This window comes from Micromonospora hortensis, from assembly GCF_022230935.1.
Classification (GTDB): Bacteria; Actinomycetota; Actinomycetes; order Mycobacteriales; family Micromonosporaceae; genus Micromonospora; species Micromonospora hortensis.
Window position 1 is genome coordinate 1 of record NZ_JAKKFE010000054.1, and the last position, 113680, is coordinate 113680.

Genomic DNA, 113680 nt, shown 5'->3' on the forward strand with positions numbered 1-113680 from the left:
CCCGCCGCCCACGCCGCCGCCAGCCCGTACGAGCGCGGCCCGGCCCCCACAGTGGCCAGCATCGAGGCCAGTCGAGGCGCGTTCGCCATCGCCCAGAGCACCGTCGCCGCCTCCAGCGTCAGCGGATTCCGGGGCGGAACGATCTACTACCCGACCAGCACCGCCGAGGGCACCTTCGGCGCTGTGGCGATCTCACCCGGCTACACCGCCACCCAGTCAAGCGTGGCCTGGCTGGGGCCGCGCCTCGCCTCGCAGGGCTTCGTGGTGATCACGATCGACACGTTGTCCCGTTACGACCAGCCGGCCAGCCGGGGCACGCAACTGCTCGCAGCCCTGGACTACCTCACCAACACCAGCGGCGTGCGTACCCGGATCGACCGCAACCGGCTCGCCGTGATGGGGCACTCGATGGGCGGCGGCGGCAGCCTCTCGGCAGCGAACTCACGACCGCAGCTTCAGGCCGCGATCCCGCTGACCGGCTGGCACACCGTCAAGAACTGGTCCGGCGTACGGGTGCCGACGCTTGTGGTCGGCGCGGAGAACGACTCGGTGGCGCCGGTCTCGTCGCACTCCGAGCCCTTCTACACCAGCCTGCCGTCCACGCTGGACAAGGCGTACCTGGAACTCAACAACGCCAGCCACTCCGCGCCCACCTCGACGAACGTGACGGTCGCCAAGTACAGCATCTCCTGGCTGAAGCGCTTCGTGGACGACGACACCCGCTACGACCAGTTCCTCTGCCCCCCACCCCCCGCCTCGTCGACCATCCAGGAGTACCGAAACACCTGCCCCCACTCCTAACCCCCCTTACCTTGGTTGATCATGAAGTTATTGCCACCCGGCGCGGCGTGTCGGCGCAATAACTTCATGATCACCGGGAGGGGTGGGGGTGTGGGTGTGGGTCACCGGGAGGGGGAGGGGGTGGGGGTGCGGAGGGTGCTGCGTTGGACGGCGCGGCTGATGTCGCTGGGGGAGACTATGCCGGTCAGGTGGCCGTCCTCGGTCACCACCAGGGCTCGGCCGTCGGCGCACTCACTGAGCCGGGGGAGCAGGTCGTTGAGCTGTTCACCGGGCTGGGCCAACACCAGCTCGTCGGCTCGACAGGCCACCTCGGCCAGCGTGGTCGACGCCCGCCGCTCCGGCGGCACGCCCCGCACCCGGTCGACGGTGACCAGGCCGGTCGGCCGGCCGTCCTCGGTCAGCGGCAGCGCCGAATGCCGGTACGCGAACAGGTAGTTGTCGACGAAGTCGGCCACAGTCATCTGCGCCGAGGCGGTCTGCGGCTGTGGGGTCATCACATCGCCCACTCGAATCCCGCGCAGCGCGGTGCCGGTGCGGGCCTGCCGCTCCTCCATGCCGGCCGCTCCGATCAGGAACCAGCCGATCAGCACCAGCCAGAGCCCGCCGAAACCGACACCGGACAGGAACTGCCACAACCCCAGGCCGATCAGCAGCACACCAAGCACCCAGCCGGCCCGGGCGGCGACCACCGACGCGCGGGTCCGGTCACCGGTGGCCTTCCAGACCGCGGCGCGCAGCAACCGGCCACCGTCCAGGGGCGCGGCCGGCAGCACGTTGAAGACGGCCAGCAGCACGTTGATCCCCGCCAGCCAGGCCACCGCCCCGAACAGCAGCCCGCCCTGCCCGGCCAGTGCGAGCAGCGCCGCGATGGCACCGAAGAACGCCCCGATCAGCAGGCTGACCAGCGGGCCGACGCCCGCGATCCGCAGCTCCGCGCCCGGGTCGCGCGGCTCGCCCCGCAACTCGGCGACGCCGCCGAACAGCCACAGCGTGATGCCGTCGACCTCCAGCCCGTTGCGCTTGGCCACCACCGCGTGCGACACCTCGTGGGCGAGCAGGCCGACGAAGAAGACCACCGCCGCGGCCAGCCCTGCGATCAGGTACGCCACCGACGAGCGGTCGGGGTACGAACGGGGGAACTGGTTCGCGGCCAACCCCCACGCGATCAACGCGAAGATGACCAGCACGCTCCAGTTGACGCCGACCGGCACTCCCGCGACCCGGCCAAGCCGGAAACTGGCCCTCATCCCACCGAGATACCCCGCCAGACCGGGGGCATGCCCACCTGACCCAAGCTGGACCCGTGTCGCCGGATGTCCCGGTGAGCGGTATACCTCTGAGTCATAAAAATGCCCCCGAGGTATACCGCCTTCGATCGACCTGGCCACTCGGCCCCGCACCCAGTGCGCCGAGGTGGTCGTGCGGCGGCCGGCTGAGGTGGTGGGTGGCCCCGACCAGGGGCCGGCCGACCTCCGAACCGACCTCCGGTCAGCGGCGGGGGGTTTCGCTGGCGATGGTCATCTCGCGGGGCAGGGCCGCCGCGCGCAGCGCCCAGTCCAGCGCGTAGTCGGCGATCTTCTCCCAGCCGTCCTGGCCGACGGTGAAGTGTGATCGGCCGGCGAACTGCTCGTACGCGGTGAGGGCCCGGGACTTCTGGTAGAGCCCGGCGTTGGCGCGGACCACCGACGCCGGCACCACGTGGTCGACCTCGCCGGCCATCAGCAGCAGCGGCGCCCTGTCGTTGCGACCGACGTCGACCCGGGCCGGCGAGCGCGGGTCGAGGTTGGCGAACGCGCCCTCGAAGAAGACCCGACCGGCGCCGGGGACGGCGTAGCGCCGCCAGGCCCGGTCGGAGTCCTCACGGCTCATCGTGTTGCCGAAGGTGTAGGCGAAGTCGTCAGGGGTGAACGGGACGGCCTTGCCCCGGTTGGCGGGGCTGCGCAGGATCGGAAAGCCCGAGCGGAGCTGACTCAGCGGCACCTTGAGCACGCCCTTCACCGCAGCGGGGTGCACCCCCACCACCGCCGCGCCGAGACCCCGGTCGGCGAGGACCTGGGCGAACAGGCCGCCGAACGAGTGCCCCATGATGATCGGCGGTCGGGGCAGCGCCCGGATGATCCGGTCGTAGTGCGCCACGATCGTCGCCATGCTCTGCTCGGCGATCGGGCCGGGATCGTCGCGCAACTCCTCCACTGACCGGTCCATTCCGGGCCAGGCGGGGGCGATGACGTGCATGCCGCGCTCGGTGTACCGCCGGGCCCACCCCTCCCAGCTACGCGGCGTCATCCAGAGCCCGTGGATCAGCACGACCGTGTCGACCTGACCCTGCGGCGTGGCACCCATCGCGTCCTCCCGGTGTCGCGGCTCGGCCCGGCGGTTACCCGCTGTGCCCGTCCGGAATCCGGCCGCCCTGACAAATGTCACGGTCGGGGCGTGACGACCGCTCCGGGCACCGGGGTACGCCCCACCGGAGCATCAGTGGCATGACCAGTACGCATCCGGCTGTCGAGTTGGACGGCCTCACCAAGAGCTTCGGCGCGGTCACCGCTGTCGACGGGTTGAGCCTACGGGTGCAGCCCGGCGAGGTGGTGGCGTTCCTCGGCCCGAACGGCGCGGGCAAGACCACCACCATCGACATGCTGCTCGGGCTGTCCCGTCCGGACACGGGCACCGTCCGTGTCCTCGGCGGCACCCCTGACGACGCGGTGGCCCGAGGTCGGGTCGCCGCCGTACTCCAGACCGGCGGGCTGCTCAAGGACCTCACAGTGGGCGAGACGGTACGGATGACGGCCCACTTCTACCGGCACACCCGCCCGGCGGCGGAGGTGCTGGAGCGGGCCGGTATCACCGACATCGCCGACCGGGTGGTCGGGCGCTGCTCGGGCGGTCAGCAGCAACGACTGCGCTTCGCGCTGGCCCTGCTGCCCGACCCGGACCTGATGGTGCTCGACGAGCCGACCACCGGCATGGACGTCGAGGGTCGGCGGGACTTCTGGCAGGCCCTGCGCCGTGACGCCCGGCGCGGACGGACCGTCATCTTCGCCACCCACTACCTCGACGAGGCGGACGCGTACGCCGACCGGATCGTGCTGGTCCGGCAGGGGCGCATCGTCGCCGACGGCACCACCGCGGAGATCAAGAACCTGGCCGCCGGCCGTACCGTGCGGGCCACCCTGCCCGGCGCCGACCAGGCCGCGCTCGCCGCCCTGCCCGGCGTGGACGCCGTGGAGGTGCGCGGCGACAGCGTGCTGGTGCGGACCGGCGACTCCGACGCCGTCGCCCGGCACCTGCTGACCCGGACGGCAGCCCGGGATGTCGAGATCACCTCCCGCAACCTCGAGGACGCCTTCCTCGCCCTGACCACAGCGCAGAGCGGAGCCTGAGATGACCACCTCCACCCCCACCCGCGCCGCTGTCACCGAGCCGGACCGTCGGTTGCCCGCGTTGGGCGGGTTCGCTCCCGGCGCCCTGGGCATCGAGCTGCGCCGGGTGCTGCGAAACCGCCGCACCCTCGCCTTCACGCTGATCATGCCGGGCGTCTTCTTCCTCATCTTCGGCCTGCCGCAGGGCGGGCAGTCACTGGACAACGGTCGGCCGGTGACGGCGTACGTGATGATCAGCTTGGCCGTCTACGCGGCGATGGTGGCCACCACCAGCGTCGGTGGCGCGGTGGCCACCGAGCGGGCGTTGGGCTGGAGCCGGCAACTGCGGCTCACCCCGCTGCGCCCGGCGGCGTACGTGGCGACCAAGCTGATCACCGCGATGAGTCTCGGTCTGCTCGCTGTGGTCATCGAGTTCCTGGTGGGCGCCGTGGCCGGCGTCCGCGTCCCGGCGTACGTCTGGTTGCTGTCCGGGCTCGCCGCCTGGGTCGGCTCGCTGGTCTTCGCCGCGTTCGGTCTCTTCATCGGCTACCTGGCGCCGGCCGAGAACGTCATGCAGATCATCGGCCCCGTCCTGGCCGTGCTGGCCATGTTCGGTGGGCTGTTCGTCCCGGTCGAGGTGCTGCCGGACGTGCTCCAGCAGGTCGCGACGTTCACCCCGGTGTACGGCATGGGCGTGTTGGCCCGCGCCCCACTGACCGGCGACGGGGTGAGCATGGCGGCGGTGGCGAACCTCGTCGTCTGGGCGTTGCTCTTCGGCGTCGGCGCGGCCCGGCTGTTCCGCCGGGACACCGCGCGGGTCTGACCGGCAGCGACAGCTAGCGTGAACCCGATGGACCTCTCGACCGGGCAGCCCTGGCCGGTGAGCCGCCACTGGCGGGTCACCGGCTGGCTGCTGGCCGCCGTCTGGCTGTTCTTCCTCAACGTGCCGCTCGCCACCGCGCTGCACCAGCCGGAGCCGTGGCGGCGGGTCCTCGGTGTGGTGGCCCTGGTCGTCTTCGGCATCGGTTACGTGCTGCTGTTCCAGTGGGCCCGCAAGCTGCGCCAGTCAATGCTGCCGATTCCGACGGGCCGGGCGCGGGTCGGGCTGGCGCTGCTGCTCGCGGTGGGCCTGGCCAGCCTTCCGGGCACCGAAGGGGACTGGCTGGCCACCCTGGTCTACGTGGCCGCGGCGGCGGTGTTCCTGCTGCCGCCGTGGGAGGCGCTGGCCGCCGTGGTGCTCTGCGCGGTGACCCCCGTGCTGGCCTCCTGGCTGGTGCCGGGGTGGGAGGCGGAGAACGGCATCGTCTTCGCGGTGCTGCTCGCCTCGTTCGCCATGTTCGGGGTGTCCCGGCTGGCCCAGCGCAACAGCGAACTCCGCGCCGCCCAACAGGAGATCGGTCGGCTCGCGGTCGCCGAGGAGCGGTCCCGCGCCGCCCGCGACCTGCACGACATCCTCGGGCACTCGCTGACAGTGGTGGCGATCAAGGCCGAGTTGGCCGGGCGTCTGATCGAGGTCGACCGGGAGCGGGCCGCCGCCGAGATCGCCGAGGTGGAGGCGCTGGCCCGGGCCGCGCTGGCCGACGTACGACAGACGGTCGGGGCGTACCGCGAGGTCAGTCTCGCCGCGGAGTTGGCCGGCGCACGCTCCGCGCTGGCCGCGGCGGGCATAGCGGCGGACGTGTCGGCCGAGGTGCCGGATCTGCCGGAGGAGTGGGACCGGTTGTTCGGCTGGGCGGTACGGGAAGGGGTGACGAACGTGGTCCGGCACAGCGGGGCGCGGTGCTGCGTGATCAGGGTCCACCCGGATCGGGTCGAGATCAGTGACGACGGCCGTGGCCCGTCCACTCCCGACCCGAGCGGGCACGGGCTGGTGGGCCTGCGGGAGCGGGCGCGGCGGCTGGACGCGGTGGTGACGGTCGGCCGTCGGCCGGCGGGTGACGGCTTTCTGCTGCGGGTGCACGCGCCGGAGGAGGCCCGGTGAGCGGCGGGTCCACGCCGATCCGGCTGTTGCTCGCCGACGACCAGGCGCTGGTCCGGGGCGCGCTGGCCGCCCTGCTCTCGCTGGAGGAGGACCTGACGGTGGTCGCCGAGGTCGGCCGGGGCGACGAGGTGGTGCCCGAGGCTCGACGCAGCGCTCCCGACGTCGCCCTGCTGGACGTGGAGATGCCCGGCCTGGACGGGATCGCCGCCACCGCGGCGTTGCGGGCCGCGCTGCCGACCTGTCGGGTGCTGGTGGTGACCACCTTCGGTCGACCCGGCTACCTGCGCCGGGCGATGGAGGCCGGTGCGAGCGGTTTCGTCGTCAAGGACACCCCGGCCCGGCAGCTCGCCGACGCGGTCCGCCGGGTGCACGCCGGCCTGCGGGTGGTCGACCCGACCTTGGCCGCGGAGACGCTGGCCGCCGGGGTCAGCCCGCTGACCGAGCGGGAGACCGAGGTGCTGCGGACAGCGCGGGGCGGTGGCAGCGCCGCCGACCTGGCCAGGGCGTTGCACCTCTCCGAGGGGACGGTACGCAACCACCTGTCCGCGGCGATCGGTAAGACCGGTGCCCGCAACCGGGCCGACGCGATCCGGGTCGCCGAGCAGAACGGCTGGCTGCTCGGCGAGTGACGCTGCCGGCCGGCGGTCAGGCGGTCGGCGGCGGGGCGGCCAGTTCGTCGACCACGACGACGCTGCTGCCGGGACGGACCTCGGCGAGCAGTTCCCGCTGACCGCTGCGGGTCAGCCGGATACAGCCGTTTGTGGTGTTCTCGCCCAGCTCGCCGTCATGGTGCCAGGTGTGCACCCCGATGTGCGCGCCGCGCAGCCCGGACGGCACCGACTCCGGGTCGTCGGGCACCGAACCGAGGGCGTAGATGTCCACCCCGCCGTAGACCTCCTCCGGCGGTGGGGTGCGGCCCAGGATGAAGGTCCGCCCCAGTGGAGTCTCCTGGCCCGACTGGCCGAGGCTGACCTCCCAGGTGCGTACCGCCTTGCCGGCCCGGTACCAGGTGAGCCGGTGGACCTTGCGTTCCACGACGATCTGGTCGCGCAGCGGCACCGTCTCGAACCCGCCGGGCGGCAGCCAGGCGAGCTGGCGGTTGGCCGAGGGCAGCAGGACGGCCGTCCAGCCGGCGCGCCGCTGGGCGATCGGCATTGTCAGCTCGACACCGCGGATGGTCGGTTCGAGGAAGGCGCGCGGCCGACCGCCGGGCGCGTCGTACGCGGCGATCCGTCTGGTCGGGTGCACGCCGTCGGTCAGCGGTGTGACGTCCATGGTGTCCGGGTCGGCGGGGAACCCTCCGGGCGCGGGGTCGTAGTCGACCACCGGCAGCCCGTCCGGGGCGGGCGCGGCCGGGGGGATCGACTCCTCCGGGCTCTGGTCCACACTGCTCGGAGTCGGGTCGGCTACCACCACGTTGCGGTCGTCCGGGGCCGTCGAGCTGGGGGTGAGGGCCTGGCCGACCAGCAGCGCGGTCACCAGCAGCGCGGGTACGCCGATCGCGGCGGCCACCCAGACGCCGCGACGACGGTACGGAGTCTTTCGGTCAAACGGCACGAAACCACTCTATGGTGGCTGATGCTTCGGGGCCCCCGGTTCGGCGAGACCCGCCGTCCGGAGGCCCCTGTCGAATCAGATTCGCGCGCCGATGTGGATGGCCACTGCGTCGTGCGCCGGCACGTTCGCCGCGAACCAGCCGCTACCGTCCACCGTGATCACCGGTCCGCTACACGTGCCGCCCGCGTAGGTGCCGTGGACGACGTCGCAGTATCGACCGGCGGGCAGCCCCGTGTAGTAGGAGCGGCCGTTCACAGCGGCGTCCTCGTCGTTGACGGTGAGGAAGCCCTTGCCGCTGCGGCTGAACGCGATGTGGTTGTTGCCGTTGTCGTACCAGTTGGCCACGCCGGCGCCCTCGGTGGCGTTGCGGAAGCCGACCATGTTGGCGATCACCGGCCAGCGGTGTTCGCACTCCCAGCCGGAGTAGCAGGTGGTGTTGAGCGTCTTGTTGGCGCCGTCCGACGGTGGGCCGGCGTCCCGGTTGCTGAAGGTGTAGCTGGACATGACGGTCGGGGAGCCGTACGGCCAGGCCAGCATGAAGGCGTTCGCCAGCGCGTAGATGCCCCGGTCGCGGTAGGTCAGCACCCCACCGGAGTCGCGTTGGGTGTCGTGGTTGTCGACGAACACCGAGGCCGGGCCGGTGGGCAGGTGCCCCCAGCCCTCACCGAAGTTGCGCAGGTACGCCAACCGCTCGGAGCGGAACACCCGGGCCAGGTCCTTGCCGTAGCGGAACTCGTGCACGTCACCGTTGCCTGTGTACTCGGTCGGCTGCACCGGCTCGCCGGCGCCGTGGATGACCTCCTGCACGATGTACGCGGAGCGGGACAGCTTGCCCCTGATGGCGGCGATGTCGGCGGCCGGCATGTGCTTGCTGGCGTCCATCCGGAAGCCGTCGACGCCGAGCGAGAGCAGGTCGTTGAGGTACGAGGCGATCTTCGTGCGGACGTAGTCCGATTCGGTCTTCAGGTCCGACAGGTTGACCAGCTCGCAGTTCTGCACCTCGTGCCGGTCGTTGTAGTTGGCGATGTCGTCGCCGCCGTTGCGCCCGCAGTGGTGGAAGTCCTGGGTCTGGTAGATGCCCGGGTAGTCGTAGTGCGAGTAGGACGAGCCGGCCCAGCCGGTGCCGCCGTTGTCCTGACCGGACATGTGGTTGATCACCGCGTCGACGATCACCTTGACCCCGGCCGCGTGGCAGGTGTTCACCATCGACTGGAACTGGGCCCGGGTGCCCTTACGGGACTCGATCCGATAGCTGACCGGCTGGTACGCCAGCCACCACTGGTTGCCCCGCACGTGCTCCTGCGGGGGTGAGACCTGAACGAAGCCGTAGCCCTTGGGGCCGAGGGTGCTCTGGCACTCGCTGGCCACCGAGGGCCAGTTCCACTCGAAGAGCTGGACGATGACCTTCTTGCCGCCGGACGGGGCGGCGACGGCCGGGGGTGCCGTCACTGCGGTGGGAACGAGCAGGCTGGCGATCAGGCCGAGGGCGAGGAGCGCCGAGCCGCGTCGACGTCGGTGCATGGGGACTCCTGACGGGAGCGGGAGCGGGGGTGGTGGTGCGGTGGGGGAGTGCCTGCTTGCCGAAATCTTGCAAGCTTGGCTGAAATTTGCTGAAAGGTTACAAGCGTGTTGCAGCGACTGTCAACGCATGGACGTTCGTCGCTGTCCAGATCGGTGGGTGGGAGCGGGTACAACGCACGGCCGCGCCCCTCGGTTCGATTTCGGCCCAGAAATTTCCGTCGGCGGGTGATCCGCGCGCCCCGCCGGTCCGTACTGGATGGGGGAGCAGGGGTCGGCCGGTGGTACGCCGCCGCGAGACGATCGAGGAGCAGATGGCCCGGGCACAGCAGGACAAGAAGGCGGCGACGGTCCGGACCAGCGCCAGCAGTCGGGGGGTGCGTACCCCGTCGCGGTCGGCGAGCGCACTGCTGATCGCGTCGGTGCTCGCCGCGCTCTGGGCGGCGATCATGCTGACCGGCGTCGGTCAGACGGCGTACGCGTACGGCTTCTTCTTCACCGAGTTCTTCGCCGGGGTGGTCTCCCTGGTGGCGTTGAGCCTCACCGTGATGCTGGGCCTGCTCGCCACCGACCGGCTGGTGCTGCGCATCTCGCACCGGGTGTTGATGCAGTCGGCGCACCGGGCCACCGGGGTGCTGGGCGTGGCCGGGCTCGGCTTCCACGTCCTCACCAAGATCGCCACCGGGCGGGCGGCGGCGACCGACGCGCTGGTGCCGTTCGTCGGCGGCCGGGGGCTCTACGTCGGGCTCGGCACCGTGGCCGCGCTGCTGATGGTCAGCGTGATCTGGACCGGCATCATCAGGGCCCGCTTCGCCGGCGTCGGTCCGAAGTGGCTGTGGCGCACGCTGCACTCCACCGCGTACCTGGCCTGGCCGTTCGCTGTCTTTCACGGCCTCAACGCCGGTCGGGCCGCAGCGCCCTGGGTGTTGTTCAGCTACCTCGGCTGCATCCTGCTGGTGGTGCTGGCCCTGCTGGTCCGGTTCTCGGTCACCATCGGTCGGCGCAGCCGCGAGCAGCACCAGGCAGCGGTCCGCAACGCGGTGATGGCAGGCCGGGCCGAGGAGGCGAAGACCGCCCGATCGCTGCTGGCCGGGTTGGGTCGGCGCAGCAAGGCCGCCGACAAGCGTCCCGCCTGGGCGGAGACCACCACCGCCACCTGGGCCCCGCCGGCCGCGCGACGTGACCCCGAACGGTTCACCGTCCCGGTGGTGCCCGAGCCCGGTTCTCTCGTCGAGCCGACCCGGCCGAGCCGACGTCGGCGGGAGGAGGAGCCGGCGGCCCGCCGCGACACCGAACGGTCCTCGCGCAGCCGGCGGACCGAGGAGACCACCACCAGCCGATCGGCCCGCCGCAGCGTGGAGGACACCGGCACGTTCCGACGCGACGAGGAGGAGTTGGAGCCGGTGAGCCGGCGACGCGCCTCCCGCACCCGGGACGAGGACGTACCGACCGGCCGGCGACGCGCCGACGAGGTCACCTCTGAGCGGTCCCGTCGCCGGTCCCGCGACGAGGACGACGGCAGCCGTTACTCGGCGCCGCCGCAGCCGACCCTCGCCGAGCCCGAGGAGCCGTGGGACAGCCCACGCCGGTGGCAGGCCGACGACCCCATCTCCGCCGGCCCGATCTCCGTGGAGCCGATCTCCGCCGGCCCGGTCTCCAGCAGCCCGATCTCGTCGGCGCCGCGCAGCGGCAGCGGCCGGCACAGCGCCGATGACGACCTGCCCGAGGAGCCGGACTACTGGCGCCCGCCGGCCCGGTACGTGCCGGACGAGGTGGCGCCGCCCGTCGACGACACCCCGACCCTTGTCGACCTGGCGTCCCGCCGTGCTCGACGGGCAGCCGGCGAGGGCAAGTCCAAGCGCCGCAAGGCCAGCGCCGACGCTGTGGACGGGGCGTACTGGGCCGGGCTGCGGGGTGAGGCGAAGTGATGCGCACCGCCGTGCCACCGGTCGCCTGCGTCGGCGAACCGCGGCTCACCGCCGGTTTCGCCGAGTACGGCCGACTCGACCTGCTCGCGCACGAGGAGGTGCACGGACCGATCGGCCCGATGGAGCCGGCGCAGCTGCTCCAACTCGCCGAGGGCATGCAGCTCAAGGGCAAGGGCGGAGCGGGTTTCCCATTCGCCCGCAAACTGCGCGCGGTGCTGGAGTCCTGCGAGCGGCAGGACCTCGCCGCCGTGGTGGTCGTCAACGCCACCGAGGGGGAACCGGCCAGCTGGAAGGACAAGGTGCTGCTGACCCGCGCCCCGCACCTGGTCCTGGACGGGGCGGCGCTGGCCGCGTACGCGCTGGACGCCGACGAGATCGTGATCGGCGTGGCGGACGACGGGGTCGGCCGGGACTCGCTGATGGAAGCGCTCGAAGAGCGCCGGATGCCGGTGCAGACGACGATCGTCACAGTGCCGCACCGGTTCATCTCCGGCGAGGGCGGCGCACTGGTCAACGGGATCAACGGGCTGCCGCACATCCCGCCGGGCACCAAGAAGCGCTCCAGCGACTCCGGGGTCAGCGGCCTGCCCACCCTGCTGTCCAACGCCGAGACGTACGCCCAGCTCGCCATCGGCGCCCGACTGGGCCCGTACGAGTATGCGGCGCTCGGCACCGACGACGAGCCGGGCACCGTGCTGCTCACCGTGACCGGCGCGGCGGGCCGACCGGCGGTGGTGGAGTGCACCGCCGGCATGCCGCTGCGCGACGTCCTCGACCTGTGCGAGGTGCCAGCCACCCAGGGCATCCTGATGGGCGGCTACCACGGCAAGTGGATCACCCCGGAGGCGGCGGAGACGGCCGAGGTCTCCCGCAAGGGCCTGGCCGCTGTCGGCGGCACCCTCGGGGCGGGCATCATCATCCCGCTCGGTGTCGACACCTGCCCGCTCGGTGAGGCCGCCCAGGTGGTGCGCTACCTGGCCGGCGAGTCCGCCGGCCAGTGCGGGCCGTGCAAGATGGGCCTGCCGGACCTGGCCCGCGCCGTGGACCTGGCCGTCGCCGGCAGCCAACCGGCGGACGTGGTGCGCGCCGCCGCCGGCGAGGTGAAGGGCCGGGGCGCGTGCAGCCACCCGGACGGCACCGCCCGCTTCGCGCTCTCCGCGATCGAGGTCTTCGCCGAGGACCTGCGACTGCACAGCACCGGCGACGGCTGTGGCCGACGGGTCAAGGGCGTGATGGGGCTGCCGGGCGCACCCGACGCGAACCCGCAGAAGCTCACACTGGACTGGTCCCGCTGCGACGGGCACGGCCTCTGCGCGCACGTCGTACCGGACTTCATCCGGCTCGACGCGAACGGATATCCCGCCTTCCCGGCCACCCCCGTGCCGACCTGGCTGCGCGAGGGCGCGCTGAAGGCGGTCAAGGTCTGCCCGGAGTTGGCCCTCCGACTCGCCAAGGCCGAATAGCGAAGCCTCAGGCCCAGCAGGGGTCCCTTCCGGACCGGAACGGAGAAGCGGATGCGGATCAGCAGGGCGTGGACAGGGGCCGGGCGGCTTCGCCGTGCCGCCACCGCCGGAGCGCTCGTGGTGGCGCTGTTCGGCGTTGCCGCCTGTACCGGCACTGCGCCGGGTGGGCCCGCCGCCGCCGGATCGGCCCCGGCCTCGACCGGCACCCCGCCCACGCCGGCCGACGCCGCGCCCACCCCGGCCAGCGGATCACCCGCGGCGCAGGTCCCGGACGTGCTGCGCTTCACCGGGACCACCCTCGGTGGTGCCGCGTTCGACGCGGCACGACTCGCCGGCAAACCGGTGGTGCTGTGGTTCTGGGCGCCGTGGTGCGCCACCTGTGCCAGCCAGGCCTGGACCGTGGCCGAGATCGAACCCCGGTACCGGGACACCGTGCCAATCGTCGGCGTCGCCGGGCTGGGCGAGCGGAAGGCCATGAAGGAGTTCGTCACCGAGTTCGACCTCGGCGCGACGCCGCAGATCGAGGACACCACTGGCGCGCTCTGGAAGCGGTTCAAGGTGACCGAGCAGAGCATCTTCGTGATCATCGACCGGAACGGCACTGTCGTCCACCACGGCTTCCTCGACGGTGAGGCGCTCACCGCCAAGGTCGCCGCACTGGCCGGGGCGTGACCGCCACACTGCTGCTCGCGCTGACCGCCGGCATGCTCGGCGCGGTCAACCCGTGCGGCTTCGCGTTGCTGCCCGCGTACCTCTCGCTGTTGGTCGCCGGGTCGGACACCCGCGGCGCGGTCGGCCGCGCGCTCACCGCGGCGGCCGGGCTGACAGTGGGGTACGTGCTGGTGTTCGGCGCGTTCGGCCTGGCGCTCGCGCCGCTGGCCGGCTGGCTGCGGCCCCGGCTGCCGTGGCTGACGGTGGCGCTCGGCGTGCTGCTGCTGGTGGCCGGCTGCTGGTTGCTCGCCGGTCGGCGGCTGCCCGCCCCCGGCTGGTCCGCCCGGGCGCCTCGGCTGACCCGGTCCTGGCCCTCGATGGCGCTGTTCGGCGCGGCGTACGCGCTGGCGTCGCTCGGCTGCGCCATCGCGCCGTTCCTGGCCATCGTGGTGACCAGCCTCCAGGCCGGCTCGACCGCTCAGGGGTTGGCGCTGTTCGGCGCGTACGCCCTCGGGATGGGGCTGGTGGTCGCGGTCGCCGCGCTCGGCGTGGCGCTGCTGCGCGACGGCCTGGTGGCCCGGCTGCGCGTCGCCGGCGCGCTGGTGCCCCGCCTCAGTGGCCTGGTGCTGCTGCTCACCGGCGGATACGTCGCCTGGTACGGCTGGTACGAGCTACGGCTGGCAGCCGGCCGCCGCGACGCCCTCAAAGACCCGGTAATCCAAGCGGCGTCCCACCTACAACAAACCCTGGCCACCACCCTGGACGTCATCGGCCCGGCACTGCTCGGAGCCGCCCTAGCGGCACTCCTCCTCACCGCAGCCCTGGTGAGGCGCCCCCGCGCCAACCCTGTCGATCATGAAGTTATTGCCCTGACACGCCGAGGCGAGGGGCAATAACTTCATGATCAACGCCGGGAACGGGCGGGGTTAGCGGGGGGTTAGGCGGTCGGTGTTTAGGCGATCTTGGAGGACCTTGGGGACCAGGACGCTGCCGTCGGCCTGCTGGTACTGCTCCAGGATGGCCGGGAAAAGCCGGCTGGTGGCCAGCGCCGACCCGTTGAGGGTGTGCACGAAGCGGGTCTGCTTGCCGCCCGGCTCGCGGTAACGGATGGCCGCCCGACGAGCCTGGTAGTCGCCGGCCCAGGAGACCGACGACACCTCCTTGTACTTGCCGGTGCTCGGCATCCACACCTCGATGTCGAGGGTCTTCTTCATCGAGGCGCTGGCGTCACCGGCCGAGAGCAACGTGCGCTGGTAGTGCAGACCCAGCCCTTCGACCAGGCTCTCGGCGTGGGCGAGCATCTCCTCCAGCGCCGCGTCGGCCTGCTCCGGCAGGGTGAACTGGAAGATCTCCACCTTGTTGAACTGGTGCCCCCGCACCGTGCCGCGCTCGTCCGAGTGCGAACCGGCCGACTCCCGCCGGTAGCACGGGGTGTACGCGAACGCCTTCAGCGGCAGCTTCGGGGTCTCCAGGATCTCGTCCTGGTACGCGCCGAGGATCGCCGTCTCCGACGTGGGCAGCAGGAACTGGCCACGCGGGGCGGACGCCGAGTCCAGGTGGTAGACGTCGTCGTAGAACTTGGGGAACTGCCCGGCGGCGAAGCCGGCCGAGTCCAGCAGCAGGTGCGGCGGAAGCAGGAACTCGTAGCCGGCCTTGATGTGCTGGTCGACGAAGTAGTTGAGCAGCGCCCACTCCAGCCGGGCACCGACCCCGGTGTACATCCAGAAACCGGACCCACCGAGCTTGACCCCGCGCTCGTAGTCGACAAGGCCCAACGCGCGGCTCAGCTCCACGTGGTCGCGGACCTTCTCGATCACCGGCGGCTCGCCGAAGGTCTTCACCACCCGGTTGGCTTCCTTGCCGCCGGCCACGACATCGTCGCTGGGCAGGTTGGGCAGCTCACTCATCGCGTCGCGCAGCCGGGCCTGCACCTCGTCCAGCTGGGACTCCAGCTCGGCGAGCTGCTGACGCTCCGCCTCCGGCGCGGCGGCCTGCGGCTCCTCGCCGGCCCGCTTCGCCTGCGCGTACGCCCGGGCCTCGGCCTTGCGGCGCTGCCGCTCGGCGTCGATCTCCGTGATCAGGGCGCGGCGTTCCTGGTCGAGCCGCTGGATCTCGTCCAGGGCACGGGTGACCTCGGCGGGATCCAGACGCTTCGCCAGCGCGGTCGCCACCGCCTCGCGATCCTTCCGGATCAACTCCATGTCGAGCATGCTGCTCCGTACGCCTCCGTCCGGGGTCACAGGTGAACCACCAGATGCTACCGTCGCGGGCTTTTCGTCCCGGGACGGGGAGTGCTGGCCGCCCGCTCAGAGCCGGATCGGCATGAGCACCGAGTAGGTGTCCGCGTCGTCCGGTCGGCGTACGGCCAGCGGGGCGATCGGCCCATCCAGCTCCAGCACCAGTTGCGGCGCGCCGGCCGCGTTCAGCGCGTCCAGCAGGTAACCGCCGTCCACCCCGACCCGCAGCGCGTCAGTGCCCAGGTCGGCGGCGGGAAGCAGCCGCAGCCGGCCCTGGTGGTCGACGCCGAGCACTGTCACCTCCCGGGTCGTGCCGTCGTGGTCGAGGGCGACAGTGGGGGCCGCCGGGTCGGCCAGCTCGGCGCGCAGCGCTGCCACGTCCACCGGGATCCGGCGCGCGCTCGGCCGCTCACCGACGGACTTGCGCAGCAGCCGGTGGTAGTCCGGGAAGTCGTACGGCAGGGCGACGCCGGTCACCGTGCGGTCGGCCACCCGCACCCGCAGGTCCGCGCCCGCCACTGTCAGCCGTACCGGCCAGGTGTCGGCGGTGTCGAGCAGTGGCCGGAGCTGGTCGACGAGGGCCACCGGCACGAACGCCCGCACCGGCGGCCCGTCGACGTCGGCCCCGGCCCGAGCCAGCGCGAGCCGGTACCGATCGGTGGCGACGAGCCGGACGCCGTCGGACTCCACGTCGAACAGCACACCGGCGAGCATCGGCAACTCCGGATCGACACCGACGGCGAAGCGCACCGCGTCGAGCGCGGCGGCCAGGGCGGCGGGGGCGACCAGAAGTGTGGTGGCGGTCGGCGGGGCCGCGTCGACCAGGGCCCGGAGCCGGTCGACCTCGCGGCGGGCGTCGCTGAGCCCGTCGGCCAGCCGGCGCAGGTGCGCGTCGAGCAGGTGGTGCACCCCCGCCGGCTCGGCGCGCACCGCTGCGGCGATCTCCGGCACCGGCATGCCGATCCGACGCAGCCCGGCCACCAGCCGGGCCGGGGCGATCTGCCCCTCGGCGTACCAGCGGTAGCCGGTCACCGGGTCGACCACTGTCGGCTCCAGCACCCCCGCCGAGTCGTAGAAGCGCAGTGCGCTGACGGTCAGGCCGCTGGCCCGGGCCAGCTCGCCGATGCTGTGCAGGTCGCTCACGCTGGGCATCCTGCCCCCTCGACCCGGTTGAGGGTCAAGCCGCGGGCTCCCGCGTCTCCTGCTTGAGCACCCGGAAGGTGAGGCCGGCCCGGACCAGCCGGTCGAGCAGCGCGTCACCCATCGCGGCGACCGGGGTGAGCTGGCCGGCGGTCGGCGGCAGCTCGTCGAGCGCCAGGCACAGCGCCGACTCGGCCAGCATCTTCGCCGTCTCGTCGTAGCCGGGGTCGCCGCCGGCGACCTCGGTGACCACCCGCTGCCCGCCGCCGGTGCCGACGAACCGGACCCGGAACCAGGACGAGGCCCGCTGCTGCGCGGTGGGCCCCTGCCCGGACGCCAGCCGGCCGAGCAGCCAGCGCCGGCTGGGCGGCAGCTTCACCAGCCCGATCAGCGCGCCGAGCCCGGCCGCGCCGGCCAGCACCGTGGGCAGCCGCTTCACCGCGGCGAAGTGCCGGTAGCGGAAGTCCGGGCCGTATTCAGGGCGGGCATTGGCCGAGCGGCGGACCACCTGCGGGTCGATGGTCGGCAGCGGCACGATCCAGATGCCCAGCTCCGCCGAGCGGGCCAGCCGGCCGGGCACCGCCCGGACCCGCCGGTCGGTGGGGCGTGGCTCGACCGCCCGGCGGTCTCGGGCGGCCCGGCTGGCCTGCCCGGTACGGGAGAACGCGGTGAGCGCCGAGTGGTAGGTGCCGGCGGAGAACCGGCCGCCGGCGCGCACGTACCCGTCCACGGTGATCGGGACGTCGGCGGGCAACTGCTTGACGGTGAACCAGACGCCCAGGTCGTGCGGGATGGAGTCGAAGCCGCAGGCGTGCACCAGCCGCGCGCCGGTGCGTGTCGCCTCGGCGTGGTGACGCACGTACATGAGGTCGACGAACTCCGGCTCGCCGGTAATGTCCAGGTAGTCGGTGCCGGACCGGGCGCAGGCCCCGACCAGCGGCTCCCCGTGGTGGATGTACGGGCCGACCGTGCTGGCCACCACCCGGGCGCTCTCCGCCACCGCCCGCAGGGAGTCGGCGTCGGTCACGTCGGCGGTGAGCAGCGGCAGGTCGGCCAGGCTCGGGTCGATAGCGGCCAGCCGATCCCGTACGGCGGCGAGGCGCTGCGGGTTGCGCCCGGCCAACGCCCAGCGCAGCTCGGCCGGCGCGTGCCGAGCCAGGTATTCGGCGGTCAGGCCGCCGGTGAACCCGGTCGCCCCGAACAGCACCACGTCGTACGTTCGCTCGCCAGTCATCCTCAGAGTCTGCCATTCGTGGTCGCCGATCAGCGATCACGAGGAGGCGGTCACGGCGTGAACACGGTGCGTACGCAGCCGTCGGCCCGGTCCCGGAACAGCGCGTACCCCTCGGGGCCCCGCGCCAACGGCAGCCGGTGGGTGGCCAGGTGTTCGGTCCGCAGCTCGTCGCGGGCCATCCGGTCCAGCAGCATCGGCACGTCCCGCAGATCCGGCCGACCGGCGCCGCGCAGCGTGAGTCGCCGCTCGGTCAGCGCACCCAACGGGAACGCGTCGACGAACCCTCCCGCCGTGCCGAGCACCACCACCACGCCGCTCTTGCGACACGCGTGCACGGCCTCCCGCAGCGCGTCCGGTCGGTCGGGGTGCTGCCCCGCGAACCGGTCCGACCTCGACCGGGCCGGCGGCGGGCCGGCCGCCACCACGCACACGTCGGGCCCGCGCCCACCGCTACGGTCGCGCAGCTCCGCCGCGACGTCGGTACGGCGGTAGTCGAGCGGCTCGGCGTCGGAGTGCCGCTCGGCCATCCGCAACCGCTCCTCGTGCCGGTCCACCACCAGCACCCGGGCGGCGCCGCGCAGCACCGCCGCCCGGGCGGTCAACTGACCCACCGCACCGGCGCCCCAGATCGCCACCACGTCGCCGGGGCGTACCGCACCCAACTCGGTGGCCAGCCACCCGGTCGGCGCCACGTCGGCGGCGAACACCGCCCGGTCGTCGTCGACGACGTCCGGCACCCGGAAGGCGCTCACGTCGGCGTACGGCACCCGCACGTACTCGGCGTGGCCGCCCGCGAAACCTCCCGCCGCGCGGGGCCGGCCGAAACAGCCGGCGTCGGAGCGGGCCCAGTCGGGATCGGCGCTGGGAAGGTCGGCCTGGGCGTTGTCGCAGCAGGAGTGCAGGCCCTGGCGGCAGTACCAGCAGCCGCCGCAGGCCACGCTCGCGCCGACGACCACCCGATCGCCGGCGCGGTGTCGGCGGACTCCGGGCCCGACCTCCACCACCTCGCCCAGGAACTCCGCGCCGAGCACGTCGCCGGGTCGCAGCAGCGGGTGCCGGCCGGCCAGCAGCGGCAGGTCACCTCCGCAGGTGGCGCTGCGCCGGACCCGAACGATGACGTCACGCTCGTTGCGCAGCTCCGGGTCGGGGACCTCGCGTACGGCCAGTTCGCCGGCGGCCACCCAACACAGCGCTCTCACCCGTGGACCTCGGGGCGGTCCAGCGCGGACCGGTCCGCGCGGAGCACCTCACCGGCCTCCACCCGTTGCTTGATCTGGCGCAGGGTCCGGCGGACCAGCAGACCCGGGTCGTCGCCGACCAGATGCGCGGCCAGCCCGGCGGGCGGGCTGACGCCGGCCAGCGGCCGGGCGGCCAACTCGGTGCCCCGGTCGCCGGGCGCCGCGCGCACCCGCACCTCGACCGCCCCGTCCAGGCGGCGCAGCGGCTCCGGCCAACGGCCCTCCGGCAGCACCTGCTCCGGCGGCCGGTCGACGGTCACCACCTCCCACCGGGCCGGCGCGGCTGCGTCGCCGTCCGCGCCTTGTCGGGCAACCCGACGGGGTACGCGCAGCAGCCGCGCCGCCCCGGCCAGCACCACGCCGCCGAGGGCTGGTCCCGCCCGCGCCAGCCGTCCCATCGGTACCACCCGTCCTCCCGGTTCACGTCCCCCGATCGTCTGTCGCTCCCGGGTGAAGCGCGCTCGCCCGGAAGGGGTGAACCCGCCCGTGCCGGGTAACCGCTCGCCGACCGGGGGCGGAGCGCGTGGTGGGGGTGGGGCTGGGTGCCGGAACAGGATCACGTACGCGTCGAACCGGCACCTGGGCCACCGCTGTTGGCGTCCCGGCTGACGCCGGCTGTGCCGCCGGAGCCGGTGGTCGCCCGGCCCCGCCTGCTGCGCCGGTTGGACGAGGGCAGCGCGGGACCGGTCACCCTGGTGGCCGCCCCCGCCGGCTGGGGCAAGACCACACTGCTCGCCTCCTGGATGCGGCTGGGCGGCGCGCCACCCGACGTGGAGCCGGGCGCGATACTGCCGGACTCCGGCGACCTGTCGGTCTCCCCGGCCGACGACCCGGTCTCGGCGTGGATGTCGGTGGAGGCCGGCGACGACTCCGACCGGCTCTGGGCGTACCTCGCGGCGGCGCTGCGCTCGGCGATCGGGTCGTCGGAGGGCGGCCCGGTGCCCGACCGGCCGCCGCGCCCCGACCAGCTGGAGGCGCTGGCCGCCACGCTCGCCGCCGCCGACCGGCCGGTCCTGCTGATCCTGGACGACCTGCACCGGGTCGCCGACCCCGCGGCGTTGACCGGCCTGGAGTTCCTGCTGCGGCACGCCGGGCGGCGGCTCCGCCTGGTGATCGGCGCGCGGGCCGGACTGCACCTGCCACTGCACCGACTCCGCCTCGCCGGCGAGCTGACCGAGATCGGCCCGGACGAGCTGGCGTTCACCGACGACGAGGTGGCCGACCTGCTCACCGCCCACGCCGCCGCGCTGCCGGCGACCGCCGTGCACCGGCTGCGGGAGCGCACCGGCGGCTGGCCGGCCGCGCTGCGCATCGCCGCCCTCGCGGTACGCGGTCAGGCCGACCCGGAACGCTGGGTGGGGCAGTTCGGCGGAGACCAACCGGAGATCGCCGGCTACCTGCGGGAGGAGGTGCTGGCGACGCTCGACCCGGCCGAGGAGGATCTGCTGCGCCGGACCGCCGTCGTCGACACCGTCTGTGCCGACCTGGCCGAGGCGCTGACCGGCCGCGCCGACGCCGGGCAGGTGCTGGCCGACCTGGCCGGGACCGGTGGTCTGCTGCACCGGGAGGACACCCGGCCGCCCTGGTACCGGTACGACTCCCTGCTCGCCGACCTGCTCCGCGCCGACCTCGCTCGGTTGCCCACCGAGGAGCTACGTGAGCTGCACGTCCGGGCCGCCGACTGGTACGCGGGTGACGGCCGGCCCGCCGACGCTCTGCGGCACGCCCTGGCCGCCGGCCGCTGGGACCTGGCCGGTGACCTGTTCGTCGCGCACTGGCCGGAGCTGACCCGCTACGACAGGGACCCGGTGCGCGCCCCGGCACCCACGCCGCCGCCAGCGGAGGTGATCCGCGCCGACCCGGAGGTGGCGTTGGCCTGCGCCGCCGAGCGCGCGTACGCCGGTGACCTGCCGGCCGCCACCGGTCACCTGCGGGCCGCCGCCGGGCACGCGGTGGGCCTGCCGGTGCCGCGTCGGGACCGGTTCCTGCGGTTGGTCACCGCGTTGGAGCTGACAGTGGCCCGGCTCGCCGACGACCGCACCGAGGTCCGGGCCGCCGCCGCTCGCCTACTGCGCACCCGCCCGGCGGAAGCCACGCCGACCCGGCTGCCGACCGGGGCGACCGGTTCCGCCCCGACGGCCGGTGGTGGCGGGGCCGCCGACGACCTGGACCTGCGGGCGTTCACGGGCACCGCGCTGGGGCTGGTCGAGTTGGCCGACGGGGCGCTGCCCACCGCCCGGTTCGTCCGGGCCCGGGCGGCCGCTCGGGAAGCCGGCCGGCCGCGTACCGAGCTGGTCGCCGCGAGCCGCGCCGCGCTGCTGCTCGCGGTGCGCGGCGAACTGCGGGCAGCCGAGCAGGCGGCCAGGGACGCGCTCGGCATGCCGCCCTGTCGGGGCTGGTCCTGTCGGCTCGACTGCGGCCACGCGTACCTGGCTCTCGCCGTGGTGGCACTGCTGCGCGACCAGCCCGAGGAGGCTACGGCGAACCTCGCCCTCGCCCTCCCGGCGCTCGACGTGACCGGCGGCTGGGCCGGCGACCCCGAGGTGGACGGCGACTTGCTGTCCGCCGCCTCCGACCAACCGGTGGCGGCGGCGGTGGCCGCGCTGTGCCGGGCCCAGCTACGCCACGACTCCGGTGACCCGGCGACCGGCCAGCGGCTGCTCGTCCGGGCCCGGGAGGCGCTGGCCGACCGGCCGTCCGCCGACGAGCTGGCCGCTCTGCTGCGGGCCGCCGAGGCCGAACTGCGGGCCGCGCGGGGCGACCTGGACTCCGCCCGCGACCTGCTGGCCGACGCCGCCGACGAGGGGGCCGAGCCGGTGCTCGCTGTCACATTGGCGAAGGTGCAGCTGTGGGCCGGCGACGCCGCCACCGCCGAGCGGACCCTGCCGGACTGGCAGACGCCAGATGCCACTGCCTGGCCGCTACCGGTACGCCTGGACGCCGGTCTGCTCGACGCGGTGCTGGCCCAGCGCGCCGGGGACGGTCGTCGGGCGGGTCGGATCCTGGAGCAGACGCTGGACCTGGCCGGCCCGCAGGGCTGCCGTCGGGTCTTCACCCGCGCCGAACCGCAGGTGCGGGACCTGCTGGCAGCGCACCTGGACGCGGGCACCGCGCACTTCACTCTGGTCGGTGACCTGGTGCGGGGCGCGGGACAGGGCGCCGTTGGGCCGGCCACCGGGGCGAGGGGCGCGCTCGACGAGCCGCTCACCGAGCGGGAGCTGACCATCCTGCGCTACCTGCAGAGCATCCTGTCCAACGTGGAGATCGCCGGCGAGTTGTCCCTCTCGGTCAACACGGTGAAGACCCACGTCCGCAACATCTACCGCAAACTCGACGCGACCCGCCGGCGCGAGGCGGTCCGGCGGGCGCGCGAGTTGCGGCTGATCTGAGCGGGTCAGGCGTTGGCGGCGGCGTCCGCGGCCGTCAGCAGGTCGGGCAGGTCGTACCCGCCGTCGTGCCGGATGCCGTTGACGAACAGGGTCGGGGTGCCGTTCACCCCGCTGCGGATGCCGCCGACGAAGTCGCGGCGCACCCGGTCCGCGTGCGCACGGTTCTCCACCTCGGCGTTCAACTCGTCCGGCGGCAATCCGACCTGCTCGACGCCGAGCGAGAGGTGCACCGGGTCGAGCTGGTCCTGATGCTCGTAGAGCCAGTCGTGCATCTCCCAGAACCGGCCGCGAACCCCGGCGGCCTCGGCCGTCTCGGCGGCCCGTTCGGCGTACGGGTGCACGTTGGCGATCGGGAAGTAGCGGTAGACCAGCCGTACGGTGTCGGCCCGCTGCCGCAGCAACTCGTGCAGGTTCGGGTACGCGGCACCGCAGAACTGGCACTGGAAGTCGCCGTACTCGACGATGGTCACCGCCGCGTCGGCCGGCCCCCGGATGTGGTCGTCGGAGGTCACCGGGTCTCGAAGTCGGGCGGTGACCTGCAGTGGCGTGCTCATTCGGCCATCACCTTCCGGTCGGCGGCGAGTTGGTCCAGCGCGTCGAAGATGCCGTCGGCGCCGGGGTTGACGTCGGGCGGCGACAGGTAGCTCCAGGTCACCTTCCCGGTCGGGTGCAGCACCACGAGCGCGCGGGCCGCCTCACCGTTCGGCATGTACGCGCCGTAGCTGCGGGCCACCTCGCCCTTGGGCTCGAAATCGGCCAGCAGGGGGAACTCGATGCCCCGGCTCTCCGCGAACGCCCGGTGTGACCAGATGCCGTCCACCGACACCCCGAGGACCACCGCCTGGTACTGGGCGAAGACGGGTGCCGCCGACTGGTAGAGCGACATCTGGTCACCGCAGACCGGGCTCCAGTCGGCGGGGTAGAAGGCGAGCACGACCGGCCGGCCACGGAACTGCTCGGGCCCCAGCAGAGCCCCGTCCGGGGTGGCCGGCAGGGTGAAACCGGGCGCGGTGCGCCCCGGTTGGATCAGCCCGTTCGGATCACTCATGCCACCAGCCTGCTCCCGGGGTGGGTGAGACGGGCTCACCCACCCCGGGTGGTTCCGCGCGCGTTCAGCGCCCGCTCAGCGCAGCACCGGGGCGACAGCGATGTGGTTCTGCACCTCCCGGATGCCCGGCGCGGACCAGGCCACCTGCTCGACCTCGGCCCGTTCGGGCATCGAATGCACCAACCCGGCGAGTATCGCGGTGTCGCCGTGCACCCGGACGCTGATCCGTTCGGCCTCGGTCGCTCCGGCCCGGGCGAGGGCGTCGACGATCCGGTCGGCCAGGTTGCGGGCGTCCGGCGCGGTGGCCGGTCGGACGGTGATGCCGTTGCTCACCCCGCGTACGCCGGTCAGCCGGGCCACCGCGCGTTCGGCGGCTCGACGTTGGTACTCCCACTCGACGTCGCCGTGCAGCGTCACCCAGCCGGCTGAGACGGTGACCTGGAGCTTCTCGATGGGCACGAACGCGTCCCACTCCAGTCCGTGGCTGGCCGCGGCGGCCAGGTCGCTGTCGGCGCGCTCGGTGCCGTTGGTGAGCTGTACGGCCACGTCGTTGGCGACCGCCCGGACCGAGGCGACCCGGTGGGTGGCCCGTTCGGCGGCCCACTTCTTGGCGTAGCTGTCCACGCGGCCGGTCAGGGTGACGACGCCCTCGGCGACGGTCACGCCGATCTCGTGCGGCTGCACCCGCGGTTCCCAGGTCAGCTCGTCGAGCACGGCGGACTGGATGTCCTGGTCGGTGCGGTTGATCTCCGCGATGGCCATCTGTCCCTCCTCCGCTGTTCCGATGGCGGACCGGGTGCTGGCCGCGGCCGGAGGTCCGCCGTGCTGCGATCCTGCCGCCGCTCCGGGTGAGCCGCCCTCGCCCGGACCGGGTGACGGCGCGGCCCGACCTGGGCGGGACGGGTGGGAACGGCTGACGAACATCGATGATGGGAGCGCTTCCAAAGCGAGCCAATTTCGGTTACGGTAATCGCGTTCCTCGATCGCGGGAGCCGTCGCGTCGGGTGGTGGAGCCAGGGCAGCTCCGCCCGTCCCGTCGTCGTGCTCACCCCGTCGTCGTTGCTCGTCCCCCGGGCCACGGCGTCACCCAGGCGATCGAACCCCGTCCCCCGGGGCTCCATCCCGAGAGGAACCGCAGATGCGGAGAAGTCTCGCCGGCACGATCGTGTCCGTGCTGGCCGCCGCCACAGCCGTCGTGGTGGTCCCGTTCACCGCCGCTGGGTCGGCCCCCACCCCGGCCGCGGCGGAGGCGTACACCTGGCGGAACGTCCCAGTGGGCGGTGGCGGCTTCGTACCCGGCATCGTCTTCAACCCCACCGAGAAGAACCTCATCTACGCGCGCACCGACATCGGCGGGGCGTACCGCTGGGAACAGACCAGCCAGTCCTGGACGCCGCTGCTCGACTGGGTCGGCGCCGACCGGTGGGGCTACAACGGCGTGGTCAGCATCGCCACCGACCCGGTCCAGACCAACCGGGTGTACGCGGCGGTCGGCATGTACACAAACGGCTGGGACCCGAACAACGGCGCGATCCTGCGCTCGACCGACAAGGGCGCCACCTGGCAGGCCACCGAGTTGCCGTTCAAGAACGGCGGCAACATGCCGGGCCGGGGAATGGGGGAGCGGCTCGCCGTCGACCCCAACCGGAACAGCGTCGTGTACTACGGCGCCGAGGGCGGCAACGGGCTCTGGCGCAGCACCGACCACGGCGTGACCTGGGCCCGCGTCGCCGCCTTCCCCAACGTCGGCAACTACCGGGCGGACCCCGGCGACCCGAACGGCTACAACGGGCAGAACCAGGGCCTGACCTGGGTCAGTTTCGACAAGAGCACCGGCACCGCCGGCTCCACCACGCAGACCATCTACGTGGGCGTGGCGGACAAGGAGAACCCGGTCTACCGCAGCACCGACGGCGGCGTCACCTGGGCGCGCATCCCCGGTCAGCCCACCGGCTACCTGGCCCACAAGGGGGTCGTCGACCCGGTCGGCGGTCACCTCTACATCGCCACCAGCGACACCGGCGGCCCGTACGACGGCGGCAAGGGCGACGTCTGGAAGTTCACCCGGTCGACCGGGGCCTGGACGCGGATCAGCCCGGTGCCCTCCACCAGCGCCGACGCCTACTTCGGCTACAGCGGGCTGACCATCGATCGGCTTCGCCCGAACACCCTGCTGGTGGCCACCCAGGTCTCCTGGTGGCCGGACGCCATCTTCTTCCGCAGCACCGACGGCGGGGCGACCTGGACGCGGATCTGGGAGTTCAGCAACTACCCGGAGAGGTCCCGCCGCTACACCATGGACATCAGTTCGGTGCCCTGGTTGACCTTCGGTCTCCACCCGGCACCTCCGGAGGACGCGCCCAAGCTCGGCTGGATGAACGAGTCGGTGGAGATCGACCCGCACGACTCCAACCGCATGATGTACGGCACCGGTGCCACCATCTACGGCACCACCGACCTGACCAAGTGGGACACCGGCGGTCAGTTCACCCTCCGGCCCATGGTCCGAGGGCTGGAGGAGACCGCCGTCCTCGACCTGATCAGCCCGCCGAGCGGCGCACCCCTGATCAGCGCGCTCGGCGACGTCGGCGGTTTCCGGCACACCGACCTGGACGCGATTCCGTCGATGCTGTTCACCCAGCCGGTGTTCACGACCACCACCAGCCTCGACTACGCCGAGAGCAAGCCCGCGGTGCTGGTGCGCGCCGGCAACTTCACCGACGCCGACCGGCCCAACGACAGCCACGTCGCCTTCTCCACCGACGGCGGCGCCACCTGGTTCCAGGGCACCGAACCGTCCGGAGTCAACCTCGGTGGCACGGTGGCCGCAGCGGCCGACGGCAGCCGCTTCGTCTGGGCACCCGGTGACGCGGGCCAACGCGTCGTCCACTCGGTCGGTTTCGGCAACTCCTGGGCAGCGTCGACCGGCATCCCGGCGAACGCCACTATCGAGTCCGACCGGGTCGACCCCACCCGGTTCTACGGCTTCAGCGGCGGGCGTTTCTACCTGAGCACCGACGGCGGGGCCAGCTTCACCCCGACCGCGACGACCGGGCTGCCCACCACCGACGTGCGGTTCAAGGCGCTGCCGGGCCGGGCCGGCGAACTGTGGCTGGCGGGGCCGGGTGGTCTGTGGCGCTCCACCGACGCCGGCGCCAGCTTCACCAGGCTGGACGGCATCAGCGCCTCCGGCAACGTCGGTTTCGGCAAGGCGGCACCCGGGCGGACCAACCCCGCGGTCTTCCTCTACGGCACCGTGAACGGTCAACCGGGCGTGCACCGTTCCGACGACGCCGGCGCGACCTGGGTACGCGTCAACGACGACCGCCACCAGTACGGCAATCCGACCGAGGCGCTGACCGGCGACCCGCGTGTCCACGGTCGGGTCTACCTCGGCACCAACGGTCGCGGCATCCTGGTCGCCGAGCGCAGCGGGGGCGAGCCGCCGACGACATCACCGCCCACCACGCCACCGCCGACCACGCCACCCCCGACCACTCCGCCGCCGTCCGCCGGCTGCGCGGCGACCTACCGGGTGACCGGCTCCTGGTCCGGCGGTTTCCAGGCCGAGTTGGTGGTCCGCAACGTCGGAAGCGCCCCCATCGCCGGCTGGACGCTGGGCTGGACCTTCACCGACGGCCAGCGGATCGACCAGCTCTGGAGCGGCACCCACACCCAGACCGGAGCCGCCGTGTCGGTCCGGGACACGGGCTGGAACGGCGCGCTCGCCGCCGGGGCCAGCACCACCGCCGGCTTCCTCGGCTCGTGGGCCGGTAGCAACACGTCCCCGGCCGTCATCACCTGCACGAGCCGCTGAGCGGGTGATCCGGGTCGGGACCCCGGATCACCACCAAGCACCGGTCCGCCGGGCCGCCTGAGGGGTCCGGCACCCGGCGGACCGGGTCCACCCCCGGCGCCATCGCGGGCCCCGCTCGACCTGAAGTCGATCGGGGCCCGCTGTGGCGCTGACGTTCAGATGGCGGGGGAGTTGGGACGGTCGACGTCGACGAACTCCACGTCGTCGACCGCTTGGTCGTCCCGGCTGCCGGCGGCCCGCGCGGCGGAGCCGACGGCCCAGCCGACCGCCGCGCCGACGAGCGCGGCGCCGATCAGGAGCGTCCAGGGCAGTGCCGGCTGGCGGCCGGCGAGCGCGTCGAAGGCCAACGAGGCGCGGCGTCGCGCCTCGTCGGCGGCGGATCCCACCAGGTCACCCGCCCCGTCGGCGAGATCGCTGCTGTTCTGGCGGGCCGAGCGGGCGGTGTCCCGCACGCTGTCTCCGGCGTAGCTGACGGCTGAGAGCAGGTGCTCCCATGCCTGATCCGCGATCCGCTCCGGCTTGCTGCGACGGTCCAGCAGGTTGGTTCCGAACATCGTGGTTACCTCCTCGGGTGCCGAAGCCGCCGGCCACTTCGGACTTCGGCGTCTTTCCAGCGCGTCACGGTGTCGCCTACCCCGCAGTGCCCCGCGTCGGCCGGACGCAAACCCCGACCTCCGCGGAGCACCCGGTAACTCGGCGCTCCGGAACTCGGCGCGCCGCCGAATCAGCGCACCGCTGACACGGCGACACCTCGGGCGAAGTCGTCGTCATCGTCGTCATCGTCGCCTCCGCCACCGAAACCGCAGGCCAGGACGAGGGCGAGCAGAACACCGACGCCGGCCAGCCCGGCAAGTCGCTTGATCATCGAAGATCCTCTCCGTCGCGGGGTGTCCCGGCCGATGCTAGGGCGCGTGGGCAACCGGGGGCGCGGGTCGCGCCGGTCGGCGGTGGGCGACACGCCGACGGCACACGGGGCAGGCGTACGTCATGGGCCGGTTGTCGGGCGCGCCGGGCCGGGACCGCTACCCTGGTTCGGCGGCGGGCCGGTCACGACCGATCGCCGGTGCTCAGATAACGAAAAGTCTTGAGTAAACAGATACTGAAAAGTGCGGATATGGGTGGCTTTGTGGGCCCGGATCCGCGAATTGCTCATCCCGAGGGGTGGCGACCGAGGCCGTCGGAGGAATACTCTCGGTCGCGGCCCGCGTACTGATGAGGCGCCCGGGGGACGGGCGGGTGGAGGTGCTCGCGTGAGCCTGTCGATCGTGAAGTCGGTTCTGTCCGGTGGTGTCGTGGAGATCGCCCCACGGGGTGAGATCGACGTCGACACAGCGTACGAGGTGCGCGAAGCGATCGCAGAGGTGCTGGCCAAGGGCCGCCCTCTACGTATCGAACTCAACATGAGGTTGGTCACCTTCATCGACTCGGTCGGCATCAGCGCCATGGTCGCCGGCTTCCAGACAGCCGAGGTCAGCGACGTCAAGCTGGTGGTCACCGAGCCGAGCCGGTTCGTGCACCGGCAGCTCTGGGTGACCGGCCTGCTCGGCCTCTTCGGTGCCCCGGAGCCCTACTTCGCTGGCGCTGCCACCCCCGAGGTGCTGCCCGGCGCCTGAGCGCGCCGGGCTGCCCGTCAGGGCTGCTCGTCCAGGCCGGTCAGGTCGACGTCGGTCGCCTCGGTGACCGCTCGGACGGCCGTCACCGACGCGTACCCGGCGGCCAGCAACGCCACGTCCGTGCCCGGCTGTGCGGCCTGCCCCGGCTCCTCCAGCGAGGTACGGACGAACCCGTGGCCGGATTCGGCCACCGTCATCTGCACCTGACCGAAGCTGGCCAGGGTGCCGCGCCGCACCCCGCGCAGTTGCCCGTGCGGCAGGTCCGGGGTGTTCACGTTGAGCACGCTCTCCAGGGGCGCGGAGGTCAAGCGGGGGAGCAGGTCCAGGGCCACCCGCGCGGCGGTGCCCCAGTGCCGCTCGGCGTCGCGTACCCGGGCTGCGGCGTCCACGGCGGCGCCACCGCTCGCGGCCGTCGCCTCACCGGCGGACAGCACGTCCAGGGAGACCGCCATCGCCCGGCAGCCGTTGGTGGCGGCGGTGAACGCGGCACCCACCGTCCCGGAGTGCAGCACCGCCCGGCCGGCGTTGGCGCCCCGGTTGACCCCGGAAAGCACCACCGACGGCGGCGGGCCGAACGCCCCGTGCAAGGCGATCAGCGTGATGAAGCCCGGTGACCCGGCGACCCCGTACGCCGGCACACCCGCCAGGTCCGGCAGCGGATGGTCGTTCACGACGACTCGCCCGTCGCGCTCCATGGCGCTCATCGCGGCGCTGGTGCCGCTCGCCTCCTCCATCGGCGCGGCCACCACGACGTCCAGGCCCCGCTGCCGGGCGGCCCAGGCCAGCGCCTGGATGCCCGGCGCCGCGATCCCATCGTCGTTGGTGATCAACACCCGCAGTGTCATCGCTCGACCACCCGGCCGGCCAGCTCGTCCGGGCTGGTCCGCTCCTGTTGCCGGCTGTCCGCCGGCACCAGCCGGACCCGGTCCACCAGGCCGGTGATCGAGTCCAGCCGTCCGGTGCCCAGGCCATGCCGGGTCACGTTCAGTGCGCCGGCGGCGGCGCCGGTGCGGATGGCGGTCCGAATGTCCCCGCCCCTGGCCACGACGGCCGCCACTCCGGCCGTCATCGAGTCACCCGCGCCGCGCGGGTCGGCGGCCTCCAGCCGGGGCATCTCGACCTGGAACAGCTCCCCCTCGATGAGCGCCAACGCCGGCTGGTCGGCGCGGCTCACCACCACCGTCTCGGCGCCGCCCGCGTGCAGCTCGTACATGGCCCGGGTCAGCTCCTCGGTGTCGTCGCTGCGGGCGCGGCCGTCGCGGATCAACTCCTCGTGACTCACCTTGAGGAAGAACACACCGCTCTCCAGCACCGAAGCGAGGTGATCGCCGGAGAGGTCGACCACCACCCGGCCGCCGTTCGCGCCGAGGTCGGCGGCGAAGCGTCGATACAGGTCGGCCGGTACGAGCCACGGTTCGTTCGGCCCACTGAGGATGCTCACCGAGGCCTGCAGGCCCTCGCCGAGGGCGAGGTTGTACAGCTCGTCGATCTCGTGCCGGCTCAACGGCTGCCCGGGCACGTCGGCGATCTCCTGCCGGGAGCCGTCGCGGCGATCGTGCACGTACCCGCCGCTGCCCGAGTCACGGACCACCACCTTGAGGTCCACGCCCTCACTGACCAGCAGTGGCTCCAGCACCTGGCCGATCTCACCGCCGAGGGCGGCGCAGAGCACCACGTCGACTCCGAGGGAGATCACCATCCGGGCCTGCCAGACGCCCTGCCCGCCAGGGTGCAGGTGCAGCTCGGGGTGGTCGTTGGGCTGGTCCACGGTCACCGTCAGCTGTGGAGTGGGCGCGAAGACCATCACGTGCCCACTCATCGGTCGTCGCCGTTCATGCTGGCCGCCCTCCGGCATCTTCGGGAAGATTTCGCACTAACCGACCTTAATGGCGCAGGTGGTGGCAGGTCGTCGCATCGGCCGGGTCCGGCGCGGCGCCGAGGGCCCGGGGGCGTTGCCAGCCAGACATCGGTACGGGACGATCGAGCGACAAACGACGGCGGGAGACGGTGTGCGCAGCAGCGATACCTTCAGCTACACCGTCCAGGCCCGGTGCTCACCCGCCGAGGCGGCAGCGTTGCTCAGCGACCTGACCCGGCAGGGCGAGCTGCACCCGCTGATCGTCCGGGTCCGCCGGGTGCCGCCCCGGCCTGGCGCCCAGGCCAGCTACACGATCAACGACCGGTTGGCGGCCGGTCCGCTGCGCTTCCGGACCACCTACCACGCGGACGTGCTGATCAGCGAGGCCGACGAGATCGTCATGGTGGCCCGCCAGTGGCCGGCCACCACAGTGCGCAACCACACCCGGCTACGCGCCGAGCCGGACGGCCTGGTCCGCATCGACGTGGAGATCACCCTGACCGCGCCGACGCCGCTGTTCCGCTACGCGTTCCGCCAGGCCCAGGCCGCTCACCTAGCCCTAGCCACCCGGCTGGGCGCGGCCCTCGACCGCACCGGCACCCCGCCAAACCCGACCTGACCCGCGCCGCGTCGCCCCGCCCGCCGCCCCGCCGCGTCGATCTTGCAGTTTCGGTTGTCTATGTCGGCGTAATGCCCCATATGTCGGGACAGTAAGTGCAAGATCGCGGAGCAGGGCAGGTCGCTTGCGCTTGGTGCGACGTGCTCAGCGGGGGTGGCGTCTAGATCGTGGTTGTAGCGCGATCACGGCTCGTGCGGGCGGGTCGGGTGGCGGGACGCCGGCCCCAGGGCTTGTAGGTGGACAGCACCGTCGCGATGATCATCAGGCTGGTCGACACCGCCGGCGCGATGACCAGGTCGGCGCGATCCCGGGCGGGCAGGGCGGCGCCGACCGCTCCGGCGTGGCGCAGGTTCGGGGTGAGCAGGAACAGCACCAGCCCGACCATCACCGTGGTGAGCACGAGCTTGACCAGCACCCAGCGGTGGCGCAGCAGGCCCCACGGGGTGAGCAGCGAGCTGGCGACCCCGATCAGCCAGACCAGGACGCTCAGCGGCGCGAACAGCACAGTGCCGACCAGGGCCGTGACCGGATAGACCACAGCCGGGTCGGCGCCCCGCTGGACGGCGATGCCGAGGGTGAGCAGCACCAGGTCGGCGCCGAGCCAGCCGAGCGAGGTGACGAGATGCAGGGTGAGCAGCGCCTTGCGGGTGGTGGGTCGGATCCGAGGCATACCGCGATGCTTCCCGCCGACCGCTGCCGGGTCGTCCGACGATCGACGACATCACGGGTACGCCCGGCGACGTAGCCCCGCCCCGGACACACGTGATGCCTGTGAGCCACCGAACGACTCACAGGCATCACGACGCGTGGGTCAGTAGACCGACAGGTGTACGTGGTTGGTGTGGTCGGTCGACGGGGTGCCCTGCGCCCCGCTGTACGACTTCCACCCGCTGCTGGGCAGCCAGATCTGCCTGTACCAGATCACGTAGAGCACGGCGAGCCGGTCGGCGTTGCGGATGAAGTACGCCGCCAGGTTGTTGCCGTACGTCTTGTCGCCGCCGGTGGCGTTCCCGCCGAAGCCGCCCTTCTGCGCCGCGAAGTCGCAGGCCCGGCCCTTCGGGTGTTCGCCGGAGCCGCTGGGGCGGTGGCACGAGACGTAGCGGGTGAATCCGGCGGCCTTGGCCTGGTTGAGCGCGTGCAGGGTGCGCGGGGTGATGCAGCCGTTGGCCGGCGTGGGGTCGTTGACGCTGCACGACTCGGAGGGCCAGGAGCCGTCGGAGTTGCGCGGTGCGGCCTTCGCGTTGGCGCTGGAGGTGCCCCGGTTGGAGCCGCCGTCGGCGGTGGTCTGCGGTTTGGGTGTGGTGGCCACTGTCAGGGCCCGTTCGGCCTGCTCCTTGCGCTTGGCCATCACCGCGACCTGCTTGCGTTGTTCGTTGATCTCGCCGTCCAGGGCGACCCGGGTGCGGTTGGCCTTGTCCTTGCTGTCCAGCAGGTCGCGCAGCACCCGGTCCTCGTTGGCCGCCACCGCGTCCAGCGCGGCCGCCCGGTCCATGAAGCCTTCCGGAGTGTTGCTGTTGAGCAGCGCCGACATCGCACCGAGCCGGCCGGTGCGGTACGCCACCTCGGCGATCTCGCCGACCTTGCCGTTGCGCTGGTCGATCTCACCCTCGATGGTCGTCAGCTGGGTGGCGAGTTGCTTCTGCCGTTGCACCGAGGTGTCCAGGGCGCGCTTCGCGTCCAGGTAGCCCTTGCTGGCCGCCTCGAGTTGGGCCCGCAACGCCGGGGTGCCGCCCTCCTCGTCGGAGTCGGGTGCGGCGGCCCGCAGGCCGGTCGGGGGAGCGGCCGAGGCGGTGCCGGCCGGAAGCGCGACGCCGAGGGCGAACATCGCGACGATCAGGGCCGCCAGTCGGGCGGCGGGTGGTCGTGCTGGTGCCACTGCGCATGTCCTTCCGTCAGCCGCCGACCGGGTTAGCTGACGGGTTCGGGACGGAAGATCCCTACCGCTGACGCGGATACACCCCAGGAACATGGTTCCCCGGTTCGCCCAGTTGGGCGATTAGGCGGCGACCGCCACCGGCGCCGGGAGGGCGCCGCCTGGTGGAGGCCGGGACCGAGCCTACCGGTGCGGGTGGGGCCGCTGCAGCCGATGTGACGGACGGTGCGTGCGTCACCACGGAAAATTACGGATCCGTCACCATTCGATGGAGCCACAGGCTCCAGAAGCGGCGCCGGGCTCAATCTGCAACGTCGCGTGCTCGATGCGGAAGTCGTCGTGCAGGGCCGTACGCGCCGCGGTGAGCACCGCGCCGACCTCCGCGCCGGGTGCCATGGTCAGGTGGGCGGAGGCCACCTCCATGCCCGAGGTGAGCGTCCAGACGTGCAGGTCGTGCACCTCGACGACACCGGGAACGGCGGCGAGCCGGTCGTGCACGGCGGTCACCTGGAGGTGCTCCGGGGCGGCCTGCACCAGGATGCGGATGGCGGCGCGGGCCAGCCGCCAGGTGCGCGGCAGGATGAAAACGCCGATGGCGACCGCGACCAGGGGGTCGGCCCACCACCAGTCGGTGACGGTGATGAGCAGCGCCGCGCCGATGACGCCGAGCGAGCCGAGCAGGTCACCGAGCACCTCCAGGTAGGCGCCCTGGAGGTTGATGCTCTCGCGGGCCCCGGCGCGCAGCAGCGCGAAGGCGGCGATGTTCGCGAGTAGGCCGAGCACGGCCACCGCGAGCATCGGGCCGGCGATGACCTGGTGCGGGTCGCCGAAACGGCGGATCGCCTCGATCACCACGTAGATCGCGACGCCGGAGAGTAGGACGGCGTTGGCCAGCGCGGCGAGCACCTCGAGCCGGTAGAGCCCGAAGGTGCGCTGCGGGTCGCCGGTCGCCCGCCGGGTCGCCGTGATGGCGGCGAGCGCCATCCCGATGCCGAGCACGTCGGTGAACATGTGCCCGGCGTCGGAGAGCAGGGCGAGCGAGCCGGTGTGCAGGGCGGCCACCGCCTCGACCACCATCAGGGTGGCGAGCAACCCGAACGCCGCCCAGAGTCGACCTCGGTGCTGGTGTGCGGCATTGGCGACGGACCCATGGTGGTGGTCATGACCTGCGCCCACGAGAACCACCTTCCGCCGCTGGTCGGGACCCGGTCAAATGTATGCTCACATCGCTATGTGTGCAAGTGTACGGGCAGCGCCGTCCGCTGGTGGCGCTCCGCACACGTCAGCCGGTCGGGTCGATGGTGGTGAGACGCTGGGTGGCCCGGGAAAGCGCCACGTACAGGGTGCGCACCCCGGCACCCGGATCTGCCCGGATCTCGCTCGGGGCGACCAGCACCACCCCGTCGTACTCCATGCCCTTGGCCTCCAGGCTGGTCACCACCTGCAACCTCGGCGCGCCGAGCGCGCCCAGCCACCCGGCGACCTCGTCCCGGCGGGGGACCGGCGTGATCACCCCGACCGTGCCCTCCACCTCGGCCAGCAGGCCGGCGGCGGCCTCCACCGTCGCGGTCTCCAACCCCGTCGCGGGCACCACCAGCTCCACCGGCTCGACCCCGGTGGAGCGGACGGCGGTCGGCAGCGGCAGGTCCGGGTAGAGCCGACGGATCTCCGCCGCCGCCACCGCGAAGATCTCCGCCGAGTTGCGGTAGTTGGTGGTGAGCGTGAAGTCGTGTCGCTTGCGCCGGCCCAGCGCCTGGTCGCGGGCCCGGTCCAGCTCCTCCGGATCGCCGGTCCACGCGGTCTGCGCGGGGTCGCCCACCACGGTCCAGGAGGCCAGTCGGCCGCGTCGACCGATCATCCGCCACTGCATCGGCGAGACGTCCTGCGCCTCGTCCACCACCACGTGCGCGTACTCCCGGTAGTCCTCCGGGCGTTCCCGGGCCGCCGCGCGGGCGGCCCGCTGCCGTTCGCCGAGCGTGCTCAGCTCACGGACGCCGCCGGCGAGCTGGAACGGATCGCGTCGCGCGCGGGCCGGCTGCGCGGGCTTACCGAGCAACGCGTCCAACTCGTCAAGCAGCGCCACGTCGGCGATGGTCAGCCCGGCCGAGTCCAGGTTCCGGTACGCGGCGTTGAGCAGCCGGATCTCCGCCGAGGAGAGGATCCCCCCGGCGTACCGGCGCAGCCGGTCCGGCTGCGCCAGCCAGCCGAGCACGTGCCGGGGGTGCAGCCGAGGCCACCACGCCTTGAGGAACTCCCGGAACTCCGACCGTTCGGCGATCTCCGCCTCGAAGGCCGGTTGCTCCGGCAGCCGACCGCTGCTCAGCTCACGGGCCTGCGCCCAGAGCGCGGCGAACACCCCGTCGAAACCGGCCCGGCGCACCTCGTTGCGTCGTGCGCCGCGTTGCAGCGCGCGATCCCGGATTCGGTCCAGCGCGGCCCGGTCCAACCGCAGCAGCGTGCCGCGGTAGAGCAGCCGCAGCTCACCCGGGCCGCCCGGCACCGCGTCGCGGGCCGCCCGCTCCAACACCCGGCGCATCCGCAGCGAGCCCTTCACCGCCGCCACCTCGGGCGGGTCGGGGCGGGTGGCAGTCATCCCCGGGAAGAGGGTGCCCAGCGAGTGCAGGGTCGCGGTGTCCTCACCGAGCGACGGCAGCACGGAACCGATGTACTCGACGAAGACCGACGACGGGCCGACCACCAGGATGCCGCCGCCGGCGTAGCGGCTGCGGTCGGAGTACAGCAGGAACGCGGCCCGGTGCAGGGCGACAGCGGTCTTGCCCGTGCCGGGGCCGCCCGCGACGATCGTCACGCCGGAACCGGGCGAGCGGATCGCCTCGTCCTGCTCCCGCTGGATGGTCGCCACGATGTCGCGCATGCCCCGGCCGGTGGCCTTGGACAGGGTGGCCAGCAACGCGCCGTCACCGACGACAGTCATCCCCTCCGGGGCGGCCGTCGGGTCCAGCAGGTCGTCCTCGATCCGGGTGACCCGCTCGGCGCGGGACTGGATGGTGCGGCGCCGCACCACGTCCAGCGGCTGTGCCGGGGTGGCCTGGTAGAAGGCGGCTGCGGCCGGCGCGCGCCAGTCGACGACGAGCGTGACAGCGTTCTCGTCGCGGATCCCCAGTCGCCCGACGTGCAGCACCTGACGGTCGCGCAGGTCCAGCCGACCGAAGACCAGCCCCTCGTGCTCGGCGTCCAGGGTGTGTCGCCGCTGCGCCGCGTGGAAGACCATCGCGTCGCGCTCGACCAGGGCGCCGTGCGTGCCCACCCGAGCCATCCGGTAGCCGTCACGCTCGGCGCGGACGGCCGACTGCCGCAGTTCGGCCAGTCGGGCGTACACCCGGTCGAGGTGTCGTTGCTCGACGGCGATCTCCTGCTCCAGGCCGGTCTGGTCGGTCAACGCACGCTCCTTCAGAGGTCGCCGGCAGGCGGCGGGAACCGCGCGGGCCAACCGAGAAGAGTACGGCCCTGGGCCCGACCCGCCGCGCCCGAGGTGCGCGAACGTGCTCAGGCACCCGCCTCGGCGGGGGCCGTGCCACGGTGAGTCGGCGGCGGTGCGCCACGGTGAGTCGGCGGCGATTCGGCGAGCACCCGTCGCAGCACGCCGCCGAGCGCGGCGTTGACCTCGTCCGGACGCTCCATCATCAGCATGTGCCCGGCACCCGGGCAGACGGTCAGCTCGGTGGCCGGCAGGGCCGCCGCGATCGACTCGGCGCACGGCGGTGGGGTCAGCCGGTCCCGGTCGCCGACCAGGGCGGCGGCCGGCAGGTGGGCCAACGCGGCGAGGGTGTCCAGTCGGTGCTGGGTGCCGATGGAGGCGCGGAACCCGCCGATCGAGCGCAGCGAGGCCCGAGCCACCGCCGACGTCACCAGGCGGATGTCGGCCGGCTCGCAGCGGTCACCGAAGAGCATCCACCGGATGCTCGGTTGCAGCGCGTTCAGCAGCGCCCGGGGCGCACGCCACGAGCCACACCGGGCCAGCACCCCGGCGCCGGTCGTCTCGGCCAACCGGATCAACCGGGCGATCCGCGGCGAGAGCCCGTAGACGGTGTGCGTGTGGCCCTCGGCGGTGGTCGAGACGAAGACCAGGCCGGCGGTACGGGCGGCGAAGTGCGCGGGGTGGCGGTGCGCGTACTCCATGATCGTCATGCCGCCCATCGAGTGCCCGACCAGCACCACCGGGCCGGTCGGCGCGACCGCGTCGATCACCGCGGCCAGGTCGTCACCCAACTGGGCGACTGTGGCAGTGGGCAGCGCCATGCAACTCGACCGACCGTGCCCCCGTGCGTCGTAGGCGACCACCCGCACCGCATCGCCGAACGGCGGTGCCGTGAGCGCGTCGACCTGCCGGTGCCAGGCACGCCCGTCCAGCGTCCAGCCGTGCAGCAGGATGGCGGTGACCTGGGCGTCCGTCGGACCCGTCGCCTCGACGTTGAGCCGTACGCCGTCCGGCAGACCGACCTCGAACCGCTCCGGCATCGCCACACCTCCCCAGGGCCGCCCAGTACCACCAGCACCTCCGATACCCGGCGGTAACACCGGCTACCCGCCATGACACCACGCCAATCGCGCCGTGCCGAAGATTCCCGACCTCGCCCGTGCCGGACGGCGGCGGGCCAAGCTGGACGGCATGGGGTCGTCGGGAGCGCCCATGGGTGCGACGTCGGGGCAGGGGCGGCAGGCCGGCGGCACACCCCGTGCCGCGCTGGCCGACCTGCTCGCCGGCAATCGGCGGTTCGTCAGCGGCCAGCCGGTGCACGGACACGACGTCACGGCCGCCGCCGCGGCCTCCGGCGACCAGCAGCCGTACGCGGTGGTGCTGGGCTGCATCGACTCCCGGGTGCCGCTGGAGGCGATCTTCGACCAGACCTTCGGGGCGATCTGCGTGATCCGTACCGGGGGGCACGTGCTCGATCGCGCGGTCTGCGGCTCGATCGAGTACGTGGTCGGCCAGCTCGGCGTACCGCTGGTGATGGTCCTCGGCCACGAGCGGTGCGGCGCGGTGCAGGCCACCGTGGAGGCGCTGCGCACCGGGCAGCGTCCCGGCGGGTCGCTGGCGCACCTGGTGGACGAGATCGCCCCGGCGGTCACCGAGGCGGGGCTGGACGATCCGGCGGTGCAGCCGCTGGCGATCCGTCGGCACGTCCGGCGCACGGTGCGCACCCTGCGCGAGGACTACCTACTGGCCGGGCCGGTGGCCGCCGGTCGGGTGGCAGTGGTCGGCGGCCTCTACGACCTGGCCACCGGCGAGGTCGCCCTGCTCGATCCAGGCTGACCTGCCGCCGGACATGCGAAACCGCCCGCCGGGAAGTCCCAGCGGGCGGTTCCGTTGGTGCGGTGGGGGAGGGCTCAGCCCTCGAAGACGCCGGCCGCGACCAGGCGCTTCTCGGTGGCCTCCCAGCCGTCACCCGGGTGGGTGACAGCCAGGTTGTTGATCTCCGCCCGGATCTTGGCGGCGTGGCCGGCGGCGGCCAGAACGCGGATCTCCTCGACGAAGGCGTCGGAGTCCGTGCGCAGGTGCGCGGTCTTGCCGTTGGTCAGGTTCCGCACGTAGGCGTGCTTGCCGCCGTTGAGCGGGATGAGGTACTTGAACTCGCCCAGCACGCTGAGGGCGCCACCCTGGCCAGCCTGGCCGGCCCGGACGGACGCGCGCGCGGTCTTAGAGGTGTTGCTCGCCACGGAGGTACTCCTTGCAAGACGTACGGGAGGACTGGACGTCCGGGGGCTGTGTGCGGGTCGTACGTGACTCGACCCGCGAAGGTGTAACGCGGCATAAGCCGCCGGTGGAACTGTACAGGACCACGACATCATGCTGGTCGTCGCGGTGTCCTGAGAGGCAACGGCGACCACCCGTCCGGCTATTCCACCCGGCGTTTTTTCCGATTCCCTGGCGCACCACGCGTCACAGGAGTCATCATGTGTTGCAGCAGCCACCTGGGTGGACGAGGTCGTAGGGGAAGACGCACCTCGCTCTCCCGGGAGGTCACCGTGCCAACGCGTGGCGTCGTATACGTCCATTCGACCCCGCTCGCCGTGTGCTCACACGTCGAGTGGGCGATCGCGCGCGTCCTAGCCGCGCCGGTCAACCTGCAGTGGACGGCTCAGCCCGTCGACCCCGGCGCACGCCGGGCCGAGTGCGGGTGGACCGGTCGTCCCGGGACGGGCGCCGAGCTGGCTGTTGCCCTCCGGCAGTGGCCCATGATCCGTTTCGAGGTCACCGAGGAGCCGAGTCCCGGTGCCGACGGTGAGCGGTTCATGTACGTGCCAGCCCGTGGCCTGTTCCGGGCAACTGTCGGCGTGGCCGGCGACATCCAGCTCGGCGAGGACCGCCTTCGGGCGCTGATGGCGACCTCCCGGGCCCCTGAGGCGCTGGCGCACGCCCTCGACAAGGCGCTCGGCACCGCGTGGGACGCTGACCTGGAGCCCTACCGGTACGCCGGTGACGGCGCCCCGGTGACCTTGCTCACTCGGGTCGGCTGACCCGGTCGGCGGGCCGCTGGCCGTGGGCCGTCGCACCGGTGACGACCGGTAAGGTCAAGTTGCCCCGATAAGGGAGAAGCTGGTGGGATGGGCGGCGTGTCGAATCGCCCGTGGCGCGCCAGTGTCGCTGTCGCCGCCCTGACCGCCCTGCTCGTCTCCGGCTGCTCGGGTGACCCGGAGCGCCCCACGCCGACGCCCAGCCCGGTCGCCACGTCCGCGGGCCCGAGCGTCCCGGCGGCGCCGCCGGCCAGCGACCCCGCCGGCCGCGCCGCCGCGCTGGTGGCGACGCTGTCCGACGAAGATCTGGTCGGCCAGGTGCTGATGCCGTACGCCTACGGCGACTCGGCGACGAAGGTCTCCGCCGGCTCGGCGGCCGGTAACCAGGCCCTCGCCGGGGTGGACACCCCCGCCGACATGATCGCCAAGTACCGACTGGGTGGTCTGATCCTGGTCGGCTTCAGCGCCGACGACCCGACAAAGGGCAACCAGGAAACCACCAACGTCGACAACCCCAAGCAGGTCCACGAACTCACCACCGGGCTGCGGACCGCTGCCGGTCGGCTCGCCGCCGGTTCGGCGCCGCTGCTCATCGGCACCGACCAGGAGTACGGCGTCGTCACCCGCGTGACCGACGGGGTCACAGTGCTGCCCAGCGCCCTCGCGGCCGGCGCGGCCGGTGACCCGAAGCTCACCGAGGCCGCCTGGCGGGCCGCCGGCGCCGAGTTGGCCGCGATGGGCATCAACATCGACTTCGCCCCGGTGGCCGACGTGCTGGCCACCCGCAGCGCCGTGATCGGCTCCCGGTCGTACGGCGCCGACCCGAAGCAGGCCGCGGCGCAGGTGGGCGGCGCGGTCCGTGGGCTCCAGGCGGTCGGGGTCGCGGCCACCCTGAAGCACTTCCCCGGGCATGGCCACAGCGCCGACGACTCGCACAAGGACCTTCCGGTGCTGACCCAGTCCGCCGCGGCGTTGCGGAGCGGCGCGTGGCCCCCGTTCACCGCCGGGATGGACGCGGGCGCGATGGCAGTGATGTCCGGTCACCTGGACGCGCGCACGATCGACCCGGGGACCCCGGCGACGTTCTCGCACAAGCTGCTCACCGATGTCCTGCGCGGCCAACTCGGCTTCAAGGGCGTGGTGATCACCGACGGGATGAACATGCCGCCCGCGATGCGCTGGGCTCCCGGCGAGGCGGCGGTCCGGGCGCTCAACGCCGGTAACGACCTCATCCTGATGACCCCGAACGTCGGTCAGGCGTACGACGGGCTGCTCGCCGCGCTGCGCGGCGGATCGCTGCCCCGGCCCCGGCTGGTCGAGGCGGTCACCCGGGTGCTGACCATGAAGTTCAAGCTCGCGGAGTTGCCGGCGGCGCAGATGTCCACGCTCAACACCCCGGCGCACCAGGCGGCGGCCGACGCGCTGGCCGCCGCCGCCGTCACGGTGCTGCGCGGCGCCTGCGGCAAGGCGGTACGCGGGCCGGTCACCGTCACCTCGTCCGGCGGTCGGGACGGCACCCGGGCCGCGCTCACCGCCGCGTTGACCGCCGTCGGGGTGCAGGTCAAGCCCAGCGGCGGCACCATCGTGCACCTGGTGGGATACGGCGACGGCGCCAAGGACCTGAGTCCCGACGCGGCGATCACCGTCGCCATGGACACGCCGTACGTGCTGGGCGACGCGAAGTCACCGACGCTGTTGGCCACGTACTCCTCCAGCCGTGCCTCGATGACCGCCCTGGCCGCCGTGCTCGCCGGCAAGGCCCGGCCGGGTGGCCGGTCCCCGGTGGCCGTTCCCGGACTGCCCGCGACGACCTGTGGCACCTGACCGATCGGACGCCGACGGCTCAGCGCCCACCTCACTCGCTCTTCGCGAGCCCTCGCACCGCGAGCCGGTACGCCGGCAGCACGTCCGCCCGCTCGGTGATCAGCCCCTCGCTGACAGTGAAGACCAGCGTCTGCCCCGCCGACTGGACGGCCAGCGCCCAGTTTCGCGACTCCTCCTCGGTCAGCGGACTGGTGGCGAGCCAGGTCGTCTCGGTGGCGTCGAAGCCGCCGGCGCGGAGGTCGCGGAACTGTTGACCGGCGACCGTCTCGCCGGCCCCGGCGGCGAAACTCTGCAGCGCGGCGCGCGGCGTGACGGTCGGCGAGTCCGCCGCCCAGATCCGCAGGAATCCGCCGCCGGCTGAGCGGCCATCCACCTCGCAGCGCACGGTGCTGCCGCCGCGCTTGGTGAGCGCCTCGCCGACCTGTTCGGCCAGCTCACCCTTGGGAGGCTCGATCGCCTTCGCCGCCCACCCGTCGGCCAGCGGAAACGTCACCGGTACCGGGCAGGGGGAACTGGTGCCGCCGGGCGAGGCCGGGGTCGTCTCGTCGTACCAGGGCTCGCCAGTGGCCTGTGGGGCCGGGCCGCCGGCCGCGGGCCCGGCGGGAGCGGCAGCGTCGTCGCCGCAGCCGGCCAGCAGGCCGAGGGTGAGCGCCGTCGACACGGCGACCAGGGTGCGAGTGTCCATCGTGGTGATCCCCGTCAGTCGATCTTCAGTCGGCCCATCTAAGCCGTGCGGTCTCTCGACGTCAATCGGGATCGTGGGCCCGCGCGACGGAAATCCGGTCGCCCCCGCGCCGGTCGGTCTGACAGCCTCAGCCCATGGGAGCGGCAGCAGGATTCCGGCACGAGCAACGGGCGGACGGCACTGTGGTGATCACCCACCACGGCCGGGTCGCTGGCACGCTGCGCGGCGCTCGGGCCGCGGAGTTCCTGGCCGAGGTCGACGACGACCCGCAGTTGGTGATGGCCCGCTGGACCGGCAACTACCGCCACGGCAACGAGCGCACCGCGAAGCAGCACCCCCGCAACCGAGGCTGAACGACGAAAGGGCCCCTCCTCTCGACGAGGAGGGGCCCTTTCGCGGGATCTCAGGGGCGGGCGAAGACCAGCGCCACGTTGTGGCCGCCGAAGCCGAACGCGTTGTTCAACGCGGCCGGGATCTCCATGTGGCGGGCCTTGTGCGCGGCGACATCCAGGGTGAGGCCTGGCTCCGGGTCGTCGAGGTTGATCGTCGGAGGGACGACACTGTCGCGGATCGCCAGGATGGTGGCGATCGACTCCAGCGCACCGGCAGCACCGAGCAGGTGACCGGTCATCGACTTCGTCGCGGACAGCACCGGGTGGTCGCCGAGCGCCTTGTGCAGCCCACCGATCTCCAGCATGTCCCCGACCGGAGTCGAGGTGGCGTGCGCGTTGACGTGCACGATGTCCCGCTTGGCCACGTCCGCGTCGGCGATCGCCTTGGCGATGGCCCGGATGGCGCCCTCGCCCTCGGCGTGCGGCTGCACGATGTCGTACGCGTCGGAGGTGATGCCGGCGCCGGCGAGGCGCGCGTACACCCGGGCGCCCCGGGCCGCTGCGTGCTCGGCCCGCTCCAGCACCACGATGCCGGCGCCCTCGCCGAGGACGAAGCCGTCCCGGCCCCGGTCCCACGGGCGGGAGGCCCGCTCCGGGTCGTCGTTGCGGGTGGACATGGCCCGCATCGAGCTGAAGCCGGCGATCGGCAGGGGGTGGATGACCGCCTCGGTGCCGCCGGCCACCACCACGTCGGCCCGGCCGGAGCGGATGATGTCAAGGCCGAGGGCGATCGCCTCGGCGCCGGTGGCGCAGGCGCTGGCCACCGAGTGCACGCCGGCCTTGGCGCCCAGCTCCAGCCCGACCCAGGCGGCCGGACCGTTCGGCATCAGCATCGGGATGGTGTGCGGGGAGACCCGCCGTGGCCCGGACGCCTCCAGGATGTCGTCCTGGGCGAGCAGGGTGGTGGCACCGCCGATGCCGGAGCCGACGCTGACGGCCAACCGCTCCCCGTCGAGGTCGGAACCGGCGAGGCCGGCGTCCGCCCAGGCCTGCTGCGCCGCGATGATCGCGATCGCCTCGGAACGATCCAGGCGGCGCAGGCGGACCCGGTCCAGCACCTCGGACGGCTCCACGGCCAGTTGGGCGGCGATCCGGACCGGCAGTTGCTCGGCCCACTCCTGGGTGAGGGCACTCACCCCGGAGCGGCCGGCGAGCATGGCGTCCCAGGTCGACGCGACGTCCCCGCCAAGTGGGGTCGTCGCGCCGAGCCCGGTGACGACGACGTCTGGACGACTCATGATCAGGACTGCGCCGCGATGTAGCTGACAGCGTCGCCGACGGTCTTGAGGTTCTGCACCTCGTTGTCCGGGATCTTGACGCCGAACTTCTCCTCGGCCGCGACAACGACCTCAACCATGGAGAGCGAGTCGACGTCGAGGTCGTCGGTGAAGGACTTCCCCTCGGCCACGTCGTCCGGGTTCACCCCGGCAACCTCTTCGAGGATCTCGGCGAGGCCGGTGGTGATCTCGTCACGGGTCATTGCGGTTGGTTCCTTTCATCGGGGTTCTCCGGCGGTCGGCGTCGCCGACCGCCACTCCTGGACGCTTACGCGCCCGAGGGGGTCATCAGGGGCAGCGGACGACCTGACCGGCGTAGGTCAGGCCACCGCCGAAGCCGAACAGCAGCACCGGTGCGCCCGAGGGCACCTCCCGGCGCTCGACCAGCTTGGACAGGGCCAGCGGCACGCTCGCCGCGGAGGTGTTGCCGGACTCGACGATGTCCTTCGCGATGATCGCGTCGGGGATGTTGAGCCGCTTGGCGATGCCGTCGATGATCCTGGCGTTGGCCTGGTGCGGCACGAACGCGGCCAGCTCCGACGGGTCGACCCCGGCCCGCTCGCAGGCCTGCAGCGCGAGCGGCGCGATAGCGGTGGTGGCCCAGCGGAACACCGCCTGCCCCTCCTGCTGGATGTACGGGCGCCAACCCTCGATGCGGACCGCGTCGCTCTTGTCCGGCACCGAACCCCAGACGACTGGGCCGATCCCGGTCGGCTCGTCGTCGGCGGTGGCGGAGACCACGGCGGCACCGGCGCCGTCCGCGAAGATGATGCAGGTGGAACGGTCGGTCCAGTCGGTGAAGTCGGACAGCTTCTCCGCGCCGATGACGATCGCGTTGCGCGACGCCCCGGCCCGGATGGCGTGGTCGACGGTGCCCAGCGCGTACGCGAAGCCCGAGCAGGCGGTGTTGAGGTCGAACGCGCCGGGGGCGGTGATGCCCAGCTTGGCGGCGACCCGGCAGGCCACGTTGGGGCTGCGATCGATGGAGGAGCAGGTGGCGACCACTACCAGGTCGATGTCGGCGGCGGTCAGGCCCGAGTTGGCCAGCGCCTTGCCGGCAGCCGCGGCGGCCATGTCGGCGACCGTCTCAGTGTCGGCGATCCGCCGGCTGACGATGCCGACCCGGTCGCGAATCCACTCGTCGTTGGTGTCGACGAGCTGGGCGATGTCGTCGTTGGTCACCACCCGGGAGGGCTGGTAGTGCCCCATCGAGACGATGCGACTGCCAGTCATGAACGACCTCCGATACGGGCGATCAGGTCCCGTGCGGCCGGCAGGTCGTCCGGGGTGTTGAGGGTGACGATCTCCGGGGCGCCGTCGCCCTTGAGTTCCCGCTTGACCAGGCCGGCGAGGGTGCCGGCCGGGGGCAGCTCGATCACGCCGGTGACCCCGAGGTCGGCCAGCGTACGCATGCACAGGTCCCAGCGCACCGGCGCGGTGACCTGACGAACGAGGCGCTGCACCATGGCCGCGCCGTTGTCGACGGCGGTGCCGTCGAGGTTCGACAGCAGGGTCCGGGCCGGGTCGGCGGGGGTGATCCCGGCGGCCTCCGCGGCGAGCGCGGTCTCGGCCGGAGCCATGTACGGGGTGTGGAACGCGCCGGCCACCTGGAGCCGGATGATCCGGGTCCGTGCGGGCGGCGCGGCGGCGAGCTTGTCGAGCCCGTCCAGGGCGCCCGCGGCGACGATCTGCCCAGCGCCGTTGCGGTTGGCCGGGTAGAGCCCGTTCGCCTCGATCGCGGCGATCACCTCGTCGGGGTCACCACCGAGAACCGCGGCCATTCCGGTCGGCTCCAGCGCGCACGCGGCGGCCATCTCCCGGCCGCGGACGCCGGCCAGGGTGATCGCGGCGTCGGCCGTCAGCACACCGGCCAGGGCAGCGGCACCCAACTCGCCGACGCTGTGGCCGGCGGTGAGCGCGACGCCGTCCAGCGGCAGGTGTTCGGCCGCGAGCAACGCCGCCGCGACCAGCAACGGCTGGGTGCGGGCGGTGTCCTTGATCTCGTCGGCGTCGGCCTTGGTGCCCAGGTGCAGCAGGTCGACCCCGGCCAACGCCGACCAGTCGCGCAGTCGCGCCTCGGTGCCGGTCAGGTCGAGCCAGGGGGTCAGGAAGCCGGGTTTCTGAGAACCCTGGCCGGGACTAAGTACGGCGAGCACGTCTATGACTCTCCCGGATAAAGGCGGGTAACGCGGTGCCGCCTTCGACCAAACCACACTAGGACCTTTGGAGGGTTTCTACAAAGATCGGCGGGGATCATCCTCGGTTTGGGCGGATTTCCGGGTAGCCGGGGTCATTGTCTGAGTCGGGACCGGCGAGGCCAGCGGGGCGACCGGATCCAACCGACCCACGGTCAGCGCCACCTGAAGGGCGAACGCGTCGCGCGGCGACAGTGGCGAGAACCCGGTGACCTCGGCGATCCGGCGCAACCGGTAGCGCACCGTGTTCGGGTGCACGAACAGTGCCCGGGCCGCGCTCTCCAGTGTGCCACCGGCGGCCAGGAAGGCGTCCAGGGTCGCCAGCAGTTCCCCTCCGGCGCGCACCAGCGTCGCGTACACATCGTGACGCAGCCGCCGACGGGCCTCGGCGTCGCCGGCGAGGGCCCGCTCCGGCAGCAGGTCCGCGGCCGGCACCGGCCGGGGCGCGCTCGGCCAGGCCGGTGCGGCCCGAAAGCCGGACAGCGCGGCCCGCGCCGACTCGGTCGCCTCGTCGAGGCTCGGTACGGCCGGACCGACCACCACCGGGCCGTCCCCGAACGCGCTCAGCAGCTTCGCGGTGGCGGTCAGCGGGTCAGGTGCGCCACCCAGCACGATCACCAGCCGGTCGCCGTGGACGCCGCCGATCACCTCCACGCCGATCCGGCGGGCCTGCCGGTAGACCACGTGCAGCACCGCGGAGACCTCGCCGCCGGGCGACCGACCGACAGCCACCGCCACCGGCGGCGCGTCCGCCCAGCCGAGCGCGGCGGCCCGACTGGCCAGGACGTCCGGCGAGTCACCGCGCAACAGCGCGTCGACCAGCAGCGCCTGCAACCGGGCGTCCCAGGCGCCGCGCGACTCGGCGGCCCGCGCGTACACCCGGGCGGCGGAGAACGCGATCTCCCGGGAGAAGCGCAGCACCGCCTCGCGTAGCTGCTGCTCCTCGCCCTCGGCGGCCAGGTGCGACACCTGCTCCTCGACCACGTCGATCGTCACCTTGATCAACGCCACGGTCTGCTGGAGGGTGATCGACCGGGCCAGCGCCTGCGGGGCGGCGGCGAAGACCTCGTCCGAGACCTCCTGGGTGCTGTCCGTCGTGCCGCCGCCCTCGCGCAGCCACTGCACCAGCGACCTCGCGCCCGCCTGGGCCACCAGCATCACCCAGGAACGCTGGTCGGCCGGCAACGCCCGGAACCAGGGCAGCGTCTCGTCCATCCGGGCCACGCTGGAGGTGGCCAACGCCCCCGCCGATCGTTCGATCCGACGCAGCGTGGCCGACAGTTCCCCACCGCCCGGCGTGCTCACCGCCCTAGCCTGACACGTCGTGAGCAGGCCAACCACGCCGGCACCGGTCAGCGGGCCGCCGCAAGGACGGTTCGACCGGCACCCTTGACCGACGCGTTGAGCACCCGATCGGTGCTGTGGAGGAAGCACCACACGCCGAGCGTGCCCGCCTGCCACTCCGGCTCGCCCTCGGGCGCGAGCGCCAACGGCTCGAAACGGCGCCCCAGAGTCCTCTCCGACAGTCCGACATGACTGGCGATGGTCGACAGGCACCCCGCGTCCACGATCTCGTCGGTCACCTTCTCGACGTCCGGCCCGGCCCGCCAGATGCCGACGAACTCGGTGGTGTGCGGTCCGACGCACGAGGCTGGCGGCAGATTGACAAGGCCATCGGAGGTTTCCTCCGGCTCGGTGAAGCAGCGCAGCCGCAGCGGCGAGTCACCGGTCAGGGCGCCGCTCAGGCTGTTCGCCCGGGGATTCGGGAACCACCGGTCCACCGCATGCATCTCCAGCAGGTCGCAGCGGTACCACCGTTCGCCCGCCTCCCAGCGCGCCGTCGACGGGATCAGCACCCGCATCGCCAGCCGTGACTCGCGCCATTCGCCACCCAGGAAGAAGTCGGCCTCGGCGTCGCACGACTCGTACACCCGCCCGCTGCCGTCGGTGCCGGCTGCCGGTGGCGCCGACGCGGCGGCGTCCGCGCCGCCGAACCGGCCGACCAGGAAGGTCTCCGTCTCGTGCTTCGAAGAGCAGGGGATCGGCGTGTACGCCTCAGGGCTGCGCTCGTCGGAGGCGGTGGCGTGACAAACCCCTGCCTCAGGTGCGAAGAGCGGTGCCGACTCGTCGGCGAGGATGACGTCACAACCGCCCGTCCCGACGATCAGCGCCGTCAGGATCGTCGTCCCCCACCACCGTCGCACGGTTTCCCCATTCTGAGCGGCCGGCATCGACGCCGGTGGCGCGCAGCGTACGGCAGCGGGGCGGCACCCTCCTGTCCGGAGTGGACTGAAAGCGGTTCACGGTTGTGGGGGAGCGGGCAGCCCCAGCTCCTGGGCCAGGATCGCAGCCTGCACCCGGCTACGCAGGCTCAGCTTCGCCAGGATCCGGCTCACATGTGTCTTGGTGGTGCTCTCCGCCAGCACCAGCCGATCGGCGATCTGCTGGTTGGACAGGCCCAGGCCGAGGCAGGCCAGCACGTCGCGCTCGCGTGGGGTGAGGGTGTCCAGCGCGGCCCGGGTGGCCGCGGACGCGCCCGGCGTGGTGGCCGCGAAGGCGGTGATCAACCGGCGGGTCACCGCGGGGGCGATGAAGCCGTCGCCACGCGCCACCGTCCGCACCGCCGCCACCAGGCCGTCGGCGTCGGTGTCCTTCAGCAGGAAACCGGCCGCACCGGCACGCAACGCGCCGAAGACGTACTCGTCGAGGTCGAAGGTGGTGAGCACCAGCACGTCGGCGAGCCCGTCGGCGACGATGGCCCGGGTCGCGGAGATCCCGTCCCGGCGGGGCATGCGGACGTCCAGGACCGCCACGTCCGGGCGCGACTCCCGACACAACCGCACCGCCTCGTCGCCGTCGCCTGCCTCGCCGACCACCTCGATGCCCGGCGAGCCACCCAGGATCAGGGCCAGCCCCGCCCGCACCGCTGGCTGGTCGTCCGCGAGCACCACCCGTACCGTCGCCGTGCCCGCGTCGCCTGACGGCCCGGTCACCCGACCTCCCCGGTGGGCAGGGCGGCCCGGACCAGCCAGCGACCATCCTGCGGCCCCGCGGTGATCCGACCGGCCAGCAGCGTGGTCCGCTCCCGCATGCCGATCAGCCCGGCCCCGGCGCCCGGCAGACCGACCCCGTGCCGACGCACCGGGTTCTCCACAGTCAGCACCACCTCCGCCGACCCGTACGCGATCGTCAGGTCGGCCTCACCCGTGCCGTGCTTGAGCGCGTTGGTCAGCGACTCCTGCACGATCCGGTACGCGGCCAGGTCCACCGCCACCGGCAGCGGCCCCGGCGTGCCGTCGGTGCGGACCCGCACCGCCAAGCCGGCGGCCCGGATCCGGTCGACCAGCCCGTCCGCCTCGGCCAGCCGGGCGCTGATCACCTCCGGCACGGTCGGGTCGTCACCCGATGGCGCCGAACCACCGGTGGCGCCCGGCTCGCGCAGCACCTCGATCATCTGACGCATCTCCGCCAGCCCCTGCACGCTGCTCTCCCGGATCACCCGCAACGCCGACTCGACCTGGCCGCGATCCAACCCGGGCACGGACAGCACGGCGGTGGCGTGGATGGCCACCGCGCTGAGGTGGTTCGCGACCACGTCGTGCAGCTCCCGGGCCATCCTGGCCCGTTCGGCGCTGACCGCCTGCCGACGGTCCAACTCGACCAACCGGGCGGTCTGCTCGGCCCGCGCCCGCTCGGCGGCGGCCTGGTCGCGGTACTGCCGCACACTGATGCCGGTCAGGACCGGCAGCACCCCGGCGAGCACCACCAGCACCCCGAGCGCCGCTCCGCGCCACTGGCCGTACCCGAGCACGCCGACGACCACCCCGACCAGGCTCAGCGCCACGGTGATCCGCAGCAACCACCGCCACAGCCGGGGCGGGCCGTACACGCAGGCGTCGTAGAGCACCTGCGTGTAGACCAGGACCGTGCCCAGCGAACTGCCCAGCGCCGTGTCGACCACCAGCGCGCCGGTCCCCACGGCCAGGCTGGCGCGTGGTGCGACCCGCCGTAGGCCGACGGCGACGCAGACCGCCACCAGCGGCGGCAGGAACAGCGCCGACGGCACGTTCCCCGCCGGACGGACCTGCGGTTGCCAACCCAGGGCGTGTAGCACCAGGCCACCGGCCAGTGACGCGCCGGCCAGCACGAGGTCGCGGCCGAGGGTGCCGGAGTCGAGCCACGGTGGCGCACGCATGCCCCGATCCCACCACAGCCGTCGTCCGCCGAACTCCCACCGGGGGAGGACCTCGACCGCACCGCCATGCGCCGAAAGGGGTACGCGGACCCTTACCGACCGCCGGTGGGCCCTCGACCGTGACTCGCCGGGTGAACTGCGCGAAAAGAAGGTGTGAACTGCGTAACCGGCCCCCGCGCTCAGCGGCCTCTTCGAGGACCGACCGGTCCGGACCCCGGGTACGCTGCGCGCGGCCCGTCGGTCCCGGCCAGTACGGTGACAGGGCACCTCGGGGAGAGCACCCGGGGGCGAGGCGAGCGTGAGGAGACCGGGGATGGCGCACGGGGAGGCCGAACACGGCTGCGCCCAGGGCGAGCCCTGCCGGCCGGGGCACCACGACCCGCAGGCGGCTGGCAAGCACCGCCGGCCGGTCGGCGGCGCACCAGCGCACCCGGTCGAGCCACTGCACGGGCGCGTCGATGACGAACCCGTGCTGCCGCGTCAGCGCTCTGCCGAGCCCGCCGGTCTCGCCGAGCCCGACGCGGACGTTCCCGCTGGTTGCCTCAGCGAACTTCCCGGCTGGGCCGGGGCGCACCGGCACGGCGCGGTCCGACCGCGGCCGCGGGCCACCCGCCGGGAGCGCCCACCGCGCCGCTGGTGCTGAGCACCGCCGACGCACCCGCTGATCAGCGAGTGCGTCGGCTCAGCGCGTGCGTCGGCTCAGCGCGTGCGTCGGCTCAGCGCGTGCGTCGGCTCAGCGCGTGCGCCGACGGATCAGCAGGGCGATCCCGGCGAGGCCGACCGTGATGGTCAGCATCACGCCGACGTTGAGCAGCAGCAGGTGTTGCAGGTCGCCGAGCGCCTCGTCGAGGTCCTTCGCCGGGTCGAGCGTGTCCTCCGGGAGAACTCGCTCGCCGCCGCCCGCGCCGCCACTGACCGTGTCGAACTGCCGCTCCAGCGGCACACCGGCGGCGCGCAGGGTCTCGGACATGCTGAGCCGACCCAGGAACCAGCCGGCGCTGGTCTTGCGGCCGTCCGGCTGCTTCGCCGGCCGGAAGACGCGAGGGCCGCCGATCGCCTTGGGATAGAGGTCGTAGGTCTGCTTCGGCGTCTCGCCGGCGAGCACCACGACAGTGTATTTCGGACCGAGGTTGGCTGCCTTCGGACCGGTCGGCATGCCGGTGCGAGCGAGGAAGTTGACCTGGTCGATGACCGCGCCCACGAGGGCGGGCTCCGTGTCCGCGTGCAACCGCAGCGGCGCGGACAGCCCCGTGCCGGTGATGTCCACTCCGGCGGGTGCCGGCTTCGGTGCCGCCGAGGCCGAGCTGGCGGTGCCTAGCGACAGCAGTGCCACCGCCAGCGTGCCCGCCAACACGGCGGCCAACCGCCTCATGTGTCGGACCATCCCGCCTCCTCGCCCCGTTCGATGGATGGCTTCGTCGTGACGTCTGGACCGATCTGCCGGTGCGGCATCGACCGGATGGTCGCGTCCACTCCTACAGACTCCGCAGAACGTCGATGAGTTGCAGCTTTCGGAACAGTAATTGGAACTATCTGCGATCTCTGCTCGACTAATGAGGAGCCGTTTGATCAGCGGGCGGATCGTACCCTTACGGAGGGGTTCATGGGGGGCAGGGTTACACGTACGGTGCGGGTCATGCCAGTGGTGCTCGGCGTGGCGTTCGGTGTGTCGTTTCTGGTGCCGGCGACTCCGGCCGCCGCCCACAACCAGCTGACCGGCAGCAACCCGCGCGACGGCGCCCGCGTGGCGTCGGCGCCCGCCCGGGTCGAGCTGCGGTTCCTCGCCAAGCCGTCACCAACTACGACGAAGATCACAATAACCGGACCGGACAATGTGGTCGCTGGCGGGACTCCCGCCTTCGACGGCAGTCGAGTGCGGGTGCCGTTCAAGCCGGCCGCCGCCGGGCTCTACATCGTCGGCTACCAGCTCGCGTCGTCCGACGGGCACCCGGTGAAGGGCGAGGTGCGGTTCACCCTCACCACCGGTACCGCCGCCGATCCGTCCGCCTCGCCGTCGGCCGCCGCCAGCACCAACCCGGCCGGCTCGCCCTCGGCCGCCGCGTCGGCCGTCGGCGTACCCTCCGCCGGGCCCGCGTCGGCGACCCCCGGCGGTTCGACGGCCTCCACGGTGCCGGCGGCGTCGGAGCGATCCGACTCCGGCGGTCGCTGGTGGATCTGGGCGCTCGGTGGCCTGTTGCTGCTCGCCGCACTCGGGGCCGGTCTCGTGTTCCGCCGCCAGCGACGAGCTCGGTAACCCTCTGATCCTCGCCGCTCCCGGTGGGCAGCGTGCGCATCATCCTTTGCTCTGCACCCGCGGATGCGACGGCGACGGTCGGCGACGGTCGGCGGCGGTCGGCGACGAACGGCGGCGGTCGGCGACGAACGGCGGCGGTCGGCGACGAACGGCGGCGGTCGGCGACCGGTGCAAATTGGGGTGCAGAGCAAAGGCAGGGCGAAGCGGAGCTAGGCCGGCGACGTCTTCTTGACGAGCTGACGAGCTGACGGGCGACAGTCAGACCAGGCGCAGGCGGGCGGCGCGCATCCGGGTCAGGGTGCGCTCGCGACCGAGCACCTCCAGCGACTCGAACAGCGGCAGACCGACGGTGCGGCCGGTGACAGCGACCCGTACCGGTGCCTGCGTCTTGCCGAGCTTGAGGCCCCGCTCGGCGCCGACCGCCTCCAGCGTCGACTTCAACGACTCGGCGTCCCAGGAGTCCAGCGCCTCGAACGCCGCGACGGCGTCGTCCAGCAGCTCGGCGGAACCGTCCTTCATCGTCTTGGTCCAGGCGGCCTCGTCGATCAGCGGCGAGGCCAGGAAGAGGAAGTCGACGTTCGGCACGATCTCGCTGAGAACCGCGATCCGCGTCTGGGCCAGCGGCGCCACGGCGGCGAACGCGTCGGCGTCGAACTCCTCCGGCTGCCAGGGCGGCGGCGCGATGGTCCCGGTGCCGGTCAGCCACGGCTGGCAGGCGTCGACGAACTCGGCCACCGGCAGCGCGCGAATGTACTCGCCGTTGAACGCCCGCAGCTTCTTCTCGTCGAAGAACGCCGAGGAGAGGTTGACCTCGTCCAGCCGGAACTCGTCCTCGATGACCGACCAGGGAACGATCTCCCGGTCGCCGGAGGGGGCCCAGCCGAGCAGCATGAGGTAGTTGCGCATCGCGCCGGCGAGGTAACCCTCGTCGCGGTACGCCTCCAGGGCGACCTTGTCCCGGCGCTTGGAGAGCTTCTGCCGCTTCTCGTTGACCACCACCGGCACGTGCGCCCAGATCGGCGGCTTGACCCCGAGGGCTTCCCAGAGCAACTGCTGCTTGGGGGTGTTGGGCAGGTGCTCCTCGGCCCGGATCACGTGAGTGATGCCCATCGTCATGTCGTCGACGACGTTGGCCAGCAGGAAGACCGGCGAGCCGTCGCCCCGGGCGATGACGAAGTCCTCGATGAGCTTGTTCTCGAAGGTGGGCTCACCACGGATCAGGTCGACCACAACCGTCGCGCCCTCGTCGGGCGTACGGAAGCGCAGGGCGTGCCCGGGGCCGGGGCCGAGGCCACGGTCGCGGTGGTAGCCGTCGTAGCCCTGGTACTGCGAGCCGGTGCGGGCCTGCACGTCCTCGCGGGTGCAGTCGCAGTAGTAGGCGCGGCCCGACTCGTGCAGGCGCGCTGCGGCGGCCCGGTGCTCGCCGGCGTTCGCCGACTGGAAGTACGGGCCCTCGTAGCTGCCCCGGGAGATCCCGATCCAGTCCAGCGCGGAGAGGATGCCCTCGGTCCACTCGGGCTTGTTGCGCGCCGCGTCGGTGTCCTCGATGCGCAGCACGAACACGCCGCCCTGCTGCTTGGCGTAGATCCAGTTCTGCAGCGCCGAGCGGGCGCCGCCGACGTGGAACATACCGGTCGGGGAAGGGGCGAAGCGCACACGTACTGTCACGTCCCCCAGCCTACGGCGGTACGCGACTGCTTTCCGCCACCGCCCCCTTGCTCAGGGGACGGAGCGGATCTTGACGACCAGCGCGCTGCCGAGCAGGGTGACCACTGCGGTGACCGCGTAGAGCGTGGGATAGCCGCCCAGGTACACCACGAGCGGGGCGGAGAGCGCCGGGCCGAGCACCTGGGGCGCCGAGTTGGCGATGTTGATGACCCCCAGGTCCTTGGCCCGGTCGGTGGCCCGGGGCAGCACCTGGGTGATCAACGCGGCGTCCACCGAGAGGTAGACGCCGTAGCCGGCGCCGAGCAGCAGCGCGGCGACGATCGCCATCGGCCAGACCGGCGCGACAGCGAGCAGCAGCGCCGCCACCGCCATGATCAGCCCGGAGACGATCACGTAGATCTTGCGGCGGCCGGAACGGTCGGACATCCGGCCGGCGATCACAGCGGTCAGCATCATGCCGAGCGTGTAGAGCAGGATCAGGATCAGCAGGCCGCCCTCGGGGTCGGGGTGGCGCACCCCGTCGCTGAGGAAGTACAGCAGGTAGAGGGTGCCCAGGGCGTTTCCCAGCTGGACCAGGAACCGGGTGATCCAGGCCCAGGCGAAATCCGGGTGCCGGCGGGGGCTGATCCACATCGAGGCGAGCAGCGCTCGCGTCCGGATCGCCGGGCGATGGGTACGCGGCAGCGGTTCGTCGGGGGTGAACAGCGCGAACGGCAGTGACAGCAGCAGGATGGCCACGGCGATGGCCAGGTAGCCGGCGGCGTTGCCGGTGACCACGGCGGTGACCAGCACCGCGCCGAGCACCAACCCGAGCGCCTGCGGGATGCCCACCCACCCCGAGACGCCACCGCGCTGCCGCACCGGCACCCGGTCCGGGATGGCGGCGGTGAGGCTGGCCAGCATCGCGTTGAAGCAGACCTGCGCGGCGACCCAGCCGAGGGCGACGCCGAGGATGGTCCGTTGCTGGGCCAGCAGCACCAGGGCCGCCGCGCCGAGCACGGCCCCGCCCGCCGTCCAGACGTGCCGACGGCCGAACTCGCGGCCGGCGATCCGCAGGCAGGTCCGGTCGGAGAACGCGCCGGCCAGGGGGTTGGCCAGCACCGCTGCCAGCGCACCGAGGCCGGTGACCACTGCCAGCATGTTCTCCTTGTCGCCGGGCGCGATCTGCTCGATCTGCTGCGGCAGCAGCACCTGGATGGGCGTGAAGAACGCCATCCACACGCCGAGGTTGGCCGCGAAGATCAGACCGATCCAGCCGCGCCGCACCGGCACCGTCGGCTCGGCGAGTGCCGCCGGCAGCGACGCCGGCGTCGGGTCGAGGGTGGTCACCGCGCCGACCCCGGCCGGCTGGCCGCGATCACGTCGCGCAACCAGGTGTACGACGACTTCGGCGTACGGGTCTGGGTGGCGTAGTCGACGTGCACCAGACCGAAGCGCTTGGTGAAGCCCTCGGCCCACTCCCAGTTGTCCAGCAGCGACCAGACGAAGTACCCGCGGACGTCCACCCCGTCGTCGACGGCGGCCCGGACCGCCCGCAGGTGCCCGTCGAGGTAGGCGATCCGCTCCGGGTCGGCCACCTGCCCGTCGGCGTCGGGCGCGTCGTCGTACGCGCAGCCGCTCTCGGTGATCTCGATGGGTGGCAGCGCGTCGCCGTAGGTGTCGCGCAGCCAGCCGAGCAGCTCGCGTAGCCCGTCGGGGGCCACCGGCCAGTCGAAGGCGGTGCGTGGGTAGCCGTCCAGCGGCACGAGGTCGAACGGCAGTGGTGAACCCTCCTCGGCAGCCCGTACCCCGGTGGGGTTGTAGTAGTTGACTCCGAGCACGTCGATCGGCGCGCCGATCGTGTCGAGGTCGCCGGGGTGGATGACGCTCGGGTCGAATCCGGGCAGATCCGGGTAGCCGCGGCCGAGCAGCGGGTCGGTGAAGAGCCGGTTGTGCAGCGCCTCGTACGTCGCCCCGGCGGCCCGGTCGGCGTCGCGGTCACCGAGCACCCGCACCGGCGAGTAGTTGTTGGCGATCGCCACCGGGCTGGCGCTGTGGCTCCGCAGCGCGGCGACCGCGAGCCCGTGCCCGAGCAGTTGGTGGTGGGCGACCGGGAAGGCGTCGAACAGCAGCGCCCGGCCGGGGGCGTGTTCGCCCATGCCGTAGCCGAGGCTCATGTGGATGAACGGCTCGTTGAGGGTGATCCAGAGCCGGACCCGGTCGCCGAGCCGGGCGGCGGTCTTCTCGGCGTACTCGGCGAAGCGGGCGGCGGTGTCGCGGTGCAGCCAGCCGCCGGCGTCTTCGAGGGGTTGCGGCAGGTCCCAGTGGTAGAGGGTGGCCACCGGGTCGACGCCGGCGGCCAACAACTCGTCCACCAGGCGGTCGTAGAAGTCCAGGCCGGCCGGGTTGGCCGGACCGGATCCGGTGGGCTGGACCCGGGGCCAGGCGATGGAGAACCGGTACGCGGAGACGCCCAGGCCGGCCAGCAGCGCGACGTCCTCGGTGTGCCGGTGGTAGTGGTCGCAGGCCACCTCGCCGCTGCTGCCGTCGCTGATCCGCCCGGGGGAGTGCGCGAACGTGTCCCAGATGGACGGACCGCGTCCGTCGGCGGTGGTGGCGCCCTCGATCTGGTGGGCCGATGTGGAGACGCCCCAGCGGAAGCCGGTGGGGAACTGGGGCATCGGTGCTGTCGACATGCGCCCTCCCGGTCAACGTGAAACGTGTTCGGGACTTTAGAGCGCTCTCGATGAATGCGCCATAGGCCGGCCTGACGCATTCCGCAATGGTTGATCGGCGTGTCTTTTTCCGAACCCGTCCAGGTAAGTCCGATTTAGCGCATAGAGTGCCGATATCGTGGGATGTCCTCACCGGAGGAAAGACGGAAATGATCCTCGTGGAACGCAGTGCGCACGTGGCGGCGCCAATTGAAGTGGTCTGGGATGTCGTGCAGCGGGCCGAGCAGTTGCCGGCCTGGCTGGCCGGGGTCCGAGCGGCCGAAGTGCTCTCGGGAGAGGGCTTCGGGCGGCGACAACTCGTCCAGGCAGGGCGTGGCTCGGCGCATGAGGCCGAGGTGATCGCCTACCAGGAGCCGACGCTGATCGGCTGGCGGGAACGGGCCAAGGGTGCTGGATCTCGGGCGGAGGCGCGCACCGAGATCTACGTCCAGCTCACCGGAGACGAGGAGGAGGGCGGGACGATCGTGCGCCTCATCGTGGTCCGCTGGCCGGCCGGCCCGGTCAAGGCGGCCATGCTGCGCCTCGGACTGCGTCGGGTCGGCGCCGACCTGGAGGACTCGCTGGCCCGGCTCACCGACCTGGCCGCCGTCGGCTGACGAGCGCCCATCCTCCCGGCGTCACCCGCGACGGCGGTGGTCCGGATCCCCGCCAGGGCTCCCGGACCACCGCCGCTCCGTACACCGAAAAGGGCCCGGCGCGGATGCGCCGGGCCCTGCTCAGTGGTGCTGGATCAGCTGTCGCCGCCGGTCTCGCCGACCGGTGCGGCGTTGACATCGTCGATCGCGTACTTCTTGGCGGCCTCGGCCGGCACCGTGGTCGCCACCGCGCCGCTGCGGGCGAGCTGCCGCAGCGTGGCCACCACGATCGACTCCGCGTCGACGTGGAAGTGCCGGCGCAGCGCGTGCCGGGTGTCCGACATGCCGAAACCGTCGGTGCCGAGCGACGTGTAGTCGCCGGGTACCCAGCGGGCGATCAGATCCGGTACCGCGCGCATGAAGTCGCTGACCGCGATCTTCGGCCCGTCCGCCTCGGCCAGCTTCTGCTGGATGTACGGAACCTTCGCCTCTGCGCCCGGGTTGAGGAGGTTGTACTCCTCGGTCTCCACCGCGTCGCGGCGCAGCTCGGTCCAGGAGGTCACCGACCAGACGTCGGCGCCCACCCCCCAGTCCTGGGCGAGGAGCTGCTGGGCCTTGAGCGCCCACTGCATCCCGGTGCCCGAGGCGAGCAGGTTGGCCTTCGGACCGTCGACCTGCGGTGCCGGCGAGTAGCGGTAGATGCCCTTGAGCAGGCCCTCCACGTCCACGTCGGCCGGCTCGGCCGGCTGCAGCGTCGGCTCGTTGTAGACCGTCAGGTAGTAGAAGACGTTCTCCTGCGCGTCCCCGTACATCCGGTGCAGACCCTGCTCCAGGATGTGCGCGATCTCGTACGCGAACGCCGGGTCGTACGCCACCACGGCCGGGTTGGTGGCGGCGATCAGCAGCGAGTGCCCGTCCTCGTGCTGAAGGCCCTCACCGTTGAGCGTGGTCCGACCCGCCGTGGCGCCGAGCAGGAAGCCTCGGGCCATCTGGTCGGCCGCTGCCCACAGCCCGTCGGCGGTCCGCTGGAACCCGAACATCGAGTAGAAGATGTACATCGGGATCATCGGCTCGTCGTGCGTGGCGTACGCCGAGCCGGCCGCGGTGAACGAAGCCACCGAACCGGCCTCGTTGATCCCCTCGTGCAGGATCTGCCCGGAGGTCGACTCCTTGTACGACAGGAACAGCTCGCGGTCGACCGAGGTGTAGCGCTGGCCGTGCGGCGAGTAGATCTTCGCGGTCGGGAAGATCGAGTCGAGGCCGAAGGTGCGGGCCTCGTCCGGGATGATCGGCACCCAACGCTTGCCGAACTCCTTGTCCTTCATCACGTCCTTGAGCAGACGGACGAAGGCCTGCGTGGTGGCCACCTTCTGCTTGCCCGAGCCGCGCTTGACGTCGGCGAACCGCTCCGGGCCGGGGATGGCCAGCCGCTTCGTGCTGGTGCGCCGGGACGGCAGGTACCCGCCGAGCTGCTCGCGCCGCTCCTTGAGGTACGCCAGCTCCTCGGACTTCTCGCCCGGGTGGAAGTACGGCGGCAGGTAGGGGTTGTCCTCCAGCGCCGAGTCCGGGATGTCCAGGTAGAGCCGGTCGCGGAAGGTCTTCAGGTCCTCCAGCGTCAGCTTCTTCATCTGGTGGGTCGCGTTGCGGCCCTCGAAGTGCGAACCGAGGGTCCAACCCTTGATCGTCTTCGCCAGGATGACAGTGGGCTGACCGGTGTGCTCGGTGGCCGCCTTGTAGGCCGCGTAGAGCTTGCGGTAGTCGTGCCCACCCCGCTTGAGGTTCCAGATCTCGTCGTCGCTGAGCGGCTCGACCATCTTGCGGGTCCGTGCGTCACGGCCGAAGAAGTGCTCCCGCACGTACGCGCCGGACTCCGCCTTGTAGGTCTGGTAGTCGCCGTCGGTCGTGGTGTTCATCAGGTTGACCAACGCGCCGTCGGTGTCCGCGGCGAGCAGCGGGTCCCACTCACGGCCCCAGACGACCTTGATCACGTTCCAGCCGGCACCCCGGAAGAACGCCTCCAGCTCCTGCATGACCTTGCCGTTGCCCCGGACCGGGCCGTCCAGCCGCTGCAGGTTGCAGTTGATCACGAAGGTGAGGTTGTCCAGTTCCTCGCGGGCGGCGACGCCGATCGCGCCGAGCGTCTCCGGCTCGTCCATCTCGCCGTCGCCGAGGAACGCCCAGACGTGCTGCTGGGAGGTGTCCTTGATGCCGCGGTGCTGCAGGTACCTGTTGAAGCGGGCCTGGTAGATCGCGTTCAGACCGCCGAGGCCCATCGAGACGGTGGGGAACTCCCAGAAGTCCGGCATCAGCCGAGGGTGCGGGTACGAGGGCAGCCCACCACCGGGGTGCGACAGCTCCTGGCGGAACCCGTCGAGCTGGTGCTCGCTGAGCCGCCCCTCCAGGAACGCCCTCGCGTACATGCCGGGGGAGGCGTGGCCCTGGTAGAAGATCTGGTCGCCACCGCCCGGGTGGTTCTTGCCCCGGAAGAAGTGGTTGAAGCCCACCTCGTAGAGCGAGGCCGAGCTGGCGAAGGTGGAGATGTGACCGCCGACGCCGATCTCCGGGCGTTGCGCCCGGTGCACCAGCATGGCGGCGTTCCACCGGACGTACGCCCGGATTCGCCGCTCGACGTGCTCGTCACCCGGGAACCAGGGCTCGCGCTCCGACGGGATGGTGTTGATGTAATCGGTGGTGGTCAGGGGCGGAACCCCGACCTGGCGCTCACGGGCCCGCTCCAGCAGGCGCAGCATGACGTAGCGGGCGCGTTTGGCCCCGCGTTCGTCGATGACACCGTCAAGCGACTCGACCCATTCGCTGGTCTCTTCAGGGTCGATGTCCGGAAGCTGGCTCGGTAGGCCGTCGCTGATCACCGGGCGCTTGCGTTCCGTAGCCACAGGCGTTCCCTCGGTTGTGTGTGGGATAGGTCTCTAGCGCCATCCTGCCCCCTGGTGGCACCCGTCGTCACGTCTAGGTGCCCCCGACGCGATGCTGAACACAGGTACTCGCCGGTAACTTAGCGCGACGACCGTGTGGAACCTGAGCGGTTTGACCGCCGGTCCTACCGTTACCGCCATGAACGGACGCCGTGTCGCGGTCGCCGCGATCATGATCGTTGTCGGGGTGGTCGGCCTGGTCATCGGCGCGGTCGCCCTCGCCTCCGGCAACCTGCCGATGGTCGGACTGGTGGCCCTCGGCGCCCTGGTGGCGGTGCTCGGCGCGGGCCTGCTGCGGGACGCGATCCGCGCTGCCCGCCGGAGCGGCCAGTCCGGACGTCGTCGCCCTCGTTCGGACTCGGACGGCGGCGGGTACGGCTTCTACCCGATGCCCGCCGGGGATGCCGGCAGCGGGCACGTCGGCCGTCAGCGTGACGGTGACCACGACAGCTCCGACGGTACGGAGCCGGCCGGCGGCAGCGGCGACTCCGGGGGAGGCTGGTCCGGATGGGGCTGGTCCGGCGGTGACTCCGGTGGCGGCTGGTCCGGTGGCGGCGACTCGGGTGGCGGTGGCGGCAGTTCCTGACCGCGCACTGCGGCAGAATGCGACGTATGCGCAGCGACGTGATCACCGTCCAGACCGGGTCCCGGCCGACCGTCCGGGACATCACCGCCGAGGCCCAGCAGTTCGTCTCGGGCGAGGGCGACGGCCTGCTGCACGTCTTCGTGCCGCACGCCACCGCCGGCCTGGCGATCATCGAGACCGGGTCGGGGTCCGACGACGACCTGCTCAGCGCCGTGGACGACCTGCTCCCCACCGAGGACCGCTGGCGGCACCGACACGGCTCGCCCGGCCACGGCCGCGACCACGTGCTGCCGGCGTTCATCCCGCCGTACGCCACGCTGCCGGTGCTCGGCGGTCGACTGGCGCTCGGCACCTGGCAGTCGATCTGCCTCGTCGACACCAACGGCGACAACCCGACCCGCCAAGTCCGCTTCTCCTTCCTCCCCGCCTAACCCCGCCCCTCTCCCGGCGATCTTGCACTTACTGTCCCGACACAAGGGACATCCCACTCATCTGGACAACCGAAACTGCAAGATCGGCGCAGCGGGTGCGCGGGGTGGCCCGTCCTGGCCTGATCGGTGAGCTGGCGGTGACGGGCTGTTGCGTACGATGTGGTCGTGACGCGGCAGGTGGGTTCAGCGGTGGGCGGTCCGGTGGATCGGACCGGTCTCGCCGTCGATGTGGTGCGGCGGATGGCGCACGTCACCGCCGCGTTGCGACACCGGCAGGATTCCGCGTTCGCCGATCTGGGGCTCACCCCGGCGGCGGCCCGGGCGCTGCGGGAGTTGGACCCGGACCACCCGCTGCCGGCCCGGGATCTCGCCGGTCAGTTGGGTTGTGACCGGTCGAACGTGACGGTGTTGGTCGACAAGTTGGAGCAGGCCGGGCTGGTCGAGCGCCGCACCGACCCGACGGACCGGCGGCAGAAGACGCTGGTGGTGACCGAGGAGGGTCGCGCCGTGCGAGCCCGGGTGATCGAGGTGATGTCCGACTCCCGACTCCTGTCCGGGCTGAGCGACCAGGAGCTGAGCACCCTTCGTGACCTGGTCTGGAAGGTGTCCGACGGCGGCTGTCCGGAGTCCCTCGGGCCGGAGTGAGCGCACCCCTGCCGGCCGTGTCCCACTGGGCGAGCAGGCCTTCCGTCGGTAATGCTGTCCGACGTGACCACCCCGCAAGATCTCGACGACCGGTTCCGGGAGACGCTGGCGGCGCTGCCTGCCGCCGAGCGGCGGCGTGACCCCGCCGACCCGGTCACCGACGACGCCCCGCTGACCGGCGCGCAGGTGCTCGACCTGTTCGACGCCCAGGTGACCAGCCGGCAGCTCGACCTGGCCGGCCGCTGGTTGCGCAGCTTCGGGGAGGGTTTCTACACTATCGGCTCGGCCGGGCACGAGGGCAACGCCGCTGTCGCTGCCGCGCTGCGTCCCACCGATCCGGCTCTGCTGCACTACCGCTCGGGCGCCTTCTACTGTCTGCGCGCCGCCCAGGTCGCCGCCGACCCGACGCTGGCCACCGACTCCCAGCCGTCCGCCGATCCGACGCGGACCGTCGAGCCCGACCAGGACACCGGCCGGACTCGGACCGCCGATCCCGACCAGGACGCCGGCCGGACTCGGACCGCCGATCCCGACCAGGACGCCGAGCGAGCGCGGACCATTGGCTCCGAGCGGTCCTCCGACAGTGAGTCGACAGACGGCGACGCATCGACCCGCGAACCCGAGCCGACCGCCGATCCGCAGGGGTCCGAATCGGAGTCAGCCGGTACCGAACCGAACGGGGTGGCCAACGGGTTCGCGGCGTACGCCGACGCGGCCCGGGACGTGCTGCGCGGGATGGTCGCGTCCAGCCTCGAACCGATCGCCGGGGGGCGGCACAAGGTGTTCGGCCGGGCCGACCTGGCCATCGTGCCGACCACCTCCACCATCGCCTCGCACCTGCCCCGCGCGGTCGGAATGGGACTGGCAGTGGAGCGGCTGCGCCGGCTGGACAGCGCCGGACGGCGTACCGGGGCCGGGGTGCGGGTCGGCAGCGGCGCGGGGGCCACGCACGCACCCTGGCCACCGGACGCCATAGTGGTCTGCTCCTTCGGCGACGCCTCGGTCAACCACGCCAGCGCCACAGCAGCCTTCAACACCGCCGGGTGGTACGACCACGCGGGTCTGCGGATCCCGGTGCTCTTCGTCTGCGAGGACAACGGGCTGGGCATCAGCGTCCGCTCGCCGGAGGGCTGGGTCGAGGCGACCCTGCGGGCCAAGCCGGGCATCCGCTACTTCAGCGCGGACGGAGCCGACCCGGTGCGGACGTACGAGGTGGCGGCGGAGGCCGCGGCCTGGGTACGCCGCAACCGCCGGCCGGCGGCGCTGCACCTGCGCACCGTACGGCTGATGGGGCACGCCGGGGCGGACGCGGAGTCGGCGTACCGGAGTTCGGCCGAGCTGGCCGAGGACCTGGACCGGGACCCGGTCGCCGCCACCGCGCGGCTGCTTGTCGACGCGGGCGTGGCGACCGGCGAGGAGCTGCTGGCCCGGTACGACGAGACCGGCTGGCAGGTGCGCCGACTGGCCGAGGAGGTGCTGGGCGAGCCGAAGCTGGCCTCCGCTGCCGACGTGGTGTCGGCGCTGGCCCCACGTCGTCCGGTGCGGGTGGCGCGGGCGGTGGCCGACGCCGCGGCGCGGGCCAGCGGGCCGGGCGCGGGCGCCCGGGCGGAGGCGTTCGGCGGCAAGCCGCCGGAGCTGGCCGGGCCGATGACCCTGGCGCAGAGCATCAACGCCGCGCTCGCCGACGGGATGCTCGACCATCCGCAGATGGCGCTCTTCGGTGAGGACGTGGCCGCCAAGGGCGGCGTGTACGGGGTGACGAAGGGGCTGCGCGACCGGTTCGGGGCGGCCCGGGTCTTCGACACCCTGCTGGACGAGACGTCGGTGCTCGGGCTGGGCCTCGGCGCCGGGCTGGCCGGGATGCTGCCGGTGCCGGAGATCCAGTACCTGGCGTACCTGCACAACGCCGAGGACCAGCTGCGCGGTGAGGCGGCCACCATGCGGTTCTTCTCGCAGGGGGCGTTCCGCAACCCGATGGTGGTGCGGGTGGCGGGCCTGGCGTACCAGGAGGGGTTCGGCGGGCACTTCCACAACGACAACTCGGTGGCCGTACTCCGGGATGTGCCCGGTCTGGTGGTCGCGGTGCCGGCGCGGCCGGACGATGCCGCGCCCATGCTGCGGACCTGTCTGGCCAGCGCGGCGGTGGACGGCAGTGTCTGCGTGTTCCTGGAACCGATCGCGCTCTATCACACCCGCGACCTGTACACGGAGGGTGACGGGGAGTGGTTGGCCGGATATCCGGAGCCGGGCGGCTGGGTGGCCGGGCACGTGCCGATCGGGCGGGCCCGGGTCTACCGGGTCGGCTCGGCGGACGACCTCACCATCATCACCTTCGGTAACGGGGTACGGATGTCGCTGCGGGCCGCCGCAGTCCTCGCCGAGGAGGGCGTGGGTACCCGCGTGGTGGATCTGCGGTGGCTGGCTCCGCTGCCGGTGGCCGACATCATCAGGGAGTCCTCGGCGACCGGTCGGGTGCTGGTGGTGGACGAGACGCGCCGCTCCGGCGGGGTCGGCGAGGGCGTGATCGCCGCCCTGGTCGACGCCGGATATGTCGGTGCCGCACGTCGAGTGGCGGGAGTTGACTCGTTTGTACCATTAGGTCCGGCAGCGCGTCACGTACTGGTCTCCGCTGAAGCCATTACCGACGGTGCCCGTACGCTGCTGGCACGGTAAATTCCGTTCCACCCGGTGCGCCACTTGCGCGAAGACCAACAACTGTGTGGACTTTGCCTGACGGCGTCGCACCGACGCCGCGAGCAGGGACGAGATGAGGAGGCACGCGACAGTGAGCGCGACCGCTGGTCAGGCCGCCGACGGGGTACGCAGCCTGGCGGACCGGTTCGGAATCGAACCGGGGATGGTCGTCATGGAGATGGGGTACGACGACGACGTCGACCAGGATCTCCGAGACGCCCTGACCGACCGCTGTGGAGATCTGGTCGACGAGGACACCGACGAGGTGGTCGACGCGGTGCTGGTCTGGTACCGGGACGGCGACGGTGACCTTTTCGAGCTGCTCGTCGATGCCCTCGGCCCGCTGGCCGACAACGGCGTCGTGTGGCTGCTCACCCCGAAGGCGGGGCGTGAGGGGCACGTCGAGCCGAGCGAGGTCGCGGAGTCCGCGCCCACCGCCGGCCTCCAGCAAACCTCGACCGTCAACGCCGGCCGGGACTGGAGCGGCGCCCGTCTGGTGCTGCGTCGAGGGGCCAAGGCCAAGAAGTAGCCAGCGCCGCTCCGCTCGCCCGACGGTCCGCCCACCGCCGGGTAGCAGGCTGACGCCGTCACCCGACTCGACGCGAGGGGAGTTCGCATGCCCATCGAGGTTGGTGCCGAAGCACCCGACTTCGTGCTCAAGGACCAGAACAACCAGGAGGTCCGCCTCTCGGACTTCCGGGGCAGGCGCGCCGTGCTGCTGGTCTTCTACCCGCTCGCCTTCACCGGCACCTGCCAGGGCGAGTTGGGCGAGGTGCGCGACAACCTCGGCGAGTACGTGAACGACGACGTCCAGGTGCTGACCGTCAGCGTCGGCTCGGCCTACAGCCACAAGATCTGGGCCGACCGTGAGGGCTACCAGTTCCCGATGCTCGCCGACTTCTGGCCGCACGGCGCCGTCGCCCAGGCGTACGGGGTCTTCAACGACGTGGCCGGCTTCGCCAACCGGGGCACCTTCGTCATCGACAAGACCGGCGTGGTCCGCTTCGCCGAGATGAACGGCCCGGGCGAGGCCCGCGACCAGCAGGGCTGGCGCAAGGCCATCGCCGAAGCGACAAACTGACCGGGTACGCCGTGCGCCCGGGTCGGTGGCGGGCAGGTAAGCTTGCCAGCCACCGGCCCGCCACGGGCGATCCGGGCGCGTAGCTCAGTGGGAGAGCACTCGCCTTACAAGCGAGGGGTCGCAGGTTCGAAACCTGCCGCGCCCACCCTTCACCACCAGCACCTGACCGGCCGCGCTCAGGCCAGCGCGGCGCGGAGTCGGTCCAACTCGTGTTGTGTGCCGATGGCCGCCCGGTGCTCGGGGTGCTCGACGTAGTGCCGGATCGTCTCCGCGAGGAAGGCCGGATCCACGTGCAGTGGGCCTGTCGGCAGGGGCGACGGCACGGGTGGGCCGCCCGGCGTCGCCGGCTGCCGCTGGAGGGTGATGGTCGCGGCGCCCCGGGGTGGCACGGGTGGACCGCCGGGAAGCAGCCGGTCCCAGCGGAGAAAGGTGCGTCGGGTCACCGACTGCTTGGTGATGCCGTTGCGGTCCAGGGTCAGTCGCGGTCGGTTCAGCAACAACACGGCCGCCGCTCCGGTCAGGACGACGGCCGGGACGGCGATGCTCAGCGCGACGTTGCCTGGTAGGTCGGCGAGCCGCATGCGGTCCTCACCCGGCACCCGTTCGGTCAGCACAGAAACACCGGCCAACCAGCCGAAGAGGATCGCCCGAGGGCTGATCCAGCGCGGACTGGTCGACGCGACGAAGCTTCCGGTTCCGGCCGCCACCGCCCAGGTCGCCGGCCGCTGGCGGAACCCTCTGGTGAGCAGGGCATGGCCGGCCCACGGCACCAGGAAGCAGGCAACCTGAACGACAGTCCACACCAGGAAGGCGACCCCGCTCGGATCGATCCGCCAGTTGACCGGCTTGAACCACAGTTCGACGCAGACCCGCAGAGCGAACGCGGCCACGACGAAGGGCCAGATCGACAGGCGCGCCACGCGAAGGGACATGCCGGCACCGTAGACGGCCCGGGCAACGGGTCGTGGCGGGCACCGGGGTGTCCGGCAGGGCCATGATGGTTGGGTGCAGGACACCGTCGCCGTCGCGCTGATCACCTCACTGTCCACGTTGGCCGCCGCCGCCCTGACCGGGCTGGTCGGCGCGTTGAGCACCCGACGGCAACTGGCCTACCAGCTCAGCGTGGCCCGCCAGGAGAGCGTCGAACGGCGGGCGACGCGCCGCGACGAGCTACGGCGGGACGCGTACGTCGGGTTCCTGAGCGCCTACGACCAGGCGTACCGGCAGTTGGACCGGCGGTGGCTCGAAGCCGGCCGGAGTGAGCCGGTGCCCGGCTACGACGAGGCGTACGCGGCGATGCGCGCCGTGGACGAGGCGTACAACCTGGTGATGCTGGAGGGCCCGGCGGAGGTGGTGTCGGCGGCCCGGTCGGTGTTGACCAGCATCGGCGCGGAGCACGCCGACCAGCGCCGGCTGGGCGAGGAGCCAGGAGGCCCGCCGGTGCCCCTGCGCGAGGGCCATCGGGAACGCTGGCTCGCCGCCATCGAGGCGCGGACGAATCACCGCATCTCGTTCCTCGACGCGGTACGCCCGGCGCTGAACAACGACGCCTGAAAGCGCGCCACCCCTCGCCGACACGTCATGACCCGAGCACCTTCAGTGTTGTTGCTGTCTCAGCAGTCGGCGAGGCCGCAACTTCCCCGAAGTTGCTCGGATCATCGGGTGGGGGAGCAGCCGACGTCGTGGATTTGTTCTTATTGTCGTCCGACGAGCAACAAGGGGAGCGTGGGCGTGGAACTGGCAGGCATCGGCGCGGTGCTGTTCGACATGGATGGGACCCTGGTCGACTCCGACGCCGCCGTCGAGCGGGCCTGGGAGCGGTGGGCTGTCGAGTACGCCGTCGACCCTGCTGCCGCGCTGGCGATCGCGCACGGCAGCCCCGCCTACCGGACCATCCGCCGGCTGCTGCCCGCGCTCGACGACAGCGCGGTCGCAGCGGCTGCGGCGCGGCAGCTCTCGTTGCAGTACGACGACCTGTCCGACGTGGTTGCCACCCCCGGAGCGCACGAACTCCTGGACACCCTGGCCCGGTTGGGGGTGCCCTGGGCGGTGGTGACCAGCGCCGACGCCCGGCTGGCCGAGGTTCGGCTCGGTGCCGCCGACATCGTCGCGCCGGTGCTGGTCACCGTGGAGGACGTGCGTGTGGGCAAGCCGGACCCGGAGGGCTATTTGCGGGCCGCCGCCCTGCTGGACGTACCCGTGGCGCGGTGCCTCGTCGTGGAGGACGCCGAGGTGGGGCTGCGGGCCGGGCGGGCGGCCGGCGCGATGACCGCCGCGCTGAAGGGCCTCGACGGCGATCTGCGCCTTGCTGACCTGGCGCAACTGGCGCGCCACCTGGAGTCGACGCCGACGGCGCCCTGACCTGCCCGTCGGGTCACCGGAGGCGGGTGGCCAGCCAGGGGAGTAGGGCGTCGGCCTGGGCCTGCTGAAACGCGCGGACGGTGGGGATGCCCTGCGGTGGCGGACGACGAACGCTACTGATCCGGTTGGTGGTCTGCTGCGTCACCTACTCACCGTGCACCCCGTCCACGCCGCCGGACAATCCTTTTCCCCGCCGCCGGGTCAGGTGGACGGCGGTCAGCGCGATCAGCAGCAGCGTGACGGCGAAGAGCAGGGCGTTGCGGGCAACAGTGGGATAGCCGAGTCGCGGCACGTCGAGAAACGGGTAGAGATAGCGGTCCTCGGCCGGGCTGAGGGCGCCCCGGACCAGGATGACCGTCAGCCACAGCAGCGGATAGCCGAGCAGGCTGACCGCGTACGCCGGGCGCAGCGCAGCCTGGGGTCCGTGCCTCAGCCAGTGGGCGGCGGCCAGCGGCGGCGCCACGACGTGCAGCAGCAGGTTGCCGGCGTCGGAGATCGTCCCCCGGGCGTCGGCGTTCGCCACCATGGCGTAGCGGCTCCAGGGGTTGGCCAGCACGAGGACGAAGACCAGGGCGGTGCCGACAAGGTAGACGGTGAGCGCCGTGCGCACCCGGTCACCGCCGCCGGTCAGCAGCAGCACCAGGTAGGCCAGGTTGACCTGCACGGTGAAGTAGAAGAGCAGTTCGACGGGCTCGTCACGGGCGGCGACCAGGGCGAGGACCAGCCCGACCGCGATCACCACCGCCGTGCTCACGAGCAGGACCCGGTCGACGCCACGGCCTCGTTCCCCTCTCACGGCGTCGCGCTCGCTGCACTGACCGGCGGCAGCGTCGCGTACAGCTTGACCAGCTCGGCGAGGTAGCGCTCGCCGGACCAGGCCGCCACCGCCGCCCGGCCGTCCCGGATCACCCCTGCGCGCAACTCCCGTTCGGTCAGCAGCCGGCTGAGCAGCGCCCCGAACGCCGCCGGGCTGGGCTCGGCGACCGGTCGGGTGGTGCCGGTGCCGGGCCGTTCGGCGAGCAGAGTGTCCACCATGGCCACCGGCAGTCCGTACGCCTCGGCCTCGGCGAGCACCAGGCCCTGCGTGTCGGTGCTGGAGGTGAACGCGAGCACATCCGCCGCCCGGTAGTGGGCGCCGACCCGGTGGCGTGGCACCGGACGGAGCAGGTGCAGCGCGCCGCTGACGCCGTACCGGCGGGCCATCCGGCGGACCGTGAGCCGGTGCCGCCGGGCCCCGAGCAGCACCAGTTGGGCCGCTGGCAACTCGCGGCGGACCTGGGCGAACGCGGCCAGCAACAACTCCGGGTTCTTCTCCGGTGTGGCCCGTCCCACAGCGAGCAGCACCGGCGCGTCCGCCGGGATGCCGAGCCGGGCCCGCAGCCGCCGCCGATCGTCGGCGTCGGCGTGCGGTGCGGCGGCCGGGGTCGGCAGGACCACGATCGGGGTACGCCCCGCCATCGTCGCCATCATCGCCGCGGTCTTCGCCGACGGAGCGATCAGGACAGTGGTGTGGGCCAGGAGGGTTCGCCCGAGCGCCGCCAGCCGGGCCTGTCGACCCGGTCCGGGGTGGGCGAGCGCCCACAGGTCGAACGCCCGCCAGCGCAGACCCAACCGCAGGCCGGCGTACGCGGCCCCGATCGGGATCTCCGGGTAGTGCGCGGCGTACGCGACGAGGTCGGTGTGCCAGGTCAGTACGGTCGGTACGCCCCGGGTGGCGGCCCAGCGCAGCCCGGCGACGCCGAGCGGGCCGGTGGTGTGCACGTGCACCACGTCGACCGGTGCGCTGGGCGGCCGGGGCAGCGCCAACCGGTACGGCCGGGTCGGCACCGACAGCGAGGGCACCTCACCCGGTCGGCGGCGACACCGGGACAGTGGGCCGGGGCAGTGCAGCACGACCCGGTGCCCGGCGGCGCGCAGCAGCGCCACTGTGGTGCCGACCGAGGTGGCCACCCCCTCCGGGTTGGTGAGGTGGCTGTCGCTGACGTGGGCGATCCGCACGCTGCCATCGTCGCCCGCCCGCGCACCCCCGGCCGTCCCGTCCGTCCCGGGCCGGGAAACAGTTGGCGTGGCCAGACGGGTTCTGCTGCACTACCCGCTCGCGACGATGAACGGGGAGACGCTGTGGAGTTGACGTTGACGCCGATGACGGCACAGGAGTTGGCCCGCCTGCTCGAATCACTGGAGCAGGGGTACGCCGAGGACCTGGTGGCGCATCGGGGGCTGACCCCGGAGGCGGCCCTCGACCGGTCGGTCACCCAGATCCGGGAGTCTCTGCCGGCGGGCGCGGCCACCGAGGGCGCCCTGCTGCGGGTGGGCCGGGTCGGCGACACCGAGGTCGGCTGGATCTGGGTGACACTGCCGACGGCCGCCGCCCCGAACCAGGCCTGGATCCACAACATCGAGGTGCACGAGGAGCACCGGGGACACGGGCACGCGCGGCGGATGATCCAGCTCATCGAGGCGGAACTCGCCCACCTCGGCGTGGCCGAGCTGGGTCTGAACGTCTTCGGCACGAACACCGTGGCGATCGGCCTCTACCGCAGTCTGGGCTTCGAGGTCACCTCGCAGCAGATGGCGAAGCGCCTCACCCCGGCGGGCTGAGCTGCCGGCGGCCCCGGGGACGGGTCCCTTCGGCAGGACTGTTCACCTGCCCAGCGGGAACCCGGCGCGGACCGCACCTGGGGAGGAGCGACGGATGACGCACGGCGCCGGACTGACCATCGGTGTGCTCGGCTCGTACGGTGGGCGAAACCTCGGCGACGAGGCGATCCTCACCGGCCTGCTCACCGATCTGCGTACGCAGGAACCGAACGCCCGGATCATCGTCTTCTCTCGGAATCCGGAGCACACCCGGGCCGCCCATCCGGACGTCGAAGCGGTGCCCTGGGAGGGCGTGAGCCGTACCGACTCGGCCCTGGTCCTGGCCCAGCTCGACCTGCTCATCCTGGGCGGCGGCGGCATCCTGTACGACAGGGAGGCCCGCCGTTACCTGAGGGTGGTCCGGGTGGCCCAGGAACGCGGCCTGCCGCTGATCACGTACGCGGTGGGGGTCGGGCCGCTCAGCGACGGGGTGGACACCGGCATGGTCCGGGAGACGCTCTCCAGCGCGACCCAGGTGACCGTCCGGGACCAGGAGTCCCGGATGGTGCTGGAGGAGGCCGGCCTGCTCAATCCGATCACTGTCACCGCGGATCCGGCGTTCCTTCTGCAACCGGAGGAGTTTCCGGCCCACCTGCTGGCCGAGGAGGGTGTGCCGGTCGGCAAGCGCCTCGTCGGGATCAGCGTGCGGGAGCCGGGCCGGGCCGCCGAACGCCTCGACGTGGACGGCTACCACCGGCTGCTGGCCCAGATCGGTGACTTTCTGGTACACCGGATCGACGCGTACGTGCTGTTCGTGCCGATGGAGCGCGACGACATCCGGCACTCCCACGGGGTGCTGTCGCACATGGTCGCCGCCGAGCGAGGTCGCATCCTGCACGGCACCTACTCTCCGCAGCAGGTGCTGGGGCTGATGCGCCACTTCGACCTGGCCGTCGGCATGCGCCTGCACTTCCTGATCTTCGCGGCGATGGTCGGTACGCCGTTCCTGCCCCTGCCGTACGCCGGCAAGGTCTTCGACCTGGCCCAACGGCTCGGCGTGCCGGCGCTACGCGGCGTGGAGCGGGAGGTCGAGGGCCCGCTGCTGGCCGAGGTCGACCGACTCTGGGACGAGCGGGAGCAACGCGCCGAGGCCACCGCACGACGGGTGGCGGAGGTGTGCGACCAGGCGCGGGGCACCTCGGAGGTCACCCGCGGCGTGTTGGAGAGCCTGCGAAGCCAGGCGCTCACCCGCGTCTGAGCGGGCGGTCACACCGCCGGGCCGGTCCACCGGTAGCACCACTCGCGGGCCTCCTCGCGAGCGGTTTCCAACTCGTAGATCTGCGCGTCGGCCAGCCCACCGGAGCCGAGGTGATGGTGGGTCAGCGGCGGACGGCCGTTGCTGTCCAATTCGACGGTGATGGTCTGCCCGTCCGCCGTGCCGCCGACGAGAAGGATCTGCACGGATGAAGCCATGCGCCCATCCTGCCCGGCCCAGCGCCAGCCCGCAGCGGATAGCGGGGCAGCGGGGCGCCCGGCCCGTGGCTAGGGTCGGCGGATGGAGCAGACGATCGATCCCACGCTCGGTCCGGTGCTCGCCCGCACCGGCGACGAACGCGCCGTCCTGACCTCGTTCCTCGACTTCCACAGGGCCGTTGTGCTGCGCAAACTGCGCGGTCTCTCCGACGCCGACGCCCGACGCCGGCTGGTGCCGTCGGCGACCACGCTCGCCGGGCTGGTCAAGCACCTGACGCTGGTCGAGCGGAACTGGTTCCCGACCCTGTTGGCTCCCGAGCCCGACGACGTCTACCTGACCTCCGAGGAGGACGCGGTCGCCAGCTTCACGCTGGGCGACCAGGACAGCATCGTCATGCTCACCGAGGCGTACGAGCGGGCCTGTGCCCGCTCCCGGGCGGTCGCCGCGAGCATCGACCTCGACCACGTGGTGCCGCACCCGCAGCTCGGTGAGGTGTCGCTGCGCTGGATTCTGGTGCACATGATCGAGGAGACGGCCCGGCACGCGGGCCACGCCGACATCCTGCGCGAGCTGACCGACGGCGAGGCCGGCGCGCTCTGAGCCCCCTGGTCGCCGCACGCCGCCGGTCGTCAACCGGTGGGCAACAGGCCCGGCGGGTACTCCATCCCGTCGTGCGTACAGGCCGCGGCGGCAACCCGCGCCGCGTACCGGGCGGCACGCGTCAGTGGCTCACCGCGTAACCGGGCGGCGATCAGGCCGGCCGCGAAGGCGTCGCCCGCCCCGTTGCTGTCCACCACCGGCTTTTCCGGGGCGGCGGGTGGCACGGGCACCGCGGTGCCGTCACCCGGGTACAGCTCGGCGCCGTCCGCGCCGCGGGTCACCACCACCGTCCGGGGCGCCAGCGTGCCGGCGAGCGACGGGGCCCGGCCGCCCAACCGCACCCCGCTCAGCAGAATGAGGTCGGCGACCTGCGCGAACGGCTGGTGGTAGGTGTTCTCGCCGTCCCAGTCGTGCAGGTCGGTGGAGAGCGCCGCGCCCGCCGGAACGGCAGCCCGCACGGCGGACAGCAACGGCACTGTCCAGTCCATGATCGAGAGGTGGACGTGCCGGGCGTCGCGGACCAGTGCGGCCAACTCGGCGGCGGAGAATGGTGGACCACCCTGCCACGGGCGCGGGTCGTACAGCGACGTGCGCCGCCCGCCGGGATCCACCAGGTTCACCGACCGGCGGGTGCCGCCCCGGTGCTCGGCCAGCCGCGCCGGCACCTCGGCCCGGGTCAACGCCGCCCGGACCAGCTCACCGGCCGGATCGGCACCGAGGGTGTCGACAACCAGTACGCGCAGGCCGAGCGCCCGGGCGGCCAAGGCCACCCCGGCACCGGTGTTGCCGATCCGCAGCTCGATCGGCTCGACGGTGTGGGAATCGGCAGCCGGGAGGGGCAGCGCGGGCACCCGGACCCGTACGTCCACCCCAAGCCCGCCAAGAACCAGCAGATCGATCACGAAGCGACGCTAGCCCGTCACCCCTCCCACCTCCAGCCCTCCGCGATCTTGCGTTTTCTGCGGCGACAAAAGGTGCACAGTTCGCAGAACGACGACACAAACTGCAAGATCGCGCAGGTGGGCCGGTGGGTGCGGACGCCTGGTCGGGCGGGCCGCCTATTCTGGGGGCGGGCGGCGACTAGGGGGAGCAGGTGCTGGTCATCCACGGGCTGTGGTTGCCCGGCGGCAGCTCGACCGGCGGCCTCGCCGTCTGGGCCGAGGACAGCGCCGCACCGATTCCCGCTGCGCGTTCGGGCCGGCCAGCCCGGGAACGCCCGCATCCGTTCGCCGCCGGGCACACCGACCTGGCCGCCGTCCTCGCCGACGCCGCCGAGCCGAGCCGGCCGGACACCGCGCTCATCACCCTGCCCACGCTGGCGGGCGCGCCGACCGACTCACCCGAGCTGATCAGGACCACCGTCGCACCTGCGGCCCGTGGCCGGCTCACGCTGGCCGGGTGGCGGGTGCCCACACTGGTGTACGCCCCGGACGACGCCCTGTCGCTGCTGCGAGCCCTGGACGACATCCCAGCGGTGTCCGGGGCCACAGTGCGGCACCTCGCCGAGCTGGCCGACTTCGCCGCCGACCTGGTGACCCGTGGCCGCGTCCTCCCCGGCGTGCGCACGACGACGGTCGACCAGACGCGCGGCGCTGGCGCGACGGCGGGTGACTGGATGCCCCGCGCTGGCGCGACGGCGGCGTCGGGCGGTGCCGGGCAGGTGCCGGCGCAGGCGGTCTGGCGTCCGCTGCTGACCGGCACCGACGCCGCCTGGGCGCGCTCGCTGGCGCTGGCCCTGCCACCCGCCGCCCGAGCCGCCGTCCTGCCGCAGCCCGCTGCCGCGCTGCCGTCCACCGCCGCCGCGCTGCCGTCCACCGCCGCCGCGCTGCCGTCCTCCGCCGCCGCTGCTCAGGGGTCTACCGGGAGCGCCGTCACCTCCGCTGCGGGGACCGTCGGCTCGGGCGGGCCTGAGCTGACCGCTGCCGCCCTGGTCGCGGATGCGCTGGACGCGTTGACCGACGCCGCCGCGCGGGCCGCGCTGGCGACCACCACGCTGGCCCGGGGGCTGCGCCCGGGTGGTCCGGCGCCGGCCTGGCTGGCCGCCCTCGCCGGCCCGCAGCGGGACTTCACCATCGACCCGGCCGGGCTGTCCACTCTCTCCGCCGAACTGGACGCCTGGCAGCGCGACGCCGCCGGTGGCCCGGTGCGGGCCAGTTTTCGCCTTGTGGAACCGGCCCCCGACGAGGTCACCGAACCGATCCTGGCCACCCGAGCGGTGCCCGCCGACGGTGCGCCGGTGCCGGTGTCCGCCGATGGTGCGTCGGTGCCCGCCGATGGTGCGTCGGTGTCCGCCGACGGTGCGTCGGTGCCCGCCGACGGCGTGCCGGTGCTCGCCGACAGCGCGCCGGTGTCGGTCGGGTCGATCGGTGCCGGGCGCTGGCGGTTGGAGTTCGGGTTGCAGGCCGCGGACGAACCCGGCCTGCACGTCGACGCCGGGGACATCTGGCGAGCGCCGCAGACCCTCGGCGGCCTGGTCGGTCGGACGACCAGCCCGCAGGAGACGCTCCTCGCCGAGCTGGGCCGGGCCAGCCGGCTCTGGCCGGACCTGGACGCCGCGCTGCGCACCGCCGCCCCGGAGGTGATGGAACTCGACGTCGAGGGGGCGCACCGTTTCCTCAGTGCGGGCGCACCGGTGCTGCACGCGGCGGGTTTCGGGGTGCTGCTGCCGTCCTGGTGGCAGCGGCCGTCGGCGCGACTGGGCGCCCGCTTACGAGCGCGCAGCCGCACCGCGCCGGGCACTGTGGGTGGCGCCGATGCCGGTGTCGGCCTGGACGCCCTGGTCGACTACCGCTGGGAGATCGCGCTCGGTGACCACCCGCTCTCCGCCGAGGAGTTGGCGGCGCTGGCCGAGACGAAGACCCCGCTGGTGCGGCTCCGGGGCCGGTGGGTCGAACTGGACCCGGGGCGGCTCGCGGCCGGGCTGCGTCTGCTCCGCTCCGCGGGTGAGCTGACCGTCGCCGACCTGCTCCGACTCGGGCTGGCCGACGGCGAGGCCACCGGCGAGCTGCCGGTGCTGGAGGTGACCGCCGACGGGGCGCTGGGCGACCTGCTCGCCGGCGCGGTCGAGCGGCGGCTCACCCCGCTGGACCCGCCACCGGGCTTTCGGGGGACGCTGCGGCCGTACCAGCAGCGAGGGCTGGCCTGGCTGGCCTTCCTGCGCTCACTCGGTCTGGGTGGTGTGCTCGCCGACGACATGGGGCTGGGCAAGACTGTGCAACTGCTCGCGCTGCTCGCCGGGGACCCACCGGAGGCCGGGCCGACGCTGCTGGTCTGTCCGATGTCGCTGGTCGGCAACTGGCAGCGGGAGGCGGCCCGGTTCACCCCGGAGTTGCGGGTCCACGTACACCATGGCGCCGAGCGGGCGCGGGGGGCGGAGTTCATAGCGGCCGCGCACGGCGCGGACCTGGTCCTCACCACCTACTCGGTGGCTGCCCGCGACGCCGCCGACCTGGCCGGCATCGACTGGCACCGGGTGGTGGTGGACGAGGCGCAGGCGATCAAGAACGCGTCGACCCGGCAGGCCGAGGCGGTTCGCGCGCTGCCCGCCCGGCAGCGGGTGGCGGTGACCGGTACGCCGGTGGAGAACCGCCTCGCCGACCTCTGGTCGATCATGCAGTTCGCCAACCCGGGTCTGCTCGGGCCGGCCGCGACGTTCCGCAAACGGTTCGCCGAGCCGATCGAGCGGCACGGCGACGCCGAGGCCGCCGAGCGGCTCCGCCGGATCACCGGCCCGTTCGTGTTGCGCCGGCTCAAGACCGACTCGTCGATCATCTCCGACCTGCCGGAGAAGCTGGAGATGGAGGTGCTCTGCAACCTCACCGCTGAGCAGGCAGCCCTGTACCAGGTGGTGGTCGACGACATGCTTGCCCGGATCGAGACCAGCGACGGCATCGAACGACGCGGCCTGGTGCTGGCCACAATGACCCGACTCAAGCAGGTGTGCAACCACCCCGCCCAGTTGCTGCGTGACGGCTCACCGCTGGAGGGCCGCTCCGGCAAGCTGGCTCGGCTCACCGAGATCCTGGAGGAGGTGCTGGCGGCGGGGGAGCGGGCACTGCTCTTCACCCAGTACGCCGAGTTCGGTGCGATGTTGCGGGGTCACCTGTCGGCGCGGTTCGGCCGGGAGGTGCTGTTCCTGCACGGTGGCCTCGGCAAGGCCGAGCGGGACGCCCTGGTGCAGCGTTTCCAGTCGGCGGAGGGCCCGCCGCTGTTCGTCCTCTCCCTCAAGGCCGGCGGCACCGGGCTGACCCTGACCGCGGCGAACCACGTGGTGCATGTGGACCGGTGGTGGAACCCGGCGGTCGAGGATCAGGCCACCGACCGGGCGTTCCGGATCGGGCAGCGCCGACGGGTGCAGGTGCGCAAGTTCGTGTGCGCCGGCACTGTCGAGGAGAAGGTGGCCGCGATGATCGCCGACAAGCGGAGCCTCGCCCAACGGGTGGTCGGCACCGGCGAGCAGTGGATCACCGAGTTGTCCACCGGCCAGTTGCGGGACCTGTTCGCCCTGGAAGCCGGCGCGGTGGTCGAGTGACGGATTTCGCCGACTACGGGCGCCCGCGTCGGGTCGACGGGGGCCTGCGGGCACGCAGTGCCCGGGGCGCGATCGGCCGGTCCTGGTGGTCCCGGCGTTTCCTGGAGGTGCTGGAGTCGTTCGCGCTCGGCACCCGGCTGACCCGGGGCCGGTCGTACGCGCGGGCCGGTCAGGTGCTCACGCTCGACATCACACCCGGGCGGGTCAGCGCGGTGGTGCAGGGCTCCCGGCCGCAGCCTTACCAGGTGTCGATCGCGCTGAAGCCGTTCCCGGCGGCGCTCTGGTCCCGAATCGAGGACGAGCTGGCCGGGCAGGCGTTCTTCAGCGCCCGGCTGCTCGCCGGGGACCTCCCCGAGGAGTTGGAGGAGCTGTTCACCGCCGCCGGCGCGCCGCTCTTCCCGGCGGCCGTGGACGAGTTGACCCAGCGCTGCAACTGCCCCGACTTCGCGGTGCCGTGCAAGCACCTCGCGGCGACGTTCTACCTGCTGGCCGAGGCGTTCGACGCGGACCCGTTCGAGCTGCTGCACTGGCGAGGTCGGTCCCGGGCGGAGTTGCTCGACGCGCTCCGCGCCCGGCGGGCCGCGAGCACCGGTGTCACCCCACCGTCCGCACCGGCCGGTTCACCGTCCGGACCGGACGGTGCGGTGTCGACAGTGGACGTCGTCGCCCCGGTCGGTGCCGCTCGGGCGCTCGCCGGGCTGTCGGCGACGCCGCTGGCGGAGGCGGCGGACCGGTTCTGGTCAGCCCCGGTGCCGCTGCCGGATCGTCCGCCCCGACTGGTGACCGGCACCGACCTGCTGCTGCGCCAGCTCGGAGCGCCGGCCCCGGCCATCGGTGGGCCGGGACTGCTCGAACGGTTGCGCCGCGCGTACCGGGCGTTCGGTCCGGCCGACAGGTGAGCTGTCACGTCCACCGGTGGGGCCGTCCCGTTGAGCGGTTGGACAGTCACGTCCAGCGGCGGCGGAACCGCCACATGATCGCGGCGTTGGCCACCAGCACCACCGCGCAGATCGCGCCGGTGAGTCGACCGGCGAACACGGCTATCGCCGGCAGCGACGCCCACAGCACGATGGTCAACAACATCAGGTAGCGGCCCCTGCGGGCTCGGGCCCTGTGGTCCAGCCGGTTGAAGAAGGCCGGGTCACTTTCCCGGAGCTGACGGGTGATCTGGTCGAATCTGCGCTGATCCTCTTTGCTGAGCATGGCGCTGCCTTCCCCTCACGCGTTCAGCGGTTCGGCGGCATACCCGCTGCGGTGGCGGCTCACGCTCACCCGCTGCTGCTACTTTTCCTCCACGCGAGCGCGCTTCATGTCCGGCTTACCTGAACCTTAAGTTTGCCTTTGGTGGTGAACGACGCCGAAACTGTCGCGTACGGCGGCGTGGTCCGATCCGTGCTCGGCTGCCGCGCGTACGCCCTGCTGGGAAGGTCTGCGGGCAGGTCCATCCCATCGCCCACCGCCGAGGTCGCGCTGAGCGCTGTCTTAAGTGCCCCCACGAGTGGGTTCCGGCCACCTTGAAGGGCCCTGGGGCCTTGGTTACCTTGCCGTAGCAACCCCCTCAGGCAACAGTCGCCGCACCTGCCGCACCTGCCCGGTAGCAGCTTCCGGCGCTCATCAGAAATCGGGATTGGTACATGGCCGACCAGAATGTGCCACCACGTCGACCGCGGGACGACCGCGGTTGGGACGGACATCAGCACCCCAGCGCTGACGGCTACGGCGACCCCCACACGCCCGCGCCCTACGGCTACGACTCGCCCCACCCCTACCAGGGCGGCTACGCCGCGCCGGCCGACCCGCGTGAGCAGTACGCCGGGCAGCCCGCGCCCGCCCCGCGCGGTCCGCAGTGGGTCGGCCCGGAGGGCCTCGGCCGTCCGGCCCCGGCACGCCCGGCCGGCACCGGACTGCCCACCCTCGACGATGACAACGAGCCGGGTCGCAAGGTCGGCCGACGGAAGGCGATGGTGGCCCTCGGCGGCACCGCCGCCGTCGTCGCCGGTGGCGCGGCGCTCGCCATGACCCCGCAGATCCGTGGCCTCTTCGGCGACGAGGCGGCGGCGGGCGACGCGACCGGCAGCACGGTGACCGACGGCACCGCGGCGCGGCCCAGCGGCCAGCAGCCCAGCACCGTGCGTACCTACACCGAGCAGAACGAAAGCTACATGGGTTCGCGGGCCGGTGAGGCGCTGAAGAAGAACGCGCCGGCCGGTGGTCGCACCTTCTCCGGCCCGGCAGCGGCCGCGGCGGCGACCAAGGTGACAGTGAAGACCGTGCTGGCCAAGGACCCGATCCTGCACCTGGCCCGGCGCGCCACCTTCGGCGCGACGCCGGCTGTGGTCGCCGACATCAAGCGCGACGGCATGGACGCCTGGATCCGCGCGCAGCTGGACCCGGAGAAGTTGGAGCCGAGCAAGGGTGAGCTGAAGCTCGCCGAGCTGCCGACCCAGAAGCTCTCCGTGCAGCAGTTGCGCGACCAGCGGGACAAGCTCAACGAGCAGGACGCCCACCCGGAGCGGGAGATGGTCGACGCCACCATCGCCCGGCAGATCTGGTCCAAGCGCCAGCTGTTCGAGGTGATGGTCGACTTCTGGAACGACTTCCTGCACGTCGCCGCGGACTTCGACGGCGGCGAGGTGTACCGCAGCTCGTTCGACCAGGACGTCGTGCGCAAGCACGCGCTGGGCAGCTACCCGGAGATGCTGGTCGCCGCGAACAAGCACCCGGCGCTGCTGATCTACCTGAACCAGAAGGACTCCCGCAAGGACGCGATCAACGAGAACCTCGCCCGGGAGAACCTCGAGCTCTACTCGGTCGGCGTCGACGGCGGCTACAAGGAGCCGGACGTCCGGCAGGCCGCCATGTTGCAGACCGGCCGCGGTGTGGACGACAAGGGCAAGTACGTCTTCCGCCCCGAACAGCACTACGTCGGCAAGGTGAAGATCCTGGGCTTCACCCACGCGAACAACTCGGCCGACCCGAAGAAGGCCGAAGCGGCGATCGACGCGTACATCACCTACATCGCGACGCACCCGTCGACAGCGAAGTACGTGGCGCAGAGCCTGGCCACCCGGTTCGTCTCGGACACCCCGCCGAAGTCCCTCGTGGACCGGCTGGCGAAGACGTACACCACGAACAAGGGCATGATCAAGCCGGTCCTGATGACGCTGTTCTGCTCGTCGGAGTTCTGGGCCGGTGTGGGTCAGAAGGTGCGCCGGCCGATGGAGTACCTGGTCGCCACGTACCGCACGCTGGGCGTCTCGCCGGAGGCGTCGCCGAAGCACAACAACGGCGACAGCAAGCGCACCGCGTACGCCCGGGGGCTGCGCCAGATCCACGACAAGATGCGCGAGTTGGGTCAGTCCCCGATGGGTCATCCGACCCCGGACGGCTACCCGGACGTCTACGTCGCGTGGACCTCGGCCGGCACCATGGTCAACGGCTGGAACGAGGCGGGCGAGATCCTCGGCGGCTACCGCACCACCTTCACGTACACGGCGCCGGAGAAGCTGGTCGCCAAGCCACCGGCGACGGCCGGTGCGTACGTGGACGCGCTCTCTTTGCGGCTGGTGGGCCAGAAGTTGAGCACGCGGGAGAAGAACCTCATCCTCGGCGTGGCCGGTGTGGCGGCGACCACCAAGGTCGACGCCACGTTCAACGGGGCCATCACCGCCGTCGCGCGGGCGATCCTCGCTTCCCCCCAGCACCACCTCCGGTGAGGCACCCGATGGAGAAGACTGTGTACAACTCTTTCCCCCTGCACCCCGAATGCCCCGACGTGCGACGGCTGGCCGACAACCCGGCCGAGGCGTTGCTGCGCGCCGAGGCGGACATCGTCGCCGCCGAGAACGCCGCCGAGTTCGACAGGTACCGCACCCTGGAGGACCTGGAGGAGGCCCAGCAGGACGGTCGCGGCGTGACCCGGCGGACCTTCGTCGCCGGTGCCGCCGCCACCGCCACCGCGCTGGCCACCGCCCAGTTCGTCACCACCTCGGCGTCGTTCGCGGCGACCAAGACCGGCACCCTGATCCACGTCTTCCTCTACGGCGGGCTGGACGGCCTGAGCCTGATCGCGCCGGACAACGACGCGGTGCTCAACAAGGCCCGGCCCGACCTGCTGCTCGGCAACGACTCGCTGTCCCTGGGCCGCGGCTTCAAGCTGACCAGCGCGTTCAAGCCGTTGGAGAAGTGGCTCACGGCCGGTCAGTTGGGCTTCATCCCGGCGGTTTCCGACGAGCGGCTGTCCCGCAGCCACTTCCAGGCCGCCGACGCCTGCAACCTGGGCGGGCTGCCCAACGAGACCGGCGGCCGGGGTTGGCTCGACGGTCTGGTCGACAACCTGGGCAAGGGCACCGCGTTCCGCAGCGTCGGCATCGGCAGCACGCTGCCGCGTTCGCTGGTCGGCAACAACGGCGCGCTCTCGCTGAACAACGTCGGCTCCCTGCGGCTCAACGGTGACGAGCGGTTCCGGGCCGCCACCGAGAAGGCCATCAAGGGCCTCTTCACCGGGATCAACCACCCGGTCGAGGAAGCCGTGCAGGAGGGCATGGGAGCGCTGGCCACCGCCCAGAAGCTCGCCGCCAAGCCGTACCAGCCCGCCGAGGGCGTCAAGTACGAGGGCGTCGGCAACGCGTTCCAGCAACTCGCCCAGTTGATCAAGGGCGGCGCCAACGTCCGGGTCGCCACCGTCGGCATGGGCGGCTACGACACCCACGAGAACCAGGGCACCCGCGAGGGTGGCCAACTGCACCGCCGGCTCAACGAGCTGGCCAGCGCGATGGCCGCCTTCTTCACCGACCTCGGCCCGAAGGCCGCCGACGTGACGATCATGGTGTCCAGCGAGTTCGGCCGTCGGGTCGGCTCCAACAACAACGGCACCGACCACGGGCACGGCGGTGTGGTCACCCTGCTGTCGGGCAAGAAGCTGGCCGGTTCGCTGCTGGGCACCTGGAACGGTCTGGACAAGCTGGACTCCGGTGACGTGCCGGAGTACAACAACATGTTCAACGTCTACGGCGCCGTGGCGCAGGGCCGGTTCGGGCTCACCAACGCGGAGGTCGACAAGGTCTTCCCCCGCCAGAAGTACGCCCCGATGAAGCTGTACGCGTGACGCATTCGCACACCCACGCCGCCGGCCGTCGTACCGGGACCTCGTCCCGGCACGGCGGCCGGTCGGCTGCACCCGTACCCCCGCAGATCCCGGACCGGCGCGGACCCGGCGGCCGACGGCTGCTGGGTGTGCTGCTCCTGGTCGGCCTGCTCGCCAGCGTGCTGCCCTGGTGGCTGGGCACCCCGGCCGGATCGCTGCGGACCACCGCGGCAACAGTCACCTCGGCCGGCCGGATCACCGGCCTGGTCGCCGGCTACCTGCTGTTGGTGCAGGTGCTGATGATGAGCCGACTGCCGGTGCTGGAGCGGTGGATCGGCGGCGAGCACATGGCCCGCTGGCACCGGGACATCGGCGCCACCCTGCTGGTCACCGTGCTGGCACACATGTCGCTGATCCTGGTCGGCTACGCCGACCTGCGTAAGCAGTCGATCCTCGCCGAGGTCGGCACGTTGCTCGGCGACTACGAGGACATGGTCTCGGCGTTCGTCGCCACCGGCATCATGATGCTCGTCGGGTTCAGCAGCATCCGGGCGATCCGGCGGGCGTTGCCCTACGAGATGTGGCACCTGCTGCACCTGTCCAGCTACCTGATCCTGCTGCTCGGCTTCGGCCACCAGTTCGCCCACGGCGCGCAGCTCTACCGGCCCGGCCCGGTGCGCACCGGCTGGATCGCGCTCTACGTGCTGGTGGTCGCCGCCCTGCTCTGGGGCCGCGTGATCGCGCCGCTGGCGTTCAACCTGCGCTACAAGCTGCGGGTCGCCGACGTGGTCGCCGAGAGCCCCGACACCATCTCCATCTACCTCACCGGGGAGCGGCTCGGCCGGCTGGCGATGCTCGGCGGCCAACACTTCCGCTGGCGGTTCCTCACCCGGGGCTGCTGGTGGCAGTCGCACCCGTTCTCCGTCTCCGCCGCCGCCAACGGCCGCTGGCTGCGGGTCACCGTGAAGGTGGTCGGCACCCACACCGCCGACCTGCGCGACCTGGAACCGGGCACCCGGGTCTGGGCCGAAGGCCCGTCGGGCACCTTCACCGCCGCGCACCGGCTCGGTGAGCGGGCGCTGCTGATCGCCGGCGGCAGCGGCATCACCCCGATCCGGGCCATGCTGGAAGAGTTGCCGCCGGGCGCGGCGCTGATCTACCGTGCCCGCACACCGGCCGACGTGCTGCTCAGCCGCGAGTTGGACTGGCTGGCCCAGGAACGCCACACCTCCGTCTGGTACGTCATCGGCTCCCGCGACGACCCCGGCCCCCGCCAGTTGATGAGCCCGGACGGGCTGCGGCAACTGGTGCCCGACGTGGCCCGCCGCGACGTCTACCTGTGCGGGCCACCCGGTCTGGTGGAACAGTCGGTGCGGGCGCTGCGGCGGGCCGGCGTGCCCCGACGGCAGATCCACCTGGCCACGTTCGAGCTGTAGGAAGGGCATCCCCATGCGTCGCGCGCTCCTCGCGATCACCGGCCTGGCCGCCAGCACCACCGCGCTCGTGGTGTTCAAGGGCTCGCCAGGCACCAGCCAGGTCGCCCAGAACCTGCCGACAGCGCAGCCGGTCAACCCCTCCGGGGCGGGCACCGACCCCGGTGCCCTCGCGGATGCGCCGGGCACCGACCCGGCCGGCGGCACGCCGACGTCATCGGCAAGCGCCAAGCCGTCGACGTCGCCCAAGCCCGGCAAGACCACCGCGCGCCCGTCGGGCACCAAGACGACGAAGGCCCCCAGCGCTCCGCGGACCACCACCAAGGCACCCCAGTCGACCACCCGGCGGATCGACGGAAACGGCTTCGACGCGGTTGAGGGCAGCCAGAAGTACGGGTACGTGCTGGTGCAGATCGTCGTCTCGGGTAACCGGATCGTCGACGCCGTCGCGCTGTCGCTGCCCAGCGGGGGTGAATCCGACATCCACAGTGGCGACGTTCGTACCGCCTACGACGGCAGCGGCGCCGAGGTGGTGCAGAAGCAGAGCGCCAACCTCAACACCGTCTCCGGTGCCACAGCCACCAGCGACGCCTACAAGAAGTCCCTGCGGTCCGCCATCGAGAAGGCATTCTGACGTGCGGGCCACGCTGACCCGACCCGGGCTGTGCCGGGTCGAACAGATCATGGGTACGACGATCACCCTGGACCTCGCCGACGATCTGCCACCGGCGACAGCGCGCGAGCTGGCGGACGAGGTCTTCGCCTGGATGCACGAGGTGGACACGCGGTTCAGCACCTACAAGCCGGACAGCGAGGTGTGCCGCTTCGACAGGGGTGAGGTGCTGCTCTCCGAGGCGTCAGCGGACCTGCGGTACGTGCTGGAGACCTGCGCCGACCTGTGGGGCGCCACCGACGGGTTCTTCGACGCGTACGCCACCGGTCGGCTCGACCCGTCCGGCTACGTCAAGGGCTGGGCCGCTCAGGTCGCCTCGGACCGCCTCGTCGCGGCCGGGGCCGTCAACCACTGCGTGAACGCCGGCGGCGACGTACGGGTGCGGGGCCTGTCACCGTCCGGGGAGCCGTGGCGTATCGGCATCCGGCACCCGTGGGACGCGATGGCGGCCTGCCTGGTGCTCAGCGGGACCGACCTGGCAGTGGCCACGTCCGGCGTGTACGAGCGGGGCCGGCACGTGCTGGACCCCCGCCGGGGCGCACCGGCCAGTGGGCTGCGCTCGGTGACGGTGGTCGGCACCGACCTCGGGGTGGCCGACGCGTACGCCACCGCCGCCCTCGCCATGGGCACCCCCGGCCTCAACTGGCTGGCCCGCCTGGACGACCACACCCACGCGGCGATAACCGACAACGCCCGCCAATACCACTCCGCCAACCTCCCCCTAACCGACTAGCCCCCGCGCCCCCGCGCGCCCTCCGCTCCCCGCGATCTTGCAGTTTCGGTTGCTGGCTTGTCCCGTTACGTAGAGATTGTCGGGACAGAAAGTGCAAGATCGACGGGAGGTTGGGGTGGGGGTCGCGGCGGCCGACTAGCGGAGGGGGCGGTGGGTGCCGGCTGGGCGGGAGCCGGTGGGGCGTGGGCGGCCGGGGCGGGACCCGGACGGGCGGGTGCCGGCCCAGCGGCGTCCCGGGTGGCTGCGCCGGGGCGGCTCGGTGCCGCCGGGGTGAGGCGCTCTGTCGTTTGTGGACATCGTTCCCCCGTTCGTGGCGCGCGTTCGCACCGTCCCCCTGTCAACGAGGACCGACGCCTCGGCGACGCTGTCGGGCACCGGATCGAATCGTCGACCGGGCCGGCTTCACATGCCTCGTCGGGGCAGCGGCAGGTGACCGGGGAGCAGGTCGGGGGCGAGCGTCACCCCGGCGGCGCGTAGCGCCCCGATCAACGTGTTCTGCACGAGGTACGAATCCGGAAGCTGCCAGCGTGCCTGCTCCGGGGCGACCGCCCAGCGGACAGTGCCCTCCGGTAGCCGGGTGGGCGGCGCGGGGATCCACGAGCCCGGCCCGTGCCGGACCACGTGGAAGCAGTGCTCCAACTCCGGCCGGAGCGGGTCGCCGGGGCGGACCAGGAACATCCACCGCCCGGTGGGCGTGACCAGCACCGGTCCGCGTACGCCGGTGCCGGCCGGGTGGATCTGGACCGCGTCGAGCACGTGTCGGCCGAGGTGGGCGGGCACCTCCAGCACGTCGAAGGCTCGGCCGGTGGGCAGCAGCACCCCGTGTGGTCGGCTCCGCCACCAGGTCGCCACCCGGGCCGGGTCGGCGCTGGCGGCCAGTTCCCAGTTCTCCAGGGCGGGGTGGCAGCCCACTGTGGGACAGCCGGCCCGCCCGCAGACGAAGCGGCTGCGGGCCAGACAGGCACCAGGGGTGACTTCCCAGCCGTGTACCGCGTACCGGATGGCGACCCGGCGCAGCCGGACCCGTTCCAGCGGCGACAGTTCGGCAACGCGCGGTACGACATTCCCCCACATGTGTGCCAACTCCTCTCGTCGGGCCCGGCGTTCGCCAGGTCGCATGTCGAGCACCGTCACTGCCGTAACCCACGATCGTTGAGGTTGACGAACGGCTCGTGCAACTTGCACGAAAAGTACGAGGACCAGCTGTACGGCTGACGTACATCCTGTGCGACCAGCGAAAACCTGAAAATGAACGGCAGTCGCCGCACCCGCGGACATCGCCCCGATTCGATTGATCGTCGGTGGCAGGGGAGGATGGGGAGATGGACGAGCTACCCATAGGACGGCGAGTGGCCTACTGGCGGGGGCGACGCAAGATGTCGCAGCAGGTCTTCGCGGACCGGCTGGGCAAGTCCAAGAGCTGGGTGGACAAGGTCGAACGCGGCGTCCGACGGCTGGACAAGTTCTCCGTCCTCTACGAGATCGCCGACATCCTCCAGATGGACGTGCAGCTGCTGATGGGCAAGGACCCGGAGCGGCGCGCCGACGCCCTCAACTGCATCGACCAGGTCGAGGTGCAGGAGATCCGGGCGGCGCTGGAGCGCTACGACTCGATGAGCGCGTACTTCGACGCGGCGCCGTACCCGCCGCCGATGGACGACATGCGCAAGGCCGTCAACCACGCCTGGCTCACCTACCAGTACGGCCGCTACGGGATGCTCACCCGGGCGCTGCCGAAGCTGCTGCGCGACGCCCAGGCGGCCGACGCCGCCTACGGCGGTGAGCAGGCCGCCGAGGCGGCCCACCTGCTCGGCCAGGTCTACCAGATCGCCTCCTCGGTGCTGCGCAAGCTCGGCGAGTGTGAGCTCGCCTGGTTGGCCGCGGACCGGTCGATGGCGGTGGCCCAGCGGGCCGACGATCCGCTGCTCGCCGGGATCGCCACCACCCGGGTGTGCAACGCCCTGGTCGCGATGGGCCGGGCCCGCCCCGCGCTGGAGCTGAACGTCCAGATCGCCAACCGGTTGGCGCCGGGTGGCAGCAACGAGGTCTCACCGGCCCGCCTGTCCGTCTACGGGATGCTGCTGCTCCAGGGCGCGATGGCCGCGTCGCGCATCGGTGACTCGGCCAGCGTCGACGACCTGATCAACTGCGCGCAGGAGGCCGCGACCCTGCTCGGCGGCGACCACAACCACTACTGGACGTCGTTCGGCCCGACGAACGTCGAGCTGCACCGGGCCGCCGCCGCTGTGGAACTGGGCGACGGGGGGCGGGCCGTGGAGGTGCACCAGCTGCGCATCGCGGAGCCCTCCTTCAACGCGCTGCTGCCCGAGCGTCGCGCCCACCACCTGCTCGACATCGCCCGCGGGTACGCCCAGATAGGTGACGTGGCGAACGCGGGCGAGATGCTGCTGCTCGGTGATCGGCTCGCCCCGTCGGAGATCCGCTGCCGGCCGATCGCGCACGAGGTGATGTCCGACATCCTCCGTCGCACACGTGGTGCGCCGCCTTCTCCGGTAGCGGAGTTGGCTGAGCACATGGGAGTAGGGGTATGAGCGCGGAGCCGGTCTGATGGCCGGTGCAGCGCACAACAACGGGCACCGCGAGGTGCTCTACGTCATCGCCTGCGGTTCGCCGCTGGCCCGGCACGTCGGCCGTCTGGTCGACCTCGCCCAACAGGACGGTTGGGACGTCTGCGTGGTCACCACGCCGGACGGCGCGAAGTTCGTCGACCAGTCGGCCCTGATTCGGCAGACCGGCCACCCGGTGCGGACGCACTACAAGAACCCCGGTGACCCGGACGTGCTGCCACCCGCCGACGCCATGATCGTCTGCCCGGCCACCGTCAACACCGTCAACAAGTGGGCGGCCGGGATCACCGACACGCTGGCGCTCGGGCTGTTGGTCGAGGCGCAGGGCAAGGGCGTCCCCATCGTGGCGGTGCCGTACACCAACGCGGCGATGGCCTGCCACCCGGCGTTTCGTGCCGGGGTGGCCCGGTTGGCCGAGTGGGGTGTCACAGTGTTGTTCGGCGACGATGTGATCGCTCTGCATCCGCCCGGAACGGGGGAACAGCACCTGCACGCCTTCCCCTGGGCGATGCCGCTGGCCGCGTTGCAGACCGTTTCCTGGAGCGCCGCCTAGCGCATCCGGCAGATCTTCCACACGACGCGGCCGGGCCAGGTGTCACCGCCCGGCGGCCCCGACGCCGGTAAGCTGGCCCGCCGTGAGCACAAGCGGATCCGCCCCCACAGTCAGCGACGTGGTGGCCGCGCTGGAACGGCGCTTTCCGCCGGTCTGGGCGGAGGAGTGGGACCGGGTGGGCCTGGTGCTCGGTGAGCCGGCAACCCCGGTCCGCCGGGTGCTCTGCGTGGTCGACGTGGTGCCCGAGACTGTCGACGAAGCCCTCGCCGCCGACGCGGACATGATCGTCGCGCATCACCCGCTGCTGCTGCGCGGGGTGTCGTCGGTCGCCGCGACCACCTTCAAGGGGCGGATCATCCACCGGTTGATCCGGGCCGGGGTGGCGCTCTACGCGGCGCACACCAACGCCGACGTGGCCTCCCCGGGCGTCTCCGACGCCCTCGCCGCCCGCTTCGGGCTCACCGGCCTGCGCCCACTTCAACGACCCGCGCCCGGCTCGCCCGCCCACGGCGACGACAGGGGTTTCGGCCGGATCGGCGAACTGCCCGAGCCGATGACCCTCGCCGAGCTGACCCGGCACGCGGCAGCGGTGCTCCCCGTCACGTCCTGGGGAGTTCGCGCGGCGGGGGATCCCGGGCGTATGGTTCGTACCCTCGCCGTCAGCGGCGGGTCGGGGGACAGCTTCCTCGGCGCCGCGACCGCCGCCGGGGTGGACGCGTTCCTCACCGCCGACCTGCGGCACCACCCGGCCGGCGAGCACCTCGCCGCCGATGGTCCCGCCCTGATCGACGCCGCCCACTGGGCGACCGAACGACCGTGGCTGGACGACCTGGCCGCCTTCCTCCGGGAGGCGCTGGACGTCGAGACGCTGGTGTCCGACCTGGACACCGACCCGTGGACCGTGCACGCCGCCGCACCCGCTGTGGACGACAAGGAGCCCGACCGTGAAGGCTGACCCCAAGGTGCAGCGCCGCCTGCTCGACCTCCAGGCGATCGACACCAACCTCGCCCAGCTCGCCCACCGCAGGCGAACGCTTGCCGAGCGGGCCGAGCTGGAGTCGCTGGCTCGGGAGCTGTCGTCGATGGAGGACGAGCGGGTTCGCGCCCAGGTGGCCGTGGACGACCTGGACCGGGACATCGCCCGGTTGGAGAAGGACGTCGAGCAGGTCCGGGCCCGCAAGGAGAAGGACGAGAACCGGCTTGCCGCCGGCACCGGCCCGGCCCGCGAGCTGGAGGCGCTCCAGCACGAGCTGGTCTCGCTCAAGCGCCGCCAGGGCGACCTGGAGGACGCCGAGCTGGAGCTGATGGAGCAGCGGGAGACCGCGCAGGGCGTCCTGGACGGCGTGGAGCAGCGGCTGGCCGAGACCCGGGACAAGCGGGCCGCTACCGAGCAGCGCCGCGACGAAGCGCTGGCCGAGATCGCCAAGGAGGAGGAGTTCAAGCGGGGCGCCCGTCAGCCGCTCGCCGCCGACCTCCCCAGCGACCTGGTCAACCTGTACGACAAGATCCGCGAGGACACCGGGTTGGGCGCCGCGCTGCTCACCGGGGGCCGCTGCGGCGGGTGCCGCCTGGACCTGTCCGGCGCCGACCTGGCCCGGATCCGCAAGGCCGCCCCCGACGACGTGGTCCGCTGCGAGGACTGCCGACGGATCATGGTCCGCACCAACGAGTCGGGCCTGTAGGTCGTGGCGCCGCGTGTGGTCTCCATGGAGGCCGACGGTGGGTCCCGGGGCAATCCCGGCCCCGCCGGCTACGGCGCTGTGGTCCGCGACCCGGAGACCGGCGAGGTGCTCGCCGAGCGCTCCGAGTCGCTCGGGACCGCCACCAACAACGTCGCCGAGTACCAGGGCCTGATCGCCGGGTTGACCGCCGCCGCCGAGTTGGGCGCCGCCGAGGTGGACGTCCGGATGGACTCCAAGCTGGTGGTCGAGCAGATGTGCGGCCGGTGGCAGATCAAGCACCCCGGCCTGCGACCTCTCGCCGCCCAGGCCGCCGCGCTGGTGGGCCGGTTCGCAGCGGTCCGGTTCAGCTGGATTCCGCGCGAGCAGAACCGGCACGCCGACGCCCTCGCCAACGCCGCCATGGACGCCGCCGCGGGTCGTCCCCCGGCGACCGCGGCCCCCGCCCGTCCCGCGACGACTGGGGCCGCCGGCCAGCCCTCGACCCCGATCATCGGCAGCGACCCGGCGACCGCGCCGGCCTCCTGGGAGCCACGGCCGACCTTCACCGCCACCCGGCTGATCCTGGTCCGGCACGGCGAGACCGCCTACACCGAGCAGCGGCGCTACTCCGGGCGCGGCGACGTGCCGCTCTCCGAGCGTGGCCGGGCCCAGGCCCGCGCCACCGGCACCCGGGTCGCCGGGTTGGCCCCGTCCGTCGCGGCCGTGCTCAGCTCACCGTTGTCCCGGTGTACGGCCACCGCGGCGTCGATCGCCGAGGCGCTCGGCGGGGACGTGCCGGTCCGCACCGAGGACGACCTGATCGAGTGCGACTTCGGCCAGTGGGAGGGGCGCACCTTCGCCGAGGTGCGCCAGCAGTGGCCGGGGGAGATGGACGCCTGGCTCGCGTCACCCCGGATCGCGCCGCCGGACGGGGAGTCGTTCACCCAGGTCGCCGAACGCGCGCACCGGGTCATCTCGGGGCTGCTCACCGCGTACCCCGGTGAGACAGTGGTGGTCGTCTCGCACGTCTCGCCGATCAAGCTGATGCTGCGCGACGCCCTCGCGGCCGGCGACGGTTTCCTGCACCGGCTCTTCCTGGACGCGGCCGGCATCTCGGTGCTCGACATGTGGCCCGACGGCGGCGTGGCAGTGCGCACTGTCAACGACACCGCCCACCTCGCCACCCTCGACTGAGCCGCCACACCCTTCGTTGGTAACGGCCGGTCGGCCGCGCCGTTCGGCGCAGCCGGCCGGCCGTTCGGCGCAGCACCCTCCGAACGGGTCAGGTGACCGCCATCACAGAGTCGTAGCCTCCGGCCGTTACATCGAGAGCCACGACTCCCCGGAGGTGTGTCAGATGGCTGCACCCGAACCGGAGGCGCCGCCCACGGCGCCGACCAGGGCGAAGGACCACAGCCCCTGGAACTGGTTGCTCTTCATCCCCATCGTGGTGCCGCTGATCCCGGCGTTCTTCAATGGCGACTCGCCCCGGGTCTTCGGCTTCCCGCGCTTCTACTGGCTGCAACTGGCCTTCATCCTGCTCGGCGTCGGCACCACCACGTTGGTCTACCAGATGACGAAGAAGCGGGGAGGCCGCTGATGTGGCGCGACCATCTCACCGAGATCATCGTCTTCTCCCTGCTGTTCCTCCTGGTCAGCGTGATGGGCTTCGTGGCCGCCCGCTGGCGGGCGCCGAAGGACATGGCGCACCTGGACGAGTGGGGGCTGGGCGGGCGCAGCTTCGGCGGCTGGATCACCTGGTTCCTGGTCGGCGGTGACCTCTACACCGCGTACACCTTCGTGGCGGTGCCGGCGTTGATGTTCGGTGCCGGCGCGGCCGGGTTCTTCGCCGTGCCGTACACCATCGTCATCTACCCGCTGGTCTTCCTGGTGCTGGTGCGGCTCTGGTCGGTGTCGCACCGGCACGGGTTCGTCACGCCTGCCGACTTCGTCCGCAACCGGTTCGACTCGCCGGTGCTGGCGCTGCTGATCGCCATCACCGGCATCGTCGCCACCATGCCGTACATCGCGTTGCAGCTGATCGGCATCGAGGCGGTGCTCAAGACGATGGGCGTCACCGGCGACAACGCGCTGGCCCGGCACCTGCCGATCATCATCGCGTTCGCCATCCTGGCCGCCTACACGTACCAGTCGGGGCTGCGCGCGCCCGCGTTGATCGCGTTCGTCAAGGACAGCCTGATCTACATCGTGATCCTGGTGGCGGTCATCTACCTGCCGTACAAGCTGGGCGGCTGGGGTGACATCTTCGCCGCCGCGGACGCGAAGTTCGACGCCTCACCCAACCCGAACGACGGCATCCTGCTCAACGGCAACAACCAGCTTCAGTACGTGACACTGGCGCTCGGCTCGGCGTTGGCGCTCTTCCTCTACCCGCACAGCATCACCGGCGTGCTGGCCAGCAGGAACCGCGACGTGATCAAGCGGAACATGTCGGCGCTGCCCGCGTACAGCCTGCTGCTCGGGTTGATCGCGCTGCTCGGCTACATGGCCATCGCGGCCGGCGTGAAGCCGCTGCCCGGCAACTCGGCCGGCTCGGTGGACAACAACACCATCGTCCCGCTGCTGTTCGACCAGCAGTTCCCGGACTGGTTCGCCGGTGTCGCGTACGCGGCGATCGGCATCGGCGCGCTGGTGCCCGCGGCGATCATGTCGATCGCGGCGGCGAACCTGTTCACCCGCAACATCTACAAGGAGTACCTGAAGCGCGACGCCTCCCCGGCCCAGGAGGCGAACGTCTCGAAGATCACCTCCCTGGTGGTGAAGGTCGGCGCGGTGGCCTGCATCGTCTTCCTCGACCCGCAGTTCTCCATCGACCTCCAGCTGATCGGTGGCGTGATCATCCTGCAGACGCTACCGGCGGTGGCGCTGGGCCTCTACACCCGTTGGTTCCACCGCACCGGCCTGATCGTCGGCTGGGTGGCCGGCATGGGGTTGGGCATGTGGATGCTCTACCAGGTGGCCAGCCCGACCCGGAAGCACTTCGGCGGCTCGGCGTTCCCGCTGTCGGAGTTCGGGTTCGACACCACCCGGACGATCTACGTCGGCATCGTGGCGGTGGCGGTCAACCTGGCCGTGGCGGCGCTGGTGACGCTCGCGCTGCGGGCCGCGAAGGTCGAGGAAGGAGTCGACGGCACCGAGCCCGACGACTACTTCGCCGACGAGGGCGACCCACGGGTCACCCCGGGCCCCGACCGCGACGCCGACTCGGCCCGCGAGCCGGTCGCGTGACCTGAGGTACGCCCGGGCGCCGACGTCGGTCGGTGCCCGGGCATACCTGTTCCGCCGTGGCGGCCGTGTGGTGTCTCCGCCGGCAGCCGCTTGCTCAGGTTGCGCGGGATCGGCTGTCGAGCTGATGTCGTAGACGATTCAGGCGCCGCCTGGCCTCGCCGATGGCCGTGGCGGGGCCTGGTGGCCGTGGCGGGGCTTGATGGCCGTGGCGGGGCCCGGTGGCCGTGGCGGGGCCTGGTGGGCTGGCGGCTCCGGCGGCCGGGCGGTTTTGCCGGCTTCGCCGCCAAGATCATGCTCGATCATTGTTGTAGTGGTGTCGGACCGCGCGGGATGCCACTACAACAAGGATCTTGCGCGATCTTGGCGGTGGAGGGGGCTGTCGCGACCTGGTTCGCCGCGCAGCGTGGTGGTGGCCGGCGGATGCGCATTCGGTGACGGGAGCCACGCCACCTGGCGGGGTTAGCGGGGGCGGTTGCGGTTTATCAGGGCCTGGTTGAGGCGGCCCAGTAGGGCGGCCAGGGTGGCGCGGTCCTCGGTGGTCCAGTCGGCCAGCATGTCGCCGTAGAGCCGGGTGCGGGCGGCCTGGACGGCGGCCATCCGTTGCAGACCGGCCGGGGTGGGGGAGATGACGGTGCCGCGGCCGTCGGACGGGTCCGGGGTGCGGGTGATCAGGCCATCGCGCTGAAGCGCTGACACCTGTCGGGTGACTGTCGAGCCGTCCAGGTTGAGTCGGGCGGCGAGCGCGGAGACGTTCTGCGGGCCGGCGTCGGCCAGGTGGCGCAGGATGACGTACGCCGCGCGGTCCAGCACCCGGTGCTCGGCGGTGCCGGTGGCCCGCCGGGTGGCCTCGCCGAAGCGCATCAGCAGGGCCACCTCGGTCTCGATCCGGCCGAGGGTGCTCTCGTCGTGGTCGTCGCTCATAGCTGTATGATACAGAATAAGTACCTGTACGATACAGCTATCTGAGGAGTCGGAGTGGATCGGCGTTCCGAACCGAACCGCAGTGCCATCTACGCCACCACGCTGGTGGCCTTCCTCGCCATCGCCGGCATCGCCGTCGTCGACCCGATCCTGCCCGCCATCGGCGAGGCGATCGGGGTCACCGCCTGGCAGGTCGAGCTGCTGTTCACCGCGTACATCGCGGTCATGGCCCTTGGCATGATCCCGGCGACCCTCGCGAGCGGCCGGCTCGGCTTCAAGCCGGTGCTCATCACCGGCGTCTCAGTGGTCGGCCTGGCCGCGATCCTCGCCTCGTTCAGCGACAACATCGTGCAGCTCTCCGTGCTGCGCGGCGTCTGGGGGCTGGGCAACGCGATGTTCTTCGCCACCGCCATGGTGGTGCTGGTCAACCTGGCCGTCGACCGGGAATGGGTGGTGGGCCTCTTCGAAACCGCCCTCGGCCTCGGCTTCGCCGTCGGACCGCTGATCGGTGGCCTGCTCGGCGAGGTCAGCTGGCGGCTGCCGTTCTTCGTCTGCGGCGTCTTCATGGTCCTCGCCCTCGGCGTGGCCTCCCGCAAACTCCGCGAGCCCACCAACCGCCAAGCCCCGGTACGCGTCCGCCAGATCTTCGCCACCTACCGCCGGCCGGCGTTCATCGCCCTCTGCGTGGTCACCGCCGCGTACAACTTCGTGTTCTTCGTGGTGCTCGGCTACACGCCGCTCTTCCTCGGCCTGGACGTCATCCCGCTGGGGCTCGCTTTCACCGGCTGGGGTCTCGGCCTGGCCGCCGGCATCATGGTGATCGGCCACCGGCTGGCCCACCGCATCGGCGCGGTACAGACCGTCGGCGTGGCCATCGCCGGGCTGCTGGTCTGCATGGTCCTCTTCGCCACCTCCACCAGCACCGCCGAGGCGCTCGTGGTGCTGGTCGTCGCCGGACTCTGCATGGGGCTGGCCAACGCCAACCTCACCGACCTGGCGCTCGGCCTCGGGTCCAACGACCGGCGCGTCGCCACCGGCGCGTTCAACCTGGTCCGCTGGGGCGCCGCAGCGCCGGCCCCGATCATCTCCGGCAAGCTCGCCGAGCAGTCGCTGTCGCTGCCGTTCTGGGTCGGCTTCGGAGTGCTCGCCGTCGGCGTGCTCGTCTACCTGGCCTTCGCCCACCTGATGGCCGCCGACTACGGCGAACGCGTCCTCTGGTCCCGCTGGAACCGCGCCGCCGCCGACACCGAACACGAGCCCGTCGGCGAGACCTACTGAGCGGCGGCAGGTGGGGTCAGTTCAGGGCGCGCCAGAGCAGGTAGAGGCCGATCGTCGTACCGAACACCACGATCACCGTCTTGAGCACCACCGCCGGCAGCCGGCGGACGAGCCGGGCGCCCGCGTACCCCCCAACGAGGGTGGCCGGCGCGACCACCGCGACGGCCGCCCAGTTCAAGGGGCCGAACAGGGCGAACACCACGAGCGTCGTCAACCCCACCACCGCCGAGAGCAGATTCTTGATCGCGCTCACCCGGGCCAGTGTCGCGTCCAGCACCAGGGCCAGCCCGGCCACCAGCATCACCCCGAGCGCCGCGCCGAAGTAACCGCCGTACACCGCACCGAGCGCGACCATCGTCTGCACCGCGACAGTCCGCCGACGCGGCGACAGGTCCCGGGGGTGACCGACCAGGCGGCGCAGCGGGTCCTGGAAGGCCAGGACCGCTGTCGCGCCGAGGACCAGAAAGGGTACGACCAGCTCGAACGCGCGGGCCGGAGTGGCCAGCAGCAGCAACGCCCCGAGGATCGTGCCGACGATGGTGGTGGGCACCAGCGTGGCCAGCGCGCGAGGGCGCGGCAGGTCCTGCCGGCTGCCCGCCACGCTGGCCAGATACCCGGGGAAGACGGCGACGGAGTTGCTGACGTTCGCCGGCACCGGGGGCAACCCGATCGCGATCATCGCCGGGAAGGTGATCAACGAACCGCCACCGGCCACCGCGTTGACAGTGCCAGCGGCGAGACCGGCGGCGAGCAGCAGCGCGGCGTGGGAGAGATCCATGACGACCCGAGGCTAGTACGCCGCCCGTGCGCTCAACCTTTCGGGACGCCGTCGCGTCATTGCGGGTGACGGACGACGAGAGGAATGACACGTGCCTGGTCACGACGGGGGGTCGGCTGGTGGATGACGCGGACTTCCGCGAGTTCGTCGAGCTTCGCTATCCCGACCTGCTGCGCACCGCGTACCTGCTCACCGGCAGCAGGGACGCGGCGCAGGATCTCGTGCACGAGGCGCTGCTGAAGGTGATGCGGCACTGGCGTCGCGTCGACGAGCCGATGGCGTACGTCCGCCGGGCGATGGTCAACGAACGCAACAGCCGGTGGCGGCGGCTCGGACTGCGCGAACTGCTGATCTCGGTCATCCCGGACCGAGCGGCCGCGGATGCCACCGAGGCGGTCGTCGTCCGTGACGAACTGCTCGCCGCACTGGACCGGCTGCCGATCCGGATGCGCACCGTGCTTGTGCTGCGGTACTGGGAGGACCTGTCGGAGGCGACGGTGGCCGAGGCGATGGGCTGTTCGGTGGGGACGGTGAAGAGTCAGTCCGCGCGAGGGCTGGCCCGGCTGCGGAACGTGCTCAGCAGCCCGGGCCACCGCTCCGCAACGGTGTCGAACAAGCTGGTGGGGGAGCGGGCATGAGCGTCGACGAGCTGCGCGTACGGCTGGCGGCGATCGCCGAGACGGTGGTACCCGACGCCGACCCGTACACCCGATTGGTGCGGCAGGCCCGACGGCGCCGGTGGCACCGCGTCGTTGGCCGTGGCGGTGCGGTGGCCGCGCTCCTGGCGACGGCGCTGGTCGGCCCGACGGTGCTCGGCGTCGGCGGGCACTCCGACGGACCTCACGACCCGTCGCTCGTCCTGCACGGCTCCCCGGTCGACTCACCGTGGACCTGGCGACTGATCAACTCACCGACCCGGGGGAGCCTCGCGGACGACCGGGATTTCGCCGCCCAGGTGACCCGCCTCTTCGACCGTGAGCGGGACAGCCTCCATGTCTCTGCGGACCTGCCCGACGTGAAGCTGCTCTACGCGGACGACTCCGCCGGCTACCGGCGGGTGGTGCTCGCCTTCCATTCCGACACCCACGCGGCGCTGGTGACCCGGCAGGCCCCCGTCGGGGCGTCACCGCGCAGTCTGCTGGCCGCCGATGGCGAGGCCAATGACCGCATCAACCCGTTCACCGTGCTCACCGGCAGGTCGGGCCTGCCCGGCGACCAGGAGCAGTGGGTGCTAGGTCTCGGACCGACCGGTTGCGACGTGTCGTACAGCCGCTCCGCGTCGGTCTCCGGGGGCGAGGTGCGCCGAAACTGGGAGCCGTCCTCCGACGGCGACTGGCTGTTGCTCGACCAGCGGTCCACCCGAACCGGTGCGCAGCCCGGCTGGTGGCGGGTCCGATGCGACGGACAGGTACGCGAGCAGCGGCCGATCGCCCCCTTGCTCGCAGCGACCGGCGAGACTCCTGCCGACCCCGACCTGCCGCCGGACGCCCGACCGTCACCGGCCCCGACGATCGCGGATTGGCGGGTGCCCCGGGACGCCGGCCGGGCGTACCGGACGTTGACCCAGATCAGCGATCTCACTGCGCCCCAGCCGGTGATCAGGTGGGCCGGGCGGCTCGACCCCGACGACGAGACCGAATCGGTGCTCGTCGGCCGGCCGGGCGCCGGACCGCTGCTGTTGCAGATCGGAGTGGGCGAAAGACTCTCCCTGCCGCTGACGGCCGTCGACCGGGAGGAGGCCCACGATGACACGGAGACGCCGACGACCGGCGGACAGCAGGCCGAACTGGTCGCCACCGGAATTGCTTCTACCGACGACCTGGCGGCGGTGCGGGTGACCGCCCGCTCCGGGAGCCGCACCGTGCCGACCGACCGCCTGCTGGTCGTGCCGGTGGGAAAGGCCGCCCGGGTCGAGGCGGTCGCGGGCGGCCAGGTGCGTGCGGGCGCCCCGGTACGCGGCGGCGCCGCGCTGCTGACCCTGCCGGTCGGAAGCACCGTCACCCTGCGGGTGCTCGACGGCACCGGTGGCCTGCTCACCTCCACGCAATTAAGCGAACCTGCCGGCGGTGAGCGGATCTTCGGGGAGCTGCTGGTGTCGGACTGGTAACGGGGCACGCCGCAGCCGGGGCGGAAATGGAGGTAGGCCCGGGCTCGTTAGGATGAGAGCGCGACGGACGAGTCGACCGGGCGGCCGCGTCGGCGGGCTTCGGCCCGCCGCCGAGGAACGTCCGGACTCCACAGGGCAGGGTGGTTGTTAACGGCAACCCGGGGCGACCCGCGGGACAGTGCCACAGAAAACAGACCGCCGACCCCAACGGGGACGGTAAGGGTGAAACGGTGGGGTAAGAGCCCACCAGCACCCCGGGTGACCGGGGTGGCTCGGTAAACCCCACCCGGAGCAAGGCCAAGCAAGGGCCGTCACCGCAAGATGACGACCCGGCGCAGACGCTTGAGGGCTGCCCGCCCGATGTCTGCGGGTAGGCCGCTGGAGCCTGCCGGCAACGGCAGGCCGAGATGGATGGCCGCCGCCGGCGCAAACCCCTCGGGGTACGCGCCGCGCACAGAATCCGGCGTACAGGTCGACTCGTCCGTCGCCCACCAGCTCAGAGCCTCGATCAAGGCTCTGAGCTGGTCGTTTATTGGGTGCCGTTGGTTGACCTTGGTCATCGTTGGGTGGCGTTTGACGGCCTGGCCACGGCCTGGGACGGCCTGGAGGCGGCCTGAGTGCTGGCTCAGTCCGGCCTCGCCTCGGATCGCGCGGGCTGTGTCGTCGTGGGGCCTCTCCGGGCCGGCGCTCTGTGGTTCTGGAGTAGGGCCGGCGGCTGTGGGGGAGGGGTTGGGCACGTCCTGGCGGTGGAGCTGGTGCCGCGACCCAGTGATCCGGTGGCAAGCCAGTCCCGGGGTTGGACTGGCGCGGCAGACGGAAGCCCTGACGCACGACCAGGCCGACCCCGTTGGCTTCCGTAGCGGTCTTGGTGGTCCCATTCGTGGATGAGGTGGGATGAGTGCGTGCCGGAGCTGCTGGAGCACCTGGGGGAGATGGGTCTGGTCGGGCTGGTCAAGATTGACGGGGAGCGGGAGCGTAAGCCCTGGACTGTGGTGATCTCAGGTCAGCGGCTCGATGGTGCCGCGATCAGGGTCGACGGCCACAGTCTTGAGTACTGCCTGCGGCATGCGGTCGCCTCGCTTCATGAGCGCTTCCCGGACGAAATCGCGCTGAGCTGAGATCAGACTGTGGGGGCGGTGCCCCGGCGGCTGTCGGTGGCTCACCGCCGGCCGGGCTTGCCGCCCCGCACCGCGCGGAGCGCGGTGCCTTGATCAAGCCGGGCCACATCCGCGAGTGGGATGCCGGGATGGTCGGCAAGCTGGCTCCGGCGACCCGGGCCGTCGTCTTCGCCCACCTGCGGACCATCCTCGGCGCGGCGGTCGACGACGAACGCATCGCGAAGAACCCGTGTTCGGCAAAGTCGGTCAAGCCGCCTCGGCCGGCGCAACGTCGCGTCGTTCCGTGGCGGGCTGACGACGTTTCGGCAATCCGCGGTTGCCTCGCGGAGCGGTACCGCCCGATGGTCGACCTGGGCGCCGGCTGCGGCATGCGGCAAGGGGAAATTTTCGGGTTGGGCATCGACAACGTCGACCTCGACTCGGGCTGGGTGCACATCGTCCGGCAGGTCAAGGTGGTCCGCTCCCGGCTGGTCTTCGGCCTGCCCAAGAACGATCGGGACCGCCGTGTGCCGCTGCCTGACTCGGTGGCTAAGTCGCTCAAGGAGCACGTCGAGAGGTACGACCCGCTATCGATCACCCTGCCGTGGGAAGACCCGTTCAGCGACGAGCGGGTGAGCGTGCCGCTGCTTTTCACCACCACCCGCTGGGGTGCGATCAAGCGGGCCACCTTCGACGACAAGAACTGGCGGCCGGCGGTGAGGGCGGCCGGCATCGTCCCGACCCGGGCGACCGGGATGCACGCGCTGCGCCACTTCTACGCCTCGGTGCTGCTCGACGCGGGGGAGAGCATAAAGGCCCTCGCCTCGTACCTCGGCCACTCCGACCCGGGCTTCACGCTCCGTGTCTACACACACCTGATGCCCGCAAGCGAGGATCGCACCCGGAAGGCGATCGACGAGATGCTCCGTTGATGCGGGAACGTCTCGTTTTCAAGTGTGTTGGCAGGCTGCCTCGTTCGGCCGGCTCTGGCAGGGTGTTGCCATGAGTCTCGCTGACATGAAAGACGCACGTGCTCAGGTGTGGCGGCGCCTTTTGTCGACAAGTACCCCGATTCAGGTGAAATCGATTCGGATTGTTGAATCGGAGATCTTTGAGGAACAGGAGATCTCGTTTGGCACGGCGACATGCATCGTCGGGTCGCATGGCCTTGGAAAAACGCTAATGCTCCGCCTTCTTGAAAGCGTATTTGGATTTAATAGCGATATCCCGCCCTTCGTGGGGGGCCGGAAATATGGCGACCCGGGCATTGATCCCGTAACGGGAGTTATTGAAGTCACGATGTCGGTGGCAGGTGAACTCATAAGCCAAACTGTGGATCTCTCGGCGCACGAAGGTGTTCGCGCTGCTGCTTGGGAGGAGCGGTTGAAAGTAGATTTTTGGCCGGCTTTCAACAGTGTCGCCGAACTGGCTAGCGTCTTCAACTGGTACTTTCAGAACTTCGGGTGGAATGGGACCACGGTCATCCGTGAGCGCCACTATAAAAAGAGTGAGCGAGTGGCGCTGGCCGGTATCTTGGGCAGGAAATACGAGTCTGTTGTCGAGAGTACAATCCTTGTAGACTCGCGGGACGAGAATGACTGGTTTGCTCATCGACCGTATGTGACCACGACCAGTGGCGGACGAAAGGCGGACAGTGGAACTTTCAGCCTAGGTGAATTATGGGTTTATCAGGTCTTTTGGGAGCAGGGTCGGCTCTCACCCGGCTGCCTCTACTTGCTAGATGAGCCAGAGTCGTTCTTGGCTTTACGGGGCCATCGTCCCTTCATTGATGAGGTCGCTCGCCGTGCCCTTGAGCGAAAGATTCAGCTTGTCGTCGCTACGCATTCCCCGCAGGTGCTCTCTCGGTTCCCTGTAGAGAATGTGCGAATGTGTGTCCGCGGTTCTAGTGGAAAAATTCGGTTAGTGCAGCCTGAATCTCTAGAGGAGGTGCGCCGAGTTGTAGGAATAGAGGAGGCCGTCAAGACGCTTGCTCTCGTCGAGGATGCTTTGGCGGGCGCAGTGCTATCTGGCATCTTCGGCTGCCTAAACGTTCCGCTTGCGGGAATTGAGATCGTTGAGGTTGATGGCGAAAGTAATGTGATTGCAGGCGTGCGTATACTTTCGCGTTCGGCGCGAGTTCGAGTCGTTGGAGTGTTGGATGCCGACCAACGTCACCAGTTAAAGGATTCTCCGGGTCTTTTGGTCCTGCCCGGTAAGGCTGATCCAGAGCAAGAGCTTTTCGGTTTCGCTTTGAAAGAGCACGTGGCCGTTGCGGCGGCCTTGGGGCGCAGTTCGGATTCACTGCTCGCTGCTCTTGATGGACATGATTTCCTGCCGCATCAATACTGGCCGCGTTACCTGGCTAGCCGAATCGGCTTAAATGAGCAATTCGTTGTGAATGTTCTTATCCAGCTTTGGCTAGAGGACCCAGGTGTGCGGGCGCAGGCACTTGAACTAGCTGCCGCGCTGACTTAGCGTCTGGCATCCCCGCTGGGAAGTTGCCGAGGCGCGTTGGGCGCTGTCGTGGCTATCCGAACTATGACGGCCTAGCGACGGCCTGACGGCTTGCTTGGTCGATGGCGCTACTGGTCAGGGCGATCTTTTGATCTTAATCCGGCGTACAGGTCGACTCGTCCGTCGCCCACCGGCCTCGATCGGGGCTGCGAGCTTTCCCTGCGGGATCGCCCGGTAGCGGTTGGCCGGGGAGCGGTTCTGATCGGCTGCACCGGCCTCGACGTGGCGATCGGGTCGGCTTCCGATCTCTCATTCCGGGTGGTCACGCACACATCAGTGAGCTTGCGGGGAAGAGAGAGCTTGCTGGACGAGCGCGAGGACGCGCGGAAGAACCCGATCGTTTCCGCCGACCGTCGCAGTGGAGTCTGCACAGTGTGGCGCTCCGTCGATGTCGACCAACTGGACGCCGGACTCTCTTGCGATCACGACGCCCGCAGCCGTGTCCCATGGCTTGTTGTTCAGCATGATGAAAGCATCGATCTTGCCGTGGGAGAGCCATGCCAGGTCGATTGCCGCCGATCCGTGCATGCGTATTCGTTGAACATTCCGCACTAGTTGGTGCGTGATAGCAAGCCGCTGGACATTTTTGGCTACCGCATCAGTTCCTACAGCGTAGTCTCCAATAGCGACGACGGAATCTTGCAAATCTTCTGTCTGACTGCAATGGATGCGCTCTCCGTTAGCGAAAGCACCGCACCCTTCGGCGGCCTGATAACGAGCGCCCAGGAATGGTAGATCAATGATGCCTAGGACTGACTTTTTCTTGTGGATCAGGCCGAGAGAAATAGCGCACAGGGGTGAGCCGTGTACGAAATTGACGGTGCCGTCTACCGGATCCAGTGCCCACATGAGTTCCGTGGAATCACCGCTCAGGCCGTGCTCCTCGCCGAGGAAGCCGATGTCGGGTGCCCTGGCAGCCAGGAGTTCGCGGACCTGTTGTTCGATGGCGTAGTCCACCTCGGACGCCATGTCGCGGTCACCCTTGCTGGTAAGAGTGCCAGGTCGGAGGGTCCGCATGAGGTGATGCGCCAGGTCGACAGCCTCGTTTGCCAGGGGCAGAAGGTGCGCAAAGTTGCTCATATGTCGCGGCTGCGTTCCCACAGCGAGGTGAACATCCCGTCGAACACCGTGTAGAGGCCGGGAGTGATAGCGGTGCGCTCGACGACCATCGTCGGGGAGTCAACTCCGCGTATCTGCGGTAGGTAATGCTGGACAACGCAGAGCCGGTCGTCAATCAGGAGCACGTTGACGCGGATGGTTTCGTCGTACACGCGGATGGCCAAGCGCTCCTGGGCGTCGGCCGGAAGCCGATTGCGGATGCGCCCGGCGAGATTCTGGATGTTGAGTTCGGTGAGCGCGCTGAGGTGACCGTCTGGATAGCCGTCCTCACGCTCCTGCCTCCTAATTGCGTCGCCAGCAGGGTCAAGAAACAGACAGCGGAGGTGGGTGCCGGCGGCCAGGAGTTTGAGGAGTTGGTTGTCGGCATACTGCTGGCAGAGGATGTTGAGCGACAGGCCGGCGGCCCGGATGTCCGTAGCGTCGTCGAAGAGGACGTGTGGTGGCATCTTCGCGGTGAACTCCGACCGGCTCAAGTAGATCGCGGTGACGTCGGAGTACCACCTCCGGGCATCTTCGTCGACCGGCCGGCAGTGGTCGGCCCATCCTGCCTGCGCGGACATTACCCGTGCGTGGTTGCCAGCGTCGCCGCCAGGACGGGGCGTTGCCTGGGATGGTTGTTCACCAAGAAGCAGTGTCATCCGCGCATGACCGGGCATGGCAAGGCCGGTGCAGATGCGGGTTAGTACGTCGATGCTGCTGACCCGACGGGTACCGCTGATGATCTCGCTGACCTGAGCCTGACTGAGGCCCGTGGCAACGCCGAGGTGGGTTTGGCTGGCGCGGGTTGCGCGCTGGACCAAGCGGAAGACGCGTGCAATGTCGCGGGCGGCCAAAGCGTCGATCATGTCGGTGGTGTCCCAGAGTGAAGGAGGCGCGGTGAACGCTGTGGCTGCCCTGACGCTCATTCGTGTGGCTCCTTCCCAATCCTGGGGTGGTGGTCAGCTTATCCGGTGGTCATATAGCCGGAACTGATCGACATCCAACGTGGATGAAAGTTATCTGCTCGGTTACTACTCGCTGTGATGGATTGGCGGTTGCTGCGCCTGACAGGTTCGGGGCATGTCAGAAGAGGAATCAGCTGAGCGGACCATCTGGCGGGGGTCGCGGTGATTGGGACGATGATGGCCGGCGACGTCATCCACCTGACCACCGCGGCGAGCGTGCAGTTTCTGCGCCCGATCTTCGTACGCGTCATCCGCGAGTTGCCCGAGCGGCACACGTACCACGGTTGGGTTTGGATTGAGGGTTACCAGCTGAACGCGGCGGGCGACGCGCTCGCGCACCGCGAGTTGTACGTGCGGCGCGCAGGTGTGCGGATGCAGGCCCTGCCGACCAGACGCCCGCGACGTCCGGTGCGGGTCGGATGATCCCGCACCTGCCGATGCGCCCGGCGTGGCTGTGCCGCAACTGCGCCGCGCCCTGGCCGTGTGGTCCGGCCCAGCTCGCGCTCGTGACCGAGTTCTACGGTCATTCGATCGCGTTGGCGTTCTACCTGGCGGCGTCGATGCAGGAGGCGACCGACGACATGTACGGCCTGGGGCTGCGTCCGGACCTGGCCGCGCTGCACGCCAGGTTCCTCGGCTGGTTGTCGCGGGCCCGTCGGTCCCACGGACGTTGAACCAGAGGACGCCGGCCGGGTGGGTTGTTGCCCCCACCCGGCCGGCGTTCGGAACCCTGGAACGTCAGTGCTTCTTGAACACTGGCATGGTGTCCAGCGTGGTGGTGATGTTCTGCGTGGTGCCGCCCCGGTACGTCTTCCCGGTGAAGATGTCGGTCCAGCTGTTGCCCGGCGGGAACCACACCGACGTGGTGGCGGTGGTGCCGGGCGTCGTCACCGGTGCCACCAGGTAGTCCGGTCCGTAGAGGTACTGGGAACCGGCGGTGGCGTAGGCGGCCTGCTCATTCGGGTACGCCAGGTACATCGAGCGGACGATGGGCGTACCGGTGCGGGTGGCCTCCTTGGCGGCGGCGTAGGTGTACGGCAGCAGCTTCTCCCGCAGGTTCAGGAACTTCTTGGCCGACGCGTTCGCCGCCGGGCCGTACTGCCAGGGCAGCCGGTCGCTGTGGTTGGAGTGCAGCCGGTCGATCGGCTGGAACGTGCCGAACTGCACCCACCGGGCGTAGAGGTCGTCGGGCAGCTTGGTGCTGCCGGGTTCGCTGCCCGGCTCCTGGAGGCCGCCGGTGTGCCCGCCGATGTCGTGGCTGACGGCGGCCAGCCCGGTCGCTGCCGACTCGCCCGGCGTGTAGCCGACCTCCATCTGCAGCGTTGACCAGTCGGAGGTGGTGTCGCCGGTGAAGTGCAGCGTGGTGCGCTTGTCGGCCCACGGTCCGGTCGACACCGGGGTCGGGCTGCTGTAGCCGCCGGCCTGCAACGAGCCGTACGCCCGGGAGAACGCGAAGCCGGTCTTGTCGGCGTACTGCTGGTTGATCCACGCGTCACCGGTCACCCCGGCGAGCGAGGACTTCGTGTTGTCGCAGCACCAGTCCAGCCACCACAGGTCCGGGCCCTTGGTGCCCTTCGGGATCATCCCGTCGTGCAGCTGCATGTACGCAGTGAGCTGGTCCGGGTCGCCGAAGTCGAACGCGTAGCAGTCGGGGCCGCCGTTGCAGCCGACGCGCTGGAGCTTGCCCTTCGCGGTAGCCTGCGCCTGCGCGAACTTCGGGTCCGAGCCGAGGATGCTCGGGTGGATGTTGATGCCGGTGTGCAGGCCCTGCTTCTTGGCCCAGTCGAAGAACGCCTTCGGGTCGGGGATGCGGGTGGGGTCGATGCTCCAGCCGTTCCACTTGTCCGGCGCCTTGACGTCGGTGTCGAGGACGAGCACGTCCAGCGGGACACCCTCGGCCTTGGCCCGGGTCACCAGGTTCTGGAACTCGGCGGCGGTGCGGTCGTAGTACTCGGAGTACCACACGCCGTACGCCCACTTCGGCAGCAGCTTCGTGGGCCCGGTGAGGGTCGACAGGTCCTTTAGGGCGCGGGTGAAGTCCTGCCCGTACGCGAAGACGTAGCCGTCCTGCTCGGCGGCGGGCCGGGGCTTGGTGGTGCTCAGGGCCGAGGCCGAGTCGTCGAGCAGGTACCAGCCGTCCTGGTAGAGCAGGCCCGGAGCGGTGAGGGCGGGACCGGTCACGCCGTCCAGGCCCCGGCGGTAGCCGCCGAGCGGCGCGTGCGGGGCGAGCAGCGGGGAGCCCTTGCTCGTGATGGCGACCGTGTCCACGTTGACGTTGCAGCTGGCGTCAGTGGGGCAGCCCAGCGTCACTGTGTTGGTGCCCTTGTTGAGGTGGACCGGGACGGAGACGGTGTTCCAGTAGTCCCATCCGCTGGTCGGCGGAAGGGTCGCCATGACCGGCGCCGCGGTTCCCGCGGTGACCGACATGGTGCGCGTCTGGCTCGGCTGGGCGCCGGCCTGGCCGTTGGCGTACCGGATCTGCACCTGGTAGTCACCGGCGGCCGGCACATCATTCACTGTGAGCGTGTCGGCGGACGTGGTGCTTTCCAGGCCGGCGAGGAATCCCGTACCGGATGCGCCGTTGTGGTCGTTCGCGGGCCTCGCGCCGCCGGTCAGCGCGCCGGTCTCGGCCTCTCCCAACGTGCCGAACCGCAGGGGCTGCGGCTGGGGCGGGGTCGGCGCCGGGAACGAATCACCCGGGTTCACCACCGCGAGGCTGTCGACGTTCACGTTGCCGGAGTCGTTGGGACCCCGCACAACGCTGATCTCGTGCCGGCCCGCGGTGAGGTCGACCGGCACGGTGGCCAGGCCCCAGGTGTCCCAGTTCGCGGTGGGCGGCAGCGTCAGCGTGTGGCCGGCGTCGCCGTCGACCTGAACAGTCAGGGTGCGGTCCACGTTCTGGCCGTCGCCGCCGGTGCTGTTGGCGTAGCGGACGGCGAGCTGCTTCGTGCCGCCCTCGGGAGCGTCCAGCGCGAACGTGATCGAGTCGCCGGACGAGGCGAAGCCGGCCGCGAAGCCGCGTCCGGTGAATCCCTGGTGGTCGGTGGCCACGCCGGGGCCGTTCAACTGCAGCGATTCGGCCTCGCAGAGCGCGCCGAACGCGCAGGTCGGGGCGGTGTGGCCGGCCCAGGGTTGGCCCTGCACTACCTGCTTGCCGGTCTTGAGCTGCACGGTGAGGTTGTCGGCGGTGAACGCGCCCGAGCCGACCCGGTAACGCATCGTCATCGCGCCGGTGTCGATGGTGAGCCAGCCGTTGTCGACGTGCTTCGTGAAACGCGTGCGGGGGAAATCGTCGCGTCCGATGGCGTTGAACGTGGCGGCGTCGGTGAACCTGCCGTCCTTCTGGTACTCGGTGCGGATCAGGGTCGGGGACAGCACCTCGAAGCGTGCGTCACCCGACCGTACGGCTCCGTCTTGCGCCCGGTGGCGGCTCGCCTGGGCCGGCGCGGACGGAGCGAGCGCCAGCCCCGTGATGAGAATGCCGACGGCGGCGGCTGCTGTCGCGCTGCGGCGGGGTGAGTTCCGATAGAGCAAGATGCGCTCCTCGTCTCAAATGGAGGAAATGAGTCGATGACAACGCTGTCACTCGCTCGAAACGCATGTCAACGGGCCTCCGAGGGTGTCCCTTCTCTCTTTCGTGACAGTCCGTACTCGTCCGACAGGCGTCGCTCCGCACGGTGACGAAGACGGGTCGCAGGGCCGCGGGCTACCGCACGACCACCGGCTCAGACGTACGGGTTCCAGGGCTCGGGCTGTTCGGCGTCCCAGCCCAGCCTGTCGAGTGCACGCAGGACCGCGCCCGCGCGGGGAGTCCAGAAGAGCAGGATCTGGTCGCGTCCCTCGACGTCGAAGGAGACGGCGGTCGCCGGCAGCGGGAACCGTCGGTAGAACGGATGGTGCGCCAGCGCCGCCACGTTGAACTGCTCCAGGGTGTCCGATCCGGAACGCGACGTGAAGGTCAGCCTCCTGTCGTCGGCATGCAGCGTCACTGTCGGCCAGGCCATCCGTCGAACGGCCCTGAGGGGGTTGCCTCGGGTGACGTCGAGGCGGTCAACGTAGGTGAGCCCGCCGCGCGCATCGAAGGTCTCCGAAATCATCGTCGGATGGTACGAGGGGCGTCGCTGACCGTGTTGACACGTACCCGGAAACAAGTTCGGCTGGTTGTCGGATTGGGACCCTCGCTGGTCGTCTGGTTGGTGGAGGCGCATACCCGCCTCGTCCCGTTGACCGCCGTTGGAGGAACGATGAAGTACGTGCTGATGTTCGTCGACACGCCGCAGTTCGCCGCCGACCTGGCCGCCATGGATGAGCCCGAGCGGAACCGGGCCTACGCCCGCGTGCAGCAGTGGTTCGCCGACCACCATGACAAGATCACTCATCATGCCTACCTGATGCCGCCGGACACCGCCACCACTCTGCGGCTGGACCGGGGCGAGCCGCTGGTTTCCGATGGTCCGTTCGTGGAAGGCAAGGAGATCGTCAGCGGCTACGCCGAGATCGAGGTGGCCAACCTTGACGAGGCATTGCGGGTCGCCAAGTCCTGGCCAGCCTGCCCCGTGGTGGAGATTCGCCCCATCGCCGGATGAGCCAACCGACGTACGCTGAGCTGGCCCGCGTGGTCCGCGATCACGCGGGCCAGCTCGCCGCGTCCCTGGTGCATCTGGTCGGTGACTTCAGCGCCGCCGAGGACCTCGTTCAGGACGCCATCGAGGCTGCGCTGACCCACTGGCCGGTCGAAGGGATTCCTGACCGGCCAGCTGCGTGGATGTACACCGTGGCCCGTCGCCGCGGTCTGGATCAGCTCCGCCGCGAGCAGCGCCACCGCCGGAAGATGGCGTTGGTGGCGTGGCCGGTCGAGCCGCCAGCGGACGACCGGCTTCGGCTGATCTTCACCTGCTGCCATCCGGCTCTGCCCCGGGCCGCCCAGGTCGCCCTCACCTTGCGGGTGGTCTGCGGTCTGACCACCGCGCAGATCGCCCGAGCGTTCCTCGTCCCGGAGAGCACCGTCGGGCAGCGCATCACCCGAGCCAAACGGAAAATCAGCGACGCGGCCATCCCGTACCGGATCCCGTCGGCCGACGATCTCGGCTCGCGGCTCACCGAGGTCCTTGCAGTCATCTACCTGCTCTTCAACGAGGGCTACCTGTCCACGGGCGGTGACCAGGCCCAAGCTCGCGACCTGACCGACGACGCCGAGTTCCTCGCCGCTCTGCTGCATCAGCTCATGCCCACCGAACCGGAGGTCGCCGGTTTGCTAGCGCTTATCCGGCTGCACCGAGCCCGAACCAGCGCCCGCTTCGACCGGCACGATGAGATCATCCAGCTCCAGCACCAAGACCGATCTCTCTGGAACCTGCGCGCCATCGCCGCCGCCGGCCGGCTGATCGCCCAAGCAGCTACGCAGAAAAGGCCAGGCCCGTACCAGCTGCAAGCCGCCATCGTCGCCTGCCACGCCGAGGCCACCAGCTGGGAGGAGACCGACTGGACCCAGATCACAGTGCTCTACGACCTGCTGCTGCGCCTGGCACCGTCACCGGTCACCCGGCTCCACCGGGCAATCGCGCTGCGCTACGTCAGCGGAGCATCAGTCGCGCTCGCCGAAGTCGATGCCCTGGCCAGGGAACTGGACGACTACCACCTGTTCCACGCCACCCGAGCCGAGCTGCTCCGCGACCTAGGCGCCACCGCCCGGGCCCGGACGGCCGACGAACGCGCCCTCGCCCTCGCCACCAACCCTGCCGAACGGTCCCTCCTGCGCCACCGCCTCAACTGGGCCTGAACTGGTATGCCGTCGCCCCGTGCCGGTTCACATCGTTTGTCGCGACGCCGGCTTGACCTCGTGCTGGACGATGAGCTGGTGAAGGTACGGCGACCGTACTTCGACCGTCTCGTCCCCCTGGTGTTCGGGATGCTGCTGCTCGCCGGAGCTGTCGGTATCGCGTACGGATTAATGGACATCGCCTGGGTCGGCCTGTTCTTGAGCGCGGCGGCTGTGGCGCTCGGCCTGGCGACAGGTGGCCGGCTGGTGCGCGACGCGGTGGTGCCGTTTCGCGTCGATGTCGACTCGCACGGCTTGTCGGTGCGGATTCCGAAGCTCAACCGCCATCTGCTGTGGGACGAGGTTGCCGCGGTCGTGCTCGCCGACGCGCCCGCGACCGCCGACGCGCCCGCGACCGCCGTCCGACGCATGCTGCGGGGTCCACGTCTGCTCCTGGTGCCTGCGGCCGGGGTGAGCCTGGGCGTCCCGCTGACCGAGAAGAGCCCGGTGGACGGCCAGGCGGCCGTCGAACTGTTCGAGCTCGGTGAGGTGGCCTACAAGGAGGACCAGTTCACGCGGGACCTGGCGCTGCTGGCGGGTGAGCGCTTCCACCCCCTGTTCCGGCCACCGATCCCGCCGACCAGCGGTGTTCCCCTGCGGCACTTTCCGGACCAGACCGACCGTGCCCGGCTCAAGCGGTGGCTGGACCGGCGCAGGGCCCTGCTGTTCGTCGGCTGGTACCTGCTCGTCCTCGTCCCGTTGCTGTCGCTCACCATCGTGGCGACACAGCACAAAGAGCTGCTCGGCGGCATCGTGTTGGTCGTGTCCCTGGTGGTGGTCGGCATCGTCACCACTGTCGTTCGGCACTTCACCGAGAGTTGCCGGGACCTGCTCGACGACGAAGCGAGGATCGACGGCACCGACCTCGTCATCGGTGCTGGTCCGGAGTCGCCCCGGATCAGCCTGGTGTCCGGGATCGTCACGGTGCGGCAACCGGGGCAGCTCAAGGGCTTCGGCGAAGCGTGGGTGCTGGCCCGCTCGGCAGACGAGGAACCTCCCGTTCCCGTGCTGCTCCTCGCTGATCCGCGTACCGGACTGCTTCGCGATCGGGACGACCTGCGTGCCCTGGAGGCGGTCCTGCGTGACTCCGCCGACGAACGGGACCGCGCCGCAGGTCGGCAACTCGACGAACTGGCGTCGCAGGCACCGACATCCGTCGCCTCGCCCGCCAGGCCATCAGCGGGAGCCCAGCCGTCCCGCGTGCACGCGACAGCCCTGTGGCAGGCGTCGAAGGGGGTGGGACGCGCTGTCGTGCTGCTCGGCGTCGTGGTCACAGTGATGATCGCGGGCGGCTGGGTGGTCGAGGAAACGACAGTCGTGGGGCCCGCCCTGATCGTCAGCGCCATCGGCATGTTCGTCGTGTGGATCGTCTACGCGGTGTACCGCGTAGTGGTGCTGCTCAGGGCGCTACTGATGCTTGTCGCGCGCGTGTTCCGCTGAAGCGGGTTTCCCGTCCGCGGCAAGGCTGGCGATCGTGCCGCCACGGCTCGATCAGCAGCGGGGGCGGTCGAGTGGAGCGGCAGCACCCGCGAGCGCCTCGACTGTCGCCGTCGGCGCGACCGACTCCGTCGGCGTCGGTGCGGGCGCGACGGTGGGGCTCGGCGGGGCCGAGGGCGAGTTGCTGGGCGTGGGGGAGGCGCTGGCGAGGGTGGCAGTGCTGCGTTGCACCTGCTTGGTGACCATGCGGATGCCGGTGGCGGTCGCCTGGCGTCCGTACACGTCGGTGACCCTGATGCTGTACGGCCCGGGGCCGATCCCGCCCTCGATGGTCCAGTGGTTGTCGCTCTGCCGGGCGGCCTTGCGGAAGCCGCCGCCCGGTCCCTTCGCCTCGACCGAGCGGAGCGGGTTGCCGTGATTGCCGACCTGCGCCGCGAACCAGTACTTCGAGGCGCCGCCCTTCATCCGGAAGGTGATCCCTCCGTCGAGCGGCGGGTTCACCACCGCCCGGTACGTCACGCGTGCGATGCCCTGCGACCGGTCCGCGATCCTGGTGAACGCCTCGGTGGACAGGTCGATCTTGCTGGGTCCGCAGCCGCCGCACTGGTCCATCACCATGACCCGGACCTTGCCCTTCGGGCCGCTCACCTCCAGGTAGCTGCCGCAGGCCGCCGATCCGGAGTACTGGGATGCGCCGAGGGCCACGTAGAGGCGGTCCGCCGGCGGACCCGGGAAGGAACAGTTGCCACCCGAGCGGCCCGCGTCGTAGAAGCTGGCGGTTCCCTTGTGGATGGCGTTGCCCGACGGCGGCGCGGCACAGGCCGGGGTGGCGCCACCACGGACCGCGAGAGTGATGCCCAGGACGGCGGCCAGGGCGGTGACCCCGGCACCGGCCAACCAGTGTCTGACCCGCCGACTCGACCGAGGCGTGCCGTCGTCGGCCGCCGGGATGTCGTTGTCGGGAGCCGTGCCTGGTGCCGTCACGGCGCCTGATGTTGCCGCACCGTGCTGTGGCAGCGCAAAGCCGTCCCACCGATCGTCACTCGCCGGATCGGCGGGGGCGCAGTCCGTTGAGGGCGGTGGCGACGACGAGATCGGCGTACTCGGCGGTGAGCGGCCCGCTGCGGTGCAACCAGCGGTTGAGCACCGGCCCCCAGATCATGTCCACCGCCACGCCGAGGTCGACGTCGTCGGCGATCTGACCGGCCTGCTGGGCGCTGCGCAGGCGCTGCCGTTTCGCCTCCTTCAACGGCCCGTCCAACCGTTCGGCGTACGCCGCGGCCAGCTCGGGGTCGAGTGCGATCTCGGTGGCCAGCGCGCGCATCGGTTGCTCGTACCGGGGGTCGTTCATCTCCTCGACCGTCGCGCGCAGCACCACTGTCAGGTCCGCCGCCAGGTCGCCGGTGTCCGGCAGCGCCGGCGGCCCACCCTCGGTGGCCTCGCTGAGCATGAGGAAGGCGTCGAAGATGACAGCGCCCTTCGACGGCCACCAGCGGTAGATGGTCTGTTTGCCGACGCCGGCCCGCGCGGCGATGCCCTCGATGCTGAGCTTCGCGTACCCCGTTTCCTGGAGCAGGTCGAAGGCCGCGGTGAGGATGGCGCGTCGGGAGGTCTCTCTCCGCCGGGCCGTGTTGGGCGTCATGGACGGAACGATACCAGCGGACGAGACGAACCGTCTCGTCTTGACGGCGGCGACGTCACGGGCCTAGTCTCGGTCCATCGCGAGACGGACCGTCTCGTCTTGAAACGCTGGGAGAACACATGCGTACCTGGTTCATCACCGGTGCCAGCCGCGGCCTGGGCCGCGCCTTCGCCGACGCCGCACTCGACCGGGGTGACCGGGTGGTCGCCGCCGCCCGGACCATCGCCCAGGCCGACTTCGACGAAAAGTACGCCGACCGGCTACTGACCCTGACCCTCGACGTGACCGACCGCGCGGCGGTCATCGCCGCCGTGAACACCGCCGTCGCGCACTTCGGCCGGCTCGACATCGTCGTCAACAACGCCGGAACCCTGTCCATGGGCATGATCGAAGAGTTCACCGAGGCCGAGGCGCGCGCCCAGTTCGAGGTCAACCTCTTCGGCGCGCTCTGGGTCAGTCAGGCAGTGCTGCCGCACCTGCGCGCCCAACGGTCCGGCCACATCGTGCAGGTCTCCAGCATCGCCGCGCTCGGCGGCTTCCCGAGCACCGG

General features: G+C 71.5%; 106 protein-coding genes, 1 tRNA gene, 1 other RNA gene, 3 pseudogenes and 1 riboswitch (1 of these 112 cut by a window edge). Of the genes and pseudogenes, 59 read left to right on the forward strand and 52 right to left on the reverse strand.

Annotation, left to right across the window (positions count from 1 at the left end; genetic code table 11):
- Positions 1-801, forward strand: an 801-nt coding sequence (gene bdeA / locus NIE111_RS27370; protein WP_238687181.1) for a bis(hydroxyethyl) terephthalate hydrolase, incomplete at its 5' end; no start/stop codon positions are given.
- A 101-nt stretch (positions 802-902) separates the two neighbouring features.
- Here bdeA and NIE111_RS27375 read toward each other — a convergent pair.
- Positions 903-2048 (reverse strand): site-2 protease family protein, encoded by a 1146-nt coding sequence (locus NIE111_RS27375; protein WP_238687182.1) that lies wholly within the window; start codon positions 2046-2048, stop codon positions 903-905.
- A gap of 241 nt (positions 2049-2289) precedes the next feature.
- Positions 2290-3144, reverse strand: coding sequence for an alpha/beta hydrolase (locus NIE111_RS27380; RefSeq protein ID WP_238687183.1), 855 nt, complete (start codon positions 3142-3144; stop codon positions 2290-2292).
- Positions 3145-3284: 140 nt separating this feature from the next.
- On the opposite strand from NIE111_RS27380, the gene NIE111_RS27385 reads away from it, so the two are divergent.
- The 4 genes from NIE111_RS27385 to NIE111_RS27400 are packed head-to-tail and all read left to right on the forward strand — an operon-like array spanning position 3285 to position 6773.
- Positions 3285-4184, forward strand: coding sequence for an ABC transporter ATP-binding protein (locus NIE111_RS27385; RefSeq protein ID WP_238687184.1), 900 nt, complete (start codon positions 3285-3287; stop codon positions 4182-4184).
- Position 4185: 1 nt separating this feature from the next.
- A complete protein-coding gene (locus NIE111_RS27390) occupies positions 4186-4986 on the forward strand; it encodes an ABC transporter permease (protein ID WP_238687185.1) in 801 nt (266 codons plus the stop codon).
- A 27-nt stretch (positions 4987-5013) separates the two neighbouring features.
- Positions 5014-6144 (forward strand): sensor histidine kinase, encoded by a 1131-nt coding sequence (locus NIE111_RS27395; protein WP_238687186.1) that lies wholly within the window; start codon positions 5014-5016, stop codon positions 6142-6144.
- Positions 6141-6773, forward strand: a complete 633-nt coding sequence (locus NIE111_RS27400; RefSeq protein ID WP_181539422.1) for a response regulator transcription factor — start codon at positions 6141-6143, stop codon at positions 6771-6773. Before NIE111_RS27395 ends, NIE111_RS27400 begins: the two co-directional genes overlap by 4 nt.
- A gap of 16 nt (positions 6774-6789) precedes the next feature.
- On the opposite strand, the gene NIE111_RS27405 is transcribed toward NIE111_RS27400, so the two are convergent.
- Positions 6790-7701, reverse strand: a complete 912-nt coding sequence (locus NIE111_RS27405; protein WP_238687187.1) for a L,D-transpeptidase — start codon at positions 7699-7701, stop codon at positions 6790-6792.
- Between the two features lie 75 nt (positions 7702-7776).
- On the reverse strand, positions 7777-9222 hold the full coding sequence (locus NIE111_RS27410; RefSeq protein ID WP_238687188.1) for an alpha-amylase: 1446 nt from the start codon (positions 9220-9222) through the stop codon (positions 7777-7779).
- Positions 9223-9500: 278 nt separating this feature from the next.
- On the opposite strand from NIE111_RS27410, the gene NIE111_RS27415 reads away from it, so the two are divergent.
- Genes NIE111_RS27415 through NIE111_RS27430 form a run of 4 tightly spaced genes read left to right on the forward strand, consistent with a single transcriptional unit; the run spans position 9501 to position 14157 of the window.
- Positions 9501-11147 carry a ferric reductase-like transmembrane domain-containing protein gene (locus NIE111_RS27415; RefSeq protein ID WP_238687189.1) on the forward strand — a complete coding sequence of 549 codons (1647 nt, stop codon included), beginning with the start codon at positions 9501-9503 and terminating at the stop codon, positions 11145-11147.
- Entirely contained in the window at positions 11147-12610 is a 1464-nt protein-coding gene (locus NIE111_RS27420; RefSeq protein ID WP_238687190.1) for an NADH-quinone oxidoreductase subunit NuoF family protein, read from the forward strand. The genes NIE111_RS27415 and NIE111_RS27420 overlap by 1 nt, the downstream gene beginning before the upstream one ends.
- 51 nt (positions 12611-12661) lie before the next feature.
- The gene (locus tag NIE111_RS27425; RefSeq protein ID WP_238687191.1) at positions 12662-13282 is read left to right on the forward strand and encodes a TlpA family protein disulfide reductase; all 621 of its coding nucleotides are present in this window, start codon (positions 12662-12664) and stop codon (positions 13280-13282) included.
- Positions 13279-14157: a cytochrome c biogenesis CcdA family protein gene (locus tag NIE111_RS27430; RefSeq protein ID WP_238687192.1), complete on the forward strand. Its 879-nt coding sequence runs from the start codon at positions 13279-13281 to the stop codon at positions 14155-14157. Before NIE111_RS27425 ends, NIE111_RS27430 begins: the two co-directional genes overlap by 4 nt.
- 30 nt (positions 14158-14187) lie before the next feature.
- Here NIE111_RS27430 and serS read toward each other — a convergent pair whose 3' ends face one another.
- From serS to NIE111_RS27455, 5 genes are all read right to left on the reverse strand, one after another.
- Positions 14188-15471: a serine--tRNA ligase gene (gene serS, locus NIE111_RS27435; RefSeq protein WP_238687302.1), complete on the reverse strand. Its 1284-nt coding sequence runs from the start codon at positions 15469-15471 to the stop codon at positions 14188-14190.
- A gap of 96 nt (positions 15472-15567) precedes the next feature.
- On the reverse strand, positions 15568-16650 hold the full coding sequence (locus NIE111_RS27440) for a DNA polymerase III subunit beta family protein (RefSeq protein WP_238687193.1): 1083 nt from the start codon (positions 16648-16650) through the stop codon (positions 15568-15570).
- A gap of 25 nt (positions 16651-16675) precedes the next feature.
- Positions 16676-17872, reverse strand: coding sequence for a saccharopine dehydrogenase family protein (locus NIE111_RS27445; RefSeq protein WP_238687194.1), 1197 nt, complete (start codon positions 17870-17872; stop codon positions 16676-16678).
- A gap of 50 nt (positions 17873-17922) precedes the next feature.
- Positions 17923-19071 carry an alcohol dehydrogenase catalytic domain-containing protein gene (locus NIE111_RS27450; protein WP_238687195.1) on the reverse strand — a complete coding sequence of 383 codons (1149 nt, stop codon included), beginning with the start codon at positions 19069-19071 and terminating at the stop codon, positions 17923-17925.
- Positions 19068-19508, reverse strand: coding sequence for a hypothetical protein (locus NIE111_RS27455; RefSeq protein WP_274531748.1), 441 nt, complete (start codon positions 19506-19508; stop codon positions 19068-19070). The genes NIE111_RS27450 and NIE111_RS27455 overlap by 4 nt, the downstream gene beginning before the upstream one ends.
- A gap of 76 nt (positions 19509-19584) precedes the next feature.
- Between NIE111_RS27455 and NIE111_RS27460 the strand changes: the two are divergent.
- Positions 19585-22499: pseudogene (locus NIE111_RS27460) on the forward strand (winged helix-turn-helix domain-containing protein).
- A 5-nt stretch (positions 22500-22504) separates the two neighbouring features.
- On the opposite strand, the gene NIE111_RS27465 reads toward NIE111_RS27460, so the two are convergent.
- The 3 genes from NIE111_RS27465 to NIE111_RS27475 form a co-directional block, all read right to left on the reverse strand.
- Entirely contained in the window at positions 22505-23053 is a 549-nt protein-coding gene (locus NIE111_RS27465) for a DsbA family protein (RefSeq protein ID WP_238687198.1), read from the reverse strand.
- Complete coding sequence (locus NIE111_RS27470) at positions 23050-23547, reverse strand: redoxin domain-containing protein (RefSeq protein ID WP_238687199.1); 498 nt, start codon at positions 23545-23547, stop codon at positions 23050-23052. Before NIE111_RS27470 ends, NIE111_RS27465 begins: the two co-directional genes overlap by 4 nt.
- Positions 23548-23622: 75 nt before the next feature.
- The gene (locus tag NIE111_RS27475) at positions 23623-24309 is read right to left on the reverse strand and encodes a BON domain-containing protein (protein ID WP_238687200.1); all 687 of its coding nucleotides are present in this window, start codon (positions 24307-24309) and stop codon (positions 23623-23625) included.
- Positions 24310-24685: 376 nt separating this feature from the next.
- On the opposite strand from NIE111_RS27475, the gene NIE111_RS27480 reads away from it, so the two are divergent.
- Positions 24686-27364: a cellulose binding domain-containing protein gene (locus NIE111_RS27480; protein ID WP_238687201.1), complete on the forward strand. Its 2679-nt coding sequence runs from the start codon at positions 24686-24688 to the stop codon at positions 27362-27364.
- A 155-nt stretch (positions 27365-27519) separates the two neighbouring features.
- Here the strand turns inward: NIE111_RS27480 and NIE111_RS27485 are convergent, their stop codons facing one another.
- Together NIE111_RS27485 and NIE111_RS27490 are read right to left on the reverse strand one after the other, a co-directional pair.
- Positions 27520-27918 carry a hypothetical protein gene (locus NIE111_RS27485; RefSeq protein ID WP_238687202.1) on the reverse strand — a complete coding sequence of 133 codons (399 nt, stop codon included), beginning with the start codon at positions 27916-27918 and terminating at the stop codon, positions 27520-27522.
- Positions 27919-28088: 170 nt separating this feature from the next.
- Complete coding sequence (locus tag NIE111_RS27490) at positions 28089-28229, reverse strand: hypothetical protein (RefSeq protein WP_167457621.1); 141 nt, start codon at positions 28227-28229, stop codon at positions 28089-28091.
- Positions 28230-28614: 385 nt separating this feature from the next.
- On the opposite strand from NIE111_RS27490, the gene NIE111_RS27495 reads away from it, so the two are divergent.
- Positions 28615-28977 carry an STAS domain-containing protein gene (locus NIE111_RS27495; protein WP_030330302.1) on the forward strand — a complete coding sequence of 121 codons (363 nt, stop codon included), beginning with the start codon at positions 28615-28617 and terminating at the stop codon, positions 28975-28977.
- Positions 28978-28994: 17 nt separating this feature from the next.
- Here the strand turns inward: NIE111_RS27495 and surE are convergent, their stop codons facing one another.
- Positions 28995-29822 (reverse strand): 5'/3'-nucleotidase SurE, encoded by an 828-nt coding sequence (gene surE, locus NIE111_RS27500; protein WP_238687203.1) that lies wholly within the window; start codon positions 29820-29822, stop codon positions 28995-28997.
- Positions 29819-30796: a 1-phosphofructokinase family hexose kinase gene (locus NIE111_RS27505; RefSeq protein ID WP_238687204.1), complete on the reverse strand. Its 978-nt coding sequence runs from the start codon at positions 30794-30796 to the stop codon at positions 29819-29821. The genes surE and NIE111_RS27505 overlap by 4 nt, the downstream gene beginning before the upstream one ends.
- Positions 30797-30986: 190 nt before the next feature.
- Here NIE111_RS27505 and NIE111_RS27510 point away from each other — a divergent pair, with 190 nt between their 5' ends.
- A complete protein-coding gene (locus NIE111_RS27510; RefSeq protein ID WP_238687205.1) occupies positions 30987-31454 on the forward strand; it encodes an SRPBCC family protein in 468 nt (155 codons plus the stop codon).
- 160 nt (positions 31455-31614) lie between these two features.
- On the opposite strand, the gene NIE111_RS27515 is transcribed toward NIE111_RS27510, so the two are convergent.
- The 5 genes from NIE111_RS27515 to NIE111_RS27535 all read right to left on the reverse strand — a co-directional run bounded on the left by NIE111_RS27515 (position 31615) and on the right by NIE111_RS27535 (position 37806).
- Positions 31615-32124, reverse strand: a complete 510-nt coding sequence (locus NIE111_RS27515; RefSeq protein ID WP_238687206.1) for a hypothetical protein — start codon at positions 32122-32124, stop codon at positions 31615-31617.
- 141 nt (positions 32125-32265) lie between these two features.
- Positions 32266-33330 carry a coiled-coil domain-containing protein gene (locus NIE111_RS27520; RefSeq protein ID WP_372488418.1) on the reverse strand — a complete coding sequence of 355 codons (1065 nt, stop codon included), beginning with the start codon at positions 33328-33330 and terminating at the stop codon, positions 32266-32268.
- 5 nt (positions 33331-33335) lie between these two features.
- Positions 33336-33467: riboswitch (cyclic di-AMP (ydaO/yuaA leader) on the reverse strand.
- A 118-nt stretch (positions 33468-33585) separates the two neighbouring features.
- On the reverse strand, positions 33586-34503 hold the full coding sequence (locus NIE111_RS27525; RefSeq protein WP_112582575.1) for a cation diffusion facilitator family transporter: 918 nt from the start codon (positions 34501-34503) through the stop codon (positions 33586-33588).
- Positions 34504-34609: 106 nt separating this feature from the next.
- On the reverse strand, positions 34610-36727 hold the full coding sequence (locus NIE111_RS27530) for a HelD family protein (protein ID WP_238687207.1): 2118 nt from the start codon (positions 36725-36727) through the stop codon (positions 34610-34612).
- Positions 36728-36834: 107 nt separating this feature from the next.
- Positions 36835-37806, reverse strand: a complete 972-nt coding sequence (locus NIE111_RS27535; RefSeq protein ID WP_238687208.1) for an alpha/beta fold hydrolase — start codon at positions 37804-37806, stop codon at positions 36835-36837.
- A 94-nt stretch (positions 37807-37900) separates the two neighbouring features.
- On the opposite strand from NIE111_RS27535, the gene NIE111_RS27540 reads away from it, so the two are divergent.
- Positions 37901-38602 carry a carbonic anhydrase gene (locus tag NIE111_RS27540; RefSeq protein WP_372488419.1) on the forward strand — a complete coding sequence of 234 codons (702 nt, stop codon included), beginning with the start codon at positions 37901-37903 and terminating at the stop codon, positions 38600-38602.
- A 74-nt stretch (positions 38603-38676) separates the two neighbouring features.
- Here NIE111_RS27540 and NIE111_RS27545 read toward each other — a convergent pair whose 3' ends face one another.
- Entirely contained in the window at positions 38677-39006 is a 330-nt protein-coding gene (locus NIE111_RS27545) for a hypothetical protein (RefSeq protein WP_238687209.1), read from the reverse strand.
- Positions 39007-39315: 309 nt separating this feature from the next.
- Between NIE111_RS27545 and NIE111_RS27550 the strand changes: the two genes are divergently transcribed.
- Both NIE111_RS27550 and NIE111_RS27555 read left to right on the forward strand, forming a co-directional pair.
- Positions 39316-39807: a DUF3145 domain-containing protein gene (locus NIE111_RS27550; protein WP_238687210.1), complete on the forward strand. Its 492-nt coding sequence runs from the start codon at positions 39316-39318 to the stop codon at positions 39805-39807.
- 87 nt (positions 39808-39894) lie between these two features.
- Entirely contained in the window at positions 39895-41628 is a 1734-nt protein-coding gene (locus NIE111_RS27555) for a glycoside hydrolase family 3 protein (RefSeq protein WP_238687211.1), read from the forward strand.
- A 31-nt stretch (positions 41629-41659) separates the two neighbouring features.
- Here NIE111_RS27555 and NIE111_RS27560 read toward each other — a convergent pair whose 3' ends face one another.
- On the reverse strand, positions 41660-42313 hold the full coding sequence (locus tag NIE111_RS27560; RefSeq protein ID WP_238687212.1) for a lipoprotein: 654 nt from the start codon (positions 42311-42313) through the stop codon (positions 41660-41662).
- A gap of 134 nt (positions 42314-42447) precedes the next feature.
- Here NIE111_RS27560 and NIE111_RS27565 point away from each other — a divergent pair, with 134 nt between their 5' ends.
- Complete coding sequence (locus NIE111_RS27565) at positions 42448-42666, forward strand: hypothetical protein (protein WP_238687213.1); 219 nt, start codon at positions 42448-42450, stop codon at positions 42664-42666.
- Positions 42667-42716: 50 nt separating this feature from the next.
- Here the strand turns inward: NIE111_RS27565 and fabF are convergent, their stop codons facing one another.
- From fabF to NIE111_RS27605, 8 genes and pseudogenes are all read right to left on the reverse strand, one after another.
- Positions 42717-43943, reverse strand: a complete 1227-nt coding sequence (gene fabF / locus NIE111_RS27570; protein WP_124855678.1) for a beta-ketoacyl-ACP synthase II — start codon at positions 43941-43943, stop codon at positions 42717-42719.
- Between the two features lie 2 nt (positions 43944-43945).
- Positions 43946-44185 (reverse strand): acyl carrier protein, encoded by a 240-nt coding sequence (locus NIE111_RS27575; RefSeq protein ID WP_030330276.1) that lies wholly within the window; start codon positions 44183-44185, stop codon positions 43946-43948.
- Between the two features lie 85 nt (positions 44186-44270).
- Positions 44271-45215: a beta-ketoacyl-ACP synthase III gene (locus NIE111_RS27580; protein ID WP_238687214.1), complete on the reverse strand. Its 945-nt coding sequence runs from the start codon at positions 45213-45215 to the stop codon at positions 44271-44273.
- Between the two features lie 5 nt (positions 45216-45220).
- Positions 45221-46138 (reverse strand): annotated as a pseudogene (locus tag NIE111_RS27585) (ACP S-malonyltransferase); the annotation flags it as partial.
- A 78-nt stretch (positions 46139-46216) separates the two neighbouring features.
- Positions 46217-47533 carry a PucR family transcriptional regulator gene (locus NIE111_RS27590; RefSeq protein WP_274531762.1) on the reverse strand — a complete coding sequence of 439 codons (1317 nt, stop codon included), beginning with the start codon at positions 47531-47533 and terminating at the stop codon, positions 46217-46219.
- Positions 47530-48381, reverse strand: coding sequence for a septum formation family protein (locus tag NIE111_RS27595; RefSeq protein ID WP_238687216.1), 852 nt, complete (start codon positions 48379-48381; stop codon positions 47530-47532). The genes NIE111_RS27590 and NIE111_RS27595 overlap by 4 nt, the downstream gene beginning before the upstream one ends.
- 96 nt (positions 48382-48477) lie before the next feature.
- Entirely contained in the window at positions 48478-49170 is a 693-nt protein-coding gene (locus tag NIE111_RS27600) for a response regulator (protein ID WP_238687217.1), read from the reverse strand.
- A complete protein-coding gene (locus tag NIE111_RS27605) occupies positions 49167-50372 on the reverse strand; it encodes a sensor histidine kinase (RefSeq protein ID WP_238687218.1) in 1206 nt (401 codons plus the stop codon). The genes NIE111_RS27600 and NIE111_RS27605 overlap by 4 nt, the downstream gene beginning before the upstream one ends.
- A gap of 313 nt (positions 50373-50685) precedes the next feature.
- Between NIE111_RS27605 and NIE111_RS27610 the strand changes: the two genes are divergently transcribed.
- Positions 50686-51015 carry a hypothetical protein gene (locus NIE111_RS27610; protein WP_238687219.1) on the forward strand — a complete coding sequence of 110 codons (330 nt, stop codon included), beginning with the start codon at positions 50686-50688 and terminating at the stop codon, positions 51013-51015.
- 90 nt (positions 51016-51105) lie between these two features.
- On the opposite strand, the gene NIE111_RS27615 is transcribed toward NIE111_RS27610, so the two are convergent.
- The gene (locus NIE111_RS27615) at positions 51106-51756 is read right to left on the reverse strand and encodes a hypothetical protein (protein WP_238687220.1); all 651 of its coding nucleotides are present in this window, start codon (positions 51754-51756) and stop codon (positions 51106-51108) included.
- 252 nt (positions 51757-52008) lie between these two features.
- Here NIE111_RS27615 and NIE111_RS27620 point away from each other — a divergent pair, with 252 nt between their 5' ends.
- Positions 52009-52626: a copper resistance CopC family protein gene (locus NIE111_RS27620; RefSeq protein WP_238687221.1), complete on the forward strand. Its 618-nt coding sequence runs from the start codon at positions 52009-52011 to the stop codon at positions 52624-52626.
- Positions 52627-52884: 258 nt separating this feature from the next.
- Here NIE111_RS27620 and gltX read toward each other — a convergent pair whose 3' ends face one another.
- Genes gltX through NIE111_RS27635 form a run of 3 tightly spaced genes read right to left on the reverse strand, consistent with a single transcriptional unit; the run spans position 52885 to position 56969 of the window.
- Positions 52885-54294, reverse strand: coding sequence for a glutamate--tRNA ligase (gene gltX, locus NIE111_RS27625; protein ID WP_308193762.1), 1410 nt, complete (start codon positions 54292-54294; stop codon positions 52885-52887).
- 51 nt (positions 54295-54345) lie between these two features.
- On the reverse strand, positions 54346-55623 hold the full coding sequence (locus NIE111_RS27630) for an MFS transporter (protein ID WP_238687222.1): 1278 nt from the start codon (positions 55621-55623) through the stop codon (positions 54346-54348).
- The gene (locus tag NIE111_RS27635; protein WP_238687223.1) at positions 55620-56969 is read right to left on the reverse strand and encodes a GH1 family beta-glucosidase; all 1350 of its coding nucleotides are present in this window, start codon (positions 56967-56969) and stop codon (positions 55620-55622) included. Before NIE111_RS27635 ends, NIE111_RS27630 begins: the two co-directional genes overlap by 4 nt.
- Before the next feature lie 188 nt (positions 56970-57157).
- Here NIE111_RS27635 and NIE111_RS27640 point away from each other — a divergent pair, with 188 nt between their 5' ends.
- Positions 57158-57604: an SRPBCC family protein gene (locus NIE111_RS27640; RefSeq protein WP_210783445.1), complete on the forward strand. Its 447-nt coding sequence runs from the start codon at positions 57158-57160 to the stop codon at positions 57602-57604.
- A gap of 134 nt (positions 57605-57738) precedes the next feature.
- Here NIE111_RS27640 and aceE read toward each other — a convergent pair whose 3' ends face one another.
- Positions 57739-60477 carry a pyruvate dehydrogenase (acetyl-transferring), homodimeric type gene (gene aceE, locus NIE111_RS27645; RefSeq protein ID WP_308193763.1) on the reverse strand — a complete coding sequence of 913 codons (2739 nt, stop codon included), beginning with the start codon at positions 60475-60477 and terminating at the stop codon, positions 57739-57741.
- 178 nt (positions 60478-60655) lie between these two features.
- Between aceE and NIE111_RS27650 the strand changes: the two genes are divergently transcribed.
- The 7 genes from NIE111_RS27650 (at position 60656) to NIE111_RS27680 (ending at position 66098) form a co-directional block, all read left to right on the forward strand.
- Entirely contained in the window at positions 60656-61102 is a 447-nt protein-coding gene (locus tag NIE111_RS27650) for a hypothetical protein (protein ID WP_238687224.1), read from the forward strand.
- Positions 61103-61128: 26 nt separating this feature from the next.
- On the forward strand, positions 61129-61533 hold the full coding sequence (locus NIE111_RS27655; protein WP_167457620.1) for a YjbQ family protein: 405 nt from the start codon (positions 61129-61131) through the stop codon (positions 61531-61533).
- 240 nt (positions 61534-61773) lie between these two features.
- Positions 61774-62178, forward strand: coding sequence for a MarR family winged helix-turn-helix transcriptional regulator (locus NIE111_RS27660; protein WP_238687308.1), 405 nt, complete (start codon positions 61774-61776; stop codon positions 62176-62178).
- Positions 62179-62349: 171 nt separating this feature from the next.
- Positions 62350-64851 (forward strand): thiamine pyrophosphate-dependent enzyme, encoded by a 2502-nt coding sequence (locus tag NIE111_RS27665; protein WP_372488420.1) that lies wholly within the window; start codon positions 62350-62352, stop codon positions 64849-64851.
- Positions 64852-64963: 112 nt separating this feature from the next.
- The gene (locus NIE111_RS27670) at positions 64964-65401 is read left to right on the forward strand and encodes a DUF3052 domain-containing protein (protein WP_030330240.1); all 438 of its coding nucleotides are present in this window, start codon (positions 64964-64966) and stop codon (positions 65399-65401) included.
- An 87-nt stretch (positions 65402-65488) separates the two neighbouring features.
- Positions 65489-65953 (forward strand): peroxiredoxin, encoded by a 465-nt coding sequence (locus tag NIE111_RS27675; protein WP_238687226.1) that lies wholly within the window; start codon positions 65489-65491, stop codon positions 65951-65953.
- A gap of 73 nt (positions 65954-66026) precedes the next feature.
- Positions 66027-66098, forward strand: a tRNA-Val gene (locus NIE111_RS27680).
- 31 nt (positions 66099-66129) lie between these two features.
- On the opposite strand, the gene NIE111_RS27685 is transcribed toward NIE111_RS27680, so the two are convergent.
- Positions 66130-66885 (reverse strand): hypothetical protein, encoded by a 756-nt coding sequence (locus NIE111_RS27685; protein ID WP_238687227.1) that lies wholly within the window; start codon positions 66883-66885, stop codon positions 66130-66132.
- A gap of 73 nt (positions 66886-66958) precedes the next feature.
- Between NIE111_RS27685 and NIE111_RS27690 the strand changes: the two genes are divergently transcribed.
- Positions 66959-67507: a hypothetical protein gene (locus NIE111_RS27690; protein WP_238687228.1), complete on the forward strand. Its 549-nt coding sequence runs from the start codon at positions 66959-66961 to the stop codon at positions 67505-67507.
- A 177-nt stretch (positions 67508-67684) separates the two neighbouring features.
- Entirely contained in the window at positions 67685-68314 is a 630-nt protein-coding gene (locus tag NIE111_RS27695; RefSeq protein ID WP_238687229.1) for an HAD-IA family hydrolase, read from the forward strand.
- A 13-nt stretch (positions 68315-68327) separates the two neighbouring features.
- Here NIE111_RS27695 and NIE111_RS32160 read toward each other — a convergent pair.
- From NIE111_RS32160 to NIE111_RS27705, 3 genes and pseudogenes are all read right to left on the reverse strand, one after another.
- Positions 68328-68423 (reverse strand): annotated as a pseudogene (locus tag NIE111_RS32160) (aminoglycoside phosphotransferase family protein); the annotation flags it as partial.
- A 36-nt stretch (positions 68424-68459) separates the two neighbouring features.
- On the reverse strand, positions 68460-69110 hold the full coding sequence (locus tag NIE111_RS27700; protein WP_238687230.1) for a Pr6Pr family membrane protein: 651 nt from the start codon (positions 69108-69110) through the stop codon (positions 68460-68462).
- Positions 69107-70312, reverse strand: coding sequence for a glycosyltransferase (locus tag NIE111_RS27705; RefSeq protein ID WP_238687231.1), 1206 nt, complete (start codon positions 70310-70312; stop codon positions 69107-69109). Before NIE111_RS27705 ends, NIE111_RS27700 begins: the two co-directional genes overlap by 4 nt.
- Before the next feature lie 123 nt (positions 70313-70435).
- On the opposite strand from NIE111_RS27705, the gene NIE111_RS27710 reads away from it, so the two are divergent.
- Both NIE111_RS27710 and NIE111_RS27715 read left to right on the forward strand, forming a co-directional pair.
- The gene (locus NIE111_RS27710) at positions 70436-70915 is read left to right on the forward strand and encodes a GNAT family N-acetyltransferase (protein ID WP_238687232.1); all 480 of its coding nucleotides are present in this window, start codon (positions 70436-70438) and stop codon (positions 70913-70915) included.
- A 94-nt stretch (positions 70916-71009) separates the two neighbouring features.
- Positions 71010-72152, forward strand: a complete 1143-nt coding sequence (locus NIE111_RS27715; RefSeq protein WP_238687233.1) for a polysaccharide pyruvyl transferase family protein — start codon at positions 71010-71012, stop codon at positions 72150-72152.
- Positions 72153-72160: 8 nt separating this feature from the next.
- Here the strand turns inward: NIE111_RS27715 and NIE111_RS27720 are convergent, their stop codons facing one another.
- On the reverse strand, positions 72161-72367 hold the full coding sequence (locus NIE111_RS27720) for a DUF8847 domain-containing protein (RefSeq protein ID WP_238687234.1): 207 nt from the start codon (positions 72365-72367) through the stop codon (positions 72161-72163).
- 82 nt (positions 72368-72449) lie between these two features.
- On the opposite strand from NIE111_RS27720, the gene NIE111_RS27725 reads away from it, so the two are divergent.
- On the forward strand, positions 72450-72968 hold the full coding sequence (locus tag NIE111_RS27725) for a DinB family protein (RefSeq protein WP_238687235.1): 519 nt from the start codon (positions 72450-72452) through the stop codon (positions 72966-72968).
- A 29-nt stretch (positions 72969-72997) separates the two neighbouring features.
- Here NIE111_RS27725 and NIE111_RS27730 read toward each other — a convergent pair whose 3' ends face one another.
- Complete coding sequence (locus NIE111_RS27730) at positions 72998-73870, reverse strand: carbohydrate kinase family protein (RefSeq protein ID WP_238687236.1); 873 nt, start codon at positions 73868-73870, stop codon at positions 72998-73000.
- Positions 73871-74061: 191 nt separating this feature from the next.
- On the opposite strand from NIE111_RS27730, the gene NIE111_RS27735 reads away from it, so the two are divergent.
- Together NIE111_RS27735 and NIE111_RS27740 are read left to right on the forward strand one after the other, a co-directional pair.
- Positions 74062-77499: a DEAD/DEAH box helicase gene (locus tag NIE111_RS27735; RefSeq protein WP_238687237.1), complete on the forward strand. Its 3438-nt coding sequence runs from the start codon at positions 74062-74064 to the stop codon at positions 77497-77499.
- Complete coding sequence (locus NIE111_RS27740; protein ID WP_238687238.1) at positions 77496-78398, forward strand: SWIM zinc finger family protein; 903 nt, start codon at positions 77496-77498, stop codon at positions 78396-78398. Before NIE111_RS27735 ends, NIE111_RS27740 begins: the two co-directional genes overlap by 4 nt.
- Positions 78399-78444: 46 nt before the next feature.
- On the opposite strand, the gene NIE111_RS27745 is transcribed toward NIE111_RS27740, so the two are convergent.
- The gene (locus NIE111_RS27745) at positions 78445-78702 is read right to left on the reverse strand and encodes a DUF3040 domain-containing protein (RefSeq protein WP_091409372.1); all 258 of its coding nucleotides are present in this window, start codon (positions 78700-78702) and stop codon (positions 78445-78447) included.
- Positions 78703-79133: 431 nt separating this feature from the next.
- Here NIE111_RS27745 and NIE111_RS27750 point away from each other — a divergent pair, with 431 nt between their 5' ends.
- Genes NIE111_RS27750 through NIE111_RS27770 form a run of 5 tightly spaced genes read left to right on the forward strand, consistent with a single transcriptional unit; the run spans position 79134 to position 85424 of the window.
- Entirely contained in the window at positions 79134-81215 is a 2082-nt protein-coding gene (locus NIE111_RS27750) for a DUF1800 domain-containing protein (RefSeq protein WP_238687239.1), read from the forward strand.
- An 8-nt stretch (positions 81216-81223) separates the two neighbouring features.
- Positions 81224-82606: a DUF1501 domain-containing protein gene (locus tag NIE111_RS27755; protein ID WP_238687240.1), complete on the forward strand. Its 1383-nt coding sequence runs from the start codon at positions 81224-81226 to the stop codon at positions 82604-82606.
- Positions 82603-84021, forward strand: coding sequence for a ferredoxin reductase family protein (locus NIE111_RS27760; RefSeq protein WP_238687241.1), 1419 nt, complete (start codon positions 82603-82605; stop codon positions 84019-84021). Before NIE111_RS27755 ends, NIE111_RS27760 begins: the two co-directional genes overlap by 4 nt.
- 13 nt (positions 84022-84034) lie before the next feature.
- Positions 84035-84652, forward strand: a complete 618-nt coding sequence (locus tag NIE111_RS27765) for an FMN-binding protein (RefSeq protein ID WP_238687242.1) — start codon at positions 84035-84037, stop codon at positions 84650-84652.
- A gap of 49 nt (positions 84653-84701) precedes the next feature.
- On the forward strand, positions 84702-85424 hold the full coding sequence (locus tag NIE111_RS27770) for an FAD:protein FMN transferase (protein ID WP_238687309.1): 723 nt from the start codon (positions 84702-84704) through the stop codon (positions 85422-85424).
- A 402-nt stretch (positions 85425-85826) separates the two neighbouring features.
- Here NIE111_RS27770 and NIE111_RS27775 read toward each other — a convergent pair whose 3' ends face one another.
- Positions 85827-86498, reverse strand: coding sequence for a bifunctional DNA primase/polymerase (locus tag NIE111_RS27775; RefSeq protein ID WP_091409390.1), 672 nt, complete (start codon positions 86496-86498; stop codon positions 85827-85829).
- Positions 86499-86746: 248 nt separating this feature from the next.
- Here NIE111_RS27775 and NIE111_RS27780 point away from each other — a divergent pair, with 248 nt between their 5' ends.
- The 7 genes from NIE111_RS27780 to mctP all read left to right on the forward strand — a co-directional run bounded on the left by NIE111_RS27780 (position 86747) and on the right by mctP (position 93475).
- Positions 86747-87976, forward strand: a complete 1230-nt coding sequence (locus NIE111_RS27780; protein ID WP_238680500.1) for a helix-turn-helix domain-containing protein — start codon at positions 86747-86749, stop codon at positions 87974-87976.
- Positions 87977-87992: 16 nt separating this feature from the next.
- Positions 87993-88565, forward strand: coding sequence for a flavoprotein (locus NIE111_RS27785; RefSeq protein ID WP_238687243.1), 573 nt, complete (start codon positions 87993-87995; stop codon positions 88563-88565).
- Positions 88566-88683: 118 nt separating this feature from the next.
- Positions 88684-89520: a Nif3-like dinuclear metal center hexameric protein gene (locus NIE111_RS27790; RefSeq protein WP_372488421.1), complete on the forward strand. Its 837-nt coding sequence runs from the start codon at positions 88684-88686 to the stop codon at positions 89518-89520.
- Entirely contained in the window at positions 89510-90247 is a 738-nt protein-coding gene (locus NIE111_RS27795) for a zinc ribbon domain-containing protein (protein ID WP_238687245.1), read from the forward strand. The genes NIE111_RS27790 and NIE111_RS27795 overlap by 11 nt, the downstream gene beginning before the upstream one ends.
- A 3-nt stretch (positions 90248-90250) precedes the next feature.
- Positions 90251-91420, forward strand: coding sequence for a bifunctional RNase H/acid phosphatase (locus NIE111_RS27800; RefSeq protein ID WP_238687246.1), 1170 nt, complete (start codon positions 90251-90253; stop codon positions 91418-91420).
- A gap of 163 nt (positions 91421-91583) precedes the next feature.
- A complete protein-coding gene (locus NIE111_RS27805) occupies positions 91584-91826 on the forward strand; it encodes a DUF3311 domain-containing protein (protein ID WP_091409411.1) in 243 nt (80 codons plus the stop codon).
- Positions 91826-93475, forward strand: coding sequence for a monocarboxylate uptake permease MctP (gene mctP / locus NIE111_RS27810; protein WP_238687247.1), 1650 nt, complete (start codon positions 91826-91828; stop codon positions 93473-93475). Before NIE111_RS27805 ends, mctP begins: the two co-directional genes overlap by 1 nt.
- 459 nt (positions 93476-93934) lie before the next feature.
- Here the strand turns inward: mctP and NIE111_RS27815 are convergent, their stop codons facing one another.
- On the reverse strand, positions 93935-94396 hold the full coding sequence (locus NIE111_RS27815) for a MarR family winged helix-turn-helix transcriptional regulator (RefSeq protein ID WP_238687248.1): 462 nt from the start codon (positions 94394-94396) through the stop codon (positions 93935-93937).
- 54 nt (positions 94397-94450) lie between these two features.
- Between NIE111_RS27815 and NIE111_RS27820 the strand changes: the two genes are divergently transcribed.
- Entirely contained in the window at positions 94451-95674 is a 1224-nt protein-coding gene (locus NIE111_RS27820) for an MFS transporter (RefSeq protein ID WP_238687249.1), read from the forward strand.
- Between the two features lie 16 nt (positions 95675-95690).
- Here the strand turns inward: NIE111_RS27820 and NIE111_RS27825 are convergent, their stop codons facing one another.
- Positions 95691-96452, reverse strand: coding sequence for a sulfite exporter TauE/SafE family protein (locus tag NIE111_RS27825; protein ID WP_238687250.1), 762 nt, complete (start codon positions 96450-96452; stop codon positions 95691-95693).
- Positions 96453-96571: 119 nt separating this feature from the next.
- Between NIE111_RS27825 and NIE111_RS27830 the strand changes: the two genes are divergently transcribed.
- The 6 genes from NIE111_RS27830 (at position 96572) to NIE111_RS27855 (ending at position 102131) form a co-directional block, all read left to right on the forward strand.
- Positions 96572-97090, forward strand: a complete 519-nt coding sequence (locus NIE111_RS27830) for a SigE family RNA polymerase sigma factor (protein ID WP_238687251.1) — start codon at positions 96572-96574, stop codon at positions 97088-97090.
- Entirely contained in the window at positions 97087-98559 is a 1473-nt protein-coding gene (locus NIE111_RS27835; protein WP_238687252.1) for a hypothetical protein, read from the forward strand. Before NIE111_RS27830 ends, NIE111_RS27835 begins: the two co-directional genes overlap by 4 nt.
- Positions 98560-98627: 68 nt before the next feature.
- Positions 98628-99043, forward strand: an RNA gene (gene rnpB / locus NIE111_RS27840) — RNase P RNA component class A.
- A 418-nt stretch (positions 99044-99461) separates the two neighbouring features.
- Complete coding sequence (locus NIE111_RS27845; protein ID WP_238687253.1) at positions 99462-99677, forward strand: hypothetical protein; 216 nt, start codon at positions 99462-99464, stop codon at positions 99675-99677.
- Between the two features lie 128 nt (positions 99678-99805).
- Positions 99806-100588 carry a tyrosine-type recombinase/integrase gene (locus NIE111_RS27850; RefSeq protein WP_238687254.1) on the forward strand — a complete coding sequence of 261 codons (783 nt, stop codon included), beginning with the start codon at positions 99806-99808 and terminating at the stop codon, positions 100586-100588.
- A 70-nt stretch (positions 100589-100658) separates the two neighbouring features.
- Entirely contained in the window at positions 100659-102131 is a 1473-nt protein-coding gene (locus tag NIE111_RS27855) for an AAA family ATPase (RefSeq protein WP_238687255.1), read from the forward strand.
- A gap of 312 nt (positions 102132-102443) precedes the next feature.
- On the opposite strand, the gene NIE111_RS27860 is transcribed toward NIE111_RS27855, so the two are convergent.
- Both NIE111_RS27860 and NIE111_RS27865 read right to left on the reverse strand, forming a co-directional pair.
- Complete coding sequence (locus NIE111_RS27860) at positions 102444-103250, reverse strand: inositol monophosphatase family protein (protein WP_274531752.1); 807 nt, start codon at positions 103248-103250, stop codon at positions 102444-102446.
- Complete coding sequence (locus tag NIE111_RS27865) at positions 103247-104194, reverse strand: DUF5919 domain-containing protein (protein ID WP_238687257.1); 948 nt, start codon at positions 104192-104194, stop codon at positions 103247-103249. The genes NIE111_RS27860 and NIE111_RS27865 overlap by 4 nt, the downstream gene beginning before the upstream one ends.
- Before the next feature lie 201 nt (positions 104195-104395).
- Here NIE111_RS27865 and NIE111_RS27870 point away from each other — a divergent pair, with 201 nt between their 5' ends.
- Both NIE111_RS27870 and NIE111_RS27875 read left to right on the forward strand, forming a co-directional pair.
- Positions 104396-104656: a hypothetical protein gene (locus NIE111_RS27870; protein ID WP_238687258.1), complete on the forward strand. Its 261-nt coding sequence runs from the start codon at positions 104396-104398 to the stop codon at positions 104654-104656.
- Positions 104653-104907 carry a hypothetical protein gene (locus tag NIE111_RS27875; RefSeq protein WP_238687259.1) on the forward strand — a complete coding sequence of 85 codons (255 nt, stop codon included), beginning with the start codon at positions 104653-104655 and terminating at the stop codon, positions 104905-104907. The genes NIE111_RS27870 and NIE111_RS27875 overlap by 4 nt, the downstream gene beginning before the upstream one ends.
- Positions 104908-104971: 64 nt before the next feature.
- Here the strand turns inward: NIE111_RS27875 and NIE111_RS27880 are convergent, their stop codons facing one another.
- Both NIE111_RS27880 and NIE111_RS27885 read right to left on the reverse strand, forming a co-directional pair.
- Positions 104972-107767 carry a TIM-barrel domain-containing protein gene (locus NIE111_RS27880; protein ID WP_238687260.1) on the reverse strand — a complete coding sequence of 932 codons (2796 nt, stop codon included), beginning with the start codon at positions 107765-107767 and terminating at the stop codon, positions 104972-104974.
- Between the two features lie 191 nt (positions 107768-107958).
- The gene (locus NIE111_RS27885) at positions 107959-108330 is read right to left on the reverse strand and encodes a hypothetical protein (protein ID WP_238687261.1); all 372 of its coding nucleotides are present in this window, start codon (positions 108328-108330) and stop codon (positions 107959-107961) included.
- Between the two features lie 147 nt (positions 108331-108477).
- On the opposite strand from NIE111_RS27885, the gene NIE111_RS27890 reads away from it, so the two are divergent.
- The 3 genes from NIE111_RS27890 (at position 108478) to NIE111_RS27900 (ending at position 111491) form a co-directional block, all read left to right on the forward strand.
- Complete coding sequence (locus NIE111_RS27890) at positions 108478-108819, forward strand: YciI family protein (protein WP_238687262.1); 342 nt, start codon at positions 108478-108480, stop codon at positions 108817-108819.
- Positions 108816-110012 carry an RNA polymerase sigma factor gene (locus tag NIE111_RS27895; protein WP_238687263.1) on the forward strand — a complete coding sequence of 399 codons (1197 nt, stop codon included), beginning with the start codon at positions 108816-108818 and terminating at the stop codon, positions 110010-110012. The genes NIE111_RS27890 and NIE111_RS27895 overlap by 4 nt, the downstream gene beginning before the upstream one ends.
- Before the next feature lie 78 nt (positions 110013-110090).
- On the forward strand, positions 110091-111491 hold the full coding sequence (locus NIE111_RS27900) for a hypothetical protein (RefSeq protein WP_238687264.1): 1401 nt from the start codon (positions 110091-110093) through the stop codon (positions 111489-111491).
- A 51-nt stretch (positions 111492-111542) separates the two neighbouring features.
- On the opposite strand, the gene NIE111_RS27905 is transcribed toward NIE111_RS27900, so the two are convergent.
- Positions 111543-112472, reverse strand: a complete 930-nt coding sequence (locus NIE111_RS27905) for an expansin EXLX1 family cellulose-binding protein (protein ID WP_238687265.1) — start codon at positions 112470-112472, stop codon at positions 111543-111545.
- A 55-nt stretch (positions 112473-112527) separates the two neighbouring features.
- Complete coding sequence (locus tag NIE111_RS27910) at positions 112528-113130, reverse strand: TetR/AcrR family transcriptional regulator (RefSeq protein ID WP_238687266.1); 603 nt, start codon at positions 113128-113130, stop codon at positions 112528-112530.
- Positions 113131-113249: 119 nt separating this feature from the next.
- Between NIE111_RS27910 and NIE111_RS27915 the strand changes: the two genes are divergently transcribed.
- On the forward strand, positions 113250-113680 hold the 5' portion of the coding sequence (locus NIE111_RS27915; protein WP_238687267.1) for an SDR family oxidoreductase. The gene runs 406 nt beyond the window's last position; only the first 431 of its 837 coding nucleotides appear in the window; it begins with the start codon at positions 113250-113252; its stop codon lies off the right edge, out of view.

Bases quoted from the DNA above. Each gene is read 5' to 3' on its own strand.
- NIE111_RS27375 (WP_238687182.1), bottom strand. From the start codon at position 2,048: ATGAGGGCCAGTTTCCGGCTTGGCCGGGTCGCGGGAGTGCCGGTCGGC.
- NIE111_RS27380 (WP_238687183.1), bottom strand. From the start codon at position 3,144: ATGGGTGCCACGCCGCAGGGTCAGGTCGACACGGTCGTGCTGATCCAC.
- NIE111_RS27385 (WP_238687184.1), top strand. From the start codon at position 3,285: ATGACCAGTACGCATCCGGCTGTCGAGTTGGACGGCCTCACCAAGAGC.
- NIE111_RS27390 (WP_238687185.1), top strand. From the start codon at position 4,186: ATGACCACCTCCACCCCCACCCGCGCCGCTGTCACCGAGCCGGACCGT.
- NIE111_RS27395 (WP_238687186.1), top strand. From the start codon at position 5,014: ATGGACCTCTCGACCGGGCAGCCCTGGCCGGTGAGCCGCCACTGGCGG.
- NIE111_RS27410 (WP_238687188.1), bottom strand. From the start codon at position 9,222: ATGCACCGACGTCGACGCGGCTCGGCGCTCCTCGCCCTCGGCCTGATC.
- NIE111_RS27420 (WP_238687190.1), top strand. From the start codon at position 11,147: ATGCGCACCGCCGTGCCACCGGTCGCCTGCGTCGGCGAACCGCGGCTC.
- NIE111_RS27425 (WP_238687191.1), top strand. From the start codon at position 12,662: ATGCGGATCAGCAGGGCGTGGACAGGGGCCGGGCGGCTTCGCCGTGCC.
- serS (WP_238687302.1), bottom strand. From the start codon at position 15,471: ATGCTCGACATGGAGTTGATCCGGAAGGATCGCGAGGCGGTGGCGACC.
- NIE111_RS27440 (WP_238687193.1), bottom strand. From the start codon at position 16,650: ATGCCCAGCGTGAGCGACCTGCACAGCATCGGCGAGCTGGCCCGGGCC.
- NIE111_RS27445 (WP_238687194.1), bottom strand. From the start codon at position 17,872: ATGACTGGCGAGCGAACGTACGACGTGGTGCTGTTCGGGGCGACCGGG.
- NIE111_RS27455 (WP_274531748.1), bottom strand. From the start codon at position 19,508: ATGGGACGGCTGGCGCGGGCGGGACCAGCCCTCGGCGGCGTGGTGCTG.
- NIE111_RS27465 (WP_238687198.1), bottom strand. From the start codon at position 23,053: ATGAGCACGCCACTGCAGGTCACCGCCCGACTTCGAGACCCGGTGACC.
- NIE111_RS27470 (WP_238687199.1), bottom strand. From the start codon at position 23,547: ATGAGTGATCCGAACGGGCTGATCCAACCGGGGCGCACCGCGCCCGGT.
- NIE111_RS27475 (WP_238687200.1), bottom strand. From the start codon at position 24,309: ATGGCCATCGCGGAGATCAACCGCACCGACCAGGACATCCAGTCCGCC.
- NIE111_RS27480 (WP_238687201.1), top strand. From the start codon at position 24,686: ATGCGGAGAAGTCTCGCCGGCACGATCGTGTCCGTGCTGGCCGCCGCC.
- NIE111_RS27485 (WP_238687202.1), bottom strand. From the start codon at position 27,918: ATGTTCGGAACCAACCTGCTGGACCGTCGCAGCAAGCCGGAGCGGATC.
- NIE111_RS27490 (WP_167457621.1), bottom strand. From the start codon at position 28,229: ATGATCAAGCGACTTGCCGGGCTGGCCGGCGTCGGTGTTCTGCTCGCC.
- surE (WP_238687203.1), bottom strand. From the start codon at position 29,822: ATGACACTGCGGGTGTTGATCACCAACGACGATGGGATCGCGGCGCCG.
- NIE111_RS27505 (WP_238687204.1), bottom strand. From the start codon at position 30,796: ATGAGTGGGCACGTGATGGTCTTCGCGCCCACTCCACAGCTGACGGTG.
- NIE111_RS27515 (WP_238687206.1), bottom strand. From the start codon at position 32,124: ATGCCTCGGATCCGACCCACCACCCGCAAGGCGCTGCTCACCCTGCAT.
- NIE111_RS27535 (WP_238687208.1), bottom strand. From the start codon at position 37,806: ATGCCGGAGCGGTTCGAGGTCGGTCTGCCGGACGGCGTACGGCTCAAC.
- NIE111_RS27555 (WP_238687211.1), top strand. From the start codon at position 39,895: ATGGGCGGCGTGTCGAATCGCCCGTGGCGCGCCAGTGTCGCTGTCGCC.
- NIE111_RS27560 (WP_238687212.1), bottom strand. From the start codon at position 42,313: ATGGACACTCGCACCCTGGTCGCCGTGTCGACGGCGCTCACCCTCGGC.
- NIE111_RS27565 (WP_238687213.1), top strand. From the start codon at position 42,448: ATGGGAGCGGCAGCAGGATTCCGGCACGAGCAACGGGCGGACGGCACT.
- fabF (WP_124855678.1), bottom strand. From the start codon at position 43,943: ATGAGTCGTCCAGACGTCGTCGTCACCGGGCTCGGCGCGACGACCCCA.
- NIE111_RS27575 (WP_030330276.1), bottom strand. From the start codon at position 44,185: ATGACCCGTGACGAGATCACCACCGGCCTCGCCGAGATCCTCGAAGAG.
- NIE111_RS27580 (WP_238687214.1), bottom strand. From the start codon at position 45,215: ATGACTGGCAGTCGCATCGTCTCGATGGGGCACTACCAGCCCTCCCGG.
- NIE111_RS27605 (WP_238687218.1), bottom strand. From the start codon at position 50,372: ATGCGTGCGCCACCGTGGCTCGACTCCGGCACCCTCGGCCGCGACCTC.
- NIE111_RS27610 (WP_238687219.1), top strand. From the start codon at position 50,686: ATGGCGCACGGGGAGGCCGAACACGGCTGCGCCCAGGGCGAGCCCTGC.
- NIE111_RS27615 (WP_238687220.1), bottom strand. From the start codon at position 51,756: ATGGTCCGACACATGAGGCGGTTGGCCGCCGTGTTGGCGGGCACGCTG.
- NIE111_RS27620 (WP_238687221.1), top strand. From the start codon at position 52,009: ATGCCAGTGGTGCTCGGCGTGGCGTTCGGTGTGTCGTTTCTGGTGCCG.
- NIE111_RS27635 (WP_238687223.1), bottom strand. From the start codon at position 56,969: ATGTCGACAGCACCGATGCCCCAGTTCCCCACCGGCTTCCGCTGGGGC.
- NIE111_RS27640 (WP_210783445.1), top strand. From the start codon at position 57,158: ATGATCCTCGTGGAACGCAGTGCGCACGTGGCGGCGCCAATTGAAGTG.
- NIE111_RS27650 (WP_238687224.1), top strand. From the start codon at position 60,656: ATGAACGGACGCCGTGTCGCGGTCGCCGCGATCATGATCGTTGTCGGG.
- NIE111_RS27655 (WP_167457620.1), top strand. From the start codon at position 61,129: ATGCGCAGCGACGTGATCACCGTCCAGACCGGGTCCCGGCCGACCGTC.
- NIE111_RS27660 (WP_238687308.1), top strand. From the start codon at position 61,774: ATGGCGCACGTCACCGCCGCGTTGCGACACCGGCAGGATTCCGCGTTC.
- NIE111_RS27675 (WP_238687226.1), top strand. From the start codon at position 65,489: ATGCCCATCGAGGTTGGTGCCGAAGCACCCGACTTCGTGCTCAAGGAC.
- NIE111_RS27685 (WP_238687227.1), bottom strand. From the start codon at position 66,885: ATGTCCCTTCGCGTGGCGCGCCTGTCGATCTGGCCCTTCGTCGTGGCC.
- NIE111_RS27715 (WP_238687233.1), top strand. From the start codon at position 71,010: ATGACGCACGGCGCCGGACTGACCATCGGTGTGCTCGGCTCGTACGGT.
- NIE111_RS27720 (WP_238687234.1), bottom strand. From the start codon at position 72,367: ATGGCTTCATCCGTGCAGATCCTTCTCGTCGGCGGCACGGCGGACGGG.
- NIE111_RS27725 (WP_238687235.1), top strand. From the start codon at position 72,450: ATGGAGCAGACGATCGATCCCACGCTCGGTCCGGTGCTCGCCCGCACC.
- NIE111_RS27745 (WP_091409372.1), bottom strand. From the start codon at position 78,702: ATGCTCAGCAAAGAGGATCAGCGCAGATTCGACCAGATCACCCGTCAG.
- NIE111_RS27750 (WP_238687239.1), top strand. From the start codon at position 79,134: ATGGCCGACCAGAATGTGCCACCACGTCGACCGCGGGACGACCGCGGT.
- NIE111_RS27755 (WP_238687240.1), top strand. From the start codon at position 81,224: ATGGAGAAGACTGTGTACAACTCTTTCCCCCTGCACCCCGAATGCCCC.
- NIE111_RS27765 (WP_238687242.1), top strand. From the start codon at position 84,035: ATGCGTCGCGCGCTCCTCGCGATCACCGGCCTGGCCGCCAGCACCACC.
- NIE111_RS27770 (WP_238687309.1), top strand. From the start codon at position 84,702: ATGGGTACGACGATCACCCTGGACCTCGCCGACGATCTGCCACCGGCG.
- NIE111_RS27775 (WP_091409390.1), bottom strand. From the start codon at position 86,498: ATGTGGGGGAATGTCGTACCGCGCGTTGCCGAACTGTCGCCGCTGGAA.
- NIE111_RS27780 (WP_238680500.1), top strand. From the start codon at position 86,747: ATGGACGAGCTACCCATAGGACGGCGAGTGGCCTACTGGCGGGGGCGA.
- NIE111_RS27785 (WP_238687243.1), top strand. From the start codon at position 87,993: ATGGCCGGTGCAGCGCACAACAACGGGCACCGCGAGGTGCTCTACGTC.
- NIE111_RS27805 (WP_091409411.1), top strand. From the start codon at position 91,584: ATGGCTGCACCCGAACCGGAGGCGCCGCCCACGGCGCCGACCAGGGCG.
- mctP (WP_238687247.1), top strand. From the start codon at position 91,826: ATGTGGCGCGACCATCTCACCGAGATCATCGTCTTCTCCCTGCTGTTC.
- NIE111_RS27815 (WP_238687248.1), bottom strand. From the start codon at position 94,396: ATGAGCGACGACCACGACGAGAGCACCCTCGGCCGGATCGAGACCGAG.
- NIE111_RS27825 (WP_238687250.1), bottom strand. From the start codon at position 96,452: ATGGATCTCTCCCACGCCGCGCTGCTGCTCGCCGCCGGTCTCGCCGCT.
- NIE111_RS27835 (WP_238687252.1), top strand. From the start codon at position 97,087: ATGAGCGTCGACGAGCTGCGCGTACGGCTGGCGGCGATCGCCGAGACG.
- NIE111_RS27850 (WP_238687254.1), top strand. From the start codon at position 99,806: ATGGTCGGCAAGCTGGCTCCGGCGACCCGGGCCGTCGTCTTCGCCCAC.
- NIE111_RS27855 (WP_238687255.1), top strand. From the start codon at position 100,659: ATGAGTCTCGCTGACATGAAAGACGCACGTGCTCAGGTGTGGCGGCGC.
- NIE111_RS27860 (WP_274531752.1), bottom strand. From the start codon at position 103,250: ATGAGCAACTTTGCGCACCTTCTGCCCCTGGCAAACGAGGCTGTCGAC.
- NIE111_RS27865 (WP_238687257.1), bottom strand. From the start codon at position 104,194: ATGAGCGTCAGGGCAGCCACAGCGTTCACCGCGCCTCCTTCACTCTGG.
- NIE111_RS27875 (WP_238687259.1), top strand. From the start codon at position 104,653: ATGATCCCGCACCTGCCGATGCGCCCGGCGTGGCTGTGCCGCAACTGC.
- NIE111_RS27885 (WP_238687261.1), bottom strand. From the start codon at position 108,330: ATGATTTCGGAGACCTTCGATGCGCGCGGCGGGCTCACCTACGTTGAC.
- NIE111_RS27890 (WP_238687262.1), top strand. From the start codon at position 108,478: ATGAAGTACGTGCTGATGTTCGTCGACACGCCGCAGTTCGCCGCCGAC.
- NIE111_RS27895 (WP_238687263.1), top strand. From the start codon at position 108,816: ATGAGCCAACCGACGTACGCTGAGCTGGCCCGCGTGGTCCGCGATCAC.
- NIE111_RS27910 (WP_238687266.1), bottom strand. From the start codon at position 113,130: ATGACGCCCAACACGGCCCGGCGGAGAGAGACCTCCCGACGCGCCATC.